The sequence below is a fragment of the Exiguobacterium sp. s95 genome (assembly GCF_018618655.1).
GTDB lineage: Bacteria > Bacillota > Bacilli > Exiguobacteriales > Exiguobacteriaceae > Exiguobacterium_A > Exiguobacterium_A oxidotolerans.
In genome coordinates, this window is the sequence record NZ_JACSMM010000001.1 from 655328 (window position 1) to 770670 (window position 115343).

The following is a 115343-nucleotide window of genomic DNA, read 5'->3' on the forward strand; positions in this document are numbered from 1 at the left end:
ATTGCTTCTTCTTCTCTATCAAGATCGATATAACATTCGGCAAGCAATAAAGCGACGCCAGCATTCCCCGCATAATCGACGTAAAGAGGCGATAAGATATCGACTGCCCGGTCCGAGAGTCCGAGTTCGATGTAAAGATCTGCGACAGCTAAGCGATCCTCATCGGTCCCTGTCTTTTCAAGTTGTTCGAGTGAAGCTAACGCTTCCGACGTATGGCCGTGTTCTAGCCCTTCGACGATTTCTTTTAATACCTGTTCGTTCAAGGCAAACGCCTCACTTTCTAAATTCAATTCGGAACTTATCCGTTCCCGTTATCTTGCAGTTTCTTTAAATCATCATAGAACGTTGGGTAGCTGACTTCAACTACTTCATTCCCGTTCACTTGAATTTCTTCGTTCAATGTCTTAGCAATCGTCAACATCATCGCCAAACGGTGATCACCGGCACTGTCGACCGCCGCCCCTTTTAATGACGTCGGGCCTTCAATTGTCATCCCGTCTGCCGTCGCTTCAATCGACGCTCCGAGTCGTCGTAGTGACGCGACGACAGTCTCGATCCGGTCCGTTTCTTTGACGCGTAACTCCGCTGCATCCCGGATGATCGTCTTTCCTTCCGCTTGCGTCGCGAGTAAAGCGAGGAGCGGAATCTCGTCGATCAACGAAGGGATTTGTTCTCCTTCAATCGTCATCGCCTGCAGGGTAGTCGATTCTACCGTCACATCCGCGACTTCCTCCCCTGCCACTTCCTGCCGGTTCGAAATTTTGACGCTCGCACCCATTTGTCGTAATACTTGTAAAAATCCGATCCGGGTCGGGTTCATGAGTACGCGTTCCGTCGTGATGACACTGTCCTCGCCAATCGCCGCCGCCGTCCACCAAAATGCAGCCGAGGACGGATCGCCCGGTATATCGACTGTCGTCGCCGTAAGTTGAACAGGACCTTCGACACGAATATGCCGTCCGTCTTCAAAGTCATCGATCGTCACATCGACGCCGAATTGCGGCAACATCCGTTCCGTATGATCGCGTGATAAGATCGGCTCAATCACCGTTGTCTCACCTGTCGCAAATAACCCCGCTAGTAAGACCGCACTTTTCACCTGAGCACTTGCGACCGGTAAGGTATACGTCGTTCCGACGAGCGGTTGCCCCTGAATCCGTAACGGAGCGTAGTTCCCTTCGATTTTCGCACCAAGCTGACTGAGTGGAATCGTCACCCGATCCATCGGTCGTTTTTTTAACGAATCATCGCCTGTCAATTCATACGCCGCCTCGCTACCAGCTAAAATACCGCTTAGTAGTCGAATCGTCGTTCCGGAATTCCCACAATCGATTTTTGCTTCGCTTAATGCAGTCGTCCCTGTAATCTGAATCGTTTTTTCAGAACGCTCGATTTTCGCACCAAGTGCCTCAACCGCCTTCAGTGAAGCGAGACAATCCGCTCCTTCGAGTGCATTCGAAATCGTCGTCGTCCCGTTCGCAATCCCACCAAATAAAAAAGCACGGTGTGTCATTGATTTATCGCCGGGTACTCGTACCTTTCCCTTTAATCCCATTTCAAGCACCTCACAGTCATGTCATAGGCGGACAGCAATCGTCCCACCGGAATTTCCTCTAAATTAAATTTCCCGTTTTCTACTAAGACGAATCGAATCGACTGATTATTTTTTTTATCCCGTTTCATATAGTCGAAATAGACCTCGAAAGATTGCCTTTTTGGTAGTTCGACACCTAAACGCGTCAACAATTGAGCCAGTTGATTTCCTTCTTCGACTTGTCCCTCTAACATTTTGGCAAAGACTAAACCGATTCCGACTGCCTCACCATGCGCGAGACGCTCACTCGCATACTCAACGGCATGACCAAATGTATGCCCATAATTTAAAAAGGCACGGATGCCTTGTTCTTGTTCATCTTGTTCGACGATTCGTTGTTTGACGGAAATCCCTTTCGCAATCCAGGATTCGAGTGGCAACTCTTTCATATCGGACAGTTTTAAATCCATCAATTGATCAGCAAACGGTTCCGCTGCCAATAGACCATGTTTCAACAATTCAAAAAAACCGCTTCTCCACTCGCGGTCCGGTAATGTTTTCAGAAAAGATACATCGTAGAGAACGGCACTCGGTTGATAGAACGCCCCGACGAGGTTTTTACCGAGCGATAGGTTTAGCCCGACTTTCCCGCCGACGCTCGAGTCATGCGCGAGTAACGTCGTCGGAATTTGGATGAACGGAATGCCCCGTAGAATCGTTGCTGCAACGAAACCGGCGAGATCTCCAATCATTCCACCACCAAATGCCAGGATGACCGTACGACGGGTCACCCCTCGTTCAATGCCTTCTTGAAGCAAGTCTGCATACGTTTCGAGCGATTTACTGCTCTCACCTGGTACGACAGTACTCGTCATCCAGTTTGTTTTCGGAAAAAGAGTCGTGACGTGTTTGATCAATGTCTCTAAATGAAGGGTACTGACCGTTTGATCGGTGATAATCCAAAATCGATCTGCTACCTGTGCTTCTTCGACTTCCGCCAGGCGTCGCAACGCACCCGGCTCGATGTGAACCGAATACGGGCGACTCGCTTTGATGCAAAGATGCGTCAAAACAGACGCACCTCCTCCTTGTAATCAGCTATCGTTTGTTTTAATCGATCCATCGTTGAACTCCCGAACATTTCGAGAATCGCGGCTGCGACTTCGAATGCGACGACAGCTTCGAGAACGACAGCTGCTGCCGGCACAGCACAAGCATCACTGCGTTCAATTTGGGCCGTGAACGGCTCTTTCGTTTCAATATCGACCGATTGCAGGGGTTGATACAATGTCGGAATCGGCTTCATCGCAACTTGAACCCGAATCGGCATTCCTGTCGACATCCCACCTTCAATTCCGCCTAGGTGATTGGTTCTGCGGGAGTAACCTGCTTCACTATGAATGATTTCATCTTGGACCGTACTACCGGGACGACGCGCCAAATCAAAACCATCACCAAATCCAACCGCTTTCATCGCATTGACACTGATGACAGCTTGGGCGATCCGACTGTCTAACTTCATGTCATTTTGCGTAAATGATCCAATCCCCGGAACAAGTCCCGTGACGACGACTTCGACTTCACCACCAAGTGTGTCGCCGTCTTTTTTAGCTTGATCGATCGCACGCATCATCTGTTCAGTCGCTGCTTCATCTGCACAACGGACTGGAGAAGCTTCAATCAACTCACGCCGCGTCGTCGGATCAACGGCTTCAGCATCAACGCCACCGATTGATCGTACATGGGAAAACAAATCGACATCGAGCTGTGCCAACAATTGTTTCGCGATTGCCCCAACTGCAACTCGGGCCGCCGTTTCTCGAGCAGAGGAACGTTCGAGGACATCACGGAGATCACGATGACCGTACTTCAAGCCACCTACAAGATCCGCATGTCCTGGGCGTGGGCGTGTCAATGTCCGCGGACGTTCAAGCGCTTCCTCGAGCGGTTCCGCCTGCATGACTTGTTTCCAGTGCGTATGGTCTTTGTTTTCAATAAACAGACTGATTGGCGCCCCCGTCGTGTAACCGTGACGAATTCCACCCCGAACATCAATCGTATCCTGTTCGATTTGCATCCGCCGTCCACGTCCATAACCGCCTTGACGTCGTGTCATTTCAGATTGAATTTTTTCGAAATCGATTGTTAGTCCGGAAGGAACACCATCGATGATGACGGAAAGTCCTTTTCCGTGTGATTCTCCAGCTGTCATGTAGCGCATACGCTTCATCCCTTCACGTCGTTAAATTTTTTCATAAAAGAAGCTTTGCTTCATTTTTAGACCAAATCGTTCCGGTTGAAAGATTTGTTCCGTTCCGCCGACGAATAAAATGCCGCCCGGTTTTAACGCATCCACAAAAGAGCGATAGACGTGCGCTTTTGCTTCTTCTGTAAAGTAAATAAGTACGTTACGACAGATGATTAAATCAAATCCACTGTCATAGCGATCTCCTAACAAATTATGTTTACTGAAACGGACGAGCCGTTTAATTTCTGGAGCGACCTCATATTGTTGATCCTGTTCGATGAAATATCGTTTTTTCCTTGATTCGACGACTTCGTTTAAGGCTGAAATGCCGTATCGACCTTGCTTCGCCTTTTCAAGAACGATCTCATCTAAATCGGTCGCTTGAATCGTGAATTGGGCAGGGTCCATCATCTCGTTAAGAATCATCGCGAGCGAATAGGGCTCTTCCCCCGTTGAACAAGCCGCGCTCCATGTCCGAATCCGACCATGCGCACGTGCTTGCAGCACCGGAAGAATATCTTGTTCGAGCTGTTGCCAGCGAATCGGATTTCTGAAGAATTCACTAACATTGATCGTCATCCGGTCCAAGAACTCTTCATATAAGGTCTCGCTTTTTTCCATTGCCTGCATATACGAGGCGAAGGTATCATGTCCTTTTTTATCGCGCAAAGCCGTCAAACGTCGTTTCATTTGTGCTTCTTTATATTGTCCTAAATCAATTCTTGACTTTTTTAAGAAACGTTGGATGAAAAGCTCGTAATCGTCCATAGTACACCTCACTGGTCCTCTCTATCATCGGTCATACACGTTTTATGACCCTATCTTATTCTCTATAGTAGCATAAAGCCATTTCCTTTCCAAAATACAAAAACAGACGATTGAGCAATTGCTCAATCGTCTGTTTGCCGTTCGTTTCATTATGCGTTTACCGGTTGCCCTTGAAACCAAAGTCCAAGTTCACGCTCCGCACTCTCGACGCTGTCTGAACCATGGATGACGTTCTCGCTCATCGTGTTCGCGAAATCTCCCCGAATCGTCCCAGGTAGTGCTTCTGTCGGTTTTGTTTTTCCAATCATCAAACGTGAAACAGATACGACATCCGTTCCTTCGACACGAAGTGCGACGACAGGACCAGACGTTAAGAAAGTGACCAACTCTCCAAAGAATGGCTTCTCTGCGTGCTCTGCATAATGTGCTTTCGCCAATTCTTCAGACGCTTGCATCATTTTCATTTCACGTAAAACAAATCCTTTTCGTTCGATCCGGCCGATGATTTCCCCAATCAATCCGCGTTCGACACCATCAGGTTTTACCATTAAAAATGTTTGTTCCATTTTTGAGTCCCCCTATGAAATGCTTTTAGAAAAGCGCTTACATAGTAAGTTTACTCGTAAACGGATCGAGCGGCAAGAAATTTTTGACAGTTTTTTATCCTTTTCGCTTTCCAACGTAACGTGCGACTTCTTCAAGTGAACGCTTTGCAGAAGACTTCGGTAAATGCTCTAAACGACGAATCGCTCGCTTAATGTAAAGATCGACGGTCTGTTGTGTCCGTTCAAGTGCGTCAGACGCTTGCAGACGGTCAAGAAGTGGCGCGACTTCTTCGTGGGAGGGCATCTCCTGAATTTTGACGAGTTCCTTGAAAAAAGCTGGATTTTCTGAGGCGTAGAAAACTGGCAACGTCTTATGCCCATGTCGTAAATCTTCTGCGACCGGTTTACCAAGCTCGACCCGGTTCGCTGTGAAATCCAGTAAGTCATCCGCAATTTGAAAAGCAAGACCGATGTCACGCCCAAATTGCCGCAATGCTTTCGTATCCGCTTCCGAGCAGTTCGCGACGATGGCTCCTAGATGACAACTTGCCTCAATCAAGATCGCCGTTTTCCGCTCGATTCGTTTAATATATCGTTTAATCGATTGATTCCAATCGTATTGATCATAAATTTGTTCGATTTCACCCTCACAAATTTCGCGCATCGCATGGACCATGACTTGGACGAGTTCCGGTTTCCCGATTTCTCCAATCAATTTGACTGCCTCACCAAACAAATAGTTACCCGAGTATAATGCAACTTCTTCATCAAAACGTTGCATGACGGTCGGCTTTCCACGTCTCAGTTCGGCATCATCGATGACATCATCATGCACGAGTGATGCCATGTGGACCAGTTCAAGACTTGCCGCGACACGGACCAGTTCATCCCGGTCTGCTTGACCAAACTTCGAAGCGAGCAAAACAAAAGCCGGACGAATCCGCTTCCCCCCCGCTTTCAAGAGTTGTTGTCCCGCAGCATCAATCGTCGGTTCTTCGGACGCAATATGATTTGTTAAGAATCGGTCGACTAAATTCACTTCTTTCGTTACATCTCGATAAATTGAATGCAGTGACATCTCACCACTTCTTCCCGAGGTGCATTGCAGCCGCCCCACCTGCAAACGCCTTTACTTCGACCTGCATGAAGCCAGCCTGCTCAAATAATTGCTTTAATTCAACACGATCGAGGAACACTTCCGTCGATTCTTGAAGCCAGTTATATTGATCAAACGATTTTGCAAACAAACGACCGACTTGTGGCATGATTTTACCAAAGTATAACGAGTAGGCCTCACGGAAAATTGGTGCCGTCGGTTGACTCGTCTCAAGACATACGACTGTTCCACCTGGTTTTAAGACACGATGCATCTCTTTGATGACTTGGAGATAGTCCGGAACATTCCGTAGTCCAAACCCAATTGTCACGTAGTCAAAGGAATGATCACCAAAAGGTAAATCCATCGCATTGCCATGAATCAATTCGACGTTTTTCATCCCTAACGCCTCGACTTTATCGACTCCGACTTTAAGCATGTTTTCAGAGAAATCGAGTCCTTTGATGACACCGGTCGGACCAGCCGCTTTCGCGAGTTGAATTGTCCAGTCAGCCGTTCCGCAACATAAATCAAGACATTTTGCCCCCGGAAATACATCCATCCGGCGCATTGTTTCTTTTCGCCATAATTTGTGCAAGCGGAAACTGATGATGGAATTCATCTGATCATAATTTGTCGAAATTGATTGAAACACTTCATAAACTTTCTTTTCTTTTTCTTGTGTCTGCACGCAGTTCACCCTTTCAAGAATATTACGCTACTGCCATTTGTTCTAAATGTGATAATAGTAGTTGTTGCGCTTCATGATCGAGCAACTCGGCCTGTTTCCGAATGATGCGTTGCCCTTCTCGTGTTAACCAATCTTGACCGCTGATTGCCGCCAAACCTTGAACGAGTCCAAATTCCGCCGTCAGCCAGAGTAAGACGTAATCTTCTGTCGACGTATAATTTCGCTCATGGATCGAACATTTTGCTTCATTCACACGCTGTACGGTCCGTCCTAACGTCACGAGTGCCGTTTGGGGAAGCGACGCTAACTCTTCAAAAAAGTAAGTCGAAAAAAGATCTCCCGCCAATACGAGCAATTGTCTTTCTTTTGATCCTCGTTTCGTTTCACCTACTCGTTCATGTAAGACAAGTGCAACCTTCGCAAAATGTACGCCCTTTACGAGCGCCTGCCAATCCAATGTCTCGTTTTGAGCGACATCAATCAACCAACTGATCTGTTCACGATCGATGGAAGGGAAATCCACATGTCGAGCTAGTTGAGTCGTCTGTTTGTTGTTGAGCGCAGTAATGATTTCTGTCATGAATAGCTCTCGTTGGTCCATGCTTTTACCCCCCGATCTCCAGTGCCATCTCGTTGATGGATGTTCTTCTTTTTTAATATACCATAATCATCGCTTTTTCACGCCTTTGAATACCCACAAAAAAAGCCGTTCGAGGAATTCCTCGAACGACTATGTAGCCAAATTACTTGACTGCATCTTTCAATGCTTTACCCGGTTTGAAGGCAGGCACTTTGCTTGCTGGGATTTCGATATCTTCTTTCGTACGTGGGTTGCGACCTTTACGAGCGGCACGTTCACGGACTTCGAAGTTACCAAAACCAATCAATTGGACTTTTTCTCCAGATTGGAGTGTCTCAGTGATTGATTCGAATGTTGATTCAACAACTTTAGTCACGTCTTTTTTTGTAAGACCTGATTTTTCGACAACCGCTTGAATGAGTTCAGTTTTGTTCATTACTTTCACCCCCTCCCAATCGCTTCTTCGAGGCTAATCATACCTTATAAACGTTGCTATTACAACATTTTCGTCATAATCCCTCTCAATTTTCTGATTCTTCGATCGATTCCTCAGAAAACGTAGGTTCGCCTTTTTCGTTAATTGTATAGCTTTGAGAGTATGCCGGGACAAAAGGTTGATCATCATACAGTAAATGACGAATATCTTGACCGACTTTTGGTTTTTTCTTCGCAGTTTCAACGGCTTTCTTCAATTCAGGAAGATAGTTGACATACAACTGCCCTTGACCGTCGACATAGATGTCCAGTTCCGTATCGGAATAAGGACTCGGAATCTTCGGTTCTTCCTTAATGAACAACTTTTTATAGTCGAGTGTGAATTGATTTTTACCAATCGAACCTTTAAATGGATATTTTTCATTTTTCTTTCGGTACGTATCGATGCGCACCTGTAGCTTTTGGAGTTCTTCTGCAACGAGTAAATCCATCAGCTTTACAGTCGGTTTCTCTTCCACATCGACTAACAAGTAAATGAACGTTCCACCACCTTCGAAACTATTCGGTGGAGGATCACTCATATAACGAGGAATTAAGCGTCCGAGTTCAATTTGATACCGCTCCATCAAAGGCGTATCTGCGTCTCTTGTTTTGATTGGTAAGACACCGGTATCTTTTTGATACGCGTCGACAGCATCTTGAACCGTTGCGATTTGTTGCGGATAGGGTATCCGGTTCGAAGGTTTTTGACTATCCGGGAAGAGACATCCCGATAACAACATGACAGGCACCAACATGAAAAGAACGACTAGATTCTTCATGCGCTCGGACCTGCCATGACGATGAACACCATAATAATGGAAGCTACAATAAAACATAGGAAGGCAAGGGTCGAGAGCAGGAACTGCCAAACCCCTGTCAATTTCGTTCGACTGATCGTGACGAATAGGACGCTAATCGCAAATAACCCGATCCCGCCAAACGAAATCCACATTTTTAATAATCCAGGACTCAAGGTTTCCACCCCACTCCGTTAATCTTTCGTCGTAAACAGATGTTCAATTTCATTTTTTTGCGGGCGTTGCATCAACTTCCGTACTTCTTCTTCCGGTGTGTGACCATCGAAAAGGACATGGTAGAGTGCCGTCGTGATTGGAAGCTCGCACTGTTTCGTTTCTGCCAAATCGTAAGCAGCTTGAGTCGCGCGAACTCCCTCAACGACCATCCCCATGTTTTCTAATACGGTTTCGAGTTTTTCACCACGCCCGATGGCATTCCCGGCTCGCCAGTTCCGACTATGGACTGATGTACAGGTCACGATCAAATCACCCATCCCCGTCAAACCGGTGAACGTCATCGGCTTAGCACCAAGCAATGTACCGAGACGCGCGATTTCTACCATTCCACGCGTAATCAATGCTGCTTTCGCATTATCTCCATACCCTAAACCGTCCGTCATTCCTGCAGCTAAGGCAATGATGTTCTTCAAGGCGCCACCAAGTTCCGCTCCGATGATATCCGCGTTCAAGTACACCCGGAAGTTTTCATTCATGAAGAGTTCTTGGACACGACCGGCCTCTTCTAAATCTTCAGAAGCAATCGTCACCGTCGTCGGTTTACGTAATGCAACCTCTTCTGCGTGTGACGGTCCTGTCAAAACACAGACCGCCGAACGTTTTGCGGGATCGATTTCTTCTTCAATCAACTGAGACAATCGTAAGTGCGTCTTCGGTTCAATCCCTTTCGACGCATGAATGAGGACGACGGGTTCTGTTAATCGTTCATTTAACTGGCGTGCGACGCCACGAATCGCTGACGAAGGCGTCACAATCAAAATATGCGAAGCACCTGCTACAGCATCATCTAAATTCGTCGTCGCCCGTAAAGAAGAAGGCAATGCCACACCAGGCAGAAATTGTGTATTCTCATGATTTTCATTAATGGCATCAACATTTTTTTGATCACGGCCATAAAGAATGACGTCATGACCATTATCTGCTAAAACGAGTGAAAGCGCAGTTCCCCAGCTTCCAGCTCCAATGACTGCAATTTTTTTCATCATGATTTTCACCCTGCCTTATTGTTTTTGACGTGCCAAAATCCGAATCGGTGTTCCAGTAAAATCAAATGCTTCCCGGATTCGGTTATCGAGATACCGTTTGTATGAGAAATGCAAGAGCTCTGGATCGTTGACGAACAAGACGAATGTAGGCGGACGCGATGCCACTTGTGTCGCATAGTTAATCCGTAGACGAACACCCTTATCCGTCGGCGCTGGATTCATCGCGACTGCGTCGACGATAACATCGTTCAAGACGCTTGTCTGAATGCGTTGGGCATGACTTTTCGCCGCTTGATTGATGACAGGGAGCAATGTTTGAAGACGACGTTTCGTCTTCGCAGAGACGAAAACGATTGGCGCATAGTCGAGGAAGCGGAATTCTTCACGAATTTCTTCTTCCATTTTCTTCATCGTTTTATCATCTTTTTCGACCGCGTCCCATTTATTGACGACGATGACAATCGCACGTCCGGCTTCGTGGGCATATCCGGCGACTTTTTTATCTTGTTCGATGATACCTTCTTCACCGTCGAGGACGACACAAACGACGTCAGCTCGCTCAATGGCTTTTTGGGCACGCATGACACTAAAGCGTTCTGTCGATTCGTAGACTTTCCCACGTTTACGCATACCTGCTGTGTCGATGATGACGTATTCTTGATCGTCACGTGTAAACGGTGTATCGATTGCATCACGGGTTGTACCAGCGACACTTGAGACGATGACACGTTCTTCACCGAGAATCGAGTTCGTCATACTCGACTTCCCGACGTTTGGACGACCAACTAAGGCAAACTTAATTGTATTTTCGTCGTATTCGATGTCTTCTTTGTTTGGAGCTAGTTCGAGGACACGATCAAGCATGTCTCCGAGTCCTAGACCATGCGTTCCGGAAATCGGATATAAATCGCCGAATCCTAATGAGTAAAATTCATACATTAAATCACGCATTTCAAAGTTATCGACTTTATTGACCGCGATAACAACTGGTTTATTTGAACGGAACAACATGCCGGCGACTTCTTCATCGGCAGCCGTAATCCCTTCGCGTCCATTGACCATGAAAATAATGACGTCCGCTTCATCGATTGCAAGCTCCGCCTGATGACGCATCATTTGAAGTAAGGGCTCATCCCCGACTTCGATTCCACCTGTATCAATCAAATGAAAATGACGATTGAGCCATTCTCCAGTTCCGTATATACGGTCGCGGGTAACACCTGGCTTGTCTTCTACGATCGAAACCCGATCTCCAATCACCCGGTTAAAAATCGTCGACTTTCCGATATTTGGGCGACCTACGATCGCCACTACTGGAATTGCCATCCCAACACCTTCTTTCTCTTCTCTCGCTTCATAGCCGTTCTATTGTATCAAATCAAGCGCGCTTATACCACATCTAACCGAAACATAAAAAAAGCAGACACGAATCGTGTCCACTTTTTGTCAAAATTTATTCTTTTGCATCCGAGTCTTTATCAGCGAGGTCCGCTACCGAAAACCCTTCATTTTGATCCGTATATTGAGAATAGTCATCTTCATCCGTCTCTTCTTGTTCTAAGACACGCGTCGAAAGGGAAATCTTGTGTTCATCTAAGTGAACCTCAAGAACTTTCGCTTCGATTTCTTGTCCCTCTTCAAGCACTTCCGACGGCGAACTAATATGGCGATTAGCGATTTGAGAGATATGGAGGAGACCTTCGACTTGCGGTGCAAGTTCGACGAATGCTCCGAATTGAACGAGACGACGGACACGTCCTTTGACGATGTCACCCGCTTCGATTTTCCCTTCCATCTGTTGCCATGGACCTGGTTGCGTCTCTTTAATTGATAGCTTGACCTTTTCTGTATCGCGGTCGACACCAAGTACTTTCACTTCGACTTGTTGCCCTTCCGTTACGATATCAGACGGTCGTTCGACACGATGATGCGCCATTTCAGAAATGTGGACGAGTCCGTCAACACCACCGATATCGACAAATGCACCAAAATCCGTTAAGCGTTGGACAGTTCCTTCAAGGACTTGACCCACTTCCAAGTTTTCAAGCGTCTCTTTTTTCTTCGCATTAAGCTCGCCTTCGACGACCGCTTTATGTGAAAGAATGACACGATTTTTTTCTTGGTCGAGCTCAACGACCTTGACTTCGATCGACCGGCCGATGTAGTCAGAAAAATCTTCTACATAGTGACGTTCGACAAGTGAAGCTGGAATGAATCCACGTACGCCGATGTCGACGACGAGACCCCCTTTGACGATGTCTTTGACGACAACTTCAAAAATTTCAGCCGATTCATATTTCGCTTCGACTTCTTCCCATGCTTTTAAGGCATCAATCTCACGTTTTGAGACGACGACTTCTTCGTCTGTAATCTTCTTCACCTTTACTTGTAATTCATCACCGACTTTTAGCACACCTCGTATGTCATCCAAATGGAGACTTGAGACTTCGCTAATCGGCAGGATTGCTTCTGTCTTATATCCGATATCAATGAGTGCTTGCTTGTCTTCAATCTTCACGACCATCCCAGTAACTACCTGGTCCCGATGAATTTCAAAATCAGGCATATCTTTCATTTCTTCGACCATTCCAACACAACCTCCTCACGATGAGTACAAGAAACGTAATAAAATACGTTTATCCTTCTTTTAACTTCTTACAATTCTGACTATTTGTCAAGGTTTTACACATGATTGTAGTAGACCGATTTGATTTCTTCGAGAATTCGTTCTGAAATCGCTTTCGCGGCACCGCGTTGATCGCGTAAATCTTCAATATCGACTGGTTTTCCGATTACGACCCGCATCGGCTTAAACGGGCGATAGTTGCCGATGATCGCGACAGGAACGATTTGCGCCGGAGATCGGAGTGCAAAAAAACCGACACCTGGTTGCGCTGCCGTGAACTCACCTGGAGCAGACCGTGTTCCTTCTGGAAAAATTCCGACGGTTTCGTCCGTTTTCAATAATTCAATCGTTCGTTTTAAAGCTTGACGATCGCCCTGTCCGCGTCCGACGGGATACGTCCCCGCTGCCGTCATCAATTGTTTTAATCCAGGGACTTTAAACAGTTCCTCTTTTGCCATATAACGAACCGAGCGACTCGTCGGAATCGCGCTAACTAGAAAGACGGGATCCCAGTTCGAGCTATGATTCGCACATAAAAGAACGGATCCATCCTTCGGAAGATTTTCTCTCCCTGTCACGCGAAGACGAAATACAGTTTTGGCGATGACGAGCACGACGAATCGCGCTAGTCGATAAACGGAGTCCGTTCGACTCATTTTAATACCCCTTCCGCAAGCTCTGTCAGACGGAGGACGACTTGATCGATCGACATGACGGTTGTATCGAGATAAATGGCATCGTCTGCTTGTCTGAGCGGAGACACTTCCCGTTCACTATCACGTTTATCACGCAACGCGATTTCTGCTTGAAGTGCTTCTAAGTCACTGTCCATCCCCCGAGACACGTTTTCACGATGCCGGCGACTCGCACGTTCTTCGACTGTTGCTGTCATGAAGACTTTCAGTTCAGCATCTGGTAAGACGACTGTACCGATGTCACGCCCATCCATAACAATACCGCCCGATTCTGCTAAGCGGCGCTGCATCTCGACGAGTGCCGAACGTACTTGAGCATGTTTTGCGACGAATGAGACATTGTTCGTCACTTCGCTCGACCGAATCGACTCTGTTACTTCGCGCTCGCCAATAAAGACACGTTGCCCGTTTTCACCTGGTGTTAAACGAATATCAAGTGATGTCATTAACTCACCTAACCGTTGCCCATCCTCGAGATCGATTCCTTGCTCAAGTGCTGCGAGCGTTACGGCCCGATACATCGCCCCTGTGTCGATGTAGACGTAGTCAAGATGTGCTGCTAATTGTTTAGCAATTGTACTTTTTCCGGCACCAGCTGGTCCGTCAAGTGCGATTTGAATTTTAGTCATGTTTTTCGTTCCTTCCGTTTGAACCATTTTTAAGCGGTTCATAGTATCGACCGTTATCATAGCAAAAAAATAGACTTAGGTGAATGAATTCGTGCCACTCCGCGAATTTTTCATTTGCGCCTGATAACAGTGCCGTAAGACGAGCTCACGACTTCGATCATGAATTTGTGTAAATTGAAAGGCGAGTTCGTAACGTTCTTCGCGTCGATCGACGCGAACTAACTCACCTAAAACATCAAGTGTATGGGTTCCTCCATGTTCGGCCGGTAGTAAAAACGTCAATTCAACCTCGTCTTTTAGTTCAATCGGTAAATGATTCGCTAAGATCAATATTCCACCTGCTGATAAATCAAGCGAGACCGTCGTGAACGGTTCGAATTTAGTTTTATGTGGATGAAGTGCGACGTCCAAAAGTAACGGCACACGTACGAACTGACGACGTTGAACACGCTCAATCTGTTGGTCGGTCGGGCGTCTGATTGCATATCGTTGTCCACGAAGCGGATCATTTTGTCGTTCGACGATTTCCGATTCAAAGCCATACAACCGTCCCTTTTCTTTAAAAAAGTAAACGTGAATCGATTCATCTTCCGATAAAATAAATGTTTTTAGCGTGTCCGCCTCACTCGGCGCTTCCATCCAGATTAAACGGTTCGTCACAGCCGTGACCTTCGTCCGACCTTGTCGATCTTCACTGTTGCGTACCATTATCAAATCACCTGTTTGCATCATGTCACTCTCTCCCAATCCATTCTATTCAATTACTATTTTTTTTGTATCGATGATTCAAGCGATTCGCACTCTTAACTTGGTAAAGGCCGACTCCCCATAAAATCACCATAAAAATAATGGGCAGCAAGGAAATACCACCATTTTCCAATATTAACAAATTAAACATACTGTGCGCAATCATCGGAACGATTAAGGACAGACTTAGCCAACGATTCGGGTAAATTGAAAATTTTGCACGCCCCATAAAGAAGCCCATTAGAACAGCAAAGAGTGCATGACCCGATACAGGAAGCAACGCTCTGAATATCATGTGTTCAACCGTCCCATTGACCATTAAATATAAAATATTCTCAAGCGTCGCAAAGCCGAGCGAACAGGCGACTGCGTAAATGATACCATCATAATAATCATTGAAACGTTGATGGATATATACGGTATAAAAAACGATAAACCATTTCGCAAATTCTTCCGTAATTGCCGTTCGAAACAGACGAATCGATTCATCTCCCCCAAATTCAGTCTGAACGACGTAGTCGATGAACATCAATGGAAACACAAGTAAAATGCCAAAAATGAAACTCCGTAAAATATAACCGACGGGTTCAGCTTCATGTTCATGGCGGAGATAAAAATAAGTAAGTAGTGCAATTCCCGGGGCAATTCCTGAGAAAACGATCGATAACACGTTTTTGCCCCCTTCCTATTCCTTAAGGATAAAGGTTTCTCCTGGAAAAGAAAACCGAGTCCATTGTATATCCGAAAAAAAAAGGTACAATTATGGATGAAAATGAATAGTCAGCTTTTAGTGTCTGACTATCGAACGAATAGACAGGAGGCTCTTTATGAAAAAATTACTATTAGTCCATACCGGAGGCACGATCGCGATGGCACAAAATCATTCCGGTCACGTTCTGCCGAATGACATCAACCCACTTGATGCTTCATTGCCACGTGCGACCGACATCGCGGACATCACGACACGCCACTTCGCGAACCTTCCTTCACCACACATCACACCGGACATCATGCTCCGTCTCGCACACTTCATCAAAGAAGAACTGCAGGCAGGGTATGATGGCGTCGTCATCACGCACGGAACGGATACGTTAGAAGAAACGGCTTATTTCTTACAGTTGACGATTGGTGCTCCAATTCCAATCGTCTTGACAGGTGCGATGCGTTCATCAAATGAAGTCGGTTCAGACGGTGAGTTTAATTTGATTACGGCATTGCGTGTAGCCGTCAGTGATGCAGCTAGAGGAAAAGGGGTTCTCGTTGTCTTTAACGGAGAAATCCACTCTGCTTTTAACGTCACGAAAACGCATACTTCTTCTGTCGATACTTTTAAATCTGTTCATTTCGGTAACTTAGGGATGGTCACGAAAGATCATGTCTATTTATTCAATACACCTGTCTTAAAACCAACGCACATGGTGACGAAACTAACAAAGCGTGTCTCCGTCCTAAAAGTTTACGCCGGGATGGACCCCGACCTTTTAGTTGCTGTCGGTGAACTTGGTTATGATGGTCTAGTCCTCGAAGTACTCGGGCAAGGAAATGTGCCACCGAGTCTGATGGATGCGATTCGTCAGCTGACTGAACAAATGCCAATCGTCATCGTCAGTCGTTGCTTTAACGGCATCGTCCAAGATGTCTACGGATATGCAGGCGGAGGACAACAATTAAAAGAACTTGGTCTGATTTTCTCGAATGGTCTGAACTCACAAAAAGCTCGCTTGAAATTGATGATTGAGCTCGAAATTGAGGCTACACACCCTGAACTTGAGACTTCATTTCAAGTCGAATGATCTGTCACTAAAAATAACCGCTTCCCGGGGAGGGAAACGGTTATTTTTTTAGCGATCGAAAAGAGCGCTTATCGCGTCGTTTCACGAACAAGTCGATCTGCAAGACTCGTTGCAATCAATTCTCCATGAAAACGACCGTTTTCGATAAATATTTTGTTGGCGTCATATCCTGCAGCGACGACACCCGCAATATAAATGCCGGGAACGTTTGACTCCATCGTTTCCTCATTGAAATCCGGAATTCCCGTTTCTCCATCAATCATGATACCGGCATCCGCGAACAAACCAACGTCCGGTGTGTAACCTGTCATCGCAAAAACAAAATCTGCTTTAATTGAGGTCGCTTCTCCTTGTTCTTTATAATGGACGTGCGTCGGTGTGATGGAATCGATCGTTGCGTTAAACACCATCTTGACCTTCTCGGCCCGTACGAGCGCTTCGAAGTTCGGGAGGACCCATGGCTTGATTGACGGACTGTACGCTTCACCACGGTATAACAGCGTGACATGTGCACCTGCCTTCTCAAGTTCAATTGCGGCATCGACACTCGAATTTTTTCCACCAATGACGACAACGTCTTGTCCGAAGAAAGGATGACCTTCTTTAAAATAATGAGAAACGTGCGGTAATTCCTCACCTGGTACGTCCATTTTATTTGGCAATCCGTAATAGCCTGTCGCTAAGACGAGTGCCCGTGCCTGACGCGTCACCGTCTCCTCCATTCGCGACGATACGACTTCGAACCCTTCACCATCCGCACGTTTACTGATTCGTTCCACCGTCTCAAACGGACGAATCGTGATTTCTTTCCGTTTAACGACTTCACGGTAATAGACGAGTGCATCTTGGCGTTTCGGCTTAAGTTCCTTGTTGATAAACGGAACACCACCGATTTCTAATTTTTCGCTACTCGAAAAAAATGTTTGATGCGTCGGATATTGATAAATCGCTTCGACGATGTTTCCTTTTTCGATGACTTCGACAGCTAATCCACGATCTTGCATCTCGATCGCTGCCGATAACCCACACGGTCCTGCACCAATGATGAGACAATCCAGCATAATCTTTTCTCCTCTTCCACGTGCTTTTTTTTTATCTTAGCAAACATGAGCAAACGAAGAAAGAATTTAAGTTACATGAAAAAAGTTCACTCCTGTAAGAAGTGAACTTTTTCAAATTAAACCCATCCACGGAAGCGTGAGGCTTCCGCCATTTTACGAACGCCTACCATGTAGGCAGCGAGGCGCATATCAACATTTCGTGTATGCGATGTTTGATACACTTGATTAAACGAGTTCACGAGTACTTTTTCAAGCTTTTCATGCACTTCTTCTTCCGTCCAGTAATACCCCTGGTTGTTTTGAACCCATTCAAAGTAGGACACCGTTACGCCACCACTTGAAGCCAAGACATCGGGAACAATCAAGATTTCACGATCTGCGAGAATTTTCGTCGCTTCATTCGTCGTCGGACCGTTGGCTGCTTCGACGACGATTCGCGCTTTAATGTCATGCGCATTATCTTCCGTGATTTGATTTTCAATCGCTGCCGGAACAAGAATATCACACTCTAATTCGAGCAGTTCTTTATTTGAAATTGTATTTTTGAAAAGCGTCGTCACCGTCCCGAACGAATCGCGACGATCAAGTAAATATGGGATATCCAGTCCGTTCGGATCATGGAGAGCGCCATATGCATCACTGATCGCAATGACTTTCGCCCCTAAATCATGCATGAACTTCGATAAGAAGCTCCCTGCATTACCAAACCCTTGAACGACGACGCGGGCTCCTTCTAATGTAATCCCTTTCTTCGCAGCAGCTTCCCGAATCATGATGGCGACCCCTTTAGCTGTCGCAGTCTCACGCCCGTGGGAACCACCGAGTACTAACGGCTTTCCTGTAATGAAGCCCGGTGAATTGAATTCATCAATCCGGCTGTACTCATCCATCATCCAGGCCATGATTTGTGAGTTCGTGAAGACATCAGGTGCTGGAATATCTTTTGTCGGACCAACGATTTGACTGATTGCACGGACATAGCCACGACTCAGACGCTCGATTTCCCGGAAACTCATCTCTCGTGGATCGCAAATGATTCCACCTTTACCACCACCGTATGGTAAATCGACGATTCCTGCCTTCAAGCTCATCCAGACTGATAACGCTTTGACTTCGACTTCCGTTACGTTCGGGTGGAAACGGATTCCACCTTTCGTCGGACCGACAGCATCATTGTGTTGCGCCCGGTAGCCGGTAAAGATTTTTGTTGACCCATCGTCCATCCGAACTGGAATCCGAACCGTCAACATCCGCAACGGTTCTTTTAACAATTCATACATTTCGTCCGGGTAACCCAACTTCTCAAGTGCCTCTTTTACGATTTCCTGTGTTGCTTCAAGTACGTTTTTCCGATGATTCGCATGTTGTTGGTCAGTGATCATTCCAACGTTCCTCCCCATAAGTGGCATCCCCTATGCCGTTTCCTTGTTCGGATAAAGTATACCTTGTTCCGACGTGTAATGAAAGGGATTCCTACTATATTTGTAAGCGCTTTCTATCATCTACTCTTTTTTGTTTACTTTATGTTGTTCGAAGTCGCTTGATGACGTGTAATCGCTAGATTGATAAACGATTCGACTAGCTCTGGATAATCAATCCCGATTGCCCGTGCCCCGTCCGGGAATAGACTTGTCGCTGTCATACCAGGTAGCGTATTGGTTTCTAAAATAACGGGATGACCGATTTCAGGCACCAGGAAATCAGAACGGGAATAGCCCGAACATCCGAGGACTTGATGGGCGAGGACTGCCCACTCTTGTAATTTTTGTGTCGTCACCTCATCAAAATCAGCAGGACAGATATGCTCTGATCCACCGACTGCATATTTTGATTCATAATCATAAAATTCATTTTTAGGAATGATTTCGATGACGGGCAACGCTTTTTCAGCACCTTTTTGGCCGAGCACCGGTACGGTTACTTCTCGCCCTTTAATGAATTGTTCAATCAAGACCGCATCGTCTGCCTGAAAAGCGAGTTCGATTCCGCTTCGTAACATCGCGTCGTCCATCGCAATCGTCAATCCATTTGACGATCCTTCTTGAGCCGGTTTGACGACACAAGGGAATTCACCGCCCCACTGCCGGACCTTATCTGCGATGTCGTCACCGCGTTCAATCAAGACATCACGCGCAATCCGAATGCCAGCCTTCTCAAAGTGCAACTTCGACCGTGCTTTGTCCATCGCTAAAGCGGAAGCCAACACACCTGATCCAGTATACGGAATATCCGCTAATTCTAGTAATGCTTGAACACGACCATCTTCTCCATATTTTCCATGAAGAGCAATGACGGCGACTTCAACATCCAGATTGAAAATTTCTTCAGCACGTTCCGGATGGAAATCGATGGCAACGACTTCGTGCCCTTTTCCCTCCAATGCTTGAATCACGGACTTCCCGCTACTTAACGAAACCTCACGTTCTCCAGAAATCCCACCATATAATACTGCCACTCTCATACTCTTCACTCCTTCATCTTACGTTCACTGTTTATCATACCATCACTCTTTCAACGAAAAAATACAAAATGGTGTTAACTGATGATTCCTCATGAAAAAGACCACTTTCCGTCAGAAACCGGTCAGTGGTCTTAAAAAGAATCGTCGTATGTGCCGATTCGTTAAAAATCATCATTTACACAGAAAATGTTCCGGCAATCATTTTGATTGCATCTGAACGCTGAAGTGTTTTTCCGTATTCCGCCATCGCGAGCGGACTTTTCGCACTTGGTACGCCATATTCAGACAGTACGGTCGTAATCGTCCGTTCAAGCGCCTCTGCCATCCGTTCCTCGAAATACAAGTAATACCGCCCTTCGAAGTAGTACAGCCTACCACCCGTTTCCGTCATCAGAACGTGGCGAAGCAATCCGTGGCTCGCTTGAATGACGTCCTCGAATTCTTCGAGTTGATACAGGACATGGTGTACGATATCGACGGTCATCCGAATCTCTACTTGATCAAATTCATCAAACGTTTCTTCTGGTAATTCACCTTCTCGTCGTACATCGACCAACATCCCGTCATTCGGAAAGAATGTCACAAAAAATTCAAGTGTCCCGACCGCATGAAATCCAAAATTTGATTCTGCTTCTTCTAACAGGTTACGTAATAGGTCCTGTCCTTTTCCAACTGCCAGTGTTTCTGGTCGAACGTCGTGAACGGAAAGTTCCTGCTTCGTAATAAACACACGTAAATGCCCTTGTTTAAATGTCTCAAATCTCATCTAAGACTCCTCCAGTCAATGCCGGAGAAAAACAACTTCTCCGTTCAATATGAATCACACTATACACCAGTTGTCGGAGTGAGTCGACTTAACCAACTTTTCCAGGAGGAATCGTCCGTCCCGAGGAGGTGATCCGCGTATTTTTCAGGGAGCTGTTCGACGGCATAACCACCTAGACCAATCTCGACGTTCGGTACAGCCTGTCGTAGTTCGGCAAGCGCTTCATCTAAAAGACTGAGGTGGTCAGAAATCGTACACGAAAGGACGACAGCACGTGGTACTAATTGTTTCGTCACCGTCACAAGATCTGACACGGGAATTCCTGCCCCAAGAAAAATCACATCGAAGCCGGATTGGCGTAAGTATAGCGTAAAAAATAACAATCCCAATTCATGTTCTTCTTCTGGCGCACATACACATAAAATGCGCGGTAAAAAAGGATTGATCGGCATTTGCAACGACAATGTTGAAAGGCGGGCCCGTAAAAAGGCTGTCGCAAAATGTTCATGCGCAATCGTAATTTCACCATTTTCCCACTTTGAGCCGATTTCGTGCAGCAACGGTCCAACGATATCTTGAATCACCTTATCGAAACTAAACATTGAGAATGCCTTATTCATGATGTCATGGGCATGTCGTTCCTCAAATGTCGTTAATGCCTCAAACAGCTGTTCACGTAGTTCAACACCATAATCAAGTGGAAGCTCCGTGCGACTGACAGGCATTTCGTACAGTTGAATCGCTTTCGAAACAGATAGTCCTTCTTTTTGTTTGTCTACAATCCAGCGGAGCTTCGCGACATCGCTATCACTATAGATGCGATGCCCAGATTCACTCCGATCCGGATCAAGCACTTGATATCGCCTTTCCCAAGCACGAATGGTCGTTGGGTTGAGCCCTACTAATGCAGCGACTGCTTTGATATTATATTTCCCACGATCCATGCACCGTGCCTCCTTCCTTCTCCTTTTCAGTATACCCGTAAAGGAAAATAATCTCTGTTCACAATGTGCCCTTACATCATGAAACCGAGGGAAACGAAGGCGATAATGATTGTAATCATAAGAATCGTCAGCGTAATGGCTAACGGATTTTTGACAAAGGGTTGCTTTAACCGTTCATTCCGCACATGTTCAATTCGTGAAGAACGTGGTGGTAAGCTTGATTTTGGTTCTTCTTGTCGGTTCTTTCGTTGATCGTATTTACTCAATTTCATCACCTTTTCTAAAAATAAGGATAGTACTAGTTTACACTGAATCGGCTGATGAAAAAAAGACCTCTTCTAATCGTTGTTCCCAATCCAAAATTTCAATCGTATGCCTTTTTTGCGGTGATTGCGTTGTCGTATTACCGCAAATATCACAGCACCGGTCCTGGACGATCGGTTGCTCATCAAAATGATTCAAGATGAACGTTCGTCGACACGTTATACTTTGAATATAATTTATCATTTGCATAAGTTCACGTAAACGTATCTTTTTTCGCTCTTCTTGCCAAGCGATGATGTTCTCACGCGACCAGCGATCACTTAGTTGCGATTTTAATAACCGATACGCCGGATCTTCGACATCTAACCCTAAACGCCGTTCCATCGTTTCAAGCGGTTCCTGACGTGCCATGCCCGCTAACAATTGATCAATCCAAAGCACAGGGGCATACTGCTTTTCGACTAAAAACTGCTGTAGACGGTGATCCCCCTTTGCATAGAGCAGTAGCGCTGTCGACGGCTCTCCGTCTCGCCCTGCCCGACCGACTTCCTGCATATAGGCTTCAATCGTCGCCGGCATCGAGTAATGGATGACGGTCCGGACATTCCCTTTATTGACCCCCATACCAAATGCGCTTGTACAGACGAGACACTCAATCTCATCGTGTAAGAATTGTTGTTGAATCAATTGACGATCCTCTGCTTCGAGTCCTGCATGGTAGTATGTCGCCTTCGTGATTAGACGTGCGACACGCTCTGCTTCGTTTCTTGTCGTCGTATAGATGACACACGGACGTTCTACCTTCGTTAACCAGTTTACCAGCACATGATCTTTTTGATCAGGCTCAACGTCTTCGACGATAAATTGAATTTCCGGTCGATTGACGGAATGCCGGATAATCGTCGGGTCCGACAGCTCTAAGCCTCTTAACATATCCTGTTCCACTTGTTTCGTTGCTGTTGCCGTCAAAGCTAAACAAGTCGGGTTTCCGAGTTGTTTCTTTACGATTCCAAGCTTCGCGTACTCGGGGCGAAACTCATGACCCCATTGTGAAATACAATGCGCTTCATCCACGACGAATAAATTAATGTTTGTTTGCTGAAGCCGTTGTTTGACGTTCGGCATCGCCAATTGTTCCGGTGACAAATACAAATACCGAAGTTGACTCAGGTGACGTAAAATCTGCTCTTTTTGGTCTTTTGTTTCGTGCGACGTCAATTTAGCAACGGAACGTTCACCGCGACTTTTGATTTGCATGACTTGATCTTCAATCAACGATAAGAGCGGCGAAAGGATGACGGTCAACCCTTCTGGCAACAAATAGGACGGAAGTTGATAACAGATCGACTTCCCTCCCCCGGTCGGCAAGATGGCGACCGTATCGCGACCTGCTAAAACGGACGCAATGATGTCTTTTTGACCGGCTCGAAAGCGGTCATGCTTAAAATAACGTTTTAAGACAGTCTCCATCATCTCTCCTCCCATCTTTTTCGCGCTAACGCGATACGAATTTGAAAATAATCGGTCTCAAGCTTCAATTCACCTTTAATTCGTTTCAACGAAAATGTCTCGTTTCGATTTGCTACTTCAATCACTTCTTTAAATTGTGCATCCGATAAGAATTGGCTCCGCGGGAATACGTCACTGTACATCGCAATTTCGACGAGGTGATCTTCCATCGTGCTCTTCTTCAGGCGGCGCCGCTCGGAGATTTCATTCAAAGCAAATCCGTTACGTAACATATCCCACGTTTTCTGTGCTGATTGTGTCATCTTCGATTGATCAATATCTTCACCAAGACGTAAAATCAGTCCTGCTTCATCCAAGTGACGCAGACATTTTCGCCAAGCCATCATAAATTCCAAGCGGAGCGACAAGACGTCACTGTCAAGTTTCTCTTCAAGTTGCGGGTAAGACAAACCTGTTTTCAACCCCGACAAGCGGTAGCTGATGAGCGTCGCTTCTTTTACCGACAGCTGACGCAACGCCTCTCGTAATTCATGGTACACCTGATCAATCCACTGCGTACGCTGCGGCATCCCTTTGACGCATCGCCGGACCCAGTCCTTTATCGCGACGTCTTGCTGAACCGGTACGAAAAATCGTTTTTGTTCGAGACAAACGACGGTTTGAATCAGAAGGCTTAAGCGTTTCCATAAAATGATTGGAAATCCACGCAATTCACCGCCCATGTCATCGATTAAAAACGGTACTTTGATCGAGGATTCACCAAGCTCCGTGATGCGCAACGTTTCCGCTCGTTCAATGAGTCCCTGCTGTTCCAGCTCAAGCAGTAGCCGATCGAATGTTTCTCGTCGAAAGGGCAGCACCCCAAAGACAGTTTCTAATTCATAGAAATGTGCATCCTGGAGTGATGTTGCCGAACGTTTTCCTTGAAGGATATGAAAGAGGCTACGATCTGTCCGTTCACCCCGGAGACGACTAATGGTTTCTAACAAAACTTGATTGACGACAGTCAATTTCATCCACTCCCCCTCACCTTCGATCGGTTTGATTATATTTAAAGTATCGTCTTCATTCGTTTATATGTATAGCATAATTAGCTTGGCCTTTCCAAACCTCTTTCTTAGATTAACGCACCTACTGCGCATTACCCGACTATTTCCATCGCATCCTGTTACTTTGTTTGAATACTTCTACCGCTTCCTCATTGAAAAGAACGCATGAGTCCGATACAATGACATATAGATGAGAACAATACTAGATCAATCATGTTTTCGAATAGAGAGGAGAAATACAAAATGGCTAAATTTACGATTGTCGATAAAGACACGTGTATCGCTTGTGGCGCTTGTGGTGCCGCAGCACCTGATATCTATGACTATGATGACGAGGGCTTAGCATACGTCATTCTAGACGATAACAAAGGGACAGCAGAAATCCCGGAAGCATTGTTCGATGACATGATTGACGCATTCGAAGGTTGCCCAACTGATTCAATTAAAGTGGCAGACGAATCATTCGAAGGCGACGCATTAAAATACGAATAAGTATTTGACAGTATGGTAGCTTCACGCCATGCTGTTTTTTTTATGACCATACATCAAAAAAGCTGTACGGCTCGACCCAATCGGTCGAGCCGTACAGCTTTTTTTAACAAGAATACCTGAATGATCGTTATCGTTTCCCTTTGATGTACGGTACACCAACAGCTTTTGGTGCATCGGCGCGACCGACGACACCAGCAAGTGCAAGGATCGTTAAGACGTAAGGCGCAATCAAAAGATAGACTTGAGGAATTTGATCGAGTAATGGTAACTGTTGTCCGATGATCGAGATCGCTTGAGCGAAACCGAAGAACAAGGCAGCTGCCATTGCACCGAGTGGATTCCATTTTCCGAAGATCATCGCGGCGATCGCAAGGAAACCTTGCCCGAGAATTGTCGTCACGCTGAAGTTCAATGAAATCGAAGTTGCATAAACTGCACCCGCAAGACCACCGAATCCACCTGAAATCATGACTCCGATAAAGCGCATCTTCGTGACGTTAATCCCCATCGTATCTGCTGCCATCGGGTGTTCTCCGACAGAACGGAGACGAAGACCGAATGGTGTCTTAAAGACGACGAACCATGCCACAACTGCTAAGATGATCGCAATGTACGAGGTATAGTAGACGTTTGCAAAAAACATTTTTAAAACAGGAATATCAGATAGGAACGGCACATTCTCTTTCGAAATCCGGTTCGGAATCGAGTCTGTTTGTCCTTTTCCATAGAAGGCACGCACTAAGAAAATCGCAAGGCCAACTGCTAAGATATTGATTGCGACACCAAGTACCGTTTGGTCGGCACGGAACAAAATCGCAGGCACTGCAAGGAATAAAGCGAAGATTGCTCCGATGACGATAGCGATTAACATCGCGATCCATGGACTAGCAGCGCCGAATCCCATCTTCGATAATGTCAGGGCTGAAACAACACCCGTGAATGCACCCATGACCATCAAGCCTTCAAGCGCGATGTTGACGACACCAGAACGTTCACTGAAAATACCACCGAGCGCTGCGATGATCAATGGAGCCGAATAGGCAAGCGCGATCGGTACGATAATATAAAGTACATCTAGAAAGCCCATTATTTATCGGCTCCTTTCACTTTTTTGCCTTCTGCTCTTTTAACCGTCAGCTTTTCGATGACGAGACGGATCGCGTAACCGGAAGCGACGAAGATGATGATGAAGGCGATGATGATTTTAATCAGTTCTGGTGGAATCCCGATTTGTTGCATCGACAATCCGCCAATGTTGAGTCCGGCAAATAATAATGCGGCCAGAACGACTCCGATCGGGTTGTTCGCACCAAGTAAGGCGACGGCGATTCCGTCAAATCCAACACCCGTAAAGGATGCGTTTAGCGTCATGTTTTGGAATGTCCCTAACCCTTCCATCGCACCAGCAAATCCAGCGAATACACCAGAGATGACGAATGAGAGAATGATGTTCTTGTTGACACCCATACCGGCATACTCTGCAGCACTTTTATTAAATCCAACTGCACGTAACTCGTAACCGAGCGTCGTCTTCCAAAGAATGAACCAGAAGACGAGTGCGGCGACGATGGCAATGAAAATCCCATTGTGCAAACGCGAAAAATCCGTTAACTCTTGCAAGAATGGTGAAGCCAACGAAGCCGTTTCTTTGACTGAATCTGTCCGCTCGTTTTTGATTCCGATGACGTGACGTAAAATATCATTCGTCACATACAACGCGATGTAGTTCATCATGATTGACGTGATGACTTCATGGACATGGAAACGCGCTTTTAAAATACCTGGAACCGCAGCCCAAAGTGCCCCCGCTAAACCCGCTCCGATTAACGCGAGTGGCAAGTGGATTGCTGTCGGGAGATCGAAAGAAATCCCGATCCAGACCGCGACCATCCAACCGACTAAAACTTGACCTTCAACCCCGATGTTAAATAATCCCGTTCGAAAGGCAAAGGCGACGGCGAGACCCGCAAAAATCAATGGTGCTGCTGCACGCAACGTTTCTCCGATACTATACGGTTCACCAAAGATTCCGTAAAACAGTTGATCAAATCCAGCGATTGGGTCATAACCACCAATCAACATGACGATGGCACCAACTACCATACCGAGGATAATTGACAAGATTGGAATCAAAATCCCATAAAAACGTTCGAGTTTCATGAACGACCTACCTCCTCTTTCTTACCGCCAGCCATCAGGAAGCCGAGTTCAATTTCATTCGTTTCCTTAGGATCGAGAAAGGCTACTGTCCGTCCTTCATACAGAACGGCAATGCGGTCTGAGACTTGTAAAATTTCTTCGAGTTCAAACGAAATCAAGAGGACAGCGCGTCCTTTTTCCCGTTCAAGTACTAACTGCTCATGAATGAATTCAATTGCACCGACATCGAGTCCACGTGTTGGTTGCGCAGCAATTAATAAGTCAGGTGAACGATCGACTTCACGCGCGATGATGGCTTTTTGCTGGTTCCCGCCCGATAAGGCGCGAGCAAATGTTTCAGGACTTGGAGTTCGGACGTCGAACTTCTCAATTAACGTTTGAGCTTTTTCCATGACCTGCTTGTAGTTCATGATGCCTGCTTTTGAATACGGTTTTTGATAGTACGTTTGTAAGACCATGTTATGACCGATTGAATAATCAAGAACGAGTCCATGTTTATGACGGTCTTGAGGAATATGACCGATGCCCGCTTCCGTCACTTTCCGCGGCTTCAGGTTTTTGATTGATTTGTTGTTTAAGAATACTTCTCCGCTTTCGGCTCTTCTTAATCCTGTGATTGCTTCAATCAATTCAGTTTGACCATTCCCATCAATCCCTGCAATCCCGACAATTTCGCCGGCTCGAACATCTAAGTTCAGTCCGTCGACTGCTTTAATCCCACGACCGTCTTTAACGACGAGGTTTTTTACATCGAGAACGAGTTCTTGTGGATTTGCCTTGGAATACTCCGCATCAAAGTTTACTTCACGGCCAACCATCATTTCAGCGAGTCTCGACTGTGTCATCGTTTCATCGATATCAACTGTACCAATGTACTTACCACGACGAATCGTCGTACAGCGATCTGCCACTTCCATGATTTCCTTCAATTTATGTGTGATCAAGATGATCGACTTACCTTCAGCAATCAACCGATTCATGATTTGAATCAATTCTTTGATTTCCTGAGGCGTCAATACAGCCGATGGTTCATCGAAGATGAGAATGTCAGCTCCACGATACAGTGTCTTTAAAATCTCGACACGTTGTTGCATCCCGACTGAAATATCTTCAATTTTTGCATCTGGATCTACCGCAAGACCATACTGCTCCGAAATTTGGCGTACTTTCTCCCGGGCAGTTGCGCGGTCGATTTTGAGACCAGATTTCGGTTCTGCACCTAAAATGATGTTTTCCGTGACGGTGAAATTTTGAACGAGCATGAAGTGTTGATGCACCATGCCGATTCCAAGATCATTCGCGACGTTCGGACTTGTAATATTAACTTTTTCACCGCGTACACGAATTTCTCCAGCCTCAGGCTGATACAAACCAAATAAGACGTTCATCAGCGTCGATTTTCCGGCACCGTTTTCACCAAGTAAAGCGTGAATCTCACCTTTCCGAAGCTGGAGCGTGATATTATCATTTGCGACGAAACTGCCAAACTCTTTTCGTATGTTTAGCATCTCAATGACGTATTCCAAGAAAATCCACTCCCATGTTTAGTTTAAAAGGGGAGGCCGCAATGCTAGCGACCCCCGCTTCCATTTTATTAAAGTGATGCTTCGTACTCTTTATACTCATCGTCAGTTGCTGGAACTGTGATCTTTCCATCGATGATTTGCTTTTTGTAGTCTTCGACTTTCGTCAAGACGTCTTTTTCAATGTTGTCTTGTGAAGGTGCGATATCAACGCCGCCGTCTTTAAGACCGAATTCTACGACTTTACCTGCTGGGAAGTTGCCATCTTTCGTATCTTTCGCAACTTGTTCAACTGCTGTATCAACACGCTTAACCATTGACGTCAATGTAACGTTTTCTGGCATACCTTCTTCGACTTGGTCACGGTCAACACCGATGACCCAAACATCTTCACCGTTTTTCTTACGGTTTTTCGCTTCTGTGAAGACACCTTGTCCTGTACCACCAGCTGCGTGATAAATCACGTCAACTTTCTTGCCGTACATCCCTGAAGCGATTGCTTGTCCTTTTTCAGCAGCATTGAAATCTTCTGCATATTGAACTTCAACTTTTGCATCTGGGTTGACAGCCATGACGCCTGCTTTAAATCCACTTTCAAACTTTTTGATTAAGTCTGAGTTTACGCCACCGACGAATCCGACTTTATCTGTTTTCGTAGTAAGACCCGCGACGACACCGACGAGGAACGAACCTTCGTTTTCCTTGAAGACGATTGACGCGACGTTCGGCTTATCAACGACCATATCGACGAGTGCAAAGTTCTTGTCGTCAAACTGATCCGCTACTTTACCGATGTCTTCTGCCATCAAGAACCCGATTCCGAGAATCAAGTCGTAGTTCGCACGTGCTAATTGTTGTAAGTTCGGTTGATAATCCGATTGTTTTGCTGATTGAAGGTATTTGTAACCAGTTCCTTCTTCCAAATCGTTATCTTTACCGAACTTCTGAATGCCTTCCCATGCAGATTGGTTGAATGATTTATCATCAACACCGCCTGTATCTGTGACCATACCTACTTTGAAGCCGTCTTTTTCGCCGCTTCCTGAATCTTTAGAATCATCGTTGCTACCACATGCTGCGAGTACCGAACTCATTGCTAAACCTGTTGCTGCTAATGCGAGAAGTGACTTCTTTTTCATCTGAAATAATCCCCTTTCGAATATGGTCATACAAAGTTCCTGACTACGTCAAGCACCTGAGGCTGGTGATGAGGAGCGTTACGTAGGTTGGCGGAAGCGCTTTCAGTAAAACTCCTAAAACAATCGATTATACACGTTTACGGATGACATGGAAATCAAACTTATCCGCACGGAAATAGTTCGCTGAATAAAGAACGGATCGGTCGAGCTCATCATAATGCGTTTGTCGCAACGCGAGCAAGGGTTGGTCCGTATGTAATTGTTCAGCGATTTTCGGATCGATTCGAGGTTCGATATGCGTCACCGCATGTGTGACCCGACGACCTAGTTCTTTTTCTAGTGCGTCGAACAGTGAAGTCGAAGACGTAAACTGTTCTTCATTTTTAATATAATGGCTTGGAATCTTATCGACGCAATAGACAACAGGAACATCTCCTGCAAGTCGGATTCGTTCGATTCGATAAACCAGTTCATCCGGACCAAGTTGGAAACGTTCTCGGTCACGTTCTGTCGGTTGAACCATTTCTGAAGATAAGACTTCAGACGTTGGAATCATCCCAGCGCGCGCAATCATCTCCGTCACACTGTACAATTCTTCAATCCCCGACGTGAATGGTGGTCTTGCATTGATAAACGTACCGACACCGTGTTTACGGATGACGATGTTCTCATCTTCAAGAATTCGTAAAGCCTCCCGAAGAGTCGCTCGACTAACGCCAAGTTGCTTTGAAAGTTCAAACTCTGAAGGTAGTTTCTCGCCTTCCTTGTAAACGCCGTCATCGATGTCAGACTTAATCTTTTCAATCACTCGTAAGTAAAGCAAACGATGATCTAATTTAATCGACATGACGCATCTCCATCCTCTATCTAGTTGTAACCAGTGCTCAGACTTCTGACGTATGAGAACTCCAGCCAAGATAAGTATATGACGTCGAACACAATCCTGCAATCATTTTGTAACAGGTTAGAAGTCTGACTTCTGGCGCTTTTGTAACCCTTTTCATATCGTATCTATTGTTGGAAGAAAATAGGGCGTTCTACCTAAGAATGCCCGCTCTTCCTTTGACGCTTATTGTTCAGGTACTTCTGTTTTACCTGAAATGACTTTTTCTTTCGCTTGTTCGAGCATGTCGAGTGTCTTTTTCGAGATTTTTTCTGACTCAATGATGTCAACGCCTTGCTCTTTCAAACCGTAACGAATCGTCTCTCCACCTGTGAGTTTTCCAGCTTTCGCTTCATTCGCTGTATCTTTGACCGCTAAGTCCACTCGTTTGATGACAGATGTCAACGTGACATCTTCTGGCATGCCTTCTTCTTGTTGGTCACGATCGACACCGATGACAGCAACTTCTTCTCCATTTTTCTTCCGGTTTTTCGCTTCTGTGAAGACGCCGTTTCCTGTTCCACCGGCTGCCGGGAAAATGATATCTGCCCCTTTACCATACATGCCTGCTGCGATTGCTTGTCCTTTTTCAGGTGCAGCGAAATCTTCTGCGTACTGTACGTCGACTTTGATGTTCGGATTAACGGATTTTGCCCCAGCTTCAAAGCCTGCCCGGAAGCGTTCGATTACATCCATCTTCATTCCACCGACAAAGCCGATGTGATCTGTTTTCGTTTCCATCGCGGCAACGATTCCCGCAAGGTAGGCACCTTCGTTTTCTTTAAACGTAATCGATGTCACGTTGTCTCCTTCGACGACGTTATCGATAATTGCAAACTGTGTATCTTTAAACTGATCGGCAACCGTTTTGATATCTTCATTAAACGTATTCCCAATCCCAAAAATCAAATCTTCTCCCGCTCGTGCAAGACGCGATAAGTTCGGTTGGTAATCTTGTTGCGATTTTGATTGAAGGTACGAGTAACCCTCATTTTTCTGAAGGTCGTTTTCTTTTCCATACGCTTGCAGACCTTCCCACGCCGACTGGTTAAACGATTTATCATCGATTCCGCCTTTATCGGCAACCATTGCGACAGAAAACTCGTCCTTGTTTCCCTTTGCACTATCATCTGATCCTCCACATGCTGCGAGTCCCACTGTTGCTACCGTCATTGCTGACACAAGTACTTGTTTTTTCTTCATTGTCATTCATCTCCTCTTCCATTTATGTGAGCGCTTTCATTATCTATTTGTGTAAAAGTCGCTCACTTACCTCTGTGAGAGGTAGGTCAACTCATATGACTGAGTATGACAAAACATGCGTATAAAATCAACAGACGTCTGACAACTATTTTCCTGAAATCGTTCTCATTTAGACTTTTTTTTATATTTTCTTACACGTAAAGAAAACCAACGCTCATCATGTGAACGCTGGTTCTCTGTTATTACTTAACGTCCGATGACTCGGCGTGGTTTCGATCCTTCTGACGGACCGACGAGGCCATTCTCTTCTAATGCATCGATCAGTCGTGCAGCGCGATTATAACCAATCCGATACTTCCGCTGTATCATTGACGTCGAGGCTGTATCTTGCGTCAAGATGAACTGAACAACCTCATCATACAACGGATCGTCGACGTCAGATTCACCCTCAGGAACATCTTTTGGAATCATCGCTTCCACGTACTGTGCTTTTTGTTGACTGATGACATGGTTGACGACTTTTTCAACCTCTTCGTCCGATAAGAACGCCCCTTGGACACGAACAGGTTTATTCATCCCATTTCCAAGGAGCAGCATGTCCCCTCGTCCGAGTAGCTTATCTGCCCCGCTCGTATCGAGGATGGTGCGAGAATCCGTTCCACTTGATACGCTGAAAGCAATCCGAGACGGTATGTTCGCTTTGATGACACCCGTGATGATATCGACACTCGGCCGCTGTGTTGCGATGACCATATGAATGCCGGCTGCCCGTGCCATCTGAGCAAGACGCATGATGGCATCTTCGACTTCGTTTGAAGCGACCATCATCAAATCTGCTAACTCATCGACAATGACGACGATGTAAGGTAGGCGTTGATGGACTTTCTCTTCCGCATTCATCTTATCAATCAATGCATTGTAGCCTTCGATGTTGCGGGCGCCGTTCTGACTGAAGATTTCATACCGCCGTTCCATCTCTGAAACGACTTGTTTTAAGGCTTGCGCAGCTTTTTTCGGATCGGTGACGACGGGTGCAAGAAGATGCGGAATACCATTGTAGACATTCAACTCAACCATTTTCGGATCGATCATCATCAAACGGACTTCATCCGGTCGTGCCCGCATCAATATCGAGACGATCATCCCATTGATACAGACTGACTTCCCGGATCCCGTCGATCCTGCGACTAACACGTGTGGCATTTTGTTTAACTTCGCCGTCACGGTCTCTCCCGAGATACTCCGTCCAAGAGCGACAAGTAATCGATCAGGATCGGCTTGAACGCTTTCTGCTCCGAGGACTTCCCGAAGTGAGACCATCGCCACTTCACGATTCGGCACCTCGATCCCGACCGCTGCCTTTCCCGGAATCGGTGCTTCGATTCGAATGTCCTTCGCAGCGAGCGCGAGCGCCAGGTCATCTGCGAGTCCCGTAATCCGACTGAGCTTGATTCCTTGATGCGGTTCAATTTCATACTTCGTGACACTTGGACCTAAATGAATTTTTAAGACCTTTGCCCCAATCCCGAACGACTTTAAAGTCGCAATCAATTTCGTTGCATTGTCCTTGAGGCGTTTGTTCTCACCTGATAAATCTTTTGATGTCGGTTCCATCAATAATTCAAGAGAAGGCAATTGGTATCCGTCCGGTGTTTCAGTCATCGTCAACGGACCTTGTAGTTCAGCCGCCTGCGGTTCGACATGGTCCGCGAACCCGATGATCGGGACGTCTTGAATACTCTCCACTGCATCTTCTGGTTCGTTTTCCGGAAGTGACGGCACAGCAGTCTCCTGTTTAGCTGTCGTTGGTTTTGCTTGCCGTTCGAGTGGTTTACGTTCTTTTTGTTTTTTAGCCTCTTTGACAGGACGCTCCTTGCGTTCAGGTAAAGACCGCTCACGATTTCGAAACGCTTCCACCCGCTCGAGCATTCCATGCGCCAGTTCACTGAAGAATAACGGATGAAGCAGGTGCACGCTTGTGCCAATTAAAAACAACCCAATCAAGAAAGCACCAAAACTCGAAATGTAATAGGCCGATCCTTGATAGAGCCAAGCATTTAATGTACCCCTCGGCTCTCCTAATATTAAATCAATCCAAATTAAAAGACCGACTGCGAGTAAACTGATCGCCCATTTTTTTTGTCGCTCGAGTTGCGATAGGAACAAGAGGAGCAAACTCCCTGACAAGCCATAAAGCAACGAGCCGAATTGACCGACCGTATCAAAAGCGAACTCGGCGAACTTCTCACCGACTCGTCCAAATTCTCCTAACGCAAGAAGATAGGCTAGTAATAACAAAACAGCGAAAACACCTACATATGTACGATATTGAATCGGAGGGCGTTGTTTTTTAGCCGGCGGTCGTTTCCGTGCCGTCGTTTGTTTGCGAACAGGTTTCTTTTTTGTCGTCGCCATCTATACTACCTCCTGATAAAAAAACGACTCAGCTGACCAGGAATTGGTCGATCTGAGTCGCTCTTCTTGTTAAATCTCCATGATGATCGGCAAAATCATTGGACGACGTTTTGTCTGTTCATATAGATAAGAACTCAGCTTATCTCGGATCAACGACTTCATTTCAGTCCAATCGAGTTCTCCCGTTAATTTTCCTTGGAGTTGTTTCGCGACGATTCGGTTAGCCTCATTGATCATATCTTCTGACTCACGCATGTAGACGAATCCACGTGAGATGATTTCTGGGCCTGACACGATCGTTTTGTTCTTCCGACTAATCGTGATGACGCAGAGAACGACACCATCTTGAGACAAGAGACGACGGTCACGTAAGACGATGTTCCCGACATCTCCTACACCAATCCCGTCAATCAACACATTTCCGGCATTCACTTTACGTGACATGCGTGCTTTACGTTTTTCAAATTCGACCACATCACCATTTTCAATAATGAAGATGTTGTTTGCATTGACACCTACCGTCTGTGCGAGACGACTATGCGCTTTTTGCATCCGGAATTCTCCGTGAATCGGAATAAAGAACTTCGGTTTGATTAAGTTGAGCATCAACTTCAAGTCTTCTGCGTGACCGTGACCAGACACGTGAACTTTACGTTGGTTATAAATGACGTTCGCCCCGGCACGGAACAACAGATCGATTGTTTTCGAAACCGATTTCTCGTTCCCTGGAATTGGTGACGCTGCGACGACGACTGTATCGTTAAGACGGATGTTGACTTGTTTATGTGCATTGCGTGCCATCCGTGTTAATGCCGCCATCGGCTCGCCTTGTGAACCGGTCGTCAAGATGACGACTTGGTTATCATCGAGGCGATTGATTTCTGATAACTCAACCAATGTTTTTTGCTTGAACCGTAAATAGTTCAAACGTTGCGCGACTTCGACGATGTTGACCATACTTCGTCCGACGACTGCAACTTTCCGGTTATTCGCTTCGGCCGCTGCGAATACTTGTTGCAAGCGGTGAACGTTCGATGCGAACGATGCAACGATAACACGACCTGGTGCTTCATAGATGACGTCGTTCAATTCGGACCCGACCGTCGACTCTGAACCGGACATCCCTGGCCGCTCTGCATTCGTTGAATCAGATAGAAGACATAAAACGCCCCGTTGCCCGATTGCTGCAATCTTACCGAAATCTGCTTGTTTCCCGTCAACTGGTGTGTAGTCAAACTTGAAATCCCCCGTATGAACGATGGCTCCTTGTGATGTTTGGATACAAACCCCGACCGCATCCGGTATCGAGTGGTTGACGCGGAAGAACGTAATGAAATGTCCCGCAACGGTTAATTTCGTCTTGGCATCAATTGGACGAAGATCTGCCTTCTTCAATAAACCGGCTTCTTTTAATTTGATTTCAATCAATCCGAGTGTCAGGCGTGTCCCGTATACAGGCACTTTCAAGTCACGTAAGACGTAACTGAGTGCGCCGATATGGTCTTCGTGACCGTGCGTGATGAAAATCCCTTGAATCCGTTCTTTGTTTTCCTTCAGATAACTTATGTCTGGAATGACTTTGTCAATTCCAAGCATCTCATCTCCTGGGAACATCAAGCCAGCATCGATTACGAAGATGTCCTCGTCGAGTTCGACGACGTACATGTTCTTACCGATTTCACCAGCCCCACCAAGAGCAAAGACGCTTACTTTTTCCGTCTTTTTCTTTGACACAACATGACCTCCTATTTGTATTCACTTTTCGTGAGCCGTCCACTTATCACTATCACTATTCTAGCCGAACTTTGCCTTCCTGCCAACAACGGGACTAGGAAAATTAAAAAAAAACGTCATACCGAATCAGAACATGTCCGGTATGACGCTTCATCAGGATTCAAGCAAGTGCTCGATTTCCTCAGTTCGATTGGCCTTTTCTTGCTTACTCGGTCGTGCACCGGACTTCAATTCACTTAAAGAATAATTGAAATTCATCTCGAAATGCGGATAATCAACAAAACGCTTCCAGTCGCCACCCCACTCAAATCCAAGGGCTTTACCAACATCGGCGACCTCTCGCCAATCACTCTTGCCTGTTTGATTGCCATCGTAGTCAATGTCATATGAAATCCCGCCATCAATCATTTGTACGAAGTCAATCGCTAGACCGTAGTTATGCATTGATTCCCCGCCACGCGCATTTGTTACGATGTCACCAGACGTTGAACGACCTTGTGCATAGAGGGCATCCTGTTGTTTTTCAGTGCGATAACCTTGCGTGATTCGAATATCAATATCGTAGCAAGAGTGGCTAATTCGAATCAAATCCTCTGCCCCTGCTTCGACGGCTGGGTGGAGCTGTTTGAGGTTGTCGCGACTAGCATTAATCAAACGGTTCTCCCCTGCTACATCCCGGGGACAGCTGTCAATTCCTAAATCTGGTTGGTCTAGTAGAACAGACGGCAAACGATTTGTTGAAGCAGCAAGAAACAACCCGACCGCGAACATCGCGAATAAAAACAAGATCCAGGCAAAGATTGTCCCTCTCTTCATTAGCGACGAAACTTCTTCCGTAATCGCTTCAGAATCGGTAGACCTGTTTCAAGCACAAGATAAAGAGGTTTGTTGAGAACGTAATCAAATTCTCCGATTTTTTCAATCATCGTACTGCCCCAGCCCGACTTAAACGCGTATAACCCTGCATAGTGATCATCCGGGTCCGTCGATCCACTGACGCCACCAAAATCATACGATACGGCGCCGTGCGCTTTGGCATACTGCATCATCGTCCACTGCATCAAGTGATTCGGCATGAACTCACGATACTCATTTGACGACGCACCATATAAATAGTAAGAACGACGACCGGCAAGCGTCAATAATCCACCTGAGAGAATGACGCCGTCCGGATGCTTCGCGGCAATTGCCATCAACTCAGTTTTTGATTTCTCAGCCTTGTCGATTTGTGCTGTCGTCTGTTCGAGACGATTGTTCAGACTCTTGATTTTTTTCTCCGTCGTCTCCTTTTCAAGCTGTCGGTGGATTTTTGCCAATTCGCGATCAGCTTGTAACAATAATGCTTCCGTGCTTTCAAGTGCCTTCGCCGCATCAAGTTTTGTTAAAAAGAGTGCCGCATCCCCGTTCGGACGCAAATGATCATAGAGATTTTCGAAGTAGTCAAGACCACGGATCGAGAACCCGTCCCGTTCGCCCGTTTCGACCATCAACTTCGCGAACGTTTTCAGTTCTTCACGACTCGCTTCATAGCAAACAATTCCTTTTCGTTCAGCCAGTCGGACGTTGTAGCGAAACTTTGAATGAAACCGATCAAAGATTTCTTTCTCCGTTCCTTCAAGGCTCGTCTCCATCGTAAAACGCGGTTGCGCATGATCGAAGCCGCCACCAAAACCATTATGCTTAAATCCGAGGGCCATCATTTCTGTCAGCAGTGTCGGGTCTTCATCACGATCAATGTTCGGATCCAATTTGATGGCGATGGCTTTATGTTGTTTTGCCACCTTAATCGCGAGATCACGCAGTGCTGTGACGGCTTCTTTATTTGCATAATCGACGACAAATCCGCGCGGTGCGTAACATAACGTAAACGGTAGTTTCGGCACTTGCTTAAATAAGAGTAAAGCGACACCGATTGGTTGACCGTCCGGCGTTCCAACAGCAATCCGCTGATGGGTCCATCCTGTCGCCTGTTTGACGTCTCCCCATGCCGGCAACTGTAATAAGTCCCCTTTTGGATGTGTTTTAACAAACGCTTCAAATCGTTCTGTCGTTAATTCAAGTGGTTGATAATTCACTGCTTTTCCTCCAATTGGCGTATCATCTCTTTGACGATTTGTTCTTCGTCGAGTGGTGTTTTTTCGTCACCAATGATTTGATATTTTTCATGCCCTTTTCCTGCGAGAATGACGATATTATCGGGACGTGCAAGACTCGCTGCATATCGAACGGCTTCGACTCGATCGCCAATTTCGACGAATTGGTCATGAAGCATCCCTGACGCAATCCCTGATGTGATCGACTCATAAGACTCAAAGCGCGGATCATCCGTCGTGACGATGACCGTCCCGGCATAGGTCGATGCCAATTGTCCCATCATCGGACGTTTCGTCACATCCCGATTTCCACCTGTTCCAATCAAGAAAATAATCTTCTCTTTCGGGACATCGACGAGAGCCTTCAGACATTGCTCGATTCCATCTGGTGTATGGGCGTAATCGACATAGACATTATACCCGTCGATCGGTAAACGTTGCATCCGCCCTTGGGCTGGCTGAATCTGAGTGATCGCGTTCGAAATCTCAGGTAAACGATAGCCGAGTGATAATAAGATACCTGTTGCGAGCAACAAGTTATAGACGTTAAAACGACCAATGAATTGGACCGTCAATTCAATCGACTCTTCTTGATAATCCATCGTAAATGTCGTCTCTTGAAGTGTCTGTGTAATGTTGTGTGCCTGCAAATCCGCGGGCTGATCAATGCCATATGTTAACACGCGCGCACCCGTCATCATCTCAAACAATTCACTTGTCGCATCGTCTGCATTCAAGACGGCTACTTTTTCATCCGATAGGCGCTGTCCGAGTTGTGCAAACAATAACCCTTTTGCGCGGGCGTAGTTTTCGAACGTCTTATGGAAATCGAGATGATCATGCGTTAAGTTCGTAAATCCTGCCACATCAAAATCTGCGCCCGTGACACGTCCTAGCTCTAATCCATGCGACGATACCTCCATAATGACGTCTTCAACGCCCTCTTGGTACATCTGATGGAAAAATGCTTGCAGTTCCGAGCTTTGTGGCGTCGTATTCCGACTTGGAACGACACGGTCACCAATCTTCACTTCGACGGTCCCGATGATTCCTGTCTTACGCCCTAGGCGCGCCAAGACGTCACGAACAATCGTCGTCGTCGTCGTTTTTCCGTTTGTTCCTGTAATGCCAATCATCCGCATTTTTTCGGAAGGATAATCATAGAATTTCCCTGCAAGTTCAGCGATTGCCCGCGTCGTACTTCTGACAAGAATGACAGGAATCGTCACATCGAGCGCGTGTTCAGCGATGATTGCAATTGCTCCGCTCGATTCAGCCTGTCGAGCGTAATCGTGTCCATCTACTGTATATCCTTTAATCGCGACAAATAATGTCCCAGGCTTCACGTCACGTGAATCTGTCGTCAAAGAGACGACTTCCGCATCTACCATCCGTTCAATTTTTTGAATTTGGATGGCTTCGATTAATTCAGCTAAATTCAAGGGTATTCCTTCTTTCTCGACAACATGTTTTCTGTATGGTTTTTTTTAGTTGAGAGCTTCTCTCACACGGTTTCTTCTTCCATTTCCGGTAAGATATACGCTTTTGCTGGTGGTTCTTCGAAGATATGTGTGATCAATCCTTGAATATCTTCTTTAGTGACGCGCTCCACCTCTTCGATGACTTCTTCTAACGTCGGGTGTTTTTCCAGATGAAGTTCATTTCGTGCATTTCGGTTCATGTGACTTGATGTTCCTTCATTCCCGAGAATGAGTGAACCTTTCAGTTGCTCGATGCCATCTTCAACTTCTTTATCCGTCAAACCATTCGCAAGCAACAGTTTGATTTCTGCTTCTAAGACATCTTCGACTTCCTTCAGTGTTTCGTGTGAAGTACCGACGTAAATCGTGAACGTCCCATGGTCGTCAAATGTCGTGTAGTACGAAAAGACAGAGTACGCCAGTCCGCGTTCTTCACGAATGGATTGGAACAAGCGGCTAGACATCGTCGCTCCAAAGGCATTATTCAATAATGCAAGTCCCGGTAAACGATCGTCCGTAGAATCGATTGCACGGAAATTATAACAAAGATGGACCTGTTCTGTATCCTTTTCCTTACGGATTACATCATTTTTTAGTTCGGGAAGCTGAATCGGACGCGAGATTTCACTCGGTGTCATGACACTGAACCGCTCCTTCACTTGTTCCACTAAAGCATCCGATACGTGACCCGCAATCGAGATGACGATTTGGTCCGGTGCATACGCCTGTTTCATGTATTCCGTAATCATCTGCCGATTGATTTTAAGAACACTCTCTTCCGTCCCAAGGATTGGTCGCGCCATGACGTCCTCGCCATAGGCTGCGATTGCGAGCAGTTCATGGACGAGATCATCTGGTGTATCTTCGTACATCTTGATTTCTTCGATGACGACCCGTTTCTCTTTTTCGAGTTCTTCTTCGTCGAACGTCGAGTCGAGGAACATATCCGCTAGGACATCAAATGCCGTCGCTGCATGTTCATCTAATGTCTTAACGTAATAACACGTTTGATCCTTACTTGTGAATGCATTAATATTTCCACCAAGTCGGTCGAAGTAAACCGCAATCTCTTTCGCCGAGAACTGTTCTGTCCCTTTAAAGACCATATGTTCGATTAAATGACTGATTCCATGTTCCTCAAGCGTTTCTGTTCGTGAGCCGGCCTTGATGAAAATTCCTGTTGCTACGCTCCGCGCGCTCGGCATCCGTTCGATGATGATTCGTACTCCGTTTTGTAGCTGTATCCGTTCGACCATAATAGTTTCCTCCTGAATCGGAAACAAGGTGGCCCTCGTTGCGACATCCGCACCGTTGAGCCACCTTGTTTTCATTAGTTACGACGTGGTGGACGTTGTCCGTCACGTGGTGGGCGAGATCCTGTATCCCGACGTGGCGGGCGGTTGTCACGCTCTGTTTTTTTCTTTTCATCGTATGCTGCACGGTCTTCCGCGCTCATTCCTTCAACGAGAAGGATTTTATGTGAGGCGTTGACACGACCTTTATCATCAACTTCTGTGACACGGACTTTCAGCTTGTCGCCGAGTTTGACGACATCTTCCGTTTGACCGACACGATCAAGTGCAAGCTCAGAGATGTGGACGAGTGCGTCTTTTCCTTTGAACAACTCAACGAACGCTCCGAATTTCTCAATCCGGCGGACTGTCCCGTCAAACTCTTCACCGATGACGACTTCACGAACGATGTCCTCGACGAGTTGACGTGCACGATTAATGCCATCTTGATCTGTCGATGCGATAAAGACCGTACCATCTTGGTCGATATCAATCTTGACGCCTGTTTCATCGATGATTGCATTGATGACTTTACCGCCGGGTCCAATCACATCACGGATTTTATCCGGATTGATTTTGAGGGTAACGATTTTCGGTGCATATTTCGATAACTCGACACGTGGTTCTGCAATGATCGAATTCATGTGTTCAAGAATGTGCAAACGGCCAAGGCGTGCTTGTTCGAGCGCCTCTTCAAGAATTTGACGCGTGATGCCGCCAATCTTCATATCCATTTGTAAAGCAGTTACACCATCTTTTGTTCCTGCGACTTTAAAGTCCATGTCGCCGAGGTGATCTTCCATACCTTGAATGTCTGTTAAGATTGAATAATTTTCGCCTTCTTTAATTAATCCCATCGCGATTCCTGCAACTGGTGCTTTAAGCGGGACACCGGCATCCATCATCGCGAGGATTGATCCACAGATTGAGGCTTGTGAAGAAGATCCATTTGATTCAAGCACTTCCGAGACGAGACGAATCGTATACGGGAAATCTGTTTCTGATGGCAAGACAGGCTGTAAGGCACGCTCTCCAAGTGCTCCGTGACCAATTTCACGACGACCTGGTGCACGCATTGGACGCGCTTCCCCGACTGAGAACGGCGGGAAGTTGTAATGGTGCATGAAACGTTTTTCTTCTTTCAAACCAAGTCCATCGATGATTTGTGCGTCTCCAGCGACACCAAGCGTCGCGACAGACAAGACTTGTGTTTGACCACGTGTAAAGAGTCCAGAACCATGAGCACGTGGCAAGAGACCGATTTCTGAGTCGAGCGGACGAATTTCAGCAAGTCCACGACCATCCGGACGTACTTTATCTTCTGTGATGAGACGACGAACTTCCGCTTTGACGAACTTATTCAATACACCAGAAACTTCAGCAAGTTGTGCTTCCGTGACCGACTCGTCGGCTGCGTAAAGATCAATATATTTTGAGATGACTTCGTTGATCGCGACGTCACGCGCTTGTTTTTCTTCGACTTGAACCGCTGTCGTGACTTCTGCTAATGCTTCCGTCTTCAGACGCGCAACAAGTGCTTCATCAAATGATGACACCGTGTAGGCAAATTTCTCTTTCCCGACGGCAGCAACGATTTCCTCTTGGAACGCAATCAATTCTTTGATGACGTCATGTCCGAGAAGAATCGCTTCGAGCATCGCTTCTTCCGGTACTTCCTTCGCACCGGCTTCGACCATGTTGACGGCATGTTTTGTCCCTGCGACTTGTAAATCGATATCGCTTGCTTCCGACTGACTTGCCGTTGGGTTGATGATGAACTCTCCATCAACGCGACCAATCGTCACACCAGCGATTGGACCGTCAAACGGAATATCCGAGATGGAAAGGGCAATCGAAGCACCAATCATCGCTGCGACTTCTGACGAGTTGTCCGCATCTGAAGAAAGAACTGTCGTCGCGACTTGAATGTCATGACGGAATCCTTCTGGGAAGAGTGGACGAATCGGACGGTCAATTAATCGTGAAGTTAAAATCGCGTTTTCTCCAGGACGGCCTTCACGTTTTAAAAAACCTCCTGGAATTTTACCTGCTGCGTATAATTTTTCTTCATAGTTCACTGTTAATGGGAAGAAATCCAAGTCTTTCGGTTGCTTCGACGCAACGACTGTTGCGAGGACGGCTGTCTCGCCATAGCGAATCATCGCTGCCCCGTTCGCTTGTTTGGCCAGTTGACCGATTTCAATTGTTAAAGTACGTCCACCGAGTTCGGTCGAAAACGTCTGTTTTGTTTGTGACATGCACAAATCTCCTCTCACTACTATCCGTTTTTTCATTCAAATCTAATTATGTAGGTTCTTGCGCCAAATGTCCACGAATCGGCAAAAAAAAGAAACAGGAGACAATGCTCCTGCTTCCACTTGTCCTTTTAGTCGGATTAGCGACGAAGACCAAGACGCTCGATCAATGAACGGTAACGAGCAACATCCTTGTTACGAAGGTATGTGAGCAAGTTACGGCGACGACCAACCATTTTCAAGAGACCACGACGTGAGTGGTGATCCTTTTTGTGTGTACGTAAGTGATCGTTCAAAGTTGTGATCTGTTCAGTTAAAACAGCAACTTGTACTTCCGGCGAACCAGTATCGCCTTGTTTCGTAGCATAAGCTTCGATAATTTCGTTTTTACGTTCTTTAGTGAGTGCCATTGTCACTCCACCTCCATCTTTTGAATGACCGTATTGCCGAGCATCGGATGGTGAGACCTGATGCCAAGTCAATCGGCTGTACGTGATCGTACTGACTTATCATAACGAACCGCTATTCTTCTGTCAAACGTTTAAACGACGTGCCGCTTCGATTTTATCTTGAGCGAGTTGTGCTTTTAAGCTCTCGATCCCGTCGAATGCCCGTTCGTCACGTAAATAGGCGATCCACTCCAGTTTTAATTCTTGGCCGTATAAATCTTCGTCAAACTGAAGTAAGTGGGTTTCCACACTGACTTCTCCTGTTTCATAAAAGGTCGGTCTCCGTCCGATGTTCGTCATCGCGGGGAATGTCCGTCCATCTTCTAAATGGACATGTGTCGCGTATACCCCGAGTTTCGGAATGACATACGCAAACTCCGGACGGATATTAGCAGTCGGAAAGCCGATTTGTCTTCCTCGTGCATCTCCATGAATGACTGTCCCTTTAATTTGATACGGTTCCCCGAGTAAACTCGCTGCCGCTTCGACTTCACCAGCCGCTAACAGCTTTCGAATCCGCGTCGAACTGACTTTTTCATCATCTGCTTGCTGTTCAGCGACAGTCGTGTGTGTGAATTGACCGCGACTATGGAAATCGAGTGTTGCCATCTTTCCAGCTCCGAATCGTCCGTAAGAATAGTCAAATCCGGCGACGATATGTTTCGCACCCGCCGCAATCAAGTACGTATCGACGAACTCTTGCGGGGACAACTCGGAAAACGCAATCGTGAACTCAATCACGTAAGCCCGGTCGATTCCGAGGTCCGCCATCTTCTCGAGCTTTCGATCAAGCGGGGTGATGTAACGGATTTGATCGTCACTTTTTCCGAGGACCTGCTTCGGGTGCGGGTCAAACGTCATCACAGTGACAGGGAGATTGAGCTCCTCGCCTTTCTCGATTGCCGTTTGCAAGACATGTTGATGCCCTAGGTGAACCCCATCAAAGAATCCAAGTGCAATGACTCCCGACTCCGCTACCGGTTTTTCCGGATATGTTAAATGAATGATTTCCATCCCTATCTCTCCGATCTTAATCGATTTGTAACATGACCTCGACACGCCCCATATTGATTTCAGGGTCTCGGCGATAAATCGCTAACGGTACGTCCTCTTCATTATAGACAGTAAACAGTTCGAATTCATCCGGAATGCTTGCAAGCTTTGCTCCGTTTAAAACCCGAGTTGCCGTTTCAGCGTCAACAGTCATCCGTGGCCACTTTTGAATGACTTGTTCAATTGGTAAAACGTACGCCATCCGCTCCTCGACCGTCTCACAGCCTTCGAGCATCGCAAGTGTGACCGTATCACCCTCTTCAATCGCACCCGACGCTGTTCGTCGCAAGTGACTCATGTGCGCTGCATAACCGAGCAACTCTCCGATTTGAACAGCGAGCGTCCGGATATAGGTTCCTTTTCCGCAGGCAATCTCCATGTGAAAGCGGCACGTGTTGTGATCGAACGTCAAAGGAGACGTTCGTTTTAATTCGTGAATCTCAACGATGCGCGTTGGTCGTTCGACTTCGATTCCTTTTCGTGCATATTCGTATAGCTTTCTTCCATTGACTTTAACAGCAGAGTAGTACGGCGGGGTCTGTTCGATTTGCCCAGTCAATTGCCCGAGAACTAAATCGATTTGCGCTTCCGTCACTGCCCCTTGCATCACGCCAGTCGTCTCGACCGTTTCCCCATGGGCATCTTCTGTCGTCGTCGAAAAACCAAGCGTCACTTCCGCTACATACCGTTTTCCTTCATCCGTGATGAACCGTGCAAGTTTTGTCGCCCGTCCTAAACAAATCGGTAAGACGCCTGTGACTTCAGGATCAAGCGTGCCGGTATGTCCGACTTTCTTTGTTTGAAACAAACGGCGCAATTTAAATACACAATCGTGACTCGTCATACCCGCTGGTTTGTCTAACGGTAGTACACCAATCGGTTCCATCTCTCATCATCTCCTAAAAAAAGGGCAACCACGCCTGTGGTTGCCCTTTTCATGTGTCAATCCTTGTTCAAGTTCCGGAGCAACTCATCAATCCGCGATCCATACTCGACCGATGTATCAATCTCGAACATCAATTCAGGAGTTTTGCGTAACCGGATGCGTGACCCAATTTCTTTACGCATGAATCCTTTTGATTTTTCAAGACCGATCCGTGCCTCTTCGCGTACTTTCTCGTCACCAAGCACTGAATAAAAAATCGTTGCTTGCTGTAAATCACCCGTCACTTCGACACCTGTTACGGTAATCGCTTTGACACGGGGATCATTGACGTCTTTGATGAGCATTTGCGTAATCTCTTTACGAACTTGTTCTGCAACACGATTTGAACGTACACTCATGTGAATTCCCTCCAGTTCGGATATTCTCCGTTCTGTTACTTCCGTTTTACTTCTTCCATGATGAAGGCTTCGATAACGTCATCGACTTTGATGTCGTCATATTTCTCAATCTTGATTCCACATTCGTAGCCGGTTGCGACTTCTTTGACGTCGTCTTTAAAGCGACGTAGTGTATCAAGTTTCCCTTCATAAATAACGATGCTGTCACGGACGACACGAACACCTGCTGCACGTGTCAGCTTACCTTCAGTCACGTAACCACCAGCAATCGTTCCGACTTTCGAAACTTTGATGACGTCACGGACTTCAGCTTGTCCAATGATTTTCTCAACGAATTCAGGATCAAGTAACCCTTTCATCGCTTGTTCGATTTCTTCAATCGCATTGTAGATGATTTTGTGAAGACGAATCTCAACTTTTTCTTGATCTGCCATTGATTTCGCGTTGCCGTCTGGACGGACGTTGAAACCGATGATGATCGCGTTTGCTGCTGAAGCGAGGATGACATCACCTTCTGTGATGGCACCAACACCTGAGTGAACGATGTTGATTTTAACGCCTTCGACATCAATTTTCTTGAGTGAACCAGCGAGGGCTTCGACTGAACCTTGAACGTCACCTTTGATGATGATGTTTAAGTCCTTGACTTCGCCTTCTTTGATACGATCAAAGAGATCTTCGAGGCTGACTTTCGCCGAATCGCGACGTTGTGCTTCGATTTCACGTTGGTAACGTGCTTCACCGATTTGACGCGCTTTTTTCTCATCTTCAAACGCGAAGAATTGATCACCGGCTTTTGGTACATCGTTTAAGCCTGTAATTTCGATTGGTGTTGATGGACCGACTTCTTTCACACGGCGACCGATATCGTTGACCATTGCCCGGATACGACCGAACGTATGACCGACGACGACTGGATCTCCAACGCGAAGTGTCCCGTGCTGGACGAGTAACGTCGCAACCGGTCCACGACCTTTATCGAGTTTCGCCTCGATGACCGTACCACGCCCGTGCATTTCTGGTGTTGATTTGTATTCTTGAACTTCTGAGACGAGAAGAATCATTTCGAGTAACTCATCGATTCCTTCGCCTTTAAGAGCAGAAACCGGTACGAAAATCGTATCGCCGCCCCAATCTTCCGCAACGAGTTCGAACTCTGTCAATTCTTGCTTGACGCGGTCCGGATTCGCTCCTTCTTTATCCATCTTGTTGACGGCAACGATGATTGGTACGCCTGCTGCTTTAGCGTGACTAATCGCTTCTTCCGTCTGTGGCATGACACCATCATCTGCTGCAACGACGATGATTGCGATATCCGTCACATCTGCACCACGTGCCCGCATCGTTGTAAACGCTGCGTGACCTGGTGTATCGAGGAATGTGATTTTTTTGTTATCGATTTCAACTTGATATGCTCCGATGTGCTGCGTAATCCCACCTGCTTCGCCCGCTGTTACTTTCGTATTACGGATCGAGTCAAGAAGTGTTGTTTTACCATGGTCAACGTGACCCATGATCGTAACGACAGGAGGACGTTCCGAGAGTTCGTAGTTATCAAGGTCGAGTTCATACGCATCGAAATCCGTTTCGTCGACTTGGACTGATTTTTCAACTTCGAAACCGAAGTCTGATGCTAACAATTCAACCGTCTCATCGTCGAGATCTTGGTTGATTGTCGCCATGACGCCCATGCCCATCAATTTCATGATGAGTTCGTTTGGTTTTTTCGCCATTTTTTCAGCAAGTTCACCGACCGTCAAGTTATCCGCGTATTGAACGACGTTCGCCATCGCTTCTTCTTGTGCACGGCGTGCTGCTTTCCGTTGACTTGATTTCGAGTTCGGGTCAGCGACTTCTAACTTGCGTGGTTCTGCTTTTTTCTGGTTCGGACGACGTTTTCCACCGCGGTTGTTGCGGTTTCCGAATTCTGGACGTCCGCCTTTTGTATTACGTGATTGATTGCCTGCTGGTTTATTAGTAGTAGTTCCTGGTCTGTTCGGTTTATTGTCTGATTTCACTTGTTTTGGAGCCTCCGTTTTTTGAGCCCGATGTTTCTCGGGATTAAATACTTTGTCGAGTTGCTGTACTGTCTGTTCATCTAATACTGCCATATGATTCTTGACGGGTTTCTCAAGCTTTTCAAGCTGTGCGATGACCTGCTTACTTGTTACGTTTTGTTCCTTAGCGAATTCGTATACACGTTTACCCAAAGGATCCACCTCCAATTAGTCGTTCGAGAGGAGTTCAGTTAGCTTTTTCGCAAATCCGGCTTCATTGACTGACACGACAACACGCGCATCTTTTCCTAGTGCATGGCCAAGAATCGAACGATCCCCGACTTCAAGATATGGGACATGATAACTTGTACATTTATCCGTAACCTTTTTACGCGTGGCAGCCCCCGCATCTGCTGCTAAGAGGACAAGCTTCGCTTGTCCTCCCCGTACTTCTTTCAGCACGAGTTCTTCTCCAGTCGTCACTTTCCGCGCTCGGTTCGCGAGACCAAGTAGCGATTCCCATTTACTCATGTATACCTCCCGCGATCTCAAGCAATTGATCATACAATTCATCTGTCGTCTTGACTTTTAAATGATGATCGAGCGTTCGCTTCTTTTTCGCCTTAGTAATGACAGCTACATCTTTCGTTAAATAGGCACCTCGCCCATTCATCTTACCATTAAGATCGATGACAACCTCACTGTCAGGTGTTCGAACGACGCGAATTAGCTCTTTTTTGGTTTTCATTTCTTGTGTGATGACGCATTTACGTAAAGGTACCTTCTTTTGCACGAATTATTCCTCGCCTTCGACTTGGACCGCTTCCACGTCAACTGCTTCATCTTTAAGGAACACATCACGAAGACCCATCGATTCTGCTTCTGACTCACTCTTGATGTCAATTTTCCATCCCGTCAGTTTCGCCGCAAGACGTGCATTTTGTCCGCGTTTCCCGATTGCGAGTGACAATTGGAAATCAGGCACGACGACGATTGTCGCCTTCGCCGGTTCGTTGACATACACGCCTACGACTTGAGCAGGACTCAAGGCATTGGCCACGTATTCTTTCGGATCATCGGAATAGCGAACGATATCAATTTTTTCACCGTTCAACTCGTTGACGATGTTTTGAACACGTGCCCCTTTTTGACCGACACACGCACCAACCGGGTCGATATCATCTGACGCGACCGCGATTTTTGAGCGATCTCCGGCTTCACGCGCAACAGATTTCACTTCGACTTCGCCATCAGCGATTTCCGGCACTTCAATCTCAAACAAGCGTTTGAGTAAGCCAGGGTGTGTCCGTGATACAAGAATCGATGCGCCAGACCCTTTCACCATTGGGTCGACTTTCGTCACGTATACTTTGATGTATTCCCGAATACCGAACCGTTCATTCGGCATTTGTTCATGTGTTGATAGAACCGCTTCGATTCCCTCGAGATTAACATAGAGGTTACGTGCGTCTTGGCGTTCGACCATCCCCGTCATGATTTCATCTTCACGATCCGCAAAGTGATTGTAGATGCGCTCGCGCTCTGCTTCACGCATTTTTTGTGTGACGATTTGTTTTGCCGTCTGTGCCGCGACACGTCCGAAATCTCCCGGTGTGACTTCAACTTTATGGAAGTCTCCTAGTTCATAGGTCGGATCGATTTCATGCGCTTCTTCTAGCGAAAGTTGCTCTTCCGGTTGTGTCAACCGTTCGACGACTTCCTTCAGTGCAAAGACACGAATCTCTCCTGTTTTTTGGTCGAACTCAACCTTGACTGCCTCCGACTCTTTACCGAAGTTCCGGCGGTAAGCTGAAATCAATGCTTGTTCTAACGCATCGATGATGATGTTCTTATCGATTTCTTTTTCTTTTGCAATTTGCTCGATTGCTTCGAGTAACTGTGGTCCCATCGTTCTCTTCCTTTCCTTAGAACAGTACCGCAAGTCGCGCCATCGCGATCTTGGTCACCGGTATTTCAATTTTCAATTTTCGTGTTTTTACGCGGACTTCGATTTCAAGCATTTCGTCGTTATACGCAAGTAACGTTCCTTCAAATTCGGTAGCATCTTTAACCGGATCATTCGTTTTGACGTAGATATGTTTACCAATCGCCTTTTCGAAATCTTCCGCTTTTTTGAGTGGTCGTTCTGCACCTGGACTGGCAACATCTAGATAATAGGGTTCGTCAATCGGATCATCATTATTCAATGCTTCCGATAACTGTTCGTTGATGTTGACACAATCTTCAAGGTCAACGCCACCTTCCTTATCGATGGAGACACGTAGGAACCAATCCGCCCCCTCTTTGACGAATTCGACGTCGACAAGCTCCATCCCCTCTCGTTCCACGATTGGTTTTGCGAGCGCCTCGACCTTCTCAGTTACGTTCGTCATCTTCATCCTCCTTCAAAAAACAAACAAGAAAGGAGCAGGTCCCCCTACTCCTTCCAAGTCGTAGTATAAAAAACATTTCCTCACTCAATATAGCATAATGAACCGCTCTAAGCAAGTCTCCGCCTGGCTTTACAGGTCAAATAACGAAAGCTGGTTCTCGTCCGGAAGACCTTCGAGACAACCAAGATTGTCGAGCGTTTCGATAATCGTTTTCGATAATTTGGCACGTTTCTGTAAATCTTCTTTCGACAGGAACTCGCCACCTTTTCGGGCCTCGACGATTTGTTTTGCCGCATTTGTTCCGAGCCCGGTCACGGCGTCGAACGGTGGTAACAGCGAATCACCTTCGATTAGGAATTCACTGGCGCTCGACTTATACAAATCGACTTTTTGGAACGTAAAGCCGCGTTCAATCATCTCAAGCGCAATTTCAAGAACCGTATAGAGTCCTTTATCCTTCGCCGTCGCCTCGAATCCTTTATCTTTGATATCTTGTAAAACTTTTCGGACGGCGGCTGTTCCTTTGTTCATCGCGCCGATGTCAAAATCACCCGCCCGGACCGTGAAGTACGATGCGTAGTAGTACATCGGATGGTGGACTTTGTAATAGGCAATCCGGACCGCCATCAAAACGTAAGCTGCAGCGTGGGCTTTCGGGAACATGTACTTGATTTTTTTACACGAGTCGATGTACCAAAGGGGTACACTGTTTTCAATCATCGCTTCTTCCATCTCAATCGAGAGCCCTTTTCCTTTACGGACGGATTCCATGATTTTAAAGGCAAGCGACGGCTCAAGACCGGCATAAATCAAGTAGACCATGATGTCATCCCGGCAGCCGATGACGTCTTTCAGTTCACAGGTTCCGTTATAAATCAACTCACTGGCATTCCCGAGCCAAACGTCCGTTCCGTGCGACAGACCGGAAATCTGGACGAGTTCCGAGAACGTCGTCGGTTTCGTTTCTTCAAGCATCTGTCGAACGAACTTCGTCCCGAACTCTGGAATCCCGAGCGTTCCGGTTTTCGAATCAATCTGTTCCGGTGTGACACCAATCGATTCCGTCGAACTGAAAATTTTCATGACCTCGGCGTCATCGACGGGAATCGTTTTCGGATCACGCCCGGATAAATCTTGCAGCATCCGAATCATCGTCGGGTCATCGTGTCCGAGAATATCAAGTTTCAGCAGATTATCGTGAATCGAGTGGAAGTCAAAGTGTGTCGTTTTCCATTCCGATCCCATATCGTCCGCCGGGAACTGGATCGGACTGATATCATAGATGTCCATGTAGTCCGGGACAACGATGATACCGCCGGGGTGCTGTCCTGTCGTTCGCTTGACACCTGTCACCCCGCTGACGAGCCGGTCGACTTCCGCGTTACGGTAATTTAAATCATTTTCCGATTGATACCCCTTCACATACCCATAGGCTGTTTTTTCGGCGATCGTCCCGATCGTCCCTGCACGGTAGACATAATCATCCCCGAACAAGACTTTCGTATAGGCATGGGCTTTCGGCTGGTACTCCCCACTAAAGTTCAAATCAATATCCGGTACTTTATCCCCCTTGAACCCAAGGAACGTTTCGAACGGAATGTCATGTCCGTCTTTCGTCAATGGAATTTGGCACGTCTTACATTCCTTATCCGGTAAATCGAATCCGGATCCGACCGATCCATCATCGAAGAACTCGGATTCTTGACAGTTCGGACAGACGTAATGCGGCGGTAGTGGATTAACTTCCGTGATTTCCGTCATCGTCGCGACGAGACTCGATCCGACAGAACCACGCGATCCGACAAGGTACCCATCATCAAGCGATTTTTTTACGAGTTTATGCGAAATCAAATAGATGACGGCAAAACCATGGCCGATGATTGATTTCAATTCTTTTTCGAGTCGGGCTTCGACGATTTCCGGTAACGTCTCCCCATAAATTTTATGTGCCATGTCGTAGGACAGATTGCGAACCTCATCATCAGCACCGTCAATTTTAGGAGTAAAGAGATCTTTCGGGATGATATCGATGTTTTCGAACATCTCAGCGACTTTCTGACTATTCGTGACGACAAGACGTTCTGCAAGATCCGGTGCAAGGAACCGGAAGTCTTCCATCATTTCCTGCGTTGTCCGGAAATGAGCCGGGGGAAGCTGTTTCCGCATGTTGAGCATATTTGCCCCACCTTGCGTCCGAATCAAAACTTCACGGTACGTCGCGTCATGGCGATCGAGATAATGTACGTTCCCTGTCGCGACCGGCAGGATGTCGTTTTCTTCTGCGACCCGGATGACTTTTTTGATCAACTCACGAAGTTCGAGTTCATTTTGAACGATTTCCCGCTCGATTAAATGACCGTACATCGCCGGCGGCTGAATTTCGATGAAATCATAAAACTGCATGACCTTCGCTAAATCTTCATCCGATTTATTGAGCGCCGCATCAAACACTTCCCCATTGTCACACGCAGAGCCGATGATTAAACCTTCCCGGTGCGCAACGAGCTGCGAACGTGGCGTCCGAACGACACGATGGACGTGTTTCGTATGCGCAAGCGAGATGAGCTGGTAGAGATTTTTTAGCCCCGTCCGATTTTTAGCATAGACGGTCGCATGATATGGACGCGTCCGAGAAATGTCTTTTCCCATCTCCCGGTTAAGCGACAAGTGCGTTGTCATGTTGAACATCTCATCTGCCATTTGCAATAACTTCAACATCAAGTAGCCGGTTGCTTCCGCATCATAAATCGCACGGTGATGTTGTGTCAGTTCGATATCAAACCGTTTCGCGAGCGTATTCAAACGGTGATTCTTCAGTGTCGGCATCAAGACACGTGCCAGTTCAAGCGTATCGATAACGGGCAATGTCGATTCGTCATGTTCACCAGAACGAAGCGTCGCATTCAAAAATCCGATGTCAAAGGCCGCATTATGGGCGACAAGAATCGAATCCCCCGCCCAGTCCATGAATTCCTTGACGACTTGTTCCGGATCCGGTTTCCCACGGACCATGTCATCGGTGATGCCCGTCAAATCGATCGTCGTCGCAGATAATAAGTGTTTCGGATCAGCGAATGCTTCGAATTTATCAATCACGTCTCCGTCATAAATTTTTACGGCAGCTAATTCGATGATTTTGTTATACATCGCTGATAATCCGGTTGTCTCGACGTCAAAGACGACGAACGTCGCGTCCTCAAGACTGCGATCGACCGGGTTATAGGCAACTTGGACACCATCATTGACGACGTTCGCTTCGATTCCATACAATACCTTAATGTCATTTTTCTTTCCGGCATAATAGGCATCCGGGAAGCTTTGCGCTCCCGCGTGATCTGTGATGGCGACGGCCGGGTGTCCCCAAGCAGCAGCACGTTCGACGTACTTCGTCACGTTCATGACAGCATCCATCTGACTCATTTGCGAGTGCGCGTGCAATTCGACACGCTTCTCACCTGTCCAAGGGTCACCCGGAAGTTCAACCTTCACTTCAGACAATTGTGCAATCATCATACAGAGATCGCGGAGGAAGGTGTCGAACTCGACTCGTCCAGCCACTTGAATCCACATGCCCTTTTTGATTGCTGATAGGACTTTGACGTCCGTTTCATCTCGTGCAAACATCTTGACGACAAGCGAATCGGTATAGTCGGTCAATTTAAACGTAAAGATCGTTTTTCCACTTCGTAATTCCCGGCTCTCTGCTGAGAAGACAAGTCCCCGAATCGCAATCCGACGTTCTTCATCTTGAATCGTCTTAATCGGCACGATTTCATCTTGAATCGGTTTTCCGATCCGAATGTCGACCGGTCCCTCATCATCATCGCGCGACTGCTCACGTTTGAATTGAAGCTCGAGCATCCGTTTCGCTTCCTCGATGTCCTCTTGTTTGACTTGATTGCGTAACGCCTCTTGCGTCGATTGATCCATCTGGACAATCGGTTCACAAACAAACTTCGGAAATCCATAGGCACCGTATAATAATTGCATCTCTCCACACAGATCATTCTTTAAAAAACCAGCTTCCGGTTCACTCCTAACAGGGATGAAGAGTTTATTTTCCCTAAACTCTGGCAAAACACGACTGAGCTGGGTCCGCATCGCTGCAGACGCATCAGCTAAATCCTGAACGACGTATGGCCAATAGTCGATGAAAAGTTTGCTTTCCGGACGATCGTCCGAAACGAGGTTTAATTTGACTTCCGCAAATTGTTGATAACGACTCGTCAAACGACTGAAAAACATCTGATAGACGTTTTGCGGCAAAATCTTCGGAATTCGAATTTGGAACGTCCACGTTGAATTGCTTTTATTGACACGGAGCTTCTCAAGGGTAGCCCCCGTAAAATATTCTTCAGTAATTCCTGTCGGTAAATCTAAATCACTCATTAAAAGCGACATGCGTTGTTGTGTATCCACTCGCAATTGTGCTGTCCTATCGCATCACACCGTGACAGCAACTCCTCCTCCTCTTGCAGATTGCCCAAGGGGCGAATGGGTGTGAGACAAGAAAACAGTCACTTAAACGTTTTAAGTGACCGTTCCCATTACTTATTCTAAACCTTCATACAGCGAACGAACAGCCTGAACGAGATTTCCTTGTTCAATTTCTTCTGCTTCGCCGCCGCGGCGTGCTTTCAGCTCAACGATTCCGTCTGCCGCTTTTTTCCCGACGTTGATTCGAACAGGTAAGCCAACTAAATCAGCATCTGCGAATTTCACGCCAGCCCGTTCTTTCCGATCGTCAAACAGAACAGAGAATCCAGCAGCCGTCAGTTGACGGTAGACGTTTTCTGCCACTTCCATTTGCTCAGCGTTTTTCCCATTGACGGCAATCAAATGCACATCATACGGAGCAATCGCTTTCGGCCAAATGATACCACGCTCATCATAATGCTGTTCGACGACGGCAGAAAGTGTCCGTGAAACACCGATGCCGTAACAACCCATGATAAGGGGTTGCGCTTTTCCACCTTCATCAAGGAACGTCGCACCCATTCCTTGCGAGTAGCGTGTCCCGAGTTTGAAGACTTGTCCGACTTCGATACCGCGGGCGAACTTGACGTGCCCCTCGCCGTCTGGTGAAGCATCGCCTTCTTCGACGAAGCGTAAATCTGTATATTCCGCTTCAAAATCACGACTTGGATTTACATGGATGTAATGCGTTTCCGCTTTATTCGCTCCACAAACTGCGTTCGTCAAAGCGCGGACAGCATAATCCGCCACGACCTGCATGTCTGCTCCAATCGGACCGAGCGTGCCCGGTTTCGAATGCAGTGCTTGTTCGATTTCCTCATCAGAAGCCATCGTGATATCAAGCGCACCAAGGTAGTTTTTCAATTTAATGTCATTGACTTCGTGATCACCCCGGACGAGGGCCATGACGAGACCTTGTTCCGTCTTGAAGACGACCGTCTTGATTGATTCGGTTGCCGGTACCTGCAGGAACTCGCCTACCGCTTCAATCGTTTTTGCTTCTCCTGTATTAACGGTTTCCAGTGCTTCCGGTGCTTTGCCTTGTACGTCGTACGCGTCAACAGCTTCTGCCATCTCCAGGTTTGCTGCGTAATCCGACTGATCGGAATAAACAATCGTATCTTCACCGATTGCTGCAAGTGCATGGAATTCATGTGTGCCACTTCCACCAATCGCACCCGAATCGGCAACGACAGGGCGGAACTCTAATCCGACACGCGTAAAGATTTTATTGTATGTTTCAAACATGTTTTGGTATTCGTCATCCAGGCTTTCTTGTGTCGCATGGAACGAATACGCATCTTTCATGATGAACTCACGCCCGCGCAAGAGACCGAACCGTGGGCGACGTTCGTCACGATACTTCATTTGAATCTGAAACAGATTGACCGGTAATTTTTTGTACGAGTTCAACTCATCCCGAACGATTGACGTAATTAATTCTTCATGTGTCGCACCGAGCGCGAACCGTCGATCATGACGGTCTGTCAAGCGCATCAATTCTGGTCCGTAAATATCCCAGCGCCCGGTTTCTTCCCATAGCTCTGCCGGTTGAATAGCTGGCATCAATAGCTCTTGTGCTCCTGCCGCATCCATCTCTTCACGAATGATCGTCTCAATCTTCGCTAAGACACGTTTCGCAAGTGGCAAGTATGAGTAAATTCCTGCTGCATTTTGACGGACAAAACCCGCACGTAATAAAAGTTGATGGCTAATAGCATCTGCGTCTGATGGTACTTCACGCAATGTTGGCATAAACATTTTCGATTGTTTCATAATGAGTCGTGAACCCCTTTGATTGAAAGATTAAAAGAACTTCTGGATGTCATTCCATGTGACGACGAGCATCAAGAGCATGAGCAGTGCAAATCCAACGAAGTGCACGAGCCCTTCTTTTTGCGGGTCGACCGGTTTGCCGCGTAACGCTTCGAGGAAGAGGAAGAGTAATCGACCACCGTCAAGCGCGGGTAGTGGTAATAGGTTAAAGACCGCTAAGTTGACGGACAATAGAGCTGTCCACGTCAAGAGCATCGAAAATCCGCTGTCCGCTACCTGGTCCGTCATCTTGACGATTCCGACAGGACCTGATAGTTGATCGACACCAACGACCCCTGTCACTAAGTCACCGACTGCGCCGACAATTAACGTCGACATCCGCCATGTTTCCGTTACACCCGTTTCGAGTGCCGTTCCGAACGACTTTTCCGTCTCGTTCGTCACACCGATGATTCCGACTTTTTGATCGCCTTGTTGTTGAATTTTCGGCGTAATTTGTGTTGTTGTTTCTTGACCATCCCGCTCATAGACGACGGTCGTTTCTTTTCCAGCTTCATCTTGGAAGCCAGCACGAAGGTCTTCCCATTTTGTCGTCTCGTCTCCGTTGACGGAAACGATCCGGTCGCCTTCGACGAGCCCTGCTTGGTCCGCCGGCGAATCTTTTTGAACGGTCCCGATGACACTTTCACCCGTTGGAGAACCGTTGTATAACGCTAATCCAAATAAGATGATGAAGGCGAGAACAAAGTTCATCGCTGGTCCGGCAGCAATCGCAAGTACCCGTTTAAAAACGGATTTCGAACCAAATGTCCGGTCGTACGGCGCAATTTGTGTTCGTGTCTGCCCTTCGACGAGAAAGGCGGTTTTTGAAATATCGTATCGTGTCGAGACTTCGTCTTGTAACCCAACGAGCTCTAACTTGTGCAATAAATCAATCCGTTCGACCGTCACGACTTGGTCTGCCTTCGGATGGCTTGCATCTAAATAGATCGCGTCGACAAGGCCCTCGTTCATGCCTAAGCCAACAGCCTGACCAGGTTTGACTTCAACGAACTCTGGTTCTTCGCCAGCCATCTTAACATATCCGCCAATTGGCAAGAGGCGAACCGTATACAATGTCTCATTTTTGAAAAACGAGAAGATTTTCGGTCCAAAGCCGATCGCGAACTCCCGGCAAAGGATTCCAGCGCGCTTCGCCATTACGAGATGACCCCATTCATGTACGGCAACAAGTACACCGAACATCAATACGATCGAAATAAAGGTCGTCATTGCTATCCCATCCTTAGTTAGCGAGTGAAAGTGACGCGACAAACGCACGTGCCCAACGATCCGCCTCTAAAATTTGATCCAAAGACGGATCGTTGATCAGTTCATGCGCCCGTAACGCAGCTTCAACACTCACTTCGATTTCTAAAAAGCTGATTTCCCCTTTTAAAAAGCGGTCAACGGCTTGTTCGTTCGCGGCATTAAGTACTGAAGGCATCGAACCCCCCGCACTACCCGCTTCAAAAGCGAGGCGTAATAAGGGATAGCGTTCAAATGAAGCTTCAGCAAAGTTCAAGCGTCCGATTTCTTTTAAGTTTAACCGTTCTCCCCCTTTGATTTCAAGGCGGGACGGATATGTAAGGGCATATTGAATCGGTTCACGCATATCCGGCATACCGAGCTGTGCCATGACGGCACCATCATTGAACTCGACCATCGAGTGAATGATTGACTCTCGGTGAATGACGACATCGATTTCTTCATACGCAACATCAAACAACCAGTGGGCTTCAATGACTTCGAACCCTTTATTCATCATCGTTGCAGAATCAATCGTAATTTTCGCCCCCATCGACCAGTTCGGATGATTCAGCGCTTGCTCGACCGTAACATCCGCCAATTGATCGCGCGTCATGTCACGGAAACTACCGCCAGATGCCGTTAAAATAATTTGACGGACATCTTCACGTCGTTCTCCATTCAAACATTGGAAAATCGCTGCATGCTCACTATCGACAGGTAAGATAGCAACACCTTTTTCACGTGCTTTTTTCATGACAAGATGTCCAGCAGTAACCAAGGTTTCTTTATTCGCGAGACCAATCGTTTTTCCTGCTTCAATCGCTGCGAGCGTCGGACGGAGACCGACTGCACCGACGACTGCCGTGATGACAATATCTGCTTCTTCCATTGTTGCGACGTCAATCAAGCCTTGATCGCCCGTCAAAATTGTCGGACGATAGTCGAGTAGCTTTTGCAACTGTCCGCGCGTCACTTCGTCCATGACGGAGACAAGCATCGGACGTAAACGATTCAACCATGGAACTGCAACGTCAATATTTTTCCCGAACGCAAAACTGACGAGTTGAAACTGTTCAGGATTGGCGGCAATGACGTCCAGCGTCTGTGTCCCGATCGAACCTGTTCCCCCAATAATACTGACTTTCTTCATGTAACTTCCTCCTCAACTGAAGATGCCGAGTGTGATCAATACCGTAAAGACGATTAACATGCTATCAAAACGATCAAGAATCCCACCGTGCCCCGGAAGTAAACTTCCGGCATCTTTCACGCCATAATGTCGTTTGTATGCTGATTGTACGAGATCACCCAGTTGACCGACGACAGCCACGATCAGTGCTAATAAAACGACTTCTGCATACCCGATTGTCGGTGTAATCGCTTCAAAAATCACACCAAGAAGTACCGCGAGTAAAATTCCGCCTGCCGCCCCTTCAATCGTCTTATTTGGACTGATTGCCGGCCATAGTTTTGTTTTGCCGAAACGTTTCCCGACAAAATAGGCACCTGAATCTGTGAACCAAATCAAAAGAATGATTAACAGCGATAACGTCAGGCCATTATCCAGTAAACGGATGAACGCGAACGATGCAAAACCAACACCGACATAAACACTCGTTAGTAGCAAAAAAGCCACGTCGTCAAACGTGAACACATTTTTTGAAAATACAGTCCAAAATAGACCGACTAAAATAATCAGCATTCCCCAAGCAAGTGGAGATAATCCGCTTACCACTGTTTGTTCACTCGTTAATTCATAGACACGAATGAAGGGAAGCAATGTCCCAATCCCGAACAAGAGAACGGGAATCGACGAAAAGCTCAGTTGTCTCATCTTGACGAGTTCTGTATAACCGATCACTGTTAAGATTGCCATGAAGGCAAGAAATGGAAGACCACCCAAGTAAAGTAACCCTAAAAAGATGGCACCTGCCCAAATCCCTGTAATAATACGCGTTTTCATAAGCTATGTCCTCGTTTAGTCAGACGCCGCCGAATCGGCGTGTCCGTTGATTGTAATCCTCGATTGCTGTCAAAAATTGTTCCCGTCGAAATTCCGGCCACAAGACATCGGTGAAGTAAAACTCCGCATAGGCTGCTTGCCATAACAAGAAATTCGATAACCGCTGTTCTCCGCTCGTTCGTATGACGAGATCGACATCTGTCATGGAACCCGTCATCAATTCGTGTTCGATGACCTCATTTGTAATCTCAGTCGGAAGCAGTTGTCCGGCTTGTACTTTTTCAGCAATCTTTTGCATGACTTGAACGATTTCATCTCGCCCGCCATAATTTAATGCAAAAATTAACCGTAGTCCAGTATTGTCAACTGTATCCTGTTTCGCTTGTTGAACTGCCTCCCGTGTATAGACGGGTAAACGCGATATTTCACCAGCGACTTCTACTTTGACATTGCGTTCATTCAAGTCTTTTAAATCCGACTCTAAAAATTGAGCCGGTAACTTCATCAAGAAACTGACTTCTTCTTCAGGACGCGTCCAGTTTTCGGTCGAGAAAGCGTATAAGGTCAGACTCTTTACCCCTAACTCATTAGCGACACGGACGACTTCGCGAACTGATTTCATCCCTTCACGATGCCCCATGATGCGGGGAAGTCCTCGTTTTTTTGCCCAACGTCCATTTCCATCCATGATGATCGCGATGTGATCAGGTACGTGTTGTTCGATCACTTCTTTTGTCTGGTTTAACCATTGAAACATGTACTTCTTCCTCCCCTCATTCATTTATAAGAAGAAGGGGACTCTTCGTGTGACAAAGAGTCCCCAACATGACGACGATTCGCGTCATACTTCCATAATTTCTTTTTCTTTATCCGTCGCTGTTTGATCAAGCGCTTTGACGAATTTATCCGTCAATGTTTGGACATCTTCCGTATAACCACGTAAGTCATCCTCTGTTAACGCTCCATCTTTTTCTTCTTTCTTCAGTTGCTCATTCGTATCACGGCGAATGTTACGTAATGCAACTTTTCCTTCTTCCGTATACTTCTTGACGAGCTTAACAAGTTCTTTTCGGCGATCTTCCGTAAGTGGCGGAATCGCTAAGCGAATGACCGTACCATCTGAAGATGGGGCTAATCCTAAATCTGCACGTTGGATTGCTTTTTCGATTTCTGTAACCATCGATTTATCCCAAGGTGTGATTAAGATGAGGCGCGCTTCCGGTGTATTCACGTTCGCGACTTGATTAAGTGGTGTCGGTGAACCGTAGTAATCGACATGAACAGGATCAAGGATTGCAACGTTCGCACGACCCGCACGGAGTGTCGCAAGTTCTTTTTTAAGTGAAAGATGCGCTTTTTCCATCCGATCTTCGGCTTGTTTCATGATTTGCTGTGACATATTATTTCCCCCTTACGAGTGTTCCAATTTCGTCGCCAACGACGACGCGTTTAATATTTCCTTCTTCCATCAATGAGAAAACGATGAGCGGAATATCATTATCCATGCAGAGTGACGTTGCAGTCGAATCCATGACTTGCAAGCCGTCTTTTAATACATCGAGGTAAGACAATGTCTCGAATTTTTTCGCATCCGGATCCACGTTCGGATCGGCCGAATACACACCATCGACATTGTTTTTCGCCATCAAGATGACTTCAGCTTCAATTTCAGCGGCACGAAGCGCTGCTGTCGTATCTGTCGAGAAGTACGGATTTCCCGTTCCGGCCGCAAAAATGACGACCCGACCTTTTTCTAAGTGACGCATCGCACGACGACGAATGTACGGTTCAGCAACTTGTCGCATTTCGATTGAAGTCTGAACGCGCGTTTCAACGCCTACTGACTCTAAGCTATCTTGTAATGCGAGCGAGTTCATGACCGTCGCAAGCATCCCCATATAATCGGCATTTGCCCGGTCCATTCCAAGTTCTGCCCCTGTTTTACCACGCCAAATGTTACCTGCACCTACAACAACGGCAACTTGTACATTCAATTCTACCAATTCGCGAATCTGTTGAGAAATTGAATTGACGATTGCGGGGTTGATTCCGAACCCTTGATCACCTGCGAGCGCTTCTCCGCTCAATTTTAACACAATCCGGTTATATTTCGGTTGCATGACTACGTCCTCCTTGCTAAATTCCGTAAAAAAGGAACACGAACCACTTCCACACGAAAGTGGATTGAAGCATACGTGTTCCTTCTCTTGTCATCAGGAAATCCTGATTCTTATTTTTTAAGTTGGTTCATAACTTCTTCAGCGAAGTTTTCTTCACGTTTTTCCATACCTTCTCCAACTTCGAAGCGTACGAATGAAACGACTTTTCCGCCTTTAGATTCTACGTATTTACCAACTTTGAAGTCTGGGTCTTTAACGAATGTTTGGTCGACGAGGCAAATTTCCTCGAAGTACTTGTTCATACGTCCAGCAATCATTTTTTCAACGATGTTAGCAGGTTTGCCTTCGTTGATTGCTTGTTCTGTCAAGACTTTTTCTTCACGTGCTTTTTCTTCTTCTGTTACAGAAGAACGATCGACGTAAAGTGGGCGTGCCGCTGCGATGTGCATCGAAACATCTTTTGCAACTGCTTCGTCTGTTGTTCCTTCGATGACGACGACAGAACCGATACGTCCACCCATGTGGAGGTAAGAACCGAACGCTGCGTTGTCTTCTTTCGTGAAGAGTGCTACACGGCGGAGTGAAATTTTCTCTCCAATTGTAGAAGCTTCTTCAGAAATATACGTTTCGATTGTTTTACCCGCTTCGTATTCAGAAGCGAGAGCTGCTTCAGCCGTTTCAGAACCGTTACGGAGAACTGCATCCGCGATGTTTTGAACGAGTGATTGGAAACGTTCGTTTTTTGCAACGAAGTCTGTTTCTGAGTTGATTTCGACGAGTGCTGCTTTGTTTCCGTCAACTGCGACTGCTGTCAAACCTTCTGCTGCAATACGATCGCCTTTAGCTGCTGCTTTTGCGATCCCTTTTTCACGCAAGAAATCAACTGCCGCGTTCATATCCCCATCCGTTTCAACGAGCGCTTTTTTGCAGTCGAGCATACCTGCACCTGTTTTTTCACGAAGTTCTTTTACCATTGCTGCTGTAATAGCCATTCGATATTCCTCCTTATAACGTCCTTATTTTCAAAAAAAAGGTGATAAAAGGTCAATTCCCTTTATCACCTGGCATCACGAATTACTCAGCGTCTGCTACTACTTCTTCAGTAGTTTCAGGTGCTACGTTATCTTCGCCTTGTTTAACTTCGAGGATTGCGTCAGCCATTTTACCAGTGAGCAATTTGACTGCACGGATCGCATCGTCGTTCGCTGGGATGACGTAGTCGATTTCGTCTGGATCACAGTTAGTATCAACGATCGCAACGATTGGGATGTTGAGTTTGTGTGCTTCTGCAATCGCGATACGCTCTTTGCGTGGGTCAACGATGAAGAGTGCATCTGGAACGCCTGGCATATCTTTGATACCGCCGAGGAATTTCTCAAGACGAGTCATTTCTTTTTTAAGAATGATGACTTCTTTTTTAGGAAGAACTTCGAACGTACCGTTCTCTTCCATTTTTTCGAGTTGTTTCAAACGGTTAATCCGTTTTTTGATTGTAGAGAAGTTCGTGAGTGTTCCACCTAACCAACGTTCGTTGATGAAGTATTGACCAGCACGGATCGCTTCTTCTTTCACAGTGTCTTGAGCTTGTTTTTTCGTACCAACGAAAAGAACGTTTCCGCCTTCAGACGCTACTTCACGGATGAAGTTGTAAGCTTCGTCTACTTTTTTAACCGTTTTTTGTAGGTCAATGATGTAGATTCCGTTACGTTCTGTGAAGATGTATTTTGCCATTTTTGGGTTCCAACGGCGTGTTTGGTGACCGAAGTGTACACCAGCTTCTAACAATTGTTTCATCGAGATTACTGCCATGATGAATTCCTCCTTTTGGGTTTTGGATGTCCTCCGCGATGATCGTTGTCCCAGCTAACCTATTAAAGGCACCGCAGCCGGCGATACATGCGTGCGTAATTAACACCGTAGACTAATATAGCATAAACTTTACCGTCGGGCAACCTTCGTTTTTGAAGAAAGTTTCGCAATCAATGCCACTTCACCCGTTCCTCGATTTAAAGAACGCGCGAGTTGATCCAGATCGGCCCCTGCCGCAAGTTGATCTTTCACATCTGTCAGTACTGGCTGAACGGATTCAGCCGATTCTTCCTGCGCCTGTTCGAACTGTGGGAGTTCTGTTACATCAGGACTGACGACCGTTTCATATGAGGACTGGGTAGGAGCAGCCTCAGCAGTCGGTTGCTCCTCGCGTTCTGCCAATCCGTTCACTTGTTCCATGAAGCGAAGCAAGATTTCTTCCGTCTCTTGTTTTTGACGTTCAAGATCAGTCACACGATCTTTTAGCAATGCTTGTTGTTTAAATAGAAGCAACAGACCATAACTAACGACCGCCGCCAGTAAAATATAAAAAATTGTCATAGTAGTTCCTTTCACATCGCGACACGATCAGACAAATAGGCACTTCCTAGCGCTTGCTTTAATTTACGTAACGCCTTCGAGTGGATTTGTGAGATTCGTGAAGTCGACAATCCTAGCACTTCTCCGATTTCCGTTAACGTCAGTTCTTCAAAGTAGAAAAGGGACACAACATATTGCTCTTTTTCCGATAGTTGCTCGACTTCTTCTGCAAGCTTCGAAATCAATTCACGCATCAGTAACGTATCTTCCGGCGTCGCTGCTTCCGGGTCGAGATACGATACAGCCATTGCTTTTCCCTCATCTTGGAGCGTCACCGCCTCGTCGATCGAGAGGACATTCGCAAAGTAACTTTCTGCAAGCGCCGTCTTGACTTCGTCCGGACTCATTTCGACGATGGACGATACTTCATCAAGCGTCGGCGTCCGTTGTAAGCTCTGCTCGAGAATTTCGACGGCCGCCTCGACACGTTTCGATTTTTCACGCAAAGAGCGTGGCAGCCAGTCAATTTTTCTTAATCCATCTAAAATGGCTCCACGAATTCGAAAGGCCGCGTATGTATCGAATTTATTGTTATGATTTTGATCGAACTTTTGCAGTGCGTCGTAAAGACCCATCATACCTAGACTTTTTAACTCATCACGATCGACACTTTTCGGAAGTGTCGCACTAAGACGTTGAACGTGGTATTGAACTAGAGGTTCATAATTCAGAAGTAATAGGTCAGCTACCGCTATATCGCGCGTCGATAGCCATTTATCCCAAAGTTGTTGTAGTTCCTCACGCATGACCATTCCTCCTCTAAATTTCCAGCGTTCCGACGTTGACCGTCCGAATGACGAGACGACCAGAGCTTGAATGGAACTCGATCGTCCGACCGTTCGTTCCACCAACATCTTCCGCGACGAGTGGGATTTTCGCTTGTTGCAATGCTGCTTTAACAGCAGCGATGTTCCGTTCACCGATACGCATCGATTCATGTTCATATTTGAATTGAAACATTTGCGCTCCCCCGGCAATCTTTGCCCGTAACCGAATCGCGCCACCTTGTCGTAAGCGCTTTACAAGCTCAGTTACTGCAGTATCTGCGAATTTCCCGACTTCAACGGTGATATCGCGACTGATTGCCGAGTCTGGGAGCATGACATGTGCCATGCTCGATAGACCACGTTCTTGATCATAAATGATGACGCCGACACAGGAACCTAATCCTGCAGTACGAAGGACGACCGGTTTTCGACTAACGGCATATTCCGCTATTCCAATCCGAATGACTTCATCCATCAACTTCCACACCCAATCGTTGAAAGACCGCTGCAAAAGCATCTGCTTCTGGCAATAATAATAAATGACCGTTTAAGTCGTTGCCTAAACTTGAAAGACGCGTATCGATGTATACTGCCATGTTACCAAATTTTGTCGACTCAAGTAAGGCAACTTCCAAAATTGCTCCAACCATATCAAAAGCGGAGGCAGGAACCGTCACATGAACGGATAAATCCAGCCAGTCAGAAATCGCGCGAGCGTAAGCGCCGATTAAGATATTGCCGATTTCTTCCCAAGCGGAAACACCAATCGCATGATGTTCCGAAAAAAACTGAAACGGCTGTTGCATCAACTGAGAAATCAGTTTTTCCGCATCTTGGAGCGGCATCAAAAAGAGTAGAGACGCCTTGATATCTCCTGTAAAGCGAAGTAAGGCTCCGGCAGTGTAAGCTTCCGCTCCGCCTACACGATCAATAATCGTCGAAAAGTGTTCGAGTTCTGCTGACGGTACTTCAATTTCAACAGGCTGTCCAAGAAGTGTCGATAATGCCGTAGCTGCATGCGCTGCCCCGATGTTTCCGACTTCCTTGAAAATGTCCTGTTCCATCCGATTAAGCATGAACGATGTCCTCGAATAAACGGTTCGGCTCAAGTAAGGAGAACAATTGATCTTCCCCTTTAGCGATTGCTGTCAAATAATTGGTTTCTTCTTGTTTTTGATCAGTCAACGGTTCAATCCGGACATCGATTGCTTCGACGACTTCATTCGCCCGATCGACGATGAACCCGGCATCTCCATGTTCGAGCGTCGCGATGATGATTCGTGTTTCTTCCGTTCCTTCGATTTCCTCAAAACCAAGACGTGTCCGTAAGTCAATCACCGGTGTCACGACCCCGCGCAAATTGATGACGCCTTTTACGTAAGGTGCAGCGTTCGGGATTCGTGTAATCGGAATCACGCGTTCGATGGAGCGGACCGATTGAACATCAATCCCGTAAGCATTTTGTTCCAGTTGAAAAACGACCCATTTTTGTTCCATTATCTATTCCCTCACTTTCGTAGCAGTGCATTGCTATCGATGATTAACGCGACTTGGCCGTCCCCAAGAATCGTCGCGCCAGAAATCGCGCGAATTCCTTCTAAATAACTTCCGAGCGGCTTCATGACGATTTCCTGTTGACCAATTAATTCAGTGACCATCAATCCGGCTAATTTTTCACCACTTCGAACGACGACAACTGAGTAGGCTTCTGCTTCTACTTGTGGAAGACCATACACTTCATTCAACGAAATCAATGGAACGAGTTGTCCACGGAAATCAAACACCTTTTCACGATGCGCTTGTAAGATGGCATCTTGTCGAAGCGATGTCGTTTCGATGATTGCCGTCAGCGGAATCGCATACGTTTCTTGACCGAGCTCAACAAGCATCGCGGAAATGATTGAGAGCGTCAATGGAAGACTGATTCTAAAGATTGTCCCTTCGCCACGTTTCGTCTCGACGAAAACTTCGCCACCGAGCGACTCAATCTTCGATTTGACGACGTCAAGACCTACGCCACGTCCCGACAAATCGGTTACTGTTTCTGCCGTTGAGAAGCCTGGTGCAAATAGTAGCATCGACGCTTCTTCCGGTGTTAAGACAGCAGCTTCTTCTTCCGTTAGCAACTCTTTCTCAATCGCAATCCGTGTGACCCGCTCATGGTTGATTCCTGCCCCGTCATCTTCAATCTCAATGAAGACCCGGTTTCCAGAATGATAAGCACGTAACGACAGATTGCCTTCGACTGGTTTCCCGGCTAAAATTCGATCCGTCTTGCTTTCAATGCCATGATCGACGGCATTACGGATTAAGTGAACGAGGGGATCACCAATCTCGTCAATCACTGTTCGATCAAGCTCCGTCTCTGCACCCGTGATATGCAATTTAATATTTTTACCGACATCTTTTGAAACCGATCGGACCATCCGTGGGAAACGATTGAAGACCTGTTCAATCGGCATCATGCGTAACGTCAAGACCAGCGATTGTAATTCATTCGTGCCGCGTTTAATGCGTTCGACGGTTTCCGTCAATTCAGATGAACCGACTTCGGCAGCAATTCGTTCTAAACGACCACGATCAATGATGAATTCTTCGAATAAGTTCATCAAACGGTCAATTCGTTCCAAGTTGACACGAATCGTTTTCGAGGCGACTGGTGCTGTTACGTCTGTTGTTTCGCTGACGACTTTCGTTTCTGACTCGACTGTTGATTTAGGTTCAACTAACGTGGATGTCGCAACTTCGGCTTCTATCGTTGTTTCAAAAGGCTGAATCGATACGTGTGCCACTTCCGACACTGACTGGATGCCTTCAGTCACTTCTTCCTCTGATTTCATCGTGACGAACAAGACATCGAAACTTGTTTCGAATTGTTCTTGCTCTAATTCATCTGAAGTCGGATTCGAAAGGATGACATCGCCTAGACTTTGAAGACGGTCGAACACCATGTAGACACGCGCCGCTTTTAAAATGACATCTGCCGATAGTTCGACCGTGATGACGTATGCATGGTAACCGGACGCAATCGATTGTTTAACGACAGACTCTGAATAGACATCACATTCAAAATTACGTTTCGTCGCCACAGCCGTCGCTTCTTCAGTCGTCTCTACAGCAGTTTCTTCTGCTTGAATGAATCGTTTTAATCGTACGACCGTTTCTTTCACGTCGAGCTTTCCGGTTCCACCTTGACTGATGTCCTCAACCATCGTTTCGAGTTGTTCCGCCGCGATGAACAAAACATCAATCAGCTCTTGTGTAGCAGGTTGCGTCTTTGAGCGCACTAAGTCAAGCGCACTCTCCATTTCGTGTGTTAAATCCGCGATGGCATCGTACCCCATCGTACCGGACATTCCTTTTAATGTATGGGCAGAGCGGAAAATCTGATCGATGACGGCTTCATCATCGAGACGCTGTTCAAAAATGAGCAGACTTGAATTGATAGCTTGCAAATGTTCAATCGATTCGTCTAGAAACAATCCTAAATATTCATTTAAATCCATTGGTGATACCCTCCTTCATGATTAGCGCACACGATTGTTTCGATTTTTCAAGCGACTTACCAATCGATCTAAAAATTTCCGTTCCTGTACGCGAAGACCTGTTAATGCGGTGGTAATATGATCGAGTCGCCAGCTAACATCACTCGTCCGATCAAAAAGATAGAACGGTTTTTGTGCTTTGACGGCTCTGACGACTGTTGGGTCATCTGGTAAAAACCCAGCGAATCGTAAAGGTTTGTTCAAAAATTGTTTACTGACCAGTTCGAGACGATCAAATGTTTCGAGTGCCTCTTCACCGTTCATCGCACGATTGACGATGACACCGATCGGTAACTCCGTTGCATGATGGTGCGACAATTTAACGAACGCATAACCATCCATGATCGATGTTGGCTCTGGTGTAACAACGAGCCAGGCTTCATCGGCACTACTAATGAAATCGAATGTCTGGTGTGTTGCTCCAGCACCCAGGTCGAGGATGACAAAGTCGTATTCATAGAAAAAACGAAATTCTTTCATCATGAACGCAACATCCGGATCCGTTAAATTCGTTAATTCAGTAAAACCACTTCCACCATGGATGAAATGTAAGGTTGGTGAAACTTCAACCACTGCATCTGCCAAGGATTCACGACGCTTGACACAATCCATGAGCGACGTCTTCGATGATTTTCCTAACAGCACCCCGACGTTCGCCATCCCGATATCAAGATCGATGATGAGGACACGTTTTTCTTGAAGCGATAAGGCGACACCCAGGTTTACGGCGACGTTCGTTTTTCCAACGCCCCCTTTACCACTGACGATCGCAATCGTTTTTGTTTCTTTGACTGACACTTTTGAACGTAAGACACGCGCTTGATCATCTCGCATCACCTGCCCCCTCTTTCTACAATCATTCGAGACATGTCGGATTGATCGACCCACGTGATATCTTCTGGTACTTCTTGACCCGTCGTGATGCAGAGCACCGGCAGCTTCGCTTCGACGGCTAGACCGTAGATGGACCACAACTCCGTCGTTTCATCTGCTTTCGTAAAGATAAACCCGTTGAGTGGAACTTGTTCAAAACGTCGTCTAATCTGCTCTAAGTCCCGGTATTTTGCCGTTAAGCTTAAAACAAGAAAAACATCCGTATTTGAAAAATCATGACGTGATTCAAGCTGTGTGATATAACCTGCGTCCAAGAAGTTCCGTCCAGCTGTATCAATCAAAACGATGTCACAATCTGCTAATTGTTCTTTCGCTCGTTCAAACTCTGCTAAATCGTAGGCGATATGTAGCGGAACATCGATGATTTCAGCATAGGTTTGCAACTGTTCGATTGCCGAAATCCGGTACGTGTCCGTTGTAATCAATCCAACCGTCTTACCTTCCGTCAATCGGTAGTAAGCAGCAAGTTTAGCGATTGTCGTCGTCTTGCCGACCCCTGTCGGTCCTGTCAACATCACGTAACGTGATGTCACGGTCGTTACTTGTAACTCATGTTCAATCGTTTGGGCGAACGCTTGTTGAACTTGTTCAAGATCGTCTGTTTTGTAATACGTCGATAACAAAACGTCGTGCAATTGCTCCACCCGTGCCTGTAAAGCCGGTTCGGACAAAATCGCTTCATATGCCCCCAACTCTTCCGGTAAACGTCGAGAGGAAAACGAAATGATTTTCGGGACTGGCATTTCAATCGTTTTCTTAAGCTGCGGGGTCCGTTTAGGAGCCGGTTGCTGGACATCTTTTTCATGAATGATTGGATGTTCGTCAACAGAAGCAACGAGTTCGACCTTTTTTTGTGCAAACAATCCGAAGAGTCCACCCACTTTGATATGTCGTGTGTTTAAAATAATCGCCTCTTCGCCTAAATCACGTTTGACAAGTTCCATTGCTTCACTGACTGAATTTGCAATAATTTTTTTAACCATCATGTGTTAAATCACCCCAATGCTCTTGACTTCAATCGTCGGAATTAATTCGTTGTATGACAGGACAGGTACATCTGGGAAATAGCGCTCCGTCAACTGACGAACAAACATCCGAATGCTTGGTGAGGCCAAGATGATCGGTTGTACTCCGTAACGTTCGAACTCTGACGACAGTTCATTAAACGACTCGATGAACCGTGTCGCTTTTTCCGGATCAAGCGCAAGATAATTTCCGAACTCTGTTTTTTGAATCGCGGACTGAATATCGATTTCCATTTCACTCGATACCGTCACGACGTGTAAGACATCCCCTTGCAGCACCTGTTCCGTAATTTGCCGTGATAAGGCTTGGCGGACGTATTCAGCAAGCAATTCGCTATCTTTCGTCACGGCCGCATAATCAGCTAGTGTTTCAAAAATCAATGGCAAATTGCGAATCGATATTTTTTCTTTTAGTAATTGAACGAAGACTTTTTGCAGTTCTCCAATCGTTAAGAGTTGCGGCGTGACTTCATCGACTAAAATTGGATGTGTTTCTTTCAAGTGATCAACGAGTTGCTTCGTCTCTTCTCGTCCCAGCAAGTCTGCAGCATGTTTTTTAAGCAGCTCCGTTAAATGCGTTGCGACGACCGATGGTGGATCGACGACCGTATAACCAGACATTTCTGCCCGACTTCTCGTCTTTTCATCAATCCAAAGCGCCGGCATTCCAAATGCTGGTTCGACCGTTTCGATGCCTTGGATTTCAGGATCATCGACTCCGGGACTCATTGCTAAATAATGATCGAGCAAGAGTTCGCCCGTCGCCATCTCACTGCCGCGAATCTTAATCCGATAATGATTCGGCGGGAGTTGTAAGTGGTCGCGAATCCGAACGGTCGGGAGGACGAAACCAAGTTCCAATGCTAACTGGCGACGAATCATGACGACACGGTCGAGTAAATCGCCACCTTGTGCTTCGTCAGCAAGTGGAATCAATCCATAACCGAATTCAAACTCAATCGTATCGACATTTAAAAGCGAAATGACCGATTCACTTGAGCGTAGGTTTTCCGTCGATTCTTCTTCGACGGCGACTTCTTCCGTGGTCGCTTTTGGCGTCCGTCTCAGTTGCCAAGCAAAGAAGCCGGCTGCTGCTGCGACAGGAATTGTCACATAGTCTGGAATCGCCGTGAACAGACCGAGTAAGAAAATCGCGCCTGCACCAATCATGACGAGCAATGGCGTCCGCGTTAACTGACCGATGATGTCTTCACCTAGATTGCCGTCCGACGTCGAGCGTGTGACGATAATCCCGGTTGCGACAGAAATCAACAGCGCTGGAATCTGACTGACTAATCCATCTCCGACTGTCAAGAGCGTATATAAGTTGATTGATTCTGTCATCGGTAACCCTTGTTGGACGACTCCGATGACCATCCCGAAAATCAAGTTAATGATGACGATGATGATGCCGGCGATTGCGTCTCCTTTTACAAACTTTGACGCCCCATCCATCGCCCCGTAAAAGTCGGCTTCGGATTGAATTTTTTGCCGGCGTGTCCGTGCCTGAAGTTCATCAATCATGCCAGAGTTCAAATCGGCATCAATCGCCATCTGTTTCCCTGGCATCGCATCCAGTGTAAATCGGGCCGATACTTCCGAAACCCGTTCCGACCCCTTTGTAATGACGAGAAACTGGATCAAGACGAGAATCAAGAAGACGACGAACCCGACGAGTGCGTTCCCGCCGACGACGAAGCTCCCAAATGCTTCAATCACTTCGCCCCCATTCCCGTTCGAGAGAATCGAGCGGGTCGTCGAGACATTTAATGCGAGACGAAACAGGGTGACGATTAACAATAAAGTTGGGAAAACTGAAAATTCCAATGCTTCTTTGGCATTCATCGAAACGAGTAAGACCATCAAAGCAATCAAGATGTTGATGATGATTAAAAAGTCGAGTAAAAAGCCTGGCAGTGGAATGACCAGCATGAAGACGATCATGATGACGCCTAGCAGTACGGAAAGATCTCTTGTTGAAATAGTCATGATGCTTCATCCTTTCATTTTGCTTGTTTCATTTGGTAGACAAAGGCGAGTGTTTCAGCGAGTGCCTGATAAAATGATTCATCCACTGCCATACCTATCTCTGATTTTGCGAACAAGGCCCGCGCGAGCGGACGATTTTCGATGATTGGGATGTCAGCTGCTGTCGCCTTCTCCCGAATACGGAATGCGACAGCATCCACACCTTTTGCGACGACGATTGGTGCCGCGTGTTTTCCATCATCGTATTGAATGGCAACTGCATAGTGGGTCGGGTTCGTAATGACGACGTCTGCATTCGGTATTTCTTGCATCATCCGCCGCATCGCCATCTCCCGTTGTTGCTGTTTGATTTTACCTTTGATTTGAGGGTCACCCTCCGTGTTCTTATGTTCGTCTTTTAAGTCCTGTTTACTCATCCGAATCGATTTTTCAAAATCAAACTTTTGATAGGCAAAGTCTAAAACGGCAAGTGCAATCAACGCGATGCTGACCGAGAGACCCAGTAAAAAGGTCAAATGACCAATGATGGCTAACGCATCTCCAATCGGCTCAGACGTCAACCGTGAGATTTCGACCTTGTTGTTCCATAAGATCGTCCCGCTCGTCATTCCGATGACAAGTAACTTAAAAACAGACTTTAAAAATTCGATCAGTGCTTTCATACTGACGATGCGCTTGACCCCTTGGAGTGGATTGATTCGATCTAACTTTGGTTGAATCGATTCTGCACTGAGTAAAGCACCAATCTGGACGAAGTTTCCTAAAATCCCGATGGTGACAGCCGTTAAAAAAAACGGGGCGACGAGAATCGCCATTTGCCCTAACATCTCAATTAATATCTGCTCGACACGCCCTTCCTCTACTGAAACAAGGACGGTCCTTGCACTCAATCCATTTTCTAAAACCAAGACGAAACGTTTGCCGAGAAACGGTCCAAAGAAAAACAAGACGAGGAACATCGCGAATAACATTAAACTACTCGTTAAATCAGCGGATTTTGCGACTTGCCCTTTTTTTCTCGAATCATCCCGCTTACGCGGTGAGGCTTTCTCTGTTTTTTCACCAGCGAAGTACTGGAGGTCGAGTTTTAAACGATATGTATTCATCTCAACCTCCCAGTAATCGAATGGCATCCGCTAAAACGTCTTGCAGTAGCGGAATGAACTTTGAAATCCCGGTAATCGTCGAACCGGCAAGTAAAAATAAAATCGCATAGCCCATTAGTAATTTGACTGAAAAACCAATCGCAAAAATATTGAATTGCGGTGCTGTCTTTGCTAAAAATCCAAGTGCAAGATCGACCAGGAACAAGGACACGATGAGCGGCATCGCCATTTGAAGTGCCGTTAACATCGCCAGACCGACGACTCGAACGACAAGACTCATACCCGCCTCCCCTGAAACTGCAATCGAACTGCCGGGTGGAAAGATTTGAAAACTGGTGTAAATGCCATCGAGTAAAATCAAATGCATGTCGGAGGCAAGTAACACGAGTAGTGTCAACATGTAATAAAACCGGCCAATGATTGGTGACTGACCACCGAACATCGGATCATAAGCTGATGCCATCGCGAGTCCCATCTGTAAATCGATGATGGAACCGGCGATTTGCGGGGCAAATAAAAGGAAGCTAGCTAACAAGCCAAGCGATAATCCAACGATGACTTCCGTACCCATCCGAAAGAAAAAATTGAAATCATCGACTTCAACGGTCGTTTTGACGGCATAGCTCGCAAAATAGGCAAGACCGGCAGCTAAGGCTAATTTATGTTGGGCCGGCAATTGTTTTGATGAAAACAACGGTGCCGCGACCAAAAATCCGACGATGCGACCAAATACGAGTAAAAATACGCTGACAAAAGACAATAACGTCATTTCCTTGAAACCTCAGCAATCTGTTTAAAGATTTCAATCGTAAACGTTTTTAATTCTTCCATGATCCATGGTCCGAAAAAGACGAGTGCTAAAAATACAGCAACGATTTTCGGGACGAACGAGAGGGTCTGCTCTTGAATTTGCGTCGTCGCTTGTAAAATACTGACGAGCAGACCTACAACGAGTGAGACGAGCAAGAGCGGTGCCGATACCTTTAACAAGGTCCAGACGGCCGAACTCGCTAGTTGAATAATCATTTCCTGCGTCATATCGTTCCTCCCTACTTCATGCTGACAAGCAATGACTCGACAATTAAATGCCAACCATCGACGAGGATGAATAGTAATAATTTAAACGGTAAAGCAATCATGACAGGCGGTAACATCATCATCCCCATCGACATCAACACACTCGAGACGACCATGTCGATGACGAGAAATGGAATGAAAATCATGAACCCAATCTGAAAAGCCGTTTTCAACTCACTGATGGCATAAGCAGGAACTAACGCGACAAGCGGGATGTCTTCGACTTTTTCCGGCTTATCGTAATTTCCATACTTCAAAAATAATTCTAAGTCATTGGTACGTGTATGTTTTGACATAAAACGTTTCATCGTTCCACCTGCTCGATCAAACGCTTCGTCCTGACTAATTTTTTCACCCATGTATGGTTGAAGTGCCGTCGTGTTGAGTTCCGTCAGCACCGGTGACATGACGAATAATGTAATGAATAAGGCAAGACCGACTAGCAACTGGTTCGGTGGTGTCTGTTGCGTCCCGAGCGCCGAACGTACAAAGGATAAGACGACGACAACGCGCGTAAAACATGTCATCAAAATCAATAACGAGGGTGCTAAGGATAATAATGTCAACAAGACAAGTAACTTAACTGATGTCGCTGTTCCTGATGGTGTGTCTAAAGAAATCAGACTTTCAATCGTTGTCATGAACGACCTCGTTTCTTCTGGAATTGATCAAGTTGTTGCTTGAACGACTCCAAGAAAGGCGATTCGCTCGTCGACTGTTTCATATCATGCATCTCTTCAGTCGACCATTCCGTATCCGCTTCGAGCGTGTCGAGTAGCTCAATGTTTTGCCCGACACCGACGACGTAAACTTTATCGTGGACGCGTACGAGTTGCACCGATCGATCTTTTCCGAGCGGCACACCTCCGAGATGGGAAAGTTGATTGGATTGGCGGACACCTCGCGTCCGATCATTGATCAATCGGACAGCCAGGAGAAATCCCCCGATTAAGACCACGAGCGTGACGATGACTTTAATGACCGTCACAATCGTCGACGACCCATCGACCTGTTGAGTTGTTGGTTCACTCTTCTTAGATGGATTCAAATTCTCTTCCACTGTTTCTGCCCCAACTTGTGCTGAGAGCAGAAACAACAGGAGACAGGTCAAAAAGGTCAGTCTTTTCATGACGAAACAGTTTTCGAAACGGCTTCAAGCACACGGTCTGCTTGGAACGGTTTAACGATGAAGTCTTTTGCACCGGCTTGAATCGCATCGATAACCATCGACTGTTGTCCCATTGCCGAACACATGATGACTTTTGCTGCTGGGTTAAAGGCTTTGATTTCTTTTAGTGCTGAAATGCCGTCCATTTCTGGCATCGTGATATCGAGCGTTACGAGATCCGGTGTTAATTCTTTGTATTTCGCTACGGCTTCGCGACCATTTTCTGCTTCACCGACGACGTCATATCCATTCTTCGATAAAATTTCCTTAATCATCATTCGCATGAAAGCTGCATCATCTACGATCAATACTTTTGCACTCATCTTATTTCCTCCTTAGAACATCCGAAGACGTTCTTTTGTATTTACGATTTCTGTAATTCGTACTCCAAAGTTTTCTTCAATGACTACGACTTCACCTGTCGCAATCAATGTATTGTTGACAAAAACATCAACCGGCTCTCCAGCCAACTTATCGAGTTCGATGATTGAACCTTGTGTCAATTCCAATATGTCGCGTACAGAGCGACGTGTTCTGCCAAGTTCGACGGTTACATTCAGTGGTACATCATACAACATCCCGATGTTACCCGGTACGCCTTCTTGTTGCACTTCTTCAAATTGACCAAACTGGACCGGGCTGACACCTACCGGTTCCTTCTTCGGTGCAACAGGCGTTTCATAACGTTGTTCCTGCTGTGGCATTTGTTGCGTTTGTTGCGTTTGTTGCGGTGCTACTTGTGGCGACGGTTGAACCGGTTCATGCGTCGCACCTTTTGCTTCTTCAGTCGTCGTCGTACTTGCGCTGAATAATTTCTGAATCAACTGCTTTGAAAATTCGAGTGGTGCAAGCTGAACGATTTTCGAATCGATCAACGTCCCGATTTTTAAATCGAATTCGATGATGACCATGCTTTCCCATAAAGAAAAGCTGTCGACAATACTTTTCTCTTGCGAAAAGTCGAAAATTTCAACGGCTGGTGGCGAAATATCGATTCGCATCGAGAAGACCGTTGACATCGACGTCGCCGCTGCTCCCATCATTTGGTTCATCGCTTCTTGAACGGCAGAAAGGGCGATTGGCTCCATTTCATGGTCTTCCTCGACCATCCCGTCGCCGCCCATCATCAAGTTCGCGATGACAGATGCGTCACGTTGCGTCAAGATTAAGACGTTTTCACCTTTGAAGCCTTCTGTGTACCCGACGCGCAAAGCAACGTGCGGAATCGGATAGCGACTGCGTAATTCGTCCATCGTGATCATCCGCACATGTGGCGTCGTGATCTCGACCTTTTGGTTGAGTAATGCAGATAACGCTGTTGCTGAATTCCCGAGTGAAATATTCCCTACTTCACCTAAGGCATCAATTTCCATCTCGTCTAATTCTTCTAATCCATCATCCGAACTTGTATCAGTCGGCTCATCATCCGACGGGGTCCCGCGTAATAACGCATCGATTTCATCTTGCGAAAGCATATCGCTCATGTTATTCCTCCTCAATTCGTTGTATGACTTGTAAAGCGAGATGCTTCCCATTCAGACCAGGTCGCGCTTTGAACATTTTCCGATCATCAACAAACAATTCAACCGGGTCGGATGTACGTGTCTTCAGGGACAGGCAGTCGCCTACCTCGAGGTGTAACAATTCTCCAAACGACAATTCCGTTTGGCCGAGCACAGCTTTTAAATCGACGATTGACCCCATCAACTGAGTTTGCATCTGTTCAGATTCTTGGTTATCGACCGCTTTACGTTTTTCTTGTTGCATCCAAAAATGACTCGATAGCTTCGGAATGATCGGTTCGAGTGTGACGAACGGAAGACAGACATTGAGCGTCCCACTGACTTCTCCAACCGTCACATAAATCGAGACGAGGATTACCGTCTCATTCGGCGAAACGAGTTGAAGGAATTGCGGATTGATTTCTAAATCGTCATACTCTGCTTCTAGTTCTGTGATTGACTCCCAAGCTTCGCCATATTGTACGAATGCCCGCTTAAACAATTGTGTCAAAATGCGTGTCTCGATTTCAGTCAAATTTTCAATCTTATTCATCCCTTCGCCAGGACCACCGAGGAGACGATCGAGCATTGCATAGGCGATGTTCGGGTTGACTTCAAAGATAACTTTACCATCGAGCGGTTTCAGGTTAACTAGATTGATTAAGGTCATGTTCGGAATGGAATGGATGAATTCATCGTATGGCAACTGTTCGACCGTATTGACCGTGAACTGGACGTACGTTCTCAGCTGCGCTGAAAAGTGTGTTGTCAGTACACGTGCGAATTGCTCATGAATTCGAGTCAAGTTCCGCATTTGATCTTTTGAGAAACGAAGTGCCCGTTTGAAATCATACACTTTGACACGCCGTTCCTCTTCTTGACTTCGTATCTCCTCGACTTCCATATCTCCGCTCGAAATGGCTGATAGCAAGGCGTCAATTTCATGTTGTGATAATACTTCGCTCATGCTGCCACCTCACTGGATGATTTTTTTCGTCGTATAGACGCGTTGAACATCGCCTTCTTGAAGAAGTTTTTTGAATTGACCACGTAATTTTTCTTCAAGCTTTGCCATATCTTGTTTTGAATCCAAGTCTTGCTTTTTCATCGATGCTAAATCACCAAGAATGATGTTGTTGATTTGAAACTTACGTAGTTCTAACTCTTCCTTCGTTTTCACATCATCCGTGACAATCGTAAACTGAACATTCAAAAACCGTTCGTCTGCGATGTTCGTCGTCAAGTCATCTGTTTGAAAACTTCGTTCTTCGAGCTCGGCACCTGTCGGTTGTTCAACTTTTGCTTCCGTCTCATCTCCGACTAACCAATACTTCGTGAGCATATACCCTGCGCCGATCATCATGAGGGCCACGATAACCATGATCAACGGTATTTTTAACTTACTCTTCTTCTTTTCTTCTGCCATCTTCGAGCCTCCTAATGCTGTTCAAGCCCGCTAGTCCGACTTGTCGGTAAAAATCGATTGTTGCCGCTTTTACCTCTTCTAACGATTCTTTGACGATGTATGTCTGCCCTCCAACGAGTTGAATCGTCGTATCTGGTGTCGATCGAATCGATTCGATTAATATAGCATTCAATACGAGCGGTGCTTGACGTAACGTCGTCAGTGTAATCATCGTTTCAAGTTAACGAGTTCTTCTAAGATTTGGTCGGATGTCGTAATAATCCGTGTATTTGCCTGGAATCCACGTTGCGCGATAATCATTTCCGTAAACTCTTCCGATAAGTCGACGTTCGACATTTCGAGCGTCCCAGACGTCAGTTGCCCAAGTCCGTTCGTGCTTGGCGTCCCTGTTGCTGGAATCCCTGAGTTCTGTGAGGCTGAAAAGAGGTTCACCCCTGATTTTTCAAGTCCACCCGGGTTCGCAAAGTTTGCCATCGAGACGTAACCGACGCGTTGCAACGCACCTGTCGCATCAACGAATGTGACCAATCCATCTTTTCCGATTGCTAAGTTCTGCGCGCCAGTCGGAATTTGGAGTTTCATGTAGCCATCATTCACTTTTGTCGTAATTTGTCCTTGTGCATCGTACTGGTTTGCCGGTAAGTTTGCTTGGTTCGCTGGTGGCTGTCCTGGATTCGCTGGTGGCGGATCAGATAGTCCGACGAGGTAGTTCCCGTCTCCCGTGACGATATTCCCTTGCAAGTCCGTGTAAAAGTTTCCTGAACGCGAGTAACGAACGCCATCTGCTGTAAGCACTTGATAGAACCCTTCGCCTGAAATCCCGACATCGAGTGTCCGTCCCGTGTTTTGAAGTGCGCCTTGGTTGTAGACGTTATCGACCGTCGACATTGATGCCCCGAGTCCGACTTGTTTCGGGTTTGTACCACCGACACCGCCACCTGCTCCTGAAGCTGAACCGACTGATTGGTTAACGAGATCTTTAAAGGTAACCCGCCCCTTTTTGTAACCGAACGTATTGACGTTTGCGATGTTATTCCCGACGACGTCAAGCTTTGTCTGGAAGTTCTTTAACCCACTGATTCCTGAATACATTGAACGTAACATTATTTTTCCTCCTTTGTTTTAATCTCCGTTAATTCATAGACACTGACTTGCTTCCCGTTCGAGAGTTCCGCGATGACGTCAATTCCGTCTCGCTTGACGCTTATGACATTCGCTGTCTCCTTGACCGTCGCGCCCGTCGCATCCTCAACCGTTCCATCTGTTTCGTAACTAACTGATTTCCCGATTAAATTACTGTATGTCAGCAAGGAATTCGCATGTTGATTCAAGACCATCGTGTCCATCCCTTTTCCAATCGCTTGCATTTGTTCAAGGGAAGAAAATTGTGCCATTTGTGAGATGAACTCTTTATCTTCCATCGGTGCAGTCGGATCTTGATTCGATAACTGGGCAATCAAGATTTTCATGAACATGTCTTTGTCCATCGAATTATTCGGCACAGCTGTCGTTTTATCCGGCAACTGGTAGGACGATGCCGCATTAATGGAATCAGTCATCTTCTTCCTCCTCTAACTCCTCATCTTGAGGTTTCGGTTGTTCCTCTTGCGCTGTCTCTTGCCGCTCTTGTGGTGTCGATGTATCAAACTCTTTTACGGTCGAGGCCAGTAATCCCGTCTCGATTTTAACGAGCGGCGCTTGATGTTGCAGCGAACCTTGTAATTTACCTAGCTGTTGCTCAATCAGTTGTTTTGCCTGCTCGGTGCCCGCAAACAACTTCACTGTCAACACACCTTCTTTGCGCTCGAGTTGAACGACGACTTCACCTAGCTGTTCTGGGTATAAACGAATCGACATTCGTGTCGAACCGTCTGCTCCTTTTAAGAACGGGGCTTGTTGGAGTGCTGCTTCGATTCGTTTTGCCAATTGTTCATCGACATTACTTTGCGGAACGAGGGGAGGCATCGTAACGGTACGATCGCTTTTCACGAACAGTGTCGAAGAAAAGGCGAGCGGTAACGCCGTCCCTTCCGAATCAACTGTTCCTTTCAACGGCTCACTACGCGTCAAGCCTTCGCCTAACTTCATCGAAGCCGGTAAGGTTTGAGCCATGGCAGCTTGTCGTGTCACCGGAAGAACCGTCTGCACGACCCTCCCCGTCTTCAATTCACCTTCCGCTGTCTTAACACCTTTTCCGACGGGCATATCTTCTACTGGTTGCAGTTGACCTGCTACCGGTTTTGTAACACCAAGAATCGACACGATTGTCGCCGTAATCAATTGACCGACGGACGCCGGTAATTGTTGCAACATCGCCGTCGCTTGTTCCGCATCTCCTTCTTGGATCGTTTTTACGAGTTGTACGAGCTCCGTCATTCCTTTTGGATCCTGCTCTAGTGCTTCTAATTGTGGATGATCCAGTAAAAGCAAGGCTTGTTCGGGTTGTGCTGTGAGCATCTTCACCAGCTGACCTTCATTTGATTGTGGCATCGTCGTGCTAGGGACGGTGTTCTCAGGCAGAAGACTTGGTTCTGGCGTCGTGAACAGTTGTAGCAAAGAAGCAAAACTCCCCATGCCTTCAGCCGAAGGAGCACTTTGACCGATTGATTTCGCCGTACCTTTGACTGTTTGATTTTGTTGCACATCTGTCAAATTCATCGTGTTCGCTCACCTCTATTTCGTCGCGAGTAGTTGCGTCAATGCCGCAGCCTTTTTCGCATCCATTTTTGCGATGATGGCTGCTTGTTGTTCCGCATCGATAGTCTCGATGATAGGAACGACCTCTGTCGGACTGAGTTCATTTAAGATTGTCGCTGCTTCCTTAGGCGACATCTCTGCATAAACATCGGTCACACTTGCCGTTTTTGTTGTCTTCTTGTCTTCCTCGGTTGTTTTATCCGGGAAAGGCGTTTGTTTTAATTGATCGCGCTCCGCGATTAATCGCGTAATCTCTTGTTCTTTCACTTTGAGTGTATCCGCTTGTTCCGTCGCTTCATTTCGCAATTTTTTAATTTCTTGATTCGCTATTTTTAATCGATTTTCTAAATCAGACGTTTCCTTACCAGGCGTTCCCTTCGTTTGTTTCGACGTTTCCTCTGTCGAAAACGGGAGTGCAAGCATCGGACGACCGTTAGCATAATTGAGCACGAGATAGGCTGTACCTAAGATTAAGATCAAGGGAATGATCAACAACGGTAAAATCCATTGTTTCGATGATTTTGAATTACTTATGATGTCCGCCCTCTTCCAAACTGTAACAGTGCCAGTTCATCTAATTGATTTTGTTCGAGTAGTGCATTGATTTGCCGTGCTTCTTCTAGTTGATTCGCCTGAAGACGCGTGAACTTCTTTTCCTCAATCATCGCTTCTTTTAAATCGACTTGTGCGCGTTCATACTGATTTTTTGCTTGAGTGACATATAATTGTTGACGTTCGATTTGCTGTTTGACGACGTCACGCGCACGTTCACGGTATTGAGAAGCGAGTAATTCGACGGTACCCGTCTCATTTTGTGCCTTCAAAAATGTTTCGTAACGAACGAGCAGGTGATACAACTTTTCGACTTCAATCTCGTAGCGTTTCTTTTTTTCAGCCGTTTGTTTCGATACACGATCTTTCTCCGCCTCGGCTAAAGGAATGATTCGCTCATATATTGTTTTCATGCCTTTTCCTCCTTAGCGAATCGTCGTGATTAAACGGTTCATGGCTTCTTCAAATTGACTTCCTTCTTCAACACGTTGCTTCAAAAAGCCGATTAATTCCGGATATTTTTCGACGGCACGATCGATTTCAGGGTTTGTCCCACTTTTATATGCACCGATATTGATCAAGTCTTCTGCATCTAAGTATGTCGAGAGCAATTGCCGAAAGATGATCGCACTGTCTTTATGTTCCGTCGATGTGATTTGATTCATAACCCGGCTAATCGAACGTAAAACATGAATCGCCGGATACTGCCCTTTGTTCGCCAAACTTCGATCAAGGACAAAGTGACCATCTAAAATCCCGCGGACTGCATCCGCAATCGGTTCGTTCATGTCGTCTCCATCGACGAGTACGGTATAAAAAGCTGTAATCGACCCGGCTGTCGTCTTTCCGCTTCGTTCGAGTAACTGAGGTAGTAGAGCGAATACACTCGGCGTGTATCCTTTTGAAGCAGGCGGTTCTCCTGTCGCTAGACCGATTTCACGTTGCGCCATCGCGAACCGCGTAACGGAGTCCATCATCAAGACGACATTCTTACCTTGATCCCGAAAGTATTCTGCGATTGCTGTCGCCGTATAGGCTCCTTTTAAACGGACAAGCGGTGGTTGGTCACTCGTCGCGACGACGATGATGGAACGCTTCATCCCTTCTTCGCCCAACTCCGCTTCGATGAACTCTTTCACTTCCCGCCCTCGCTCTCCAATCAAGGCGATCACATTGATGTCAGCAGTCGAACGTTTTGCAATCATTCCGAGCAGTGTTGATTTCCCGACACCAGACCCGGCAAACAAACCGACGCGTTGCCCTTGACCGACTGTCAACAGACCATCAATGGCGCGGATACCTGTCGACAACACTTCATTGATACGTGGTCGTTCAAGTGGACTCGGTGGTTTTCGCACGATTGATGTTGTCCGGAGGTGAGTCAACTCCTCACCATCAAGTGCTCGACCTAATCCATCTAATACTTTCCCGATCAGTTCCTCACCGACGGGTACGTGAAGTGGTTTTCCTGTTGCGATGACGATTGATCCTGGTGCAATTGCTGTCGTTTCACCGTAAGGCATCAATAAGACGTGCCCTTCTCGGAAGCCGACAACCTCTGCTTCGATTTCTTGACCTCGGTGCAGTTGAATCAAACACCGTTCCCCGATTGCGACTGCCGTCGGTCCTCGTGATTCAATCATTAAACCGATTACTTGCACGACTTTACCGGAATGCCGGACTAAGTCATCCGTCCGAATATCTCGAACGGCCGCTTGCAACTGCTTCACGTTATACATCTTGTAGCACCTCAGTCACCTGGTTAATCAATGCCTCATAACTAGAAGTAAGCCCGCCCGTAATCGCTCCATTTTCTGAATCGATACGGAAATCGCGAGGCGCGAGTTCCGGATCAATTCGTAAGCTGATTGTCGCAGCACCACCTAAAATCGTATGTAGACGTTCATCCAGTAATACAACCCGTTCAAAATCTTCTGCAGACGTGTAAACAATGATCTTTTCACGGTCACGGAACTGAATAATCAATTGGTGAATCGATTGATAGAGTGCTTCCTCATCTGTATCATGTAATTTTTCTAAAAAATGATGGGTCACTTGCAGTGACAATACACATAATTCATCTTCCATCGCTAACAAGCGGTCCGTCTGCATCTGCTCAAGACGCATTGCAAATTGATTCGTTTCCTCGAGTTTTCGTGCATAAGCGTCTAGTCCGTCTTGCTGCCCTCGCTCATAACCCGCTTGATAGCCTTGTTCCTTCGCTTCCTGTAAAGCCATTTCACGTTCCTGTTCAAAAGCCTGTCGACGCGCTTCTTCTTGTTGACGCATCAGCTGAAGTTGCTCGTCGAGCTCATTTTGACCTTTTGCCATCAACGCCTCATAAGAAATACTCGGCTCGGCATCCCGTTCAATCGCTCGCTCTTCTTGATGAAGAATTGTGCGCTGATGACCTTCGATGACAATTTGTCGTTTAATGACGTTAGACAACGATATCATCTCCTCCACCACGTGCGACGACGATTTCACCCATATCCTCTAGGCGACGAATGATTCCAACGATTCGGCTTTGAGCTTCTTCGACATCGCGCAATCTGACGGGTCCCATGAATTCCATATCTTCTTTGAACGATTCGACCATTCGCTGAGACATGTTTCGGTACACCATTTCTTTGACATCGTCCGACGAGACTTTAAGCGCAAGCAACAAATCTTCGTTTGAAACTTCGCGGATGATTCGTTGGATTGCTCGTGCATCGAGTGTGACAATATCTTCGAAGACAAACATTCGTTTTTTGATTTCTTCGGCGAGTTCCGGATCCTGAATTTCGAGCGTATCGAGGATTGTCCGTTCCGTCGTCCGATCGACACCGTTCAATACTTGAACGACTGCCTCGATACCACCAGACTGCGCATAATCCTGCATACCGGCTTGAGATAAGTTCCGCTCAAGAATCTGTTCGACTTCGCTGATGATTTCCGGGTTCATTCGGTCCATCGTTGCAATTCGTCGTGCTACATCCGATTGCGCCTCAGCTGGAAGCTCCGAAAGAATCTGACCGGACTTTCCCGGGTCGAGATGTGCCAAGACGAGTGCAATCGTCTGTGGATGTTCGTTTTGAATGAAGTTCAGTAATTGCTTCGGATCTGCTTTACGGGCAAACTCGAACGGCCGGACTTGCAAGGTCGAAGTTAATCGATGAATCAATTCCATCGCTTTTTCTTCACCTAATGCTTTTTCAAGCACATTTTTCGCAAAGCCGATACCACCTTGCGTAATGTAGTTTTGCGCCGTTGCCAACTCATGAAATTCTTCGAGTACTTCTAGTTTTTCTTCAGGATCAATTCGTTTCATGCTCGAAATTTGGAGTGTCAACCATTCCATTTCTTCTTCAGTCAAATGTTTGTAGACGTTCGCCGCCACTTCTGGACCTAACGAAATCATCAAGATCGCTGCTTTCTCACGACTATTCATATCTAGTTTCTTCATCTCATCAATCCTCCGCTAACCATGTGCGTAATAACTTCGCAAATTCATCTGGATTTGAGGATGCTAATTTTTCAAGCTGTTTCCGTTTGACTGCTCCGCCACTCGTATCTTCTGTCGATAGTTCTGGAATCTCTGTTTCGATTGGTGTCCATTCTTCTAACTCTTCGACTTCCGTCGTACGACGTCGTCGCATCATCATGAAGATGGTGCCGATGACGATCAGTGCTGCTGCACCAAGCGCGAACCAAACCCACATCGGCGTGACTGTAGTCGTCGCTTTTTGTGTTGGTGTTTCAGCGAACGGTCGGGACATGACGACGACCTTGTTCGTCAATTCGGCATCCGTCAACGTCGCTTTTGCATCCGTTTTCGTGATGGACGTCCGAATAATCGAGTAGAGCATCGTTTGAAGGTCCGTTTGAAGTTGCGGATCGATTTGAGCTTGACCTTTTGGTGGTTCAACGATGACTTGAATACCTAAATCACGTATTTCATAAGGTGCTCCCGTAATCTGTTTCGTAATCCGGTTTACTTCATAATTGATGATATCGTGCGTTTTCTCACTCGTATCACCTGTCGTTCCTGTACCGGCCGGGAAGTTGATGGTCTCATTTTCACCAGTACCGGCTGTTCCTTCATTCGCTGCACCCGTGTAGGCTTCGGCAACCTTTTCTGCCGAAGTTACAATCCCCTCGATTTTATCAGGGTCAACGGGTTCGACTAGTTTTTGTTCTTCTTGGCGCTGTGTGACATCGACGTCTGCCGTGACTGACACGAGCGCTTTTTGTGGTCCGAGAACGACGGATAACATTTGCTGGATTTGTTTTCGTAAATCATTTTCCGTTGTTTTCTTTAATTGCATCGGATCTGCGCCCCCAGCCGTCTGTGTTCCCTGGCCCGGTTCGTAGTACGTAAAGTACTGATCCATGATTGTAATATTTTCTTCTTTCAAATTAGGAATACTTTTTGCGATTAAGTGGTAAAGACCTTGTACAGTCTGTTGATTCAAATCACTCCCAGCGCTTGACGTTAACACAACCGATACGGTTGACGTCTCTTCGGCGTCTGATAAAAAGACGCTTTTTTCAGGAAGTGTAATCATTACCTTCGCTGCATCAATCCCGTTTACTTGAGTAATCAAGTTCTCAAGTTCAGTCTGCATCGTATCGCGCTCTAAAATATTCATTTCCTTGTCAGTCGTACCAAATCCAGCATTTTCACTAAAGAATGAATAATCGATTTGACCGGACTTCGGTATGCCAGCAGTAGCCAACTCTACTTTCAAATTTTCCGCATTCGCCTCCGGCACAAGAATCGTCACTCCGTCTGAAGCTGTCACAACTTCCGAACGAACGCCATCTTCATTTAATTTTTCAGTGACTTGTCCAGCCTCTTGCGGTGATAGTTTTGAATACAAGGGCGTCATTGTCGGTGTCGACAACCAAATGATGGCAGCAATAAGAGCCGATAAAATGATTAAGGTAATACCGATGATGGTCGCCTTTTTTGTGAGTGACCATTCGTTCCATGTCGTGTTGATTGCGCTAAAACGCGCCTTTAGCCGTTCGTTCATCAAACATCTCCCACGCTTTCCTTAGCAGTCACAGTTGCATACGCATCATTTCTTGGTATGCCTCAATCCCCTTATTCCGGACTTCAATGGCGAGTTGCATAGAAAGCGATGCTTCTTCTGTTTTAATCATGATGTTATGTAGATCTGTTGTCTTCCCTGTCGCAAGGTCCACACGTGCTTGTGAGGATGCTTGTTGCGCGTCGTTCAAGCCGTTAATAGCTTGGCTTAGCACATCGCTAAAATCTCCTGGGGACGCCTTAGCGACTGATTGTGATGGTAAGACCATTTGTTGCATCCCTTGAATAGGTTGAATTGCCATGATGTCATCTCCTCGTTATTTACCGATTTCCATCGCTTTTACTAACATCGCCTTTGTCGCATTCAGCGCCGTGACGTTTGCTTCATACGAGCGGGTCGCGCCCATCATATCGACCATTTCCTTCAATAAATCCACGTTCGGCATTTTTACATAGCCAAGTTCGTCTGCATCTGGGTGGTTTGGATTGTACTCTAATTTAAACGGCTCTTGATCCTTCCGGATTTCACTGACTGTGACGCCGTTACCTGTTTCTTTTAATACGGCTAATTTTCGTGCATACGGTTGCCATTCTCCATTCACGAGTTCGCCTCGTGTCGTTTGAGCATTGGCGATGTTTGCTGATACCGTATCGAGTCGGAGCCGCTGCGCTGTTAATCCTGTAGCGGACGTATGAAATCCTGAGAACATCGTCATCTTTATCGCCCTCCTCGAATAACAGATTGAATGCCAGAGAATTTACGATTCAATTGTTCGACTAGCGCTTCATATTCAATTTGATTGCGTGATAATTCAGACATCTCAAGGTCAATATCGACGCCATTTCCATCATTTCGCATCGATGTGCTTTGTTCGACGACCGTTCCTGAAGTATTAATCGTCGCATGTCGTTGTAAACTCATTTTCATCTCTGAATTCAATACATCACCAAAAACGAGGCGTTTTGCTTTGTATCCGGGTGTATCCACATTCGCAATATTCGTTGAGATTACTTTTTGAGCTGCAACCGTCCGATCGACGGCTTGTGTCATGAGTGAATAATCTGAGCCTAACCAATTCATCCCTTAACCTCCACTTGATTTTATATCGAGTATTTAGTTTTTTTGTAATCATTAGTAACACTTCTGAAATAATTGAAACAAATAGGTCAATGTTTGGAAAGAACTTTTTTGAAAATCAGGGTAATGAGATGTTAAATTCCTGTTTTTTATTACCTTTTCTTATAAAAATGATAAATAATACCTATATAAGAAAAGAAGACCTAGTATTTACTAGGTCTTCTTGATCGATTCCAGTTTTCGTTGTTTAGTTTGATTTAATCCGTTCTAATTCATAGAGGAAATTATCGTTTAAGATTTTGATATACGTCCCTTTCATACCGAGTGAACGCGATTCGATGACACCCGCACTTTCAAGCTTGCGCAGTGCATTGACGATGACGGAACGTGTAATCCCGACACGGTCTGCAATTTTTGATGCGACGAGTAATCCTTCATTGCCGTCGAGTTCTTCAAAAATATGCTCGATTGCTTCAAGCTCTGAATATGATAACGAGTTGATTGCCATTTGGACGACAGCTTTTTTACGTGCTTTATCCTCAGCTTCATGTGCCTTCTCTCGAAGAATCTCCATACCGACTACCGTCGCTCCATATTCAGCTAGGACGAGATCTTCTTCGTCGAAATCATCGACCATTCGTCCGAGGACGAGTGTCCCTAAGCGTTCGCCGCCTCCGATGATTGGAACGATTGTTGTTTTAGATGATTCGAACGTATCACGATTATCAATCGGGAATGCCGTATGTTCACTATCAATCGTAATATTCGCTGTCGTTTCCATGACGTTAAATAAACGTTTTGTGTAGTCTTCTGGGAATTGACGTTCTTCGAGGAATCCACGGATTCGTGCATTCTCAATTTGTTGCTTGATGGCAATACCGAGTAATTTCCCACGGCGGCTAACGATGAATGTATTCGACTCCATGACTTCACTTAACCGTTCCGCCATAATTTTAAAGTCTACATGTGTACTAGCTTCCTGTTGTAACATCGTATTAAGCTTTCGTGTTTTTGCCAATAAATTCATGATTTTCTTCCTCCACTTATAAGATGAACTGACTTAAGTCACGATCATCTGCTACTTTTCCAACTCGGTCCATTACATATTGTGGTGTGATCGTAACATCCGACTCTGGCATATCTGCCGCTTCAAAGGATAGTTCCTCTAACACCCGTTCCATGATTGTATATAAACGTCGTGCACCGATATTATCAGTTTCATCATTGACCTGAGCAGCAATCCGCGCGATTTGACGAATCGCATCCTCGGTAAAGGTGACGTGGACCTGTTCTGCTCCAAGCAACGCTTTGTATTGTTTCAGTAACGCTTGATTCGGTTCTGTCAAAATCTTGACGAAGTCTTCTTCCGTTAAACTATCCAACTCGACTCGAATCGGGAAACGTCCTTGTAACTCTGGAATGAGATCAGACGGCTTCGCCATATGGAACGCTCCTGCGGCGATAAACAACATATGGTCCGTTTTGACCGAGCCGTATTTCGTCACGACGGTCGAGCCTTCGACGATTGGTAGGATATCTCGCTGGACACCTTCGCGTGAAACGCCGGCGCTATCTTGACCTTTCGTTGCAATTTTATCGATTTCATCGACGAAGATGATCCCCATCTGCTCCGCACGTCGAACGGCTTCGTCATGGACTTCGTTTAAGTCAAGTAAACGTTCCGCTTCTTCAGCAGTCAAAATCGGTCGTGCTTCTTTGACGGTCAGTTGTCTTTTTTTCGTTTTCTTCGGCATGACTTGACCTAGCATATCTTGTAAGTTTGATAAGCCTTCCATCCCTTGTTGTCCCGAAAATAAATCCATTTGGCGCTCTTCGACGTCGACATCAATCATGCGGTCTTCTAGTTGACCACTGATTAATTGTTGACGAATGACTGAGCGGTCCGCCGTATCATTCGCTGTTTCTTGTTCAGGTTGTGCTTGATTACCACCAAACAACATTTCGAATGGATTACTTCCACCACCAAGACCCGACGTCGATTTTTTCCCGACTAACGCATCCACGATCCGTTCGTTCGCAACGGCTTCTGCTCGATCTTTTAAGGCTTCTTTCTTCTCATCTTTGACAAGTCGGAGTGAAGCTTCGACTAAATCACGAACCATTGATTCAACGTCACGACCGACGTATCCGACTTCTGTGAATTTTGTCGCTTCGATCTTAACGAATGGTGCGCGAACGAGTTTCGCTAGACGTCTTGCGATTTCCGTCTTTCCGACTCCAGTCGGTCCAATCATCAAAATATTTTTAGGTGTTACTTCGTCGCGTAATGCCGGGTCGAGTAATTGGCGACGGTACCGATTACGAAGTGCGATTGCGACGGCGCGTTTCGCATCCGATTGTCCAACGACGTGCTCATCTAATTTGGCTACGATTTGTTTTGGTGTCAATTCATGCATCTGCACTTCCTCCAATCGTCTCTAAAACAATTTGATCATTCGTGAACACGCAGAGCTCTCCGGCTGTTTCAAGAGCGGCTCGTGCGATTTCTTCTGCTGACATCTGTCCAGCGTGACGTGCCAATGCTCGACCAGCAGCAAGCGCGTAATTACCGCCTGAACCGATTGCAAGAATTCCATCATCCGGTTCGATGACTTCACCATTTCCGGAAACGAGCAGTAAATGTGTCCCGTCCATGACGAGTAGCAATGCTTCGAGTTGACGTAACATTTTGTCGCCGCGCCATTCTTTTGCTAGCTCGACTGCGGCACGTTGGAGATTACCATTATACATCTCTAGCTTCGCTTCAAACTTCTCAAACAGCGTAAAGGCATCTGCTACACTTCCAGCAAATCCTGCAATCACTTTTCCCCCATAAAGGCGTCTTACTTTCTTTGCACTTTTCTTCATGATGACTTGATTACCAAATGTCACCTGACCATCTCCACTCATCGCGGATTGACCATTATGTTGAATCGCAAAAATCGTCGTTGCATGAAACATTCCGTTTCCTCCCTTAGGCACGCGGATGCGCTTGCTGATAAACATGACGCAACCGCTCCGTCGTTACATGAGTATATTGTCCCGTCGTCGATAGAGAGGCATGACCTAAGAGTTCCTGAACCGCCCGAAGGTCCGCCCCTCTCTCTAACAGGTCTGTCGCGAAGCTATGTCGAAGTGCGTGCGGCGTCACATGTTTCGAAAGCAAATGATCGCCTTTTTTTAAGATTTTACGAATACCGTCTGTCGTCAGTCGTCGTCCCGATTTCGAAACGAACACAGCCTGTTCCTTTTCATCTTTTCCTCGACGCTCTTGCAAGTAAACCTGCAACGTCCGTCTAGCGAAAGAACCAATCGGCGTGATGCGTTCCTTACGACCTTTTCCATATACATGGACATACTCTAAGTCTTGATCTAAATCTTGAAGATTTAGTCCTGCCAACTCACTGACACGCATCCCGGTCGCATAGAGCAGTTCAATCATTGCGACATTTCGGTTGCCTAGTGTATCTTCCGTTCGAAAGGCTTCTAAAAATCGTTCGTATTCAGATGGAACTAAAAAGGTCGGTAACGATTGGGCACGTTTGGGCGCTTTCAATCCTTCAAACGGGTTGACTGCATCCGTGTCGCGCGTCAAAAAGCGACCAAATTGCTTCAAGCATGATACTTTTTGGGCAATTGTCGATTTTGAAGCTTGTTGCTCGTAGAGTGCATACAAATAACGCCGTGCAGTTGCCAATTCAATCGATCGTAGTTGATGATCGAGGCAAAAAGCGGCGTATTGTCGAAGGGTTTGATCATATGAGCGACCCGTATTCGGAGATAGTTGACGTTCGATATGCACGTACCGCAAAAAGTCTTTCCGCAGCCGCTCAAACTCTGAGTCTAATCCCATTTCCGAGCCTCCTCCTGACCATGTGTTCTCGAATCGACCTTAGCATAGCACACCGCAAGTAGTCTGACAATAGACCAAAAACCGAAAAAATGACGAAATTATCACGCTTTTATGAAAAATTAAGAAATGGGGGAAAAGTCCGCTGTTTCTGCGGCTTTTCCCCCATCCTCTTTACATATCGGTAAAGTCTTTGATGGCTTCTAACGCTCGTTCTGCGAGGAGCGCATATTTCTCAGGTTTCTTCATTCGGACTGGATGACCGACGAGCCCTGGCACAAGTCCAAAGTTCGCGTTCATCGGTTGGAAGTTCTTTCCTTCGGTCGTCGTGATGTAGTGCGCCATCGCCCCCATCATCGTCTCTTTCGGGAACGCGATTGGATCTGCTTCATTCACTAACCGTGCCGCATTGATTCCTGCCGTCAAACCGGATGCTGCTGACTCGACATATCCTTCGACCCCTGTCATTTGACCGGCAAAGAATAAATCATGTCGTGTCCGTGTTTGATACGTCGCTTGCAATAAGTTCGGTGAATTGACGAACGTATTCCGGTGCATGACACCATATCGGACGATTTCGGCATTTTCTAAACCAGGAATCAAACGGATGATCCGCTTTTGCTCGCCCCACTTCAAGTGCGTTTGGAAACCGACGAGGTTGAAGAGTGTTCCAGCCGAGTTATCTTGACGAAGCTGAACGACTGCGTAAGGACGTTCGCCTGTTTTCGGGTCTTCAAGACCGACCGGTTTCATTGGTCCGAACAACAATGTTTTTGGTCCGCGTGAAGCGAGTACTTCAAATGGCATACAGCCCTCGAAGTAAATTTCTTTTTCAAATTCTTTCAGCGGAACGACTTCTGCCGCAATCAGCTCATTATGGAAATGCGTAAACTCTTCTTTTGTCATCGGACAGTTCAAGTACGCGGCTTCTCCTTTATCGTAGCGTGACTTGAGGTAGACCTTGTCTCGATCAATCGTATCCCCATCGAGAATCGGTGCTGCCGCATCGAAGAAATACAGATAATCTTCTCCCGTGAACTGTTTGAGTGATTCAGATAACGCAGCACTCGTAAGTGGTCCAGTTGCAACGATCGTCGGACCATCCGGAATCGCTTCAAGCTCTTCATGATGGACCGTGACGTTCGGATGATTCTTCAGTGTTTCTGTCACATAGCCTGCGAAGTCATGCCGATCGACAGCGAGTGCGCCCCCTGCAGGGACACTCGCTAAATCAGCCGCTTTCATGATGAGAGAGTCTAATTGACGCATCTCTTCTTTTAATACACCAACTGCATTCGTCAATTGATTCGCACGTAAGGAATTCGAACAGACGAGCTCTGCAAATTGATCGGTATGGTGGGCAGGGGTCTGCTTCACCGGTCGCATTTCATATAAATCTACTTGGACGCCTCGCTTCGCAAGCTGCCATGCTGCTTCAGAACCTGCGAGCCCGGCGCCAATTACCGTTACTCGTTTCAACGGTCACTCCTCCTCTTGCTCTTGATCGATGCGCGTTTCATGATGTCCACAAGATGTACATTCTACTTTTACACCGTTCTTGATTTTCTTTTGTACCATCATACTGCTACAGACGGGACACGGCTCTTCGACCGGCTTATCCCATGAGACGAATTCGCACTCTGGATAATTTGAACACCCATAGAACAACCGGCCTTTTTTGCTGCGACGTTCGACGATGTCCCCTGTACCACATGTCGGACACTTGACCCCAATCTCGACTTGGATCGGCTTCGTGTTTCGGCATTCCGGGAAGTTTGAGCACGCCATGAACTTGCCGTACCGTCCCATCTTGATGACCATCGCATGACCACATACTTCGCAATCTTCTCCGGCTGGTTCATCTTTGATTTCAATTTTCTCGATTTCTGCTTCCGCCCGCGTCAAACGTTTCGCGAATGATTTATAAATCGGATCGACGACTTCCGTCCACTGCATGTCGCCTTTTTCAATCGCATCAAGCAACGCTTCCATGTCTGCCGTGAATTGAACCGTGATGAATTCTTGGAAATAATCACTAATCATATCAATGACGAGCTCTCCGAGTTCAGTCGGTAAGAATTTCTTTTCTTCGAGCGTCACGTACCCTCGTTTTTGAATCGTGTCGAGTGTTGGAGCGTATGTCGACGGACGACCAATCCCGAGTTCTTCCATCGCTCGTACTAAACGTGCCTCTGTATAGCGTGGCGGTGGCTGCGTGAAGTGTTGTTTCGGGTCAATCGATTCCTGTTGCAAGACTTCACCGTCTTCGAGTGGTGGTAAGAGTCCTTCTTTGACGTCCGTCACTGCTTCATCATCTGTATCCTCGATGTAGACTTTCATGAAACCAGGGAACTTGACGGTCGAACCGTTCGCCCGGAACATGACATCGTTCGAATTCAAATCAACTTTGACCGTGTCTAAAATCGCCGGTGCCATTTGACTGGCGACGAATCGTTCCCAAATGAGTTTATACAGTCGGAACTGGTCTCGCGACAAATACGATTTAACGAGTTGTGGGTCACGCATCGTTGACGTCGGACGAACTGCTTCGTGCGCATCCTGTGAATTGGCCGCTTTTTTCTCTTTACGTTTTTCACTGGCGATGTATTCTTTTCCGTACGCATTTTCGATGAAACCATGCGCTTCGAGGTTCGCTGTTTCAGACGTTCGTGTCGAATCGGTACGCATATACGTAATCAAACCGATTGTCCCTTCTTTCCCTAACTCGATTCCCTCGTAGAGTTGTTGGGCAATCATCATCGTTTTCTTCGCCCGGAAATTAAGCTTACGTGCCGCTTCTTGCTGGAGCGAACTTGTTGTAAACGGTAACGCTGGATTACGTTTGCGCTCTTTCTTCGTTACCGAGTCGACCGTAAAGGATTCTGAAAGTTTTGCCAACACCTCGTTGACATCTTCTTCAGAATGGAGTTCACGTTTTTTACCGTCGACGCCATAAAAGTTTGCTTCGAGTTTTTCACCGTTCGCATCAAGCTCAAGTTTAATCGTCCAGTACTCTTCTGGTAAAAAGGCATTGATTTCTTGTTCCCGATCAATAATCATCTTCACGGCAACCGATTGAACACGTCCCGCAGACAATCCTTTTTTAATTTTCTTCCAAAGTAACGGACTCATGCTGTACCCAACAAGACGGTCCAAAATACGCCGCGCTTGTTGCGCGTCGACAAGATCATAGTTGATCTTGCGGGGTTTCTTGAACGAATCCTTGATGGCGTCTTTTGTGATTTCATTGAAGACGACCCGACACTCTGTCGATTCATCGACACCGAGGGCTTTCGCTAAATGCCAAGCGATCGCTTCCCCTTCACGGTCAGGGTCGGCCGCGAGATAGATTTTTTGTGCTTTTTTAGCAGCAGTTTTCAATTCTTTCAAGACCGGACCTTTACCACGAATCGTAATATATTTTGGTTCATAGTCATGTTCGACGTCGACACCCATTTGGCTTTTTGGCAAATCGATGACATGCCCCATCGATGCTTTCACGGTATAGTTCGAACCGAGATAACGTTTGATGGTTTTTGCCTTTGCAGGTGATTCGACGATTACTAAATATTTTGCCATTGCAATCGCTCCCTATTAGAGGCGTACTCGTATTTTAATCTCACTTATCATAGTAGTCTCGATTCCCATTTGTCAACGTCCATCAAGATACTTTTTGAAACTTCTTCCGGATTCAGGAGCGGAATCGCCCCTTCCGCAATCAATTGATTCGTTCCACAAAACATTTTTTCAGTCGGACAACCCGGCAAGCAATAGACGTCTTTCCCTTGGTCGAGGGCGTGTCCTGCCGTGTTCATCGTTCCGCTTTTCAACGCTGCTTCGACGATGACGAGGGCTGATGATAATCCAGCAATGATGCGATTACGTTCTAAAAATTGGAATTTTTGAATGGGGGTCTCGGGAGGGTACTCGGAGAGCAACAAACCAGCTTGTGCGATGCGATTAAAGAGGGCCGCGTGTTGTTTCGGATAAAGAGAATCGAGTCCTGTTGCCATGACGGCGATGGTTGGTTGGTCATACTTCAAGGAAAGGCGATGGACGAGGGAATCAATCCCGTAAGCTCCACCAGAGACAGTGACGAAAGGGGAATTAAAAAACGGGCGTAAGAACGATAGACGTTCTTTATGGGACGGGGATGGGGTTCGGCTACCGATGATGCTGATTAAAGGGTGACGCAGAAGCGACGGGTCACCTACGTAATACAGACCGTAAATCGGTCGTGGTATGTGGAGTAATTGTTGCGGGAACTCGGGATCGGTCGGAACAAGTAACTGAGACGGGAGGTGTTCGAGCGAAAGAGCTGCTTGATATCGCTTTTTACTCTCGGCATTTGTCGGAAGATCAGCGACCGATAAAATACCGTATTGTTCTACTAAGGCGACGATTGGATAAGGAACACGACAGGCTGCAAATCGGACATACCATTCTCGCTCCATTAACATACACTCCTTTTATATAGAAGAAAGCCGTCCTGAATCTTCAGGACAGCTCTCGACGTTTTTATTTGACCGTTGAACCCGTGACACATTGATCGTAGATACCAGCATCTTTGATGACACGAATTAACGTTTCACCAATGACTGCCGGAGAGTCTGCGACTTCGATACCATTTGCACGAAGTGTCTTGATTTTTTCCGATGCCGTACCTTTACCACCTGAGATGATGGCACCCGCATGACCCATACGTTTTCCCTCAGGAGCAGTTTGTCCACCGATGAATCCGATGACCGGCTTCGTCATGTTGGCTTTGACCCACTCAGCCGCTTCTTCTTCTGCCGTACCACCGATTTCACCAAGCATGATGACCGCTTTTGTTTCAGGATCTTCATTGAACGCTTTGAGCGTGTCGATGAAGTCTGTCCCATTGACAGGATCACCACCGATACCGACAGCAGTCGATTGACCGATTCCAGCCGTCGTCAATTGGTGAACAGCTTCATACGTCAATGTCCCAGAACGTGAAACGATTCCGACATGACCTGGTGTGTGGATGTAACCAGGCATGATGCCAAGTTTCGCGACACCCGGTGTGATAACGCCAGGACAGTTCGGACCAATCAAACGAACTGGTTTTCCGTCAAGATAACGTTTTACTTTTACCATATCAAGAACTGGAATTCCTTCTGTGATACAGATGATGAGAGCGATGTCTGAATCCGCTGCTTCCATGATTGCATCCGCAGCGAATGCTGGTGGTACATAGATAATCGATGCATTTGCCCCTGTTTTAGCGACTGCTTGCGCAACCGTATCAAAGACAGGCACGCCACCGAGCACTTCTGTTCCGCCTTTACCTGGTGTAACACCACCGACGAGGTTCGTTCCGTAATCAATCATTTGTTCACCGTGGAACATCCCTTGATTACCTGTAATTCCTTGAATGATCACTTTTGTTGATTCGTTTACCCAAATACTCATCCTTAGCTCCCCCTTACTTCACGAGCGCAGCGATTTTTTCTGCGCCGTCTGCCATTGATGTAGCTGCTGTAATCGCTAGACCTGAATCTTTGAGAATTTGTTTCCCTGCGTCAACATTTGTTCCTTCAAGACGAACGACGAGTGGTAACTCTAAGCCGACTTCTTTTGTTGCTGCAACGATCCCTTCCGCGATGACATCACACTTCATGATGCCGCCGAAGATGTTGACAAAAATTCCTTTGACGTTATCATCTGAGAGAATCAATTTGAACGCTTCCGTTACTTTCTCTTTCGTCGCGCCGCCACCTACATCGAGGAAGTTGGCCGGATCGCCACTGAAGTGTTTGATGATGTCCATGGTTGCCATCGCAAGACCTGCGCCATTAACGAGACAGCCGATATTCCCATCAAGCGCGATGTAGTTCAAATCGCTTTTTGAAGCTTCGACTTCACGTGGATCTTCTTCCGTTTCATCACGGAGTGCGACGATGTCCGCATGACGATACAACGCATTCGAATCGAAGTTCAACTTCGCGTCAAGTGCAACGACATCACCGTCTTTTGTTGTAACGAGTGGATTGATTTCAGCGATTGAGCAATCCTTTTCAACGAAGAACGTGTAGAGTTTCGTCACCATACCAACGAATTTGTTAACGAGTTTAACGGGTACACCCATTGCGAACGCTAATTTACGTGCTTGGAAAGCTTGAAGTCCGACTGCTGGATCAACGATTTCCTTGATGATTTTTTCAGGAGTCGCTTCTGCCACTTCTTCAATGTCCATTCCGCCTTCACTTGAACCCATGATGACGACACGACCTGTCACACGATCAAGGACAATCCCGAGATAGTATTCCTTATCGATCGCACAACCTTCTTCGACGAGAAGACGTTGAACGACTTTACCTTCTGGTCCTGTTTGATGCGTGACGAGCGTTTTGCCGAGTAACTCCGTCGCGAATTCTTTTACTTCTTCTTGCGATTTTGCTAGTTTGACACCACCGGCTTTACCGCGTCCCCCTGCGTGAATCTGTGCTTTGACAACTTTAATTGGGCCTGACAATTGTTCTGCTGCATCGACAGCCTCTTCGACCGTAAATGCTGCGATTCCGTTCGGTACAGGTACACCGTATGAACGAAGTAACTCTTTTGCCTGATATTCATGTACATTCATGAAAAAATCCCCCTTAACCCCTTTAGTTTCGGCTCTTTCATTGTAGTTAAAATTGGAAGCGCTGTCTATCGTTATCGACCGAAAGCATTTATTTTTTCGTGATTCCCTCATGATCGAGCTGATACAAAAAGGCAAACAGCTCGGCGATGACCCCGTATAACTCCGGCGGAACTTGCTCAGATACCTCGATTGCATCAAGTAATGTTACCAATGTCTGATCTTGCCGAATCGGAATGTTGTGTCGGATCGCTTCTTCTAAAATCCGCTCGGCGACGATTTCGGAACCTTTGGCGACGACTTTTGGAGCTGCCATTTGTTCTTCATAAGATAAAGCAATCGCTTTTTTCATGCTTGATAATCCACCCTTCCACTCCGACGTGTCAAATCGATAGGCACCCGCTCTTTCGTTTGTTCGACCAATTCAAAACGAATCAACTCATATCCCTGCTCCTTTAAGCGTTGTTCCATCATCGGTTGATAAGCGTCCATGAATGCGCTAATCCGTTGATCCGGATGAAAGACGGAAACAGCCATCTTTCGATCAGTGATTAATAAGTCAATCGCAATTTCGCCCAACTGAGGCAGTTTGAGATAAAAAGCGATTCGGGCATGGTCCGGATTGAATTCTTTTTTGTCGAACGGTGCTTCCATCGTCACATCGACATCTTCAAAGGGACCAAACTGTGGTAGTTGCAACATAAAGATGCCGCGTCCCGGTTCATTCGTCGCTTGAACGAGTTGTTGCGTCAAGATTTGATCACTCGTCTTTCGGTCAAGGGACCCTTGCCCATCTGCCTCTGCAGTACGCGCTAACTGAATGAGCTCAACAATTGTCTGTTTGAGTACTTGACCCGATCCTTCCATCGCGCGTTGGCCAAGTTGTTGTAACAGCGCACGTGTCGTCTGCGGTACTCCCTCTGACGCTGGTCGCAAGAGACTTTCAAGCATCGAAGGCAGGATTTGTTTCGCCGCAGTTTGTGGAGCTTCCGATAAAATCTTCAGCACCGGTTGCCCTTCCGTGCTCGTCACGACGAATCGGTACGACATTCCTTCTTTTAAATCAGCCGTTGTTCCAGCCGTTAGGACCCGTTGTCCGACTTGCAACTCCATTAACCCGTCCGGCAATAATTTCAATACTTTCCCGACGACATTTGCCCCTTCGCGTAACGGCATGTTGGCTTGATCAATAATCTTAAAGGGAAGTAAGGCCCGATGTTCGATTTGCACACGCATTCACCTCCTAGAGTCGATCAAGAACCGGTTTGAACGTTTTGCGATGAATCGGTGTCACACCGTATGTATCGAGTGCCTGCAAATGCTGTGCTGTCCCGTACCCTGCATGTTGCTCAAACCCGTATCCCGGATACTGTTTCGCATAGTCCTCCATCATCGCATCACGCGTTTCCTTCGCAATGACGCTCGCCGCTGCGATTGAGATGCTACGCGCATCCCCTTTAATCAGTGACGTTTGAGGTAGATTGAGATCAAGCTCCATCGCATCGACGAGCAATGCCTCGGCAGACACGCCATTCACCGCTTGTAACATCGCCTGTTTCGAGGCTTGGTAAATATTGATCCGGTCAATTTCTGCTGGTTCGATGATGCCGATGGCGACCTCTGCGACTTTACGAATATGCTGATACGCCAGTTGCCGTTGTTTTTTTGACATTTGTTTTGAGTCCGTCAACGCGGGGTGATAAAAATCTTTTGGTAAGATGACTGCTGCCGCGACGACAGGTCCAGCAAGCGGACCTCGCCCGACCTCATCGACACCAGCAATCTTCTCCCACCCCTGTGCCCGGTAAGCTTCTTCGAACTGCGAGCGTTCAATAAAACTGAGGCGCAATTGTTCTTCGAGATCGAGGCGACGGCTTGTTTGTTTCAATAACAGCCTGATCCCTTTTCGTTCATCATGCATCAGATCCTGTTCGATGGCTGCGAATTGTTCGCGTGAAATCCCTTTGAGACGTTCTCTTAAGTCTTGAATCTTCATCTGACATTCACTCCTATTTCGAAAAAAGCTTGGACCTTCTAGAGAAGGTTCCAAGCTCGTCTTATTCTGCTGTTGTTGCCCATTCTTCGACTGTTTCAAGTGTCACACGTCCGACTTTTTCCGTCCGTAGCTCATGTAACAACATCTCGCTCGTCCGTTCGAAATCGACGTATCCACCTGAATTGAACCCTCGTTTGTTCCCGATTGCTTCTAGTACATCAACGGCTTCACCGGACACATCGTCTAAGCGATAGCGTTCCATCAATTGCTCCGGATAACGCGATTTGAGCTCACGGATGGCAAACAGCGCGATGTCATCGATGTTTAAGATATCATCTTTGATTGCACCTGTTGCTGCTAGACGATAGCCAACCAACTGATCGTCGAACTTCGGCCAGAGAATACCTGGTGTATCGAGCAACTCCATCTCACCCGTCTTCATTTTGATCCATTGCTGACGTTTCGTCACACCCGGGCGGTCACCCGTGATGGCAATGTTTCGTCCGGCAAGGCGATTGATTAATGTTGATTTCCCGACGTTCGGGATGCCGATGATCAACGCTCGAATCGCACTCGGATTTCGTCCCTTTTCACGCATGCGATCATGTTTTTCTTTCATCAGGCGTAATGCACCTTCATGAATTTGTCCAAGACCCTTATTGTGTTTCGCATCGACAGCGATGACATCGACTCCGTCCTTACGAAGGGCCTTCATCCAGCGCTCCGTCAAACGCGCATCAGCCATATCGGCTTTGTTCAAGACGATTAACCGCGGTTTTCCTGCCGTAATTTGCTCGACCATCGGATTGCGACTCGACATCGGGAGACGTGCATCGACCAATTCGATGACGACGTCGATTAATTTTAATTTTTCCTGGACTTCACGACGTGCTTTCGCCATGTGACCAGGGAACCATTGTATCGTCATATATTCCACCTCAACTCATCATATTACTGGACTGCTAACTTCATGTTGTGTGACGCGGTAAGACCTGCTTCAGTTACCGTCACTTCGTTCTCAAGAAACGATCCATCCCTTAGTATACGCAAAAAAAGCCAAGAAAAGAAGTAGTGTCGTGCGGACACTACTCAATTCCTGACCTTGTTCCATCAAACGCACGGTTGATGGAGCTGTTTCTGCTAGACTCACCTTACTACGCGCCCATGATTTTTTAATCAACTGATCGTAAATCACCGAACGGATAAAAGACGAAATTTGTCGTTCCGACGATTTGATCTTCATCGACGAACCCGATGTCACGGCTATCTTTTGAGTTTTGACGGTTGTCCCCCATGACGAATACTTTACCGGCGGGTACTTTCGTTTCGCCGGTCCGTTCTTCTAATGTAAAGTCTTCCGTCAAAGGAACACCGTTCATTTGCGCTTTAAATTCTTTTAAATATGGTTCTTCCACTTTTTTATCGTTGATATACAGCATATCATCCTTGTAGTACAGCGTATCGCCTGGGACAGCGATGACACGTTTAATATAGTCACGTGTTTCCGTCGCATGGAAGACGACGATATCGCCACGCTCTGGTTCATTAAAGTAATAGGGAACCTTATTGACGACCATCCGGTCTGAATTGTGCAGTGTCGGCATCATCGACTCGCCGTCCACGATGACCGGGACGAATAGAAACGTTCGGATGATGAACGCAATCACGAGCGCTACGACAAGCGCCTTTACCCAACTAAATAACTCCTTCACGCGTTCCACTCCTTTGATTAAATCTTTAACCTAGACTTAGTATACGCATAAACGATAAAAAAAAGAAGCTTGTCCGAGGACAAGCCACTTTTTCACATGATTAACGACGAACTTCTTTAATACGCGCCGCTTTACCACGAAGGTTACGGAGGTAGTAAAGTTTCGCACGACGGACTTTACCGTAACGAACGACTTCGACTTGTGCAACACGTGGTGAGTGGAGCGGGAAAGCACGCTCTACGCCAACTCCGTAAGAAATCTTACGGACTGTGAAAGTTTCACTGATGCCGCCACCGTGACGTTTGATGACTACGCCTTCGAAAAGCTGGATCCGCTCACGCGTACCCTCGACGACTTTAACGTGTACACGGACTGTATCCCCAGGACGGAACGAAGGGACGTCTGACTTGATTTGTTCTTGTGTAATTTCACGGAACAATTGTTGTGTGTTCATGAATGATTTCTCCTTTTTTCACCAATGTTCTTATCTTCATTTGCTTATTGCATCCAACAGCGGAACATCGTTAATAGGTGGCTTTTGCCACATGTTTTAACTTATCACAATTTCATTCTTTTGACAATCCTGAAATTGACTGAAGGTACTTTAAATCACTTGCGGACAGCTCGGCTGTCTCGAGTAAATCAGGACGTCGCTCGAGCGTCCGCTTCAAGGCTTGCTGTCTTCGCCACTGCTCGATTTTTGCATGATTCCCGGATAATAAGACGTCCGGTACCCTTAATCCGTTATAGTCGGCAGGACGGGTATAATGGGGGTATTCGAGCAATCCGGTCGAAAATGAATCGTCTTCATGACTGGCCGACTTGCCGAGGACATCAGGTAACAAACGGACGACGGCATCAATCATCGTCATCGCAGCTAATTCCCCTCCCGTCAAAACGAAGTCTCCAAGCGAAACTTCGTCCGTCACCAGTTCGTCATGAATCCGTTGATCAAACCCTTCATAATGTCCACATAAGAAAACAAGTTCCGATTCCTGCGCCCATTCTTCTGCTACTGCTTGATCAAAACGCTGCCCTGTCGGTGTCATCGCAACGATGCGACGATTCGCTTTCGGCAAGGCCGCAACAGCGTCAAAAACAGGTTGCGGCGTCAACAACATCCCTGCACCACCCCCGTAAGGAGAATCATCGACACGCCCATGTCGATTCGTCGAATAGTCTCGGAAGTTAATATACTCGAGATGTATCCGCGCATCTTCTTGTGCCCGTCCGACGATTGAATGATCGAGTGCTGTGAACATGTCCGGAAAAAGCGTCAAGACTTTGATGTTCATCCTTCAATCAATCCAGGTAATGGTGTGATTTGAATCCGCTTTTCTTGCACATCGATCGACGCGACGACTTGTTCGATGTACGGAATCAAGACGTCTTTTTTTCCCGGACGTTTAATCGTCCAGACATCGTTTGCTCCGGTCTCTAAGATTTCCGAGACAACCCCGATTTTCTCATCTCCGTCATAGACGTCGCAACCGATGATTTCGTGGTAGTAATATTCATTTTCTCCGAGCTCTTGTAAGACTTCCGGCTGCACGAAAAGTTTCATCCCTTTATACTTTTCGACGTCGTTGATGTGATGCATTCCTTTGAAGGTCACCATGACGAATTGTTTATGTTTCCGGTAACTGCTCACCGTCAGCGGTACATACGTCCCCTCCGTCTCGAGAAATACGTCATTTCCGACTTTAAAGCGTTCTTCCGGAAAATCTGTACTCGCAAGTAATTTCAATTCTCCCTTTAGACCGTGTGTATTCGCGATTTTCGCGACTTCTAACCATTGCATCTTCTTCACTTCCTTCCTTTAAAATCGTCATTCTTCTATTTTTCTGCAACAAAAAGGAGGTAAGCTTTCGCTCACCTCCAAATGTCTTACTTCGCGAGTTTCGCGTTGTGGAATTTCTCCATGATACCAGCTTTTGAGAAGAGGTTACGAACTGTGTCTGATGGTTTAGCACCTTCAGCGAGCCATTTAAGAGCGAGCTCTTCGTTAAGTTTTACTTCTGCTTCTGGTTTAGCAACCGGGTTGTAGTATCCGATTTGCTCGATGAAACGACCATCACGTGGTGCACGTGAGTCTGCTACTACCACACGGTAGAAAGGTGATTTGTTTGCGCCCATGCGCTTAAGACGAATTTTAACTGCCATTCGTAAGTCCCTCCAGATATTAAATAGTTTTTTGGTTTAGTCAAATTGACAACTTCACTAGTATACAACGTTACAGCAAAAGAGAAAAGACTTTTAGAAGAATGGGAGGCCAAAGCCGCCTTTCTTTTTCCCTTTGCCCATTTGGCCGGAGAATTGTTTCATCATCTTCCGCATGTCTTCAAATTGCTTGATCAACCGGTTCACTTCTTGAATGCTACGACCACTGCCGCGCGCAATCCGTTTCCGACGACTCGCATTGAGGATTTCCGGTTCAGTCCGCTCCCGTTTTGTCATCGATTGAATAATCGCTTCGACATAAACAAGTTGCTTCTCATCGATTTGAGCATTTTTCAAGCCCTTCATCTTTCCTTTACCGGCACCCGGAATCATTCCTAACAACTCATCCAAAGGACCCATCTGTTTCACTTGCTGCAACTGCTCGATGAAATCGTCAAACGTGAACGATGCATCGCGCATTTTGCCTTCGAGCTCCTTGGCGCGTGTTGCGTCCATTTGGAACTCTGCTTTTTCAATCAGCGTTAACATATCTCCCATACCGAGAATCCGTGACGCCATCCGCTCTGGGTAGAATGGCTCGATTGCGTCTAGCTTCTCTCCAAGACCGACGAACTTAATCGGTGCTCCGGTGACTGCCTTGATGGAGAGTGCTGCTCCGCCTCGAGTATCTCCGTCGAGTTTCGTCAGGACGACCCCTGTCACGCCGAGCTTTTCATTAAAGCTTTGTGCGACATTGACCGCATCCTGACCCGTCATCGAGTCGACGACAAGGAAGATTTCGTTAGGCTTGGCGATTTCCTTCACATCGACAAGTTCCTGCATGAGGTCCTCATCGACATGTAAGCGTCCCGCCGTATCGATCAACACGATATCGTGGTGATGCTCTTTTGCATAGTCGAGCGCGCCGGTTACGATTTCTTGTGGACTTACCTGATCCCCCATTGAGAAGACCGGTAATTCAAGTTGTTTTCCTAGCGTCTCAAGTTGTTTAATCGCAGCCGGACGGTAAATATCCGCTGCGACGAGCAGTGGACTGCGATTGTGTTTTTTTCGTAAATGATTGGCGAGTTTTCCGGTTGTCGTCGTCTTACCTGCCCCTTGAAGACCAGTCATCATAATGACTGTCGGCGGACGGTTAGCGAGCGTCAACGGAGATACTTCTTCCCCCATCAATTTCGTCAATTCGTCATGGACGATTTTGACGACTTGTTGACCGGGTGTTAGAGACGTCATCACGTCTTGACCGACGGCGCGCTCCTTCACATCATTTACGAACTGTTTCACTACTTTGAAGTTGACGTCGGCTTCTAACAACGCGAGGCGGACCTCACGCATCATTTCCTTTACGTCCGCTTCAGAAATCTTACCTTTACCTCGCATTTTGGCGAGACTGGCTTGAAGCCGTTCCGATAATCCTTCGAATGCCATTGATGATGCCTCCTACTCTAATTGCTCCAGTGATTCAATCGTCACCAGTGCCTCGCTTGGAAGGTCGAGCTGCTTCAGTTCATCAAGAAGGATCTTTCGCTGCTCATATTTTTGAAACAAGGAAAGTCGTTCTTCATATTGCTCAAGCATCGCTTCCGTACGTTTTATGTTGTCGTAGACTGCTTGTCGGCTGACTTCAAACTCATCGGCGATTTCACCTAACGAAAAATCATCTAAATAATAGAGTGACATATAATTTCGTTGTTTCGGCGTCAAAAGCTCCTGATAAAAGTCAATCAGATAATTCATCCGGTTCGTTTTATCAAGTGTCATCCGAGCACCTCCACGGTTGTTAAGTGAAATTCCTTTACAGATAGTATAGTACAGCCCTCACAGTGTGTTGTCAAGTTTTTTTCTTTACAAGCAAACCTAGCTTATTCCTCTTCCGATGCCTCGTCCGTCGTTTGCTTTTCTTCGAATACGTCACCGAAGAGACCGTGGACGAATTGCTCGGCATTAAACGGTTGGAGATCGTCAATCTTTTCACCTAATCCAACGAACTTCACGGGGAGATTCAGTTCATTCTTAATCGCGAGAACGATGCCACCTTTTGCTGTCCCGTCAAGCTTCGTCAAGACGATGCCGCTGACATTCGTCGCTTGTTTGAACGCTTTGGCTTGCACCATCGCATTTTGTCCGGTCGTCGCGTCGAGCGCAAGGAGGACTTCATGCGGGGCCCCCGGGATTTCACGTTCAATGACCCGTTTGACTTTTTCGAGTTCATTCATCAAATTGACTTTGTTTTGCAGACGTCCTGCCGTATCACAAATCAAGACATCGACTTTCCGCGCTTTTGCCGCTTGAACAGCATCGAAGACGACGGCAGCAGGATCCGATCCTTCTCCCTGACGGATGACCGGTACACCGGAGCGCTCGCCCCAGACTTGCAACTGATCGATGGCGCCTGCTCGGAATGTATCCCCTGCTGCGAGCATGACCGTTTTCCCTTCATTTTTCAGGCGATTCGCAAGTTTCCCGATCGTCGTCGTTTTCCCGACACCGTTGACACCCACGAATAAGATGACACTGAGGTCGTGGTCTAAATCAAGTTCCGTTTCTTCTTCTTCAATCAACATGTTGGCGACGACTTCGACGAGTACATCACGGACTTCTTTTGTGTCTTTAACATTTTTTCGTTTGACTTCAATCTTTAATTTTTCGACCAAATCCATCGTCGTCGTCACACCGACGTCAGCTTGAATCAGCACTTCTTCTAACTCTTCAAAAAATTCTTCATCGACTTCCCGGAAACGGTAGACGAGATCATTGACGGCACTCGCAAGCCCGTCACGCGTCTTCGACAACCCTTCCGTAAACTTAGACGTGACTTCTTGTGTCGACGTCGTCAACCGGTCTTTTAGTTTCTTAAAAAAACTCATTGTTTTAGCTCCTTTGATTCTACTTCTTCAGTCAATGTTCGCCGTGCCTCTTCTAGTTTAACGGATAACACTTCCGAAATACCGTTTTGTTGCATCGTCACGCCGTATAAAACATCCGCTGACTCCATCGTACCTTTCCGGTGTGTGATGATGATGAATTGTGTATCACGCGCCAACTGATGAACGAACTCACCGAACCGGGCAACGTTCGCTTCGTCAAGAGCTGCTTCGACCTCATCAAGTACACAAAACGGGACGGGACGCGTCTTCAAAATCGCGAACAACAAGGCAATCGCCGTTAACGCGCGTTCCCCACCAGATAAGAGTGACAAGTTCTGTAGTTTTTTACCCGGTGGTTTCGCGACGATGTCGATCCCGCTCGTCAAGAGGTCGCTCGGATTGACAAGAATCAAGTCCGCTTCTCCTCCACCGAACAATTCGCGGAATGTCTCACGGAAGTGTTCCCGTACAGCCGTAAACGTCTCTTTAAAGAGTCGGACGACTTCACGATCCATCTCATCGATGACGGCATATAAATCCGTTTTCGCCGTCACTAAGTCATCACGTTGCGTCGAGAGGAACGTAAACCGTTGATCGACTTCAGCGAACTCTTCAATCGCACCGATATTAACAACTCCGATTTCTTCTAATTGACGCTTGAGGAGGTGTACTTCCTCTTTCGCCTCTTCGAATGGAATCGTCAGCGGTTCAATCAATTCGAGAATCAGCCCCATCTCGTCGAGCATTTCTTGACGTGTTTCAAGACGTGTACTGATTCTGCCGTGGTTGAGGCGCGCTTGATCGACTTGTTGTTTCGCCGACTGTTGCTCCTCTTTCAGCTTCGCTTCACGGATCCGTAGAAGTCGTAAACTTTCGCCGTCACGTTGGATTTGGTCCGTGATTGCTTTCAATTCTTGTTCAACCGTTGTTTGTTCTTTAAGCATCTGCGCCTGCTCTGCATGCAATGCTTCGATTTGACCTTCACCAAACCCTTCGAGCACATGTTTTAAATCACGCCGCTTATGACTCCGTTCGAGTTTCGCATGATTCAACGACTCTTCGATTCGTTCGACTTCACGATTGACTTGATCTAACTTCAAGATCATTGTCCGTTCTTCGAGCAAGGCATCTGCTTGTTGTTGTTTCAAGTCTTCGATTGTCACAGCACCACGGGCCTGTGCCTCTTTTAGCTGATCGAGATCACGTCTGAGTTCTTGTTGCCGCTTCGTCAAGTTCGCGATATCGTGCTCAGCTTGTTCAATCGTCGTCTTCGCTTCCCGTTCTTGCTCCGCCAACCGTTGCAACTGGCCATCTTGGACGGACAGTTCCGAAGCTGTGATTGCGAGACCATGTTTCGCCTCCGTCAATTCATCCCGAAGTGATTCAAGTGTCGTTCGCGTCGTTTTCATTTCTTGCGCAAGCGTCTCAAGCGTAACGTTCAATTGTTCATCTACTACTTTCATCTCCGCGAGGCGGCGCTCTTGTTCACGAATGACCGCCTGTCCTTGCGTCAGCCCTTCGCGGAGTTCGTCTAACTCCCGTGATTGACTAAAGAGTGGCGTCCCTTTTTTTCGGCTCCCCCCTGTCATCGAACCACCGACGTTGACGACATCTCCGTCGAGCGTCACGAGCCGATACCGATGTCCCGTTGCACGGGCAATCGCGTTCGCTTGTTCAAGCGATTCGACGACAAGCGTCGTCCCGAGCAAGTTCTGTTTTAATTTCGTCAGCTCATCGGTCGTCGTCACGAGTTCACTCGCAACGCCGATGTATCCTTGCATCGCAGATAGTTGATCGCGAACCGATTGATTCAAATCGCGCCGTTGAATCGAACTGAGCGGCATGAACGTCGCCCGTCCCGCATTTAGACGGCGTAATTCCTGAATCAATTTCCGTCCTGTCGCGTCTGTATCGACGACGACGTTTTGCATGGCTCCACCAAGTGCCGTTTCGATCGCCGCTTCATATCGGGCCGGTACGGAAATCAATTCGGCAACCGCTCCATATATGCCTGAAATGTGATCACGCTGTTTCAAAATCGTTTTGACGGCACCGAAATAACCACTGTAATCTGCCTTGACGGACTCCAAAAATTCAATCCGGTCCTCTGTTTTATCACGCCGGCGATGGAGATCGACGATGGATCGTTCGACTTGCGTCATCATCGTTCGCTGTTCGTGTTGCTTCGTTTCAACTTGCGTCTCTTCCGCCACTAAGGCATCGAGCTGTTGCCGCACGTTTAAAAAGCTCGCTTCTAGTCGGTCGACCTCGGCCGCATAAGCTGTTTGCGCCGATTGTTTCGACCCTGTCCCTTTCGCGAACGTCCGGCGTAACTCTTCCGCACTCTGTAAATCTTGTTTTGCTCGGTTATAGGCGTTATTCGTCGCCGCCAGCCGACTCGCTACTTCAAACGCTTCAGACCGTAGTTGCTCTGCTTCTTTTTCAAAATCACGTTCCGAATACGTTAATGCGGCATCTGCTTGTTCACGACGTTTGACAGTTCCCTCGTATGTTTGCTTCGTTTCGTCTCGTAAGCGAACTGCTTTTTTCGCCTCATCCTCAATTAGGGAAACACGCGCTTCAAGTGTCGCCACTTCTTGTTCTAAACGCTCTTTCATTTGCGTCCCATGTTTCTCACGTTCTTTTGCCAAGTTCAGCGAACCTTGAATTTCAACGAGCGTCGTCGAGACGGTTCGTAACCGTTCCTGCATCTCTGTCTCTGTCCGGCGAATGTTTTCAAGCATTGTTTCTTGTTCTTCTCTCGAGGTTTGCGTTTTCTCAAGACGTGCCTGTTCATTTGACAACTCACGCTCAAACGTTTCGATTTCCGTCGTCAATCGGGCAATTTGTTCCATATAGTTTTGAATTTCTTCTGCAATGATGCCACGTTCTAAAAAGTCGAACCGGTCGCGGGCAATCAGATACTCTTTTGCAAGCGCTGCTTGTTCTCGTAACGGTTCGATTCGTCCACCGAGTTCAAATAAAATATCATCGACACGTGAGAGATTCGTTTCCGTGTCACTCAACTTCCGCTCCGCTTGTTTTTTCCGGTGCCGGTATTTTAAGACACCCGCCGCCTCTTCGATGACAGACCGCCGCTCTTCCGGTTTCCCGGAGATGACTTGTTCGACACGTCCTTGACCAATGATTGCGAAGGCATCACGGGACAGTCCCGTATCCATGAAGAGATCGAGGACGTCCTTCAAGCGACATGGTTTTTTATTAAGAAAATAATCACTGTCTCCATTTCGACTGACGCGTCGTGTCACGCTCAACTCTTGGTAAGGTAACGCAACCGTTCCCGACTCATTATCGAGGACAAGCGTTACTTCTGCGAACTGCTTTCGATGTTCTGACATACTGCCGGCGAAGATGACATCTTCCATCTTCGCGCCGCGTAATGATTTAGCCGATTGCTCACCGAGCACCCAGCGCACTGCATCCGATATATTCGACTTCCCACTACCGTTCGGTCCGACGACTGCCGTCACTCCCGGTAGGAAGTCAAGTTCTGTCCGGCTCGCAAAAGATTTGAAGCCGTTGATTTCAATTCGTTTTAAGTACATCTTTACCACCCGTATGTTTAAATTTCTTTTAATTTTCTTTTAGTTTACCATAGCCGAAAGGTCTACAAAATGGTAGGTTTTATGGTAATGTTAACGGTAAAGACGTGAAGAGGAGAATTCAACGATATGACAATTGAACAAATGATTGAAGCAATCTTGGATAAATTAAATATTATTAATAAAGGCGTCATCAAAGCCGAGCAGTTCGACGGCACGAAAAATGACGACTTAAAAGAAATTTATGAGTTCGTCATGATGCGTGAATCGTTATCACTCGCTGAGGTCGATGCAATCGTCGATGAACTAAAATCACTGAAGACGGTGTAAGAAACCATATAAAAAAAGGCGTTCCCAATCGGGCGCCTTTTTTTATATGGTTTTTTTACTTAAAATTGTTTTTTCAGCTCAAGCAAGGCTTGTTTCGCTGCTTGCTGTTCTGCTTCTTTTTTCGAACGACCGGTCCCGATTCCTTCAAGCTTATCCGGGACTTGAACACGCGAGATGAATTCCCGGCTATGTGCGGGACCACGCTCTTCGATGATTTCGTATTCAATTTGTCCGAGTCCGACCCGTTGAATCGCTTCTTGTAATTGGCTCTTGAAGTCTGTCTGCTCTTCGAAGAAACCAGATGCCACTTTCGGAAAAACCGCTTCGGCGAGGAATCGCTCTGCTGCTTCAATGCCTTGGTCAAGATAAAGTGCACCGATAAACGCTTCAAATACGTCAGCAAGTAATGCTGGCCGATTTCGTCCGCCTGTCAGTTCTTCCCCTTTACCTAGCAAAATCATGTCAGAGAATTCATAATGATTGGCAAACTGGACGAGCGATGGTTCACACACGATAGCTGCTCGCAGTTTTGTTAATTCCCCCTCGGAACGTTCCGGGTAGTGTTCAAATAAATATCTTGAGACCGTCAATTCTAAGACCGCATCCCCTAAAAATTCAAGTCGTTCGTTATCCCCATCCGATTCACGTTGTTCATTGACGAACGAAGAATGGGTAAACGCTTGCTTCAACAATTCGACATTTGAAAAATGAATCGAAAGGCGCGTTTGTAACTCTTCGAATTTTTGCTCGATTTGAGCAAACGTCCGCGCATCTTTTCGACGTTTTACGTAAGGTCCTTTTCGGACACGACGTCCTTTTTGATTCGTCATAATTCCTCCTAAACAGCTAAATCCCACCGCAAAAGAGCGGTGGGTCAGCGTCAATGATTAGACTTGTGTTTCGATGTAGCTGACGACATCGCCGACAGTCTTCAAGTTTTCTGCTTGATCGTCTTCGATTGTGATTTCGAATTTATCTTCGAGATCCATAACGAGTTCCATTACTTCAAGTGAATCTGCACCGAGATCGTCTTTGAACGATTTATCGAGTGTGATTTCACTTTGCTCTTTACCTAATTTTTCTGCGATTGCCTCTTGTACGTCTACTAAAATTTGCTCTTTTGTCATTTGAAATCCCTCCATGAGTTGAGTATATAAGATGATTGCCGATTTGGCAAAGTACTACCGGTGTTCAGTTACATTGTCATGCCGCCATCAACTGCGAGCGTTTGCCCTGTGATGTAACGGGCTTCATCCGAAGCGATGAAGCTGACGAGTGCTGCGATGTCTTGCGTTTGCCCAAACCGTTTCAATGGAATTTGTCCAAGTGACAGATTCCGTTGATCGTCCGTCAATTCATCGGTCATATCTGTTTCGATGAATCCTGGGCAAATCGCATTCGCTGTGACCCCTTTACTTGCGAGTTCACGGGCGACCGATTTCGTCAACCCAATCAAACCGGCTTTCGCGGCCACATAGTTCGCTTGCCCCGGATTACCCGTGATGCCGACGACCGAAGCGATATTGATGATGCGACCACCCGTCTTCATCAACGGGCGTGACGCCGCTTGTGTGACGAGGAACGCCCCTTTTAGGTTCGTATCAACGACAGCATCAAAATCGGCTTCTTTCATACGCATCAACAAACCGTCGCGTGTGATACCGGCGTTGTTGACGACACAATCCAGTTGACCGAATGCATCGACAGTCTGTTTAACCAACGCCTTGACTTGATCAGCGTTCGCAACGTCGGCTTGGATGGCGATTGCCTCACCACCAGTCGCGATGATATCCGCGACGATGGCCTCTGCTTTTTCAGTGCTACCGGCATAGTTGACGACAACTTTAAAACCATCTGCCGCGAGACGTGTTGCGATCGCCGCACCGATTCCTCGTGAGGCGCCTGTTACGAGTGCTACCTTACTCATCCACGAATTCCCTCCGCTTCTAGTTGTTCAAGTGTCGTGATACTAATGATTTTAACGTCTTTTTTGATACGTTTGACAAGCCCACTAAGTGGTGAAGACGGTCCGAATTCGATGAAGGTATCAACACCCTCTTCAATCAATTGCTCAACACACGCCTCAAAGCGAACAGGTGAATACAATTGTTGAACGAGCAGACGTTTCAAGTCGTCCGGTTGATCGTGAAACGATCCGTCCACGTTTGAGATAAACTTCGCTTGCGCCGCTTCGAATGGTGAAGAAGCAAGGAAATCTTCGAACCGTGGTGCGAACGGTGTCATTAAAGAGGAGTGGAACGCACCGGAGACATCGAGTGGTAAGACACGCTTTGCACCGAGCTCTTTTAATTTCGCTGTCGCCGATTCGACGGCTGCGACGTGCCCTGATATGACAAATTGGCCGGGACAGTTGTAGTTCGCGATTTGCACGATTTCACCTGTCGCCGCAATCGATTCGACGGCATGGTGTGCCGCTTCGACATCGTTTAATCCGATGACGGCAGCCATCGTTCCACCTGAAACCTGGTTCATCAACTTACCACGTTCATGGACAAGATAAACGGCTTCACTCGGCGTAAGGACCGATGCTGCGACAAGCGCGCTGTACTCCCCGACGCTATGCCCAAGGACATAGTCCGGTTTGTTACCGAGTGCCGCATAACGAGTGGCGAGAAGTGTACTATGTGCGACGATTGCGGGTTGAGCAAGCTCCGTCGCCTTTAGTTCTTCTTTTGTACCCGTCGTTAACAGCGTTGTTAAATCTAGGCCGATTCGTGTTCCGAGATCGACTAACGTTTGTTTAGTTTCTTCCTCACTGACAAGTGTCTGTCCCATACCGGGCATTTGTGACCCTTGCCCCGGAAACATCCATACCGTTTTCCCCATCTCGCTCACTCCTTTAGCTCTATTTTGTCTTCGCTTCAATGATTTTCGCAACGACGTGTTGCTCGACCATCATTTCAGCCTGTGCCAGCGCACGACTGAAGGCATAGGCATTGCTCGAGCCGTGTGCTTTGATGACAGGTGCCGCAATTCCGAACAACCCGGCCCCACCATATTCTTCGTACGCGAGCAATTGCTTCATTTTTTTAAGTTTCGGCTTTAAAATTAACGCCGCGATTTTCGAACTGAATGAACTCATGAACTGTTCCTTCATGACACCCATAATCATGCTTGCAGCACCTTCCGTACTTTTCAACAATGTATTCCCTGCAAATCCTTCTGTGACGATTACGTCCACATCACCACTCATCGCTTCTCTCGCCTCGACATTCCCAATAAAATGAATAGGGGCAGTCTCAAGTAAGGGATATGTTTCCTTCGTCAGTGCATTGCCTTTACCAGCTTCTGAGCCGATATTGAGCAGACCAACTTTCGGTTGTTTGATACCACGTACTTGTTCTGCGTAGACTGATCCCATGATGGCATAATCAAGCAAATGTTCTGCTTTTGCATCCGGATTAGCACCGACATCTAAGATGACGACACCTTTTCCGTTTCTTGTCGGGAAAGTCGGGGCCAGCGCAGGACGGTCAACCCCTTCGATTCGACCAATCACAAACAATCCGGCAGTCATCAGTGCTCCCGTGTTGCCTGCTGAAATCAAGGCATCCGCCTCTTTTGTTTTCACCAGGTTTGCAGCCACAACGAGTGAGCTATCTTTTTTCCGTCGAATTGCACGGACCGGTTCGTCTTCTCCAGTAATGACAGTCGCCGCGTGAACGATCGTCACACGGGAATCCTTGATGTCGTAAGAACGTAACTTCAATTCATCTCCAACCAATCGAATTTCAATGTCCGCCTTCGGGCGCTCCCCTAAATACTGGATCACACCTTCGACAATCGCACGGGGGGCGTTGTCACCACCCATTGCATCTACTGCTAAAATCATCATGATTCCTCCTTACTACTACGATACACCGTAAACTCACCGATAAAGACACACTCATCACCGACATAACTTTCGACGTTGATGTCTGATCGTCCATCTTGTCGATGGGAACTGACGAACGCTTTCGCGACGACGCGTTCTCCAACATGGACAGATCGTGTAAATTGCACGTTTGC

General features: G+C 46.6%; 121 protein-coding genes (2 of these 121 running past the window's edge). 3 read left to right on the top strand and 118 right to left on the bottom strand.

Features of this window, described 5'->3' with window-relative positions:
* From KNP99_RS03630 to prsW, 19 genes are all read right to left on the bottom strand, one after another.
* Positions 1–263, bottom strand: the 5' end (the start) of a protein-coding gene (locus KNP99_RS03630) for a tetratricopeptide repeat protein (protein WP_029330640.1). The gene continues 1000 nt to the left of window position 1, outside the view; 263 of the gene's 1263 nt are visible here — the first part of the coding sequence; it begins with the start codon at positions 261–263; the stop codon falls past the left edge of the window.
* A 35-nt stretch (positions 264–298) separates the two neighbouring features.
* The gene (gene aroA, locus KNP99_RS03635) at positions 299–1555 is read right to left on the bottom strand and encodes a 3-phosphoshikimate 1-carboxyvinyltransferase (RefSeq protein WP_214765105.1); all 1257 of its coding nucleotides are present in this window, start codon (positions 1553–1555) and stop codon (positions 299–301) included.
* Entirely contained in the window at positions 1546–2604 is a 1059-nt protein-coding gene (gene aroB, locus KNP99_RS03640) for a 3-dehydroquinate synthase (RefSeq protein ID WP_214845117.1), read from the bottom strand. Before aroB ends, aroA begins: the two co-directional genes overlap by 10 nt.
* Complete coding sequence (gene aroC / locus KNP99_RS03645; RefSeq protein ID WP_214804435.1) at positions 2601–3755, bottom strand: chorismate synthase; 1155 nt, start codon at positions 3753–3755, stop codon at positions 2601–2603. Before aroC ends, aroB begins: the two co-directional genes overlap by 4 nt.
* Positions 3756–3776: 21 nt before the next feature.
* On the bottom strand, positions 3777–4550 hold the full coding sequence (locus KNP99_RS03650) for a CheR family methyltransferase (protein ID WP_214768568.1): 774 nt from the start codon (positions 4548–4550) through the stop codon (positions 3777–3779).
* Between the two features lie 149 nt (positions 4551–4699).
* On the bottom strand, positions 4700–5116 hold the full coding sequence (gene ndk, locus KNP99_RS03655) for a nucleoside-diphosphate kinase (RefSeq protein ID WP_214845118.1): 417 nt from the start codon (positions 5114–5116) through the stop codon (positions 4700–4702).
* A gap of 94 nt (positions 5117–5210) precedes the next feature.
* A complete protein-coding gene (locus KNP99_RS03660; RefSeq protein WP_088837324.1) occupies positions 5211–6173 on the bottom strand; it encodes a polyprenyl synthetase family protein in 963 nt (320 codons plus the stop codon).
* Between the two features lies 1 nt (position 6174).
* Positions 6175–6882: a demethylmenaquinone methyltransferase gene (locus KNP99_RS03665; protein WP_029330660.1), complete on the bottom strand. Its 708-nt coding sequence runs from the start codon at positions 6880–6882 to the stop codon at positions 6175–6177.
* A 22-nt stretch (positions 6883–6904) separates the two neighbouring features.
* Positions 6905–7483 carry a heptaprenyl diphosphate synthase component 1 gene (locus KNP99_RS03670; RefSeq protein ID WP_029330662.1) on the bottom strand — a complete coding sequence of 193 codons (579 nt, stop codon included), beginning with the start codon at positions 7481–7483 and terminating at the stop codon, positions 6905–6907.
* A 142-nt stretch (positions 7484–7625) separates the two neighbouring features.
* On the bottom strand, positions 7626–7898 hold the full coding sequence (locus tag KNP99_RS03675; protein ID WP_012370671.1) for an HU family DNA-binding protein: 273 nt from the start codon (positions 7896–7898) through the stop codon (positions 7626–7628).
* A gap of 85 nt (positions 7899–7983) precedes the next feature.
* Positions 7984–8718, bottom strand: a complete 735-nt coding sequence (locus KNP99_RS03680; protein ID WP_214845119.1) for a hypothetical protein — start codon at positions 8716–8718, stop codon at positions 7984–7986.
* On the bottom strand, positions 8715–8912 hold the full coding sequence (locus KNP99_RS03685) for a DUF2768 domain-containing protein (protein ID WP_029330666.1): 198 nt from the start codon (positions 8910–8912) through the stop codon (positions 8715–8717). The genes KNP99_RS03680 and KNP99_RS03685 overlap by 4 nt, the downstream gene beginning before the upstream one ends.
* 18 nt (positions 8913–8930) lie before the next feature.
* The gene (locus KNP99_RS03690) at positions 8931–9956 is read right to left on the bottom strand and encodes an NAD(P)H-dependent glycerol-3-phosphate dehydrogenase (protein ID WP_201302334.1); all 1026 of its coding nucleotides are present in this window, start codon (positions 9954–9956) and stop codon (positions 8931–8933) included.
* Between the two features lie 18 nt (positions 9957–9974).
* Positions 9975–11285 carry a ribosome biogenesis GTPase Der gene (gene der, locus KNP99_RS03695; protein ID WP_029330675.1) on the bottom strand — a complete coding sequence of 437 codons (1311 nt, stop codon included), beginning with the start codon at positions 11283–11285 and terminating at the stop codon, positions 9975–9977.
* A 127-nt stretch (positions 11286–11412) separates the two neighbouring features.
* Positions 11413–12546 carry a 30S ribosomal protein S1 gene (gene rpsA, locus KNP99_RS03700; protein WP_029330677.1) on the bottom strand — a complete coding sequence of 378 codons (1134 nt, stop codon included), beginning with the start codon at positions 12544–12546 and terminating at the stop codon, positions 11413–11415.
* A gap of 95 nt (positions 12547–12641) precedes the next feature.
* Positions 12642–13241, bottom strand: coding sequence for a lysophospholipid acyltransferase family protein (locus KNP99_RS03705; protein ID WP_088837326.1), 600 nt, complete (start codon positions 13239–13241; stop codon positions 12642–12644).
* On the bottom strand, positions 13238–13909 hold the full coding sequence (cmk, locus tag KNP99_RS03710; protein ID WP_214765110.1) for a (d)CMP kinase: 672 nt from the start codon (positions 13907–13909) through the stop codon (positions 13238–13240). The genes KNP99_RS03705 and cmk overlap by 4 nt, the downstream gene beginning before the upstream one ends.
* Positions 13910–13984: 75 nt before the next feature.
* Entirely contained in the window at positions 13985–14641 is a 657-nt protein-coding gene (locus KNP99_RS03715) for a flagellar brake protein (protein ID WP_088837327.1), read from the bottom strand.
* Positions 14642–14666: 25 nt separating this feature from the next.
* The gene (gene prsW / locus KNP99_RS03720) at positions 14667–15326 is read right to left on the bottom strand and encodes a glutamic-type intramembrane protease PrsW (RefSeq protein ID WP_088837328.1); all 660 of its coding nucleotides are present in this window, start codon (positions 15324–15326) and stop codon (positions 14667–14669) included.
* 157 nt (positions 15327–15483) lie between these two features.
* Here prsW and KNP99_RS03725 point away from each other — a divergent pair, with 157 nt between their 5' ends.
* On the top strand, positions 15484–16449 hold the full coding sequence (locus KNP99_RS03725) for an asparaginase (protein ID WP_088837329.1): 966 nt from the start codon (positions 15484–15486) through the stop codon (positions 16447–16449).
* A gap of 68 nt (positions 16450–16517) precedes the next feature.
* On the opposite strand, the gene KNP99_RS03730 is transcribed toward KNP99_RS03725, so the two are convergent.
* The 8 genes from KNP99_RS03730 to KNP99_RS03765 all read right to left on the bottom strand — a co-directional run bounded on the left by KNP99_RS03730 (position 16518) and on the right by KNP99_RS03765 (position 24431).
* Positions 16518–17510, bottom strand: a complete 993-nt coding sequence (locus KNP99_RS03730) for a YpdA family putative bacillithiol disulfide reductase (RefSeq protein ID WP_088837330.1) — start codon at positions 17508–17510, stop codon at positions 16518–16520.
* Between the two features lie 116 nt (positions 17511–17626).
* On the bottom strand, positions 17627–18892 hold the full coding sequence (locus KNP99_RS03735; protein ID WP_029330690.1) for a Glu/Leu/Phe/Val family dehydrogenase: 1266 nt from the start codon (positions 18890–18892) through the stop codon (positions 17627–17629).
* Between the two features lie 134 nt (positions 18893–19026).
* Positions 19027–19971, bottom strand: a complete 945-nt coding sequence (locus KNP99_RS03740) for a D-alanine--D-alanine ligase (RefSeq protein ID WP_029330692.1) — start codon at positions 19969–19971, stop codon at positions 19027–19029.
* 175 nt (positions 19972–20146) lie between these two features.
* Complete coding sequence (locus tag KNP99_RS03745; protein ID WP_088837331.1) at positions 20147–20737, bottom strand: adaptor protein MecA; 591 nt, start codon at positions 20735–20737, stop codon at positions 20147–20149.
* Positions 20738–20796: 59 nt separating this feature from the next.
* The gene (locus KNP99_RS03750) at positions 20797–21681 is read right to left on the bottom strand and encodes a MerR family transcriptional regulator (protein WP_088837332.1); all 885 of its coding nucleotides are present in this window, start codon (positions 21679–21681) and stop codon (positions 20797–20799) included.
* 71 nt (positions 21682–21752) lie between these two features.
* On the bottom strand, positions 21753–21947 hold the full coding sequence (locus tag KNP99_RS03755; RefSeq protein ID WP_029330697.1) for a hypothetical protein: 195 nt from the start codon (positions 21945–21947) through the stop codon (positions 21753–21755).
* A 37-nt stretch (positions 21948–21984) separates the two neighbouring features.
* A complete protein-coding gene (locus KNP99_RS03760; protein WP_251133040.1) occupies positions 21985–23415 on the bottom strand; it encodes a RecQ family ATP-dependent DNA helicase in 1431 nt (476 codons plus the stop codon).
* Positions 23415–24431 carry a YpbB family protein gene (locus KNP99_RS03765; protein ID WP_214807339.1) on the bottom strand — a complete coding sequence of 339 codons (1017 nt, stop codon included), beginning with the start codon at positions 24429–24431 and terminating at the stop codon, positions 23415–23417. Before KNP99_RS03765 ends, KNP99_RS03760 begins: the two co-directional genes overlap by 1 nt.
* 276 nt (positions 24432–24707) lie before the next feature.
* Between KNP99_RS03765 and KNP99_RS03770 the strand changes: the two genes are divergently transcribed.
* Positions 24708–24956, top strand: a complete 249-nt coding sequence (locus tag KNP99_RS03770) for a ferredoxin (RefSeq protein ID WP_012370689.1) — start codon at positions 24708–24710, stop codon at positions 24954–24956.
* Positions 24957–25083: 127 nt separating this feature from the next.
* Here KNP99_RS03770 and KNP99_RS03775 read toward each other — a convergent pair whose 3' ends face one another.
* The 85 genes from KNP99_RS03775 to smc form a co-directional block, all read right to left on the bottom strand.
* Complete coding sequence (locus KNP99_RS03775) at positions 25084–26043, bottom strand: ABC transporter permease (protein ID WP_029330703.1); 960 nt, start codon at positions 26041–26043, stop codon at positions 25084–25086.
* On the bottom strand, positions 26043–27116 hold the full coding sequence (locus KNP99_RS03780; RefSeq protein ID WP_088837335.1) for an ABC transporter permease: 1074 nt from the start codon (positions 27114–27116) through the stop codon (positions 26043–26045). Before KNP99_RS03780 ends, KNP99_RS03775 begins: the two co-directional genes overlap by 1 nt.
* Positions 27113–28642 carry an ABC transporter ATP-binding protein gene (locus tag KNP99_RS03785; protein ID WP_088837336.1) on the bottom strand — a complete coding sequence of 510 codons (1530 nt, stop codon included), beginning with the start codon at positions 28640–28642 and terminating at the stop codon, positions 27113–27115. The genes KNP99_RS03780 and KNP99_RS03785 overlap by 4 nt, the downstream gene beginning before the upstream one ends.
* 68 nt (positions 28643–28710) lie before the next feature.
* Positions 28711–29778 (bottom strand): BMP family lipoprotein, encoded by a 1068-nt coding sequence (locus KNP99_RS03790; protein ID WP_029330708.1) that lies wholly within the window; start codon positions 29776–29778, stop codon positions 28711–28713.
* 127 nt (positions 29779–29905) lie between these two features.
* Entirely contained in the window at positions 29906–30625 is a 720-nt protein-coding gene (locus KNP99_RS03795; protein ID WP_029330710.1) for a GntR family transcriptional regulator, read from the bottom strand.
* Between the two features lie 222 nt (positions 30626–30847).
* Positions 30848–31864 (bottom strand): BMP family lipoprotein, encoded by a 1017-nt coding sequence (locus KNP99_RS03800; RefSeq protein WP_214765118.1) that lies wholly within the window; start codon positions 31862–31864, stop codon positions 30848–30850.
* A 246-nt stretch (positions 31865–32110) separates the two neighbouring features.
* On the bottom strand, positions 32111–34279 hold the full coding sequence (locus KNP99_RS03805) for a DNA translocase FtsK (protein WP_214801834.1): 2169 nt from the start codon (positions 34277–34279) through the stop codon (positions 32111–32113).
* Between the two features lie 69 nt (positions 34280–34348).
* Positions 34349–36013, bottom strand: a complete 1665-nt coding sequence (locus KNP99_RS03810; protein WP_214807335.1) for a ribonuclease J — start codon at positions 36011–36013, stop codon at positions 34349–34351.
* Between the two features lie 153 nt (positions 36014–36166).
* Positions 36167–36829: a M15 family metallopeptidase gene (locus tag KNP99_RS03815; protein ID WP_251133041.1), complete on the bottom strand. Its 663-nt coding sequence runs from the start codon at positions 36827–36829 to the stop codon at positions 36167–36169.
* The gene (locus KNP99_RS03820) at positions 36829–38088 is read right to left on the bottom strand and encodes a lipid II:glycine glycyltransferase FemX (protein WP_029330720.1); all 1260 of its coding nucleotides are present in this window, start codon (positions 38086–38088) and stop codon (positions 36829–36831) included. The genes KNP99_RS03815 and KNP99_RS03820 overlap by 1 nt, the downstream gene beginning before the upstream one ends.
* Positions 38085–39548, bottom strand: a complete 1464-nt coding sequence (locus KNP99_RS03825) for a UDP-N-acetylmuramoyl-L-alanyl-D-glutamate--2,6-diaminopimelate ligase (protein ID WP_088837340.1) — start codon at positions 39546–39548, stop codon at positions 38085–38087. Before KNP99_RS03825 ends, KNP99_RS03820 begins: the two co-directional genes overlap by 4 nt.
* A gap of 62 nt (positions 39549–39610) precedes the next feature.
* Positions 39611–40843 carry a M16 family metallopeptidase gene (locus tag KNP99_RS03830; protein ID WP_214845121.1) on the bottom strand — a complete coding sequence of 411 codons (1233 nt, stop codon included), beginning with the start codon at positions 40841–40843 and terminating at the stop codon, positions 39611–39613.
* Positions 40844–40917: 74 nt separating this feature from the next.
* Positions 40918–43137: a polyribonucleotide nucleotidyltransferase gene (gene pnp / locus KNP99_RS03835; protein WP_088837342.1), complete on the bottom strand. Its 2220-nt coding sequence runs from the start codon at positions 43135–43137 to the stop codon at positions 40918–40920.
* 137 nt (positions 43138–43274) lie between these two features.
* Entirely contained in the window at positions 43275–43544 is a 270-nt protein-coding gene (gene rpsO, locus KNP99_RS03840) for a 30S ribosomal protein S15 (protein WP_023468676.1), read from the bottom strand.
* 123 nt (positions 43545–43667) lie between these two features.
* Complete coding sequence (locus KNP99_RS03845) at positions 43668–44597, bottom strand: bifunctional riboflavin kinase/FAD synthetase (RefSeq protein WP_159172422.1); 930 nt, start codon at positions 44595–44597, stop codon at positions 43668–43670.
* 16 nt (positions 44598–44613) lie between these two features.
* On the bottom strand, positions 44614–45522 hold the full coding sequence (gene truB, locus KNP99_RS03850; RefSeq protein ID WP_214810847.1) for a tRNA pseudouridine(55) synthase TruB: 909 nt from the start codon (positions 45520–45522) through the stop codon (positions 44614–44616).
* A 56-nt stretch (positions 45523–45578) separates the two neighbouring features.
* A complete protein-coding gene (gene rbfA, locus KNP99_RS03855; protein ID WP_029330730.1) occupies positions 45579–45920 on the bottom strand; it encodes a 30S ribosome-binding factor RbfA in 342 nt (113 codons plus the stop codon).
* 35 nt (positions 45921–45955) lie between these two features.
* On the bottom strand, positions 45956–48130 hold the full coding sequence (gene infB, locus KNP99_RS03860) for a translation initiation factor IF-2 (protein WP_029330732.1): 2175 nt from the start codon (positions 48128–48130) through the stop codon (positions 45956–45958).
* Between the two features lie 15 nt (positions 48131–48145).
* Positions 48146–48448, bottom strand: coding sequence for a YlxQ family RNA-binding protein (locus KNP99_RS03870; protein WP_029330734.1), 303 nt, complete (start codon positions 48446–48448; stop codon positions 48146–48148).
* On the bottom strand, positions 48441–48710 hold the full coding sequence (rnpM, locus tag KNP99_RS03875; RefSeq protein WP_029330736.1) for an RNase P modulator RnpM: 270 nt from the start codon (positions 48708–48710) through the stop codon (positions 48441–48443). Before rnpM ends, KNP99_RS03870 begins: the two co-directional genes overlap by 8 nt.
* A 3-nt stretch (positions 48711–48713) precedes the next feature.
* Complete coding sequence (gene nusA, locus KNP99_RS03880) at positions 48714–49826, bottom strand: transcription termination factor NusA (protein ID WP_029330738.1); 1113 nt, start codon at positions 49824–49826, stop codon at positions 48714–48716.
* Between the two features lie 16 nt (positions 49827–49842).
* Entirely contained in the window at positions 49843–50310 is a 468-nt protein-coding gene (gene rimP / locus KNP99_RS03885) for a ribosome maturation factor RimP (RefSeq protein WP_088837345.1), read from the bottom strand.
* 129 nt (positions 50311–50439) lie between these two features.
* On the bottom strand, positions 50440–54711 hold the full coding sequence (locus KNP99_RS03890; protein ID WP_371816403.1) for a PolC-type DNA polymerase III: 4272 nt from the start codon (positions 54709–54711) through the stop codon (positions 50440–50442).
* Between the two features lie 150 nt (positions 54712–54861).
* Positions 54862–56562 carry a proline--tRNA ligase gene (locus KNP99_RS03895; protein ID WP_088837347.1) on the bottom strand — a complete coding sequence of 567 codons (1701 nt, stop codon included), beginning with the start codon at positions 56560–56562 and terminating at the stop codon, positions 54862–54864.
* Positions 56563–56592: 30 nt separating this feature from the next.
* The gene (gene rseP / locus KNP99_RS03900) at positions 56593–57834 is read right to left on the bottom strand and encodes an RIP metalloprotease RseP (protein ID WP_088837348.1); all 1242 of its coding nucleotides are present in this window, start codon (positions 57832–57834) and stop codon (positions 56593–56595) included.
* 13 nt (positions 57835–57847) lie between these two features.
* The gene (locus KNP99_RS03905) at positions 57848–59002 is read right to left on the bottom strand and encodes a 1-deoxy-D-xylulose-5-phosphate reductoisomerase (protein WP_214765126.1); all 1155 of its coding nucleotides are present in this window, start codon (positions 59000–59002) and stop codon (positions 57848–57850) included.
* A 12-nt stretch (positions 59003–59014) separates the two neighbouring features.
* On the bottom strand, positions 59015–59815 hold the full coding sequence (locus tag KNP99_RS03910; protein ID WP_088837350.1) for a phosphatidate cytidylyltransferase: 801 nt from the start codon (positions 59813–59815) through the stop codon (positions 59015–59017).
* A gap of 19 nt (positions 59816–59834) precedes the next feature.
* On the bottom strand, positions 59835–60572 hold the full coding sequence (locus KNP99_RS03915; protein WP_029330752.1) for an undecaprenyl pyrophosphate synthase: 738 nt from the start codon (positions 60570–60572) through the stop codon (positions 59835–59837).
* An 84-nt stretch (positions 60573–60656) separates the two neighbouring features.
* On the bottom strand, positions 60657–61214 hold the full coding sequence (frr, locus tag KNP99_RS03920) for a ribosome recycling factor (protein ID WP_029330759.1): 558 nt from the start codon (positions 61212–61214) through the stop codon (positions 60657–60659).
* 1 nt (position 61215) lies between these two features.
* Entirely contained in the window at positions 61216–61935 is a 720-nt protein-coding gene (gene pyrH, locus KNP99_RS03925; RefSeq protein WP_088837351.1) for a UMP kinase, read from the bottom strand.
* Between the two features lie 110 nt (positions 61936–62045).
* The gene (gene tsf, locus KNP99_RS03930) at positions 62046–62927 is read right to left on the bottom strand and encodes a translation elongation factor Ts (RefSeq protein ID WP_214765130.1); all 882 of its coding nucleotides are present in this window, start codon (positions 62925–62927) and stop codon (positions 62046–62048) included.
* Between the two features lie 82 nt (positions 62928–63009).
* The gene (rpsB, locus tag KNP99_RS03935; RefSeq protein WP_012370721.1) at positions 63010–63744 is read right to left on the bottom strand and encodes a 30S ribosomal protein S2; all 735 of its coding nucleotides are present in this window, start codon (positions 63742–63744) and stop codon (positions 63010–63012) included.
* A gap of 129 nt (positions 63745–63873) precedes the next feature.
* Complete coding sequence (locus KNP99_RS03940) at positions 63874–64305, bottom strand: hypothetical protein (RefSeq protein ID WP_214768583.1); 432 nt, start codon at positions 64303–64305, stop codon at positions 63874–63876.
* A gap of 11 nt (positions 64306–64316) precedes the next feature.
* A complete protein-coding gene (locus tag KNP99_RS03945) occupies positions 64317–65090 on the bottom strand; it encodes a FliA/WhiG family RNA polymerase sigma factor (protein WP_029330769.1) in 774 nt (257 codons plus the stop codon).
* 13 nt (positions 65091–65103) lie between these two features.
* Complete coding sequence (locus tag KNP99_RS03950) at positions 65104–65586, bottom strand: chemotaxis protein CheD (protein WP_029330771.1); 483 nt, start codon at positions 65584–65586, stop codon at positions 65104–65106.
* Positions 65579–66187, bottom strand: coding sequence for a chemotaxis protein CheC (locus tag KNP99_RS03955; protein ID WP_029330772.1), 609 nt, complete (start codon positions 66185–66187; stop codon positions 65579–65581). Before KNP99_RS03955 ends, KNP99_RS03950 begins: the two co-directional genes overlap by 8 nt.
* Positions 66180–66608 (bottom strand): chemotaxis protein CheW, encoded by a 429-nt coding sequence (locus tag KNP99_RS03960; protein WP_029330774.1) that lies wholly within the window; start codon positions 66606–66608, stop codon positions 66180–66182. Before KNP99_RS03960 ends, KNP99_RS03955 begins: the two co-directional genes overlap by 8 nt.
* Positions 66609–66619: 11 nt before the next feature.
* Positions 66620–68617: a chemotaxis protein CheA gene (locus KNP99_RS03965; RefSeq protein WP_088837354.1), complete on the bottom strand. Its 1998-nt coding sequence runs from the start codon at positions 68615–68617 to the stop codon at positions 66620–66622.
* Positions 68618–68638: 21 nt separating this feature from the next.
* Entirely contained in the window at positions 68639–69490 is an 852-nt protein-coding gene (locus KNP99_RS03970) for a MinD/ParA family protein (RefSeq protein WP_034800809.1), read from the bottom strand.
* Positions 69490–70536 carry a flagellar biosynthesis protein FlhF gene (locus tag KNP99_RS03975; RefSeq protein WP_215115418.1) on the bottom strand — a complete coding sequence of 349 codons (1047 nt, stop codon included), beginning with the start codon at positions 70534–70536 and terminating at the stop codon, positions 69490–69492. The genes KNP99_RS03970 and KNP99_RS03975 overlap by 1 nt, the downstream gene beginning before the upstream one ends.
* Positions 70537–70539: 3 nt before the next feature.
* Positions 70540–72564 (bottom strand): flagellar biosynthesis protein FlhA, encoded by a 2025-nt coding sequence (gene flhA, locus KNP99_RS03980; protein ID WP_029330780.1) that lies wholly within the window; start codon positions 72562–72564, stop codon positions 70540–70542.
* Positions 72565–72578: 14 nt separating this feature from the next.
* Complete coding sequence (gene flhB, locus KNP99_RS03985) at positions 72579–73670, bottom strand: flagellar biosynthesis protein FlhB (protein ID WP_214804423.1); 1092 nt, start codon at positions 73668–73670, stop codon at positions 72579–72581.
* Between the two features lies 1 nt (position 73671).
* Entirely contained in the window at positions 73672–74439 is a 768-nt protein-coding gene (fliR, locus tag KNP99_RS03990; RefSeq protein ID WP_029330783.1) for a flagellar biosynthetic protein FliR, read from the bottom strand.
* Positions 74436–74708 (bottom strand): flagellar biosynthesis protein FliQ, encoded by a 273-nt coding sequence (fliQ, locus tag KNP99_RS03995; protein WP_012370733.1) that lies wholly within the window; start codon positions 74706–74708, stop codon positions 74436–74438. Before fliQ ends, fliR begins: the two co-directional genes overlap by 4 nt.
* Before the next feature lie 11 nt (positions 74709–74719).
* Positions 74720–75388, bottom strand: coding sequence for a flagellar type III secretion system pore protein FliP (gene fliP / locus KNP99_RS04000; RefSeq protein ID WP_029330785.1), 669 nt, complete (start codon positions 75386–75388; stop codon positions 74720–74722).
* Positions 75385–75807 carry a flagellar biosynthetic protein FliO gene (locus tag KNP99_RS04005; protein ID WP_239456731.1) on the bottom strand — a complete coding sequence of 141 codons (423 nt, stop codon included), beginning with the start codon at positions 75805–75807 and terminating at the stop codon, positions 75385–75387. The genes fliP and KNP99_RS04005 overlap by 4 nt, the downstream gene beginning before the upstream one ends.
* Before the next feature lie 65 nt (positions 75808–75872).
* Positions 75873–76238, bottom strand: a complete 366-nt coding sequence (locus KNP99_RS04010; protein ID WP_029330789.1) for a response regulator — start codon at positions 76236–76238, stop codon at positions 75873–75875.
* 12 nt (positions 76239–76250) lie between these two features.
* The gene (gene fliY, locus KNP99_RS04015) at positions 76251–77399 is read right to left on the bottom strand and encodes a flagellar motor switch phosphatase FliY (protein ID WP_214845125.1); all 1149 of its coding nucleotides are present in this window, start codon (positions 77397–77399) and stop codon (positions 76251–76253) included.
* A 1-nt stretch (position 77400) separates the two neighbouring features.
* Complete coding sequence (fliM, locus tag KNP99_RS04020; RefSeq protein WP_088837358.1) at positions 77401–78384, bottom strand: flagellar motor switch protein FliM; 984 nt, start codon at positions 78382–78384, stop codon at positions 77401–77403.
* Between the two features lie 9 nt (positions 78385–78393).
* Entirely contained in the window at positions 78394–78843 is a 450-nt protein-coding gene (locus KNP99_RS04025; protein ID WP_029330792.1) for a flagellar basal body-associated FliL family protein, read from the bottom strand.
* Complete coding sequence (locus KNP99_RS04030; protein ID WP_088837359.1) at positions 78818–79054, bottom strand: flagellar FlbD family protein; 237 nt, start codon at positions 79052–79054, stop codon at positions 78818–78820. The genes KNP99_RS04025 and KNP99_RS04030 overlap by 26 nt, the downstream gene beginning before the upstream one ends.
* Positions 79051–79947: a flagellar basal body rod protein FlgG gene (gene flgG, locus KNP99_RS04035; RefSeq protein WP_088837360.1), complete on the bottom strand. Its 897-nt coding sequence runs from the start codon at positions 79945–79947 to the stop codon at positions 79051–79053. Before flgG ends, KNP99_RS04030 begins: the two co-directional genes overlap by 4 nt.
* Positions 79947–80402, bottom strand: coding sequence for a flagellar hook capping FlgD N-terminal domain-containing protein (locus tag KNP99_RS04040; protein ID WP_214845127.1), 456 nt, complete (start codon positions 80400–80402; stop codon positions 79947–79949). The genes flgG and KNP99_RS04040 overlap by 1 nt, the downstream gene beginning before the upstream one ends.
* On the bottom strand, positions 80395–81501 hold the full coding sequence (locus KNP99_RS04045; RefSeq protein WP_214845129.1) for a flagellar hook-length control protein FliK: 1107 nt from the start codon (positions 81499–81501) through the stop codon (positions 80395–80397). Before KNP99_RS04045 ends, KNP99_RS04040 begins: the two co-directional genes overlap by 8 nt.
* Positions 81502–81516: 15 nt before the next feature.
* Entirely contained in the window at positions 81517–82035 is a 519-nt protein-coding gene (locus KNP99_RS04050) for a MotE family protein (RefSeq protein ID WP_251131908.1), read from the bottom strand.
* Positions 82036–82070: 35 nt separating this feature from the next.
* Positions 82071–82505 carry a flagellar export protein FliJ gene (locus KNP99_RS04055; protein WP_088837363.1) on the bottom strand — a complete coding sequence of 145 codons (435 nt, stop codon included), beginning with the start codon at positions 82503–82505 and terminating at the stop codon, positions 82071–82073.
* Positions 82506–82517: 12 nt separating this feature from the next.
* The gene (fliI, locus tag KNP99_RS04060) at positions 82518–83831 is read right to left on the bottom strand and encodes a flagellar protein export ATPase FliI (protein ID WP_214845130.1); all 1314 of its coding nucleotides are present in this window, start codon (positions 83829–83831) and stop codon (positions 82518–82520) included.
* Positions 83824–84549, bottom strand: a complete 726-nt coding sequence (locus tag KNP99_RS04065) for a FliH/SctL family protein (protein ID WP_214765148.1) — start codon at positions 84547–84549, stop codon at positions 83824–83826. The genes fliI and KNP99_RS04065 overlap by 8 nt, the downstream gene beginning before the upstream one ends.
* Entirely contained in the window at positions 84533–85540 is a 1008-nt protein-coding gene (fliG, locus tag KNP99_RS04070) for a flagellar motor switch protein FliG (protein WP_029330812.1), read from the bottom strand. The genes KNP99_RS04065 and fliG overlap by 17 nt, the downstream gene beginning before the upstream one ends.
* A 4-nt stretch (positions 85541–85544) precedes the next feature.
* A complete protein-coding gene (fliF, locus tag KNP99_RS04075) occupies positions 85545–87113 on the bottom strand; it encodes a flagellar basal-body MS-ring/collar protein FliF (RefSeq protein ID WP_215193042.1) in 1569 nt (522 codons plus the stop codon).
* A gap of 28 nt (positions 87114–87141) precedes the next feature.
* Complete coding sequence (gene fliE / locus KNP99_RS04080) at positions 87142–87432, bottom strand: flagellar hook-basal body complex protein FliE (RefSeq protein ID WP_088837367.1); 291 nt, start codon at positions 87430–87432, stop codon at positions 87142–87144.
* 15 nt (positions 87433–87447) lie between these two features.
* Positions 87448–87846, bottom strand: coding sequence for a flagellar basal body rod protein FlgC (flgC, locus tag KNP99_RS04085; RefSeq protein ID WP_029330818.1), 399 nt, complete (start codon positions 87844–87846; stop codon positions 87448–87450).
* A 2-nt stretch (positions 87847–87848) separates the two neighbouring features.
* Positions 87849–88211 carry a flagellar basal body rod protein FlgB gene (gene flgB, locus KNP99_RS04090; RefSeq protein WP_088837369.1) on the bottom strand — a complete coding sequence of 121 codons (363 nt, stop codon included), beginning with the start codon at positions 88209–88211 and terminating at the stop codon, positions 87849–87851.
* Between the two features lie 244 nt (positions 88212–88455).
* Entirely contained in the window at positions 88456–89235 is a 780-nt protein-coding gene (gene codY, locus KNP99_RS04095; RefSeq protein ID WP_029330822.1) for a GTP-sensing pleiotropic transcriptional regulator CodY, read from the bottom strand.
* Between the two features lie 16 nt (positions 89236–89251).
* Positions 89252–90631 (bottom strand): ATP-dependent protease ATPase subunit HslU, encoded by a 1380-nt coding sequence (gene hslU / locus KNP99_RS04100; RefSeq protein WP_029330824.1) that lies wholly within the window; start codon positions 90629–90631, stop codon positions 89252–89254.
* Positions 90618–91169, bottom strand: a complete 552-nt coding sequence (gene hslV / locus KNP99_RS04105; RefSeq protein WP_029330826.1) for an ATP-dependent protease subunit HslV — start codon at positions 91167–91169, stop codon at positions 90618–90620. The genes hslU and hslV overlap by 14 nt, the downstream gene beginning before the upstream one ends.
* A 13-nt stretch (positions 91170–91182) precedes the next feature.
* A complete protein-coding gene (locus KNP99_RS04110) occupies positions 91183–92061 on the bottom strand; it encodes a tyrosine recombinase XerC (protein ID WP_214765153.1) in 879 nt (292 codons plus the stop codon).
* A 171-nt stretch (positions 92062–92232) separates the two neighbouring features.
* Positions 92233–93537, bottom strand: a complete 1305-nt coding sequence (gene trmFO, locus KNP99_RS04115; RefSeq protein ID WP_214845131.1) for an FADH(2)-oxidizing methylenetetrahydrofolate--tRNA-(uracil(54)-C(5))-methyltransferase TrmFO — start codon at positions 93535–93537, stop codon at positions 92233–92235.
* Positions 93538–93540: 3 nt separating this feature from the next.
* On the bottom strand, positions 93541–95637 hold the full coding sequence (gene topA, locus KNP99_RS04120; RefSeq protein ID WP_088837373.1) for a type I DNA topoisomerase: 2097 nt from the start codon (positions 95635–95637) through the stop codon (positions 93541–93543).
* A gap of 47 nt (positions 95638–95684) precedes the next feature.
* Entirely contained in the window at positions 95685–96512 is an 828-nt protein-coding gene (gene dprA / locus KNP99_RS04125; protein ID WP_214768595.1) for a DNA-processing protein DprA, read from the bottom strand.
* Positions 96513–96576: 64 nt separating this feature from the next.
* Positions 96577–97494, bottom strand: a complete 918-nt coding sequence (sucD, locus tag KNP99_RS04130; RefSeq protein WP_088837375.1) for a succinate--CoA ligase subunit alpha — start codon at positions 97492–97494, stop codon at positions 96577–96579.
* A 13-nt stretch (positions 97495–97507) separates the two neighbouring features.
* A complete protein-coding gene (gene sucC, locus KNP99_RS04135; RefSeq protein ID WP_029330843.1) occupies positions 97508–98668 on the bottom strand; it encodes an ADP-forming succinate--CoA ligase subunit beta in 1161 nt (386 codons plus the stop codon).
* A gap of 88 nt (positions 98669–98756) precedes the next feature.
* Positions 98757–99017, bottom strand: coding sequence for an EscU/YscU/HrcU family type III secretion system export apparatus switch protein (locus tag KNP99_RS04140; RefSeq protein WP_088837376.1), 261 nt, complete (start codon positions 99015–99017; stop codon positions 98757–98759).
* A complete protein-coding gene (locus KNP99_RS04145) occupies positions 99014–99895 on the bottom strand; it encodes a flagellar hook-length control protein FliK (RefSeq protein ID WP_214765157.1) in 882 nt (293 codons plus the stop codon). Before KNP99_RS04145 ends, KNP99_RS04140 begins: the two co-directional genes overlap by 4 nt.
* A 13-nt stretch (positions 99896–99908) precedes the next feature.
* Positions 99909–100661: a ribonuclease HII gene (locus KNP99_RS04150; protein WP_088837378.1), complete on the bottom strand. Its 753-nt coding sequence runs from the start codon at positions 100659–100661 to the stop codon at positions 99909–99911.
* Between the two features lie 61 nt (positions 100662–100722).
* Positions 100723–101589 (bottom strand): ribosome biogenesis GTPase YlqF, encoded by an 867-nt coding sequence (gene ylqF / locus KNP99_RS04155; protein ID WP_088837379.1) that lies wholly within the window; start codon positions 101587–101589, stop codon positions 100723–100725.
* Between the two features lie 244 nt (positions 101590–101833).
* Positions 101834–102373, bottom strand: coding sequence for a signal peptidase I (lepB, locus tag KNP99_RS04160; RefSeq protein ID WP_088837380.1), 540 nt, complete (start codon positions 102371–102373; stop codon positions 101834–101836).
* A 100-nt stretch (positions 102374–102473) separates the two neighbouring features.
* The gene (rplS, locus tag KNP99_RS04165; RefSeq protein ID WP_088837381.1) at positions 102474–102827 is read right to left on the bottom strand and encodes a 50S ribosomal protein L19; all 354 of its coding nucleotides are present in this window, start codon (positions 102825–102827) and stop codon (positions 102474–102476) included.
* Between the two features lie 112 nt (positions 102828–102939).
* The gene (trmD, locus tag KNP99_RS04170) at positions 102940–103668 is read right to left on the bottom strand and encodes a tRNA (guanosine(37)-N1)-methyltransferase TrmD (RefSeq protein WP_214768598.1); all 729 of its coding nucleotides are present in this window, start codon (positions 103666–103668) and stop codon (positions 102940–102942) included.
* Positions 103665–104174, bottom strand: coding sequence for a ribosome maturation factor RimM (gene rimM / locus KNP99_RS04175; protein WP_029330851.1), 510 nt, complete (start codon positions 104172–104174; stop codon positions 103665–103667). The genes trmD and rimM overlap by 4 nt, the downstream gene beginning before the upstream one ends.
* An 86-nt stretch (positions 104175–104260) precedes the next feature.
* Positions 104261–104536, bottom strand: a complete 276-nt coding sequence (rpsP, locus tag KNP99_RS04180) for a 30S ribosomal protein S16 (RefSeq protein WP_012370770.1) — start codon at positions 104534–104536, stop codon at positions 104261–104263.
* A 93-nt stretch (positions 104537–104629) separates the two neighbouring features.
* The gene (gene ffh, locus KNP99_RS04185) at positions 104630–105982 is read right to left on the bottom strand and encodes a signal recognition particle protein (protein WP_214765163.1); all 1353 of its coding nucleotides are present in this window, start codon (positions 105980–105982) and stop codon (positions 104630–104632) included.
* Positions 105983–105994: 12 nt separating this feature from the next.
* On the bottom strand, positions 105995–106315 hold the full coding sequence (locus KNP99_RS04190) for a putative DNA-binding protein (protein WP_088837385.1): 321 nt from the start codon (positions 106313–106315) through the stop codon (positions 105995–105997).
* 101 nt (positions 106316–106416) lie between these two features.
* Positions 106417–107421 carry a signal recognition particle-docking protein FtsY gene (ftsY, locus tag KNP99_RS04195; protein WP_214845132.1) on the bottom strand — a complete coding sequence of 335 codons (1005 nt, stop codon included), beginning with the start codon at positions 107419–107421 and terminating at the stop codon, positions 106417–106419.
* A complete protein-coding gene (gene smc, locus KNP99_RS04200; protein WP_214845133.1) occupies positions 107418–110987 on the bottom strand; it encodes a chromosome segregation protein SMC in 3570 nt (1189 codons plus the stop codon). Before smc ends, ftsY begins: the two co-directional genes overlap by 4 nt.
* Before the next feature lie 126 nt (positions 110988–111113).
* Here smc and KNP99_RS04205 point away from each other — a divergent pair, with 126 nt between their 5' ends.
* On the top strand, positions 111114–111314 hold the full coding sequence (locus KNP99_RS04205) for a DUF1128 family protein (protein ID WP_029330856.1): 201 nt from the start codon (positions 111114–111116) through the stop codon (positions 111312–111314).
* A gap of 59 nt (positions 111315–111373) precedes the next feature.
* On the opposite strand, the gene rnc is transcribed toward KNP99_RS04205, so the two are convergent.
* From rnc to fapR, 6 genes are all read right to left on the bottom strand, one after another.
* On the bottom strand, positions 111374–112144 hold the full coding sequence (gene rnc / locus KNP99_RS04210) for a ribonuclease III (protein ID WP_088837388.1): 771 nt from the start codon (positions 112142–112144) through the stop codon (positions 111374–111376).
* A 57-nt stretch (positions 112145–112201) separates the two neighbouring features.
* Positions 112202–112441: an acyl carrier protein gene (gene acpP / locus KNP99_RS04215; protein ID WP_012370777.1), complete on the bottom strand. Its 240-nt coding sequence runs from the start codon at positions 112439–112441 to the stop codon at positions 112202–112204.
* 68 nt (positions 112442–112509) lie between these two features.
* A complete protein-coding gene (gene fabG, locus KNP99_RS04220; RefSeq protein ID WP_088837389.1) occupies positions 112510–113241 on the bottom strand; it encodes a 3-oxoacyl-[acyl-carrier-protein] reductase in 732 nt (243 codons plus the stop codon).
* Positions 113238–114161 carry an ACP S-malonyltransferase gene (gene fabD, locus KNP99_RS04225; RefSeq protein ID WP_088837390.1) on the bottom strand — a complete coding sequence of 308 codons (924 nt, stop codon included), beginning with the start codon at positions 114159–114161 and terminating at the stop codon, positions 113238–113240. The genes fabG and fabD overlap by 4 nt, the downstream gene beginning before the upstream one ends.
* A gap of 19 nt (positions 114162–114180) precedes the next feature.
* Positions 114181–115167 carry a phosphate acyltransferase PlsX gene (gene plsX / locus KNP99_RS04230; protein WP_029330860.1) on the bottom strand — a complete coding sequence of 329 codons (987 nt, stop codon included), beginning with the start codon at positions 115165–115167 and terminating at the stop codon, positions 114181–114183.
* Positions 115167–115343 carry the 3' end of a transcription factor FapR gene (fapR, locus tag KNP99_RS04235; RefSeq protein ID WP_029330861.1) on the bottom strand. Its footprint extends 390 nt past the window's final position, so the window shows 177 of its 567 coding nt (coding positions 391–567); its start codon lies off the right edge, out of view — the gene reads right to left on this strand; it ends in the stop codon at positions 115167–115169. Before fapR ends, plsX begins: the two co-directional genes overlap by 1 nt.

Coding starts and splice junctions, on each gene's coding strand:
- aroA (WP_214765105.1), bottom strand. CDS start 1,555: ATGGGATTAAAGGGAAAGGTACGAGTACCCGGCGATAAATCAATGACA.
- aroC (WP_214804435.1), bottom strand. CDS start 3,755: ATGCGCTACATGACAGCTGGAGAATCACACGGAAAAGGACTTTCCGTC.
- KNP99_RS03650 (WP_214768568.1), bottom strand. CDS start 4,550: ATGGACGATTACGAGCTTTTCATCCAACGTTTCTTAAAAAAGTCAAGA.
- ndk (WP_214845118.1), bottom strand. CDS start 5,116: ATGGAACAAACATTTTTAATGGTAAAACCTGATGGTGTCGAACGCGGA.
- KNP99_RS03660 (WP_088837324.1), bottom strand. CDS start 6,173: ATGTCACTGCATTCAATTTATCGAGATGTAACGAAAGAAGTGAATTTA.
- KNP99_RS03670 (WP_029330662.1), bottom strand. CDS start 7,483: ATGGACCAACGAGAGCTATTCATGACAGAAATCATTACTGCGCTCAAC.
- KNP99_RS03675 (WP_012370671.1), bottom strand. CDS start 7,898: ATGAACAAAACTGAACTCATTCAAGCGGTTGTCGAAAAATCAGGTCTT.
- KNP99_RS03680 (WP_214845119.1), bottom strand. CDS start 8,718: ATGAAGAATCTAGTCGTTCTTTTCATGTTGGTGCCTGTCATGTTGTTA.
- KNP99_RS03690 (WP_201302334.1), bottom strand. CDS start 9,956: ATGAAAAAAATTGCAGTCATTGGAGCTGGAAGCTGGGGAACTGCGCTT.
- der (WP_029330675.1), bottom strand. CDS start 11,285: ATGGCAATTCCAGTAGTGGCGATCGTAGGTCGCCCAAATATCGGAAAG.
- rpsA (WP_029330677.1), bottom strand. CDS start 12,546: ATGGTCGAAGAAATGAAAGATATGCCTGATTTTGAAATTCATCGGGAC.
- KNP99_RS03705 (WP_088837326.1), bottom strand. CDS start 13,241: ATGAGTCGAACGGACTCCGTTTATCGACTAGCGCGATTCGTCGTGCTC.
- cmk (WP_214765110.1), bottom strand. CDS start 13,909: ATGACTAAAATTCAAATCGCACTTGACGGACCAGCTGGTGCCGGAAAA.
- KNP99_RS03715 (WP_088837327.1), bottom strand. CDS start 14,641: ATGATGCAAACAGGTGATTTGATAATGGTACGCAACAGTGAAGATCGA.
- KNP99_RS03725 (WP_088837329.1), top strand. CDS start 15,484: ATGAAAAAATTACTATTAGTCCATACCGGAGGCACGATCGCGATGGCA.
- KNP99_RS03730 (WP_088837330.1), bottom strand. CDS start 17,510: ATGCTGGATTGTCTCATCATTGGTGCAGGACCGTGTGGGTTATCGGCA.
- KNP99_RS03735 (WP_029330690.1), bottom strand. CDS start 18,892: ATGATCACTGACCAACAACATGCGAATCATCGGAAAAACGTACTTGAA.
- KNP99_RS03740 (WP_029330692.1), bottom strand. CDS start 19,971: ATGAGAGTGGCAGTATTATATGGTGGGATTTCTGGAGAACGTGAGGTT.
- KNP99_RS03745 (WP_088837331.1), bottom strand. CDS start 20,737: ATGAGATTTGAGACATTTAAACAAGGGCATTTACGTGTGTTTATTACG.
- KNP99_RS03750 (WP_088837332.1), bottom strand. CDS start 21,681: ATGGATCGTGGGAAATATAATATCAAAGCAGTCGCTGCATTAGTAGGG.
- KNP99_RS03760 (WP_251133040.1), bottom strand. CDS start 23,415: ATGGAGACTGTCTTAAAACGTTATTTTAAGCATGACCGCTTTCGAGCC.
- KNP99_RS03765 (WP_214807339.1), bottom strand. CDS start 24,431: ATGAAATTGACTGTCGTCAATCAAGTTTTGTTAGAAACCATTAGTCGT.
- KNP99_RS03770 (WP_012370689.1), top strand. CDS start 24,708: ATGGCTAAATTTACGATTGTCGATAAAGACACGTGTATCGCTTGTGGC.
- KNP99_RS03775 (WP_029330703.1), bottom strand. CDS start 26,043: ATGGGCTTTCTAGATGTACTTTATATTATCGTACCGATCGCGCTTGCC.
- KNP99_RS03780 (WP_088837335.1), bottom strand. CDS start 27,116: ATGAAACTCGAACGTTTTTATGGGATTTTGATTCCAATCTTGTCAATT.
- KNP99_RS03790 (WP_029330708.1), bottom strand. CDS start 29,778: ATGAAAAAGAAGTCACTTCTCGCATTAGCAGCAACAGGTTTAGCAATG.
- KNP99_RS03795 (WP_029330710.1), bottom strand. CDS start 30,625: ATGTCGATTAAATTAGATCATCGTTTGCTTTACTTACGAGTGATTGAA.
- KNP99_RS03800 (WP_214765118.1), bottom strand. CDS start 31,864: ATGAAGAAAAAACAAGTACTTGTGTCAGCAATGACGGTAGCAACAGTG.
- KNP99_RS03805 (WP_214801834.1), bottom strand. CDS start 34,279: ATGGCGACGACAAAAAAGAAACCTGTTCGCAAACAAACGACGGCACGG.
- KNP99_RS03815 (WP_251133041.1), bottom strand. CDS start 36,829: ATGAAGAGAGGGACAATCTTTGCCTGGATCTTGTTTTTATTCGCGATG.
- KNP99_RS03830 (WP_214845121.1), bottom strand. CDS start 40,843: ATGGTCGAACGGATACAGCTACAAAACGGAGTACGAATCATCATCGAA.
- pnp (WP_088837342.1), bottom strand. CDS start 43,137: ATGTCACAAACAAAACAGACGTTTTCGACCGAACTCGGTGGACGTACT.
- rpsO (WP_023468676.1), bottom strand. CDS start 43,544: ATGGCACTCACTAAAGAACGTAAAAACGAAATTATCGAAGCTTATGCT.
- KNP99_RS03845 (WP_159172422.1), bottom strand. CDS start 44,597: ATGGAAATCATTCATTTAACATATCCGGAAAAACCGGTAGCGGAGTCG.
- truB (WP_214810847.1), bottom strand. CDS start 45,522: ATGGAACCGATTGGTGTACTACCGTTAGACAAACCAGCGGGTATGACG.
- rbfA (WP_029330730.1), bottom strand. CDS start 45,920: ATGAGTGTACGTTCAAATCGTGTTGCAGAACAAGTTCGTAAAGAGATT.
- KNP99_RS03870 (WP_029330734.1), bottom strand. CDS start 48,448: ATGAGTAAATGGGAATCGCTACTTGGTCTCGCGAACCGAGCGCGGAAA.
- nusA (WP_029330738.1), bottom strand. CDS start 49,826: ATGGGACCACAGTTACTCGAAGCAATCGAGCAAATTGCAAAAGAAAAA.
- rimP (WP_088837345.1), bottom strand. CDS start 50,310: ATGACGAACGTAACTGAGAAGGTCGAGGCGCTCGCAAAACCAATCGTG.
- KNP99_RS03890 (WP_371816403.1), bottom strand. CDS start 54,711: ATGTCGCTTTTAATGAGTGATTTAGATTTACCGACAGGAATTACTGAA.
- KNP99_RS03895 (WP_088837347.1), bottom strand. CDS start 56,562: ATGAAACAATCGAAAATGTTTATGCCAACATTGCGTGAAGTACCATCA.
- rseP (WP_088837348.1), bottom strand. CDS start 57,834: ATGACGACCTTTATTTCGATCGTATTGATGTTCGGTGTACTTGTTGCC.
- KNP99_RS03905 (WP_214765126.1), bottom strand. CDS start 59,002: ATGAAGAAAGTCAGTATTATTGGGGGAACAGGTTCGATCGGGACACAG.
- KNP99_RS03910 (WP_088837350.1), bottom strand. CDS start 59,815: ATGAAAACGCGTATTATTACAGGGATTTGGGCAGGTGCCATCTTTTTA.
- KNP99_RS03915 (WP_029330752.1), bottom strand. CDS start 60,572: ATGTTTCAATGGTTAAACCAGACAAAAGAAGTGATCGAACAACACGTA.
- frr (WP_029330759.1), bottom strand. CDS start 61,214: ATGTCACAGCAAATCATGAAACAAGCCGAAGATCGGATGGAAAAAGCG.
- pyrH (WP_088837351.1), bottom strand. CDS start 61,935: ATGCAACCGAAATATAACCGGATTGTGTTAAAATTGAGCGGAGAAGCG.
- tsf (WP_214765130.1), bottom strand. CDS start 62,927: ATGGCTATTACAGCAGCAATGGTAAAAGAACTTCGTGAAAAAACAGGT.
- rpsB (WP_012370721.1), bottom strand. CDS start 63,744: ATGGCAGTAATCTCGATGAAACAATTGTTAGAAGCTGGTGTACACTTC.
- KNP99_RS03940 (WP_214768583.1), bottom strand. CDS start 64,305: ATGACAATTTTTTATATTTTACTGGCGGCGGTCGTTAGTTATGGTCTG.
- KNP99_RS03945 (WP_029330769.1), bottom strand. CDS start 65,090: ATGCGTGAGGAACTACAACAACTTTGGGATAAATGGCTATCGACGCGC.
- KNP99_RS03950 (WP_029330771.1), bottom strand. CDS start 65,586: ATGGATGAAGTCATTCGGATTGGAATAGCGGAATATGCCGTTAGTCGA.
- KNP99_RS03955 (WP_029330772.1), bottom strand. CDS start 66,187: ATGCTTAATCGGATGGAACAGGACATTTTCAAGGAAGTCGGAAACATC.
- KNP99_RS03960 (WP_029330774.1), bottom strand. CDS start 66,608: ATGGAACAAAAATGGGTCGTTTTTCAACTGGAACAAAATGCTTACGGG.
- KNP99_RS03965 (WP_088837354.1), bottom strand. CDS start 68,617: ATGGATTTAAATGAATATTTAGGATTGTTTCTAGACGAATCGATTGAA.
- KNP99_RS03970 (WP_034800809.1), bottom strand. CDS start 69,490: ATGCGAGATGATCAAGCGCGTGTCTTACGTTCAAAAGTGTCAGTCAAA.
- KNP99_RS03975 (WP_215115418.1), bottom strand. CDS start 70,536: ATGATGGTTAAAAAAATTATTGCAAATTCAGTCAGTGAAGCAATGGAA.
- flhA (WP_029330780.1), bottom strand. CDS start 72,564: ATGACTATTTCAACAAGAGATCTTTCCGTACTGCTAGGCGTCATCATG.
- flhB (WP_214804423.1), bottom strand. CDS start 73,670: ATGAATACATATCGTTTAAAACTCGACCTCCAGTACTTCGCTGGTGAA.
- fliR (WP_029330783.1), bottom strand. CDS start 74,439: ATGACGTTATTGTCTTTTGTCAGCGTATTTTTACTCGTATTTGGTCGC.
- fliQ (WP_012370733.1), bottom strand. CDS start 74,708: ATGACGCAGGAAATGATTATTCAACTAGCGAGTTCGGCCGTCTGGACC.
- fliP (WP_029330785.1), bottom strand. CDS start 75,388: ATGACAACGATTGAAAGTCTGATTTCTTTAGACACACCATCAGGAACA.
- KNP99_RS04010 (WP_029330789.1), bottom strand. CDS start 76,238: ATGAGTGCAAAAGTATTGATCGTAGATGATGCAGCTTTCATGCGAATG.
- fliY (WP_214845125.1), bottom strand. CDS start 77,399: ATGAGCGATATGCTTTCGCAAGATGAAATCGATGCGTTATTACGCGGG.
- fliM (WP_088837358.1), bottom strand. CDS start 78,384: ATGAGCGAAGTATTATCACAACATGAAATTGACGCCTTGCTATCAGCC.
- KNP99_RS04025 (WP_029330792.1), bottom strand. CDS start 78,843: ATGGCAGAAGAAAAGAAGAAGAGTAAGTTAAAAATACCGTTGATCATG.
- KNP99_RS04030 (WP_088837359.1), bottom strand. CDS start 79,054: ATGATTACACTGACGACGTTACGTCAAGCACCGCTCGTATTGAATGCT.
- flgG (WP_088837360.1), bottom strand. CDS start 79,947: ATGTTACGTTCAATGTATTCAGGAATCAGTGGGTTAAAGAACTTCCAG.
- KNP99_RS04040 (WP_214845127.1), bottom strand. CDS start 80,402: ATGACTGATTCCATTAATGCGGCATCGTCCTACCAGTTGCCGGATAAA.
- KNP99_RS04045 (WP_214845129.1), bottom strand. CDS start 81,501: ATGAATTTGACAGATGTGCAACAAAATCAAACAGTCAAAGGTACGGCG.
- KNP99_RS04055 (WP_088837363.1), bottom strand. CDS start 82,505: ATGAAAACAATATATGAGCGAATCATTCCTTTAGCCGAGGCGGAGAAA.
- fliI (WP_214845130.1), bottom strand. CDS start 83,831: ATGTATAACGTGAAGCAGTTGCAAGCGGCCGTTCGAGATATTCGGACG.
- KNP99_RS04065 (WP_214765148.1), bottom strand. CDS start 84,549: ATGATATCGTTGTCTAACGTCATTAAACGACAAATTGTCATCGAAGGT.
- fliG (WP_029330812.1), bottom strand. CDS start 85,540: ATGAAGAAACTAGATATGAATAGTCGTGAGAAAGCAGCGATCTTGATG.
- fliF (WP_215193042.1), bottom strand. CDS start 87,113: ATGAACGAACGGCTAAAGGCGCGTTTTAGCGCAATCAACACGACATGG.
- fliE (WP_088837367.1), bottom strand. CDS start 87,432: ATGGCAATTCAACCTATTCAAGGGATGCAACAAATGGTCTTACCATCA.
- flgC (WP_029330818.1), bottom strand. CDS start 87,846: ATGACGATGTTCTCAGGATTTCATACGTCCGCTACAGGATTAACAGCG.
- flgB (WP_088837369.1), bottom strand. CDS start 88,211: ATGAATTGGTTAGGCTCAGATTATTCACTCATGACACAAGCCGTCGAT.
- codY (WP_029330822.1), bottom strand. CDS start 89,235: ATGAATTTATTGGCAAAAACACGAAAGCTTAATACGATGTTACAACAG.
- hslV (WP_029330826.1), bottom strand. CDS start 91,169: ATGTTTCATGCAACGACGATTTTTGCGATTCAACATAATGGTCAATCC.
- KNP99_RS04110 (WP_214765153.1), bottom strand. CDS start 92,061: ATGGGATTAGACTCAGAGTTTGAGCGGCTGCGGAAAGACTTTTTGCGG.
- topA (WP_088837373.1), bottom strand. CDS start 95,637: ATGGCAAAATATTTAGTAATCGTCGAATCACCTGCAAAGGCAAAAACC.
- dprA (WP_214768595.1), bottom strand. CDS start 96,512: ATGGAGCGAGAATGGTATGTCCGATTTGCAGCCTGTCGTGTTCCTTAT.
- sucD (WP_088837375.1), bottom strand. CDS start 97,494: ATGAGTATTTGGGTAAACGAATCAACAAAAGTGATCATTCAAGGAATT.
- sucC (WP_029330843.1), bottom strand. CDS start 98,668: ATGAATGTACATGAATATCAGGCAAAAGAGTTACTTCGTTCATACGGT.
- KNP99_RS04140 (WP_088837376.1), bottom strand. CDS start 99,017: ATGAAAAAAGCGATTGCTTTATCTTATGAAGAACAAATGGCAGCTCCA.
- KNP99_RS04150 (WP_088837378.1), bottom strand. CDS start 100,661: ATGAAGATTCAAGACTTAAGAGAACGTCTCAAAGGGATTTCACGCGAA.
- ylqF (WP_088837379.1), bottom strand. CDS start 101,589: ATGACGATACAATGGTTCCCTGGTCACATGGCGAAAGCACGTCGTGAA.
- rplS (WP_088837381.1), bottom strand. CDS start 102,827: ATGAACACACAACAATTGTTCCGTGAAATTACACAAGAACAAATCAAG.
- trmD (WP_214768598.1), bottom strand. CDS start 103,668: ATGAACATCAAAGTCTTGACGCTTTTTCCGGACATGTTCACAGCACTC.
- rimM (WP_029330851.1), bottom strand. CDS start 104,174: ATGCAATGGTTAGAAGTCGCGAAAATCGCGAATACACACGGTCTAAAG.
- rpsP (WP_012370770.1), bottom strand. CDS start 104,536: ATGGCAGTTAAAATTCGTCTTAAGCGCATGGGCGCAAACAAATCACCT.
- ffh (WP_214765163.1), bottom strand. CDS start 105,982: ATGGCATTCGAAGGATTATCGGAACGGCTTCAAGCCAGTCTCGCCAAA.
- KNP99_RS04190 (WP_088837385.1), bottom strand. CDS start 106,315: ATGACACTTGATAAAACGAACCGGATGAATTATCTGATTGACTTTTAT.
- ftsY (WP_214845132.1), bottom strand. CDS start 107,421: ATGAGTTTTTTTAAGAAACTAAAAGACCGGTTGACGACGTCGACACAA.
- smc (WP_214845133.1), bottom strand. CDS start 110,987: ATGTACTTAAAACGAATTGAAATCAACGGCTTCAAATCTTTTGCGAGC.
- KNP99_RS04205 (WP_029330856.1), top strand. CDS start 111,114: ATGACAATTGAACAAATGATTGAAGCAATCTTGGATAAATTAAATATT.
- rnc (WP_088837388.1), bottom strand. CDS start 112,144: ATGACGAATCAAAAAGGACGTCGTGTCCGAAAAGGACCTTACGTAAAA.
- acpP (WP_012370777.1), bottom strand. CDS start 112,441: ATGACAAAAGAGCAAATTTTAGTAGACGTACAAGAGGCAATCGCAGAA.
- fabG (WP_088837389.1), bottom strand. CDS start 113,241: ATGAGTAAGGTAGCACTCGTAACAGGCGCCTCACGAGGAATCGGTGCG.
- fabD (WP_088837390.1), bottom strand. CDS start 114,161: ATGGGGAAAACGGTATGGATGTTTCCGGGGCAAGGGTCACAAATGCCC.
- plsX (WP_029330860.1), bottom strand. CDS start 115,167: ATGATTTTAGCAGTAGATGCAATGGGTGGTGACAACGCCCCCCGTGCG.